This is a genomic window from Spiribacter salinus M19-40 (genome assembly GCF_000319575.2).
GTDB classification, from domain to species: Bacteria; Pseudomonadota; Gammaproteobacteria; order Nitrococcales; family Nitrococcaceae; genus Spiribacter; species Spiribacter salinus.
Genome location: NC_021291.1, coordinates 1 through 115343, shown reverse-complemented (window position 1 = coordinate 115343; position 115343 = coordinate 1). Strand labels below are relative to the sequence as shown.

Below are 115343 nucleotides of genomic sequence, written 5' to 3'. Positions count from 1 at the left end.
TGCTGCCACCCGGCGCTTTGCCGTAAGGTATGAGCCCATGGCCGGTCGTATTCCTGATCACTTTATCGACGAGCTGCTTGCCCGCGTGGACATCGCGGAAGTGGTGGGCGAGCGCGTGCAACTTCGCCGCTCTGGCAGCAACTTCCACGGCCTGTGTCCTTTCCATGGCGAAAAGACCCCCTCGTTTACCGTTGCCGCCGACAAGCAGTTCTACCACTGCTTTGGTTGTGGGGCGCATGGCAGCGCCATTCGCTTTCTCATGGAATACGATCGGCTCGAGTTTCGCGAGGCGGTCGAGCAACTCGCCACGCTCGCGGGCATGGAAATCCCTGAAGAATCCCGACAGGCCGCCCCACGCCCGGAGCAAGGCGCGCTCTACGACCTACTCGAGCGGGCAAGCCGCACGTTTCAGGGTTGGCTGCGCCAACACCCCCAGCGCGAGCGGGCCATCGAGTACCTGCGCCAGCGCGGCGTGAGCGGGGAGATCGCTCAACGTTACGCCATCGGCTTCGCGCCTCCGGGCTGGGATAACCTGCTCAAAGCGCTGGGCGATCCCAGCAACCTGCAACGGGCCGGCCTGCTCATCGAGCGGGAAGGTAACCGCACCTACGATCGCTTCCGGGATCGGATCATCTTTCCCATCCGCGACCGGCGCGGGCGCACCATTGGATTCGGTGGGCGGGTGCTCGACGACGGCGAACCCAAATACCTCAACTCGCCGGAGACGCCCGTCTTCCAAAAAGGCCAGGAGCTCTACGGCCTCCACGAGGTCCTCCTTGCCGATCGCCACCCACCGGACATCGTGGTGGTGGAGGGCTACATGGATGTCGTTGCGCTGGCAGAGCACGGCGTTCCGCGGGCAATGGCCACACTCGGCACCGCCACCTCAACCCATCAAGTCGAGCGGCTCTTTCGCGCGAGCAGTGACATTATTTTCTGCTTCGATGGCGATGAGGCCGGGCGGCGGGCGGCTTGGCGGGCGCTGGAGAGCGCCCTGCCAGCGATGCGCCAGGGCCGGCAGGTGCGCTTTTTGTTCCTGCCGGATGGCGAAGACCCGGACAGCCTCGTGCGCACCGAGGGCCGGGAAGGCTTTGAGGCGCACCTCACGCAAGCGACCTCGCTGTCTGAACACCTCGTCACCCATCTCAGTGATGGCGTTGATATGCAAAGCATGGACGGCCGCGCCCGATTTATCGAAAAAGCCATTCCGCTCCTCCAGCGCCTGCCACCGGATGTCTACCGGCATATGCTGCTCGAGCGCATCGCCAGTCTCGGCCGGCTGGACACCGATTATCTGGAGGGTGTCGTGGATGGCCGCCACAAGCCGGAGCGCACGCGGCGACCCAGCGCCCCGGAGCCTGGCCTTGCCGATGGCAGCGGGGTGCGACGGACCCCCGTACGACTAGCTATAGCACTGCTGCTCGAGCAACCGAGCCTGGCCAACGAGGTCGAGGACATCGAGTCCCTCAAGGGTCTGGACGATCTGCCCGGCCTGCCGCTGCTCGTGCAACTGCTTGAATTAGCCCGCCACGAGCCCCACATCACCACCAGTGCAATGCTTGAGCGATTTCAGGACAGCGAACACGAGGCCGCGTTATGGAAGCTCGCCACCTGGGATCATCTAGTGCCGGCATCGGGGTTGGGCTCGGAATTTGCGGACGCCATGAACCGAGTCCGTCACCTGCATGCCGACCGGCGGCTGCAATCGCTGAACGAGCGACTGCAGGCCGGCACCCTCACCCCCGAGGAATGGGAAGAGTGGATTCGGCTCAAAGCGTTGTGATAAAGCGGAGTGACGGTTATAGTTCACGGTTGGCGTGTACTACGCGGCTCCCACCGGATCACCTACAGCATCGGTAGCATATGGCAGCCCAGGATCAGCAATCCCAGATTCGTGAACTCATCGCCCGCGGTAAAGAGCAGGGATACCTGACCTATGCCGAGGTGAATGACCACCTGCCCGACGACATTGTCGAGCCGGAGCAGATTGAAGACATCATCGGCATGATCAACGACATGGGCATCCCGGTCCACGAGACCGCGCCCGATGCCGACACCCTGTTGCTGAGCGACGGCGCCGTGTCCACGGATGAGGACGAGGCCGAAGAGGCCGCCGCCGCACTCGCCGCCGTGGATGCCGAGTTCGGCCGCACCACCGACCCGGTGCGCATGTACATGCGCGAGATGGGCACGGTTGAGCTCCTCACCCGTGAGGGCGAGATCGAGCTCGCCAAGCGCATCGAGGACGGGCTTGATCAGGTGCTGCGCGCACTGTCCGGCTACCCCGAGTCGTCCAAGACGATGGTGGCCCTTCACCACGGCATCCAGAACGGCGAGTTGCGTCTGGGCGATGTCGTTGCGGGTTTCCGGGATATCACGGAGTTGGTCGACAACGTCCCCGAGATCGTCGCCACGCACCAGGCCGCCGCAGCAGAAGCGGCGCGCGAGGCGGAGGCGGCTGCCGAAGAGGCCGCAGAAAATGACACTGAAGCGCCGGCTGTTGCCGACACCGGCCCTGATCCCGAGCGTGCGGCGCAGATCTTTGATCGCATCGAAGTGCTACACAACGAGATGCTGGAGATCCTGGACAAAGAAGGGCCTGACAGCCCGCGCCTCGGTGATCTCCGCGAGGAAATGACCGGCCTGTTCCTTGCCTTTAAATTTGTGCCGAAGGTTATCGAAGGCCTGGCGAACAACCTGCGCAAGGCTGTTGAGGGTGTCCGAGCCGCTGAGCGCGAGGTCATGCGCGTTGCCACCAAGCAGGCGGGCATGCCGCGCAAGGATTTCATCGCGAGCTTCCCCGGGCATGAGACCGATCCGGCCTGGATCGACACCGTCATCAAGGCGAAAAAGCCCTACAGCGCCAAACTCTCGGAACACCGCCAGGCGCTGCTCGATGAGCAGTCCGAGCTCACCCAGATCCGCGAGCTCACCGGCCTGCCGCCGGCGGAGATCAAGGAGATCAACCGGCGCATGTCCATTGGCGAGGCCAAGGCCCGCCGGGCCAAAAAGGAAATGGTCGAGGCCAACCTGCGCCTGGTCATCTCCATTGCCAAGAAGTACACCAACCGTGGCCTGCAGTTCCTGGACCTGATCCAGGAGGGCAACATCGGGCTGATGAAGGCCGTCGACAAGTTCGAATACCGCCGCGGTTACAAGTTCTCGACCTACGCGACGTGGTGGATCCGTCAGGCCATCACCCGCTCGATCGCCGATCAGGCCCGGACCATTCGGATCCCGGTGCACATGATCGAGACGATCAACAAACTGAACCGCGTCTCCCGGCAGATGCTCCAGGAGATGGGCCGCGAGCCGCATCCCGAAGAGCTGGCCGAGCGCATGGAGATGCCCGAGGACAAAGTCCGCAAGGTACTCAAAATCGCCAAAGAGCCGATCTCCATGGAAACGCCCATCGGCGATGATGAAGACTCACACCTTGGTGACTTCATTGAGGACACCTCGGTCATGTCGCCCGTGGACTCCGCCACCCGTGAAGGCCTGCGCGAGTCCGTACGGGAAGTGCTCTCCGGCCTCACGCCCCGCGAGGCGAAGGTCCTGCGGATGCGCTTTGGCATCGATATGAACACCGACCACACCCTCGAGGAGGTCGGCAAGCAGTTCGACGTGACCCGTGAGCGCATCCGCCAGATCGAGGCCAAGGCCCTGCGCAAACTTCGCCACCCCACCCGCTCCGACAGCCTACGCAGCTTCCTCGACGAGCAGTAAGACGCGAAACGCCCCGCGGAAGCGACGCCGCCGGGGCGTAGCGTTGTGCTCAGACAACAACAGCCTTGAGGCTGGTCTGTATGTCTTTCCCTGCCCCAAATTCAACGTGCCACTATTAATCAGCAACTTGGCGCACAAACGTCATGTGAACTTTTTTGTTGAAAAAGGTTGCAACGCGGTTACAACCCGGTATACCTTCCGTGTATCGGGAAAGAGACAGGTGTTGGCTTTACGCCACAAAACCAGCTCTGCCGATGTTCAACCGGGTCTCGGCGCTGCAACGCAGCCCAACCCGAGTGAAGACAACATGTTGTTTTGACTGACAATAAAGGGGTCAGAAATGAAGAAAATGAATATCGCGCTGTTCACCGCAGCCGCAATGATCGGCAGCACCGCTGCAATCGCTGATGAGCACGTCGATGGGCCGAACCTGTCCGGACGCATCCAGACGATTTTCGAAGATGCAGACGAGAACACAGACGACAGTCTGAACATGAACAACTGGCACATCGCTGCCTCTGGCTCTGCCACCGATCTGCTTGGCGGCATTGATGCTAGCTACTATTCACGGCTTTCAAACTATGGCGGAAATGGTGGGGCGGCTGGCGATCCGTATGTCGAGTACGGCTTCGTTACTTTCAGCTTCCCTGGCGCTGACATTACTGCCGGTCGGACCGACGACCTGCACTATCAGTTTGCCGATTCCCAGGTCTTTGCGCTTCAGCCTCGTAATTTCGACGGCATTGGTGGAGCGGATTTCAACACCGTGGACAGCCTCACTGTAACGAGCGACCTTGGGGGATCCCCGGTCACCGTTGGTGGTTACGTCAATACTCGGAATGGTGCTGGCGTTGAAGATACTCAATTCGCGATCAGCGCAGACATCGGTGTTGGTACCCTCGCAGCGGTCTATAGCGACTCGGATACCGATACCGTTCGGACGGAGCGCCTGACGGTTGCTGGAACGGTAGACCTTGACGTCGCTACACTGACGGCGCGCGTAGAGGACCGCGACGATGATCAGGCAAGCAACGGAGACATGCCGTACACAATTGCAGCCGGTATCCCGGTTGCCGATAGTACCACCCTATACGTGATGCACGGCAGTGACGACGGCGCAAACGGCGATGATGATTCTTCCACTGGCGTCGAAGCTCGCACTCTCCTGGGGGCCGGCCTGGATGTCTTTGTCGGTATGACCAACGGCGAAAATAGTGACGGCACCTCTGCCGACAACGTATACGTCGGTAGCCGCTGGCAGTTCTAAAGAACTGACCTCCCCCAGAAAAACCCCGCCTCGCGGGGTTTTTTTTCGCCTTAAATCCATGTCCGTTTTCGCAACGATCTCTTATAGTGTTCAGGCTGCGGAGATAAGGTCTTTGATCGGGCCCGTAGCTCAATGGTTAGAGCAGAGGACTCATAATCCTTTGGTTCCAGGTTCGAATCCTGGCGGGCCCACCATTCACTGATAGGCTGATTGGCCGTCGTTTGTCATACTCGAACGATGGATAGCCCGAACTTCTGCCTCCTCAAAAACCGCTGCCATGACGACTGGCAGGCGTATACGCAGCACCGCTTCCTTCGCGAATTGGCCGATGGCTCGCTCCCCAAGGCCGCCTTTCAGCACTACCTTCAGCAGGATTACCTTTTCCTGATTCACTTTGCCCGTGCCTACGCGCTAGCCGCCTATAAAAGCCGGACGCTTGCCGACCTGCGCCAGGCCCATGAGGGGCTGAAGGCGATTCTAGATCTGGAGCTTGGCCTGCACGTCGAGTATTGCGCGGGCTGGGGGATTAGCGAGGCCGCCCTGGAACAGACGCCAGAGGCGCGCCCCACCACGGCCTACACGCGCTACGTGCTCGATACCGGGCAGCGCGGCGATCTGCTGGATCTACATGTCGCCCTCGCTCCCTGTGTCATCGGCTATGCGGAGATCGCCGACTGGATCAACGCCCAGTCATTCACCGTCCGCGGCGCCGCAAACCCCTATGACGCCTGGATCGGCATGTACGAGAGTGACGAGTTCCAGGCGGCCGCGCAAAGTGAGCGGGACTGGATTAATGCGCGCATGGAGCGGCTCCCAGCGCCCCGCATTGCACAGATCGCCCAGATATTCCGCGAGGCGACCCGCCTTGAGACGGACTTCTGGGCCATGAACTTCGAGGAGAGCGCTTACTCATGACAGCCGAAAACAAGGTCATTCTGGTGACCGGCGCGAGTCAGGGCATCGGCCGTGGCGTGGCCGAGGCGATGCTGGCCGATGGGCATCGCGTGGTCCTCGCCGCGCGGCGCCTCGAGCCGCTGGAAGCGATCGCCGGCGCGTACCCGAACCGGGCATTGCCGGTGTCGGTCGATGTGGGGGATCCCGCCGCGGTCGACGCCCTCTATAAAAAGATCGCCGCGGAATACGGCCGACTGGACGCCCTGTTTAATAACGCCGGGGCCTTCATGGCCTCCACGCCGATCGGTGACGTGGACTGGGATGACTGGCGCCGGGTGCTGGGCGTGAACCTGGATGGCGCCTTCCTGATGGCCCGCGGGGCCTTCCGACTGATGCGCGACCAGCAGCCGCAGGGCGGGCGCATCATCAACAACGGTTCCATCTCCGCCCATGCCCCGCGGGTGAATTCCGTGGCGTACACGACCTCCAAGCACGCGATCACGGGGCTCACCAAGTCCATCACGCTGGATGGCCGGGCCCATGACATCGCCTGCAGCCAGATCGACATCGGCAATGCCGAGACCCCGATGACCGAGCCGATGAAGGCCGGCATTCCGCAGCCGGATGGCAGTGTGATGCGCGAGCCGGTGATGGATGTCCGCCATGTCGCCGACGCCGTGCGCTACATCGTCAACCTGCCGCTCGACGCGAATGTGCAGTTCATGACCGTCATGGCCACGAAGATGCCCTACCTCGGGCGCGGCTAACCCCCAGAGTCCGTCAATACAGCCCCCCATACCCCTCGTCCTGCCCAACACCCGGCGCGATACCTCAGCGTCGATTTTTGTTGCGAATGATTCTCAGTTCTATAAAATTAGCGTGCCTTTATGGGCAACCGTCATTCATCAACAGGAGAAAATCATGAACGGGCTATACAGATCTTCAGCGCTGCTCGCCGCGCTTGCGCTCGGGGGCACCTTCTCATCCGTCCACGCTGCAAGCTTCGAGGTTGACGATCGCACGACTCTTACATTGGGTGGTGAAGTGGTCCTGAACTTCAGAGACACCGAGGACAACAGCGGGGCTAGCGAGACAGAATTCACCGACGACGGATCGCTAATCATCCTTGGTGGCTCGCGTGATCTTGGTAATGGCATTACTGGTTACATCGCCACCGAGTTCACTTACAACACGCTTGGCGACAGTGACGATGACGATGACGACCTGACCCGCGACATGAGCGTGCTGGGATTCACAGGGGATTTCGGTGAAGTTCAGGTAGGCGACAGCGACAACGTGTTCGAGGACCTGATCTCTGATTCAGTCGATCCGTTCGAAAACGCCACACTGGCGCAGGTCGACCGCACGACCGAGGACAACATGGTCACCTACTACAGCCCGGAGTTGGGAGATTTCTCCTTCAGGCTGCAGACACGGATCGCGGACGAGACAACGACGACCAATCAAACCAGCACCGAGCTCAGCCTGATCGCCGCAGCCCAATACGATGTGGGCAACCTCTCTCTGCGGGCCGCCTATGACGACCGTGGTTCGGTGGATGCCGAAACCAACAACAACTTCCAGTCTGAGGATGGCGTGTACGGCGTCGCTGCAGTCATCGGCCTGACGGATACACTGGAAGCCTCAGCCCGCTATGCCAATCAGAGCAACAAGGACGGCAACGACACCGATGCTACCGCCCTGGCGCTGAATTTCGACTATGGCATGGGATCACTGTACGGCGCAGTCCAGGACGTCTCCGTCGATAACGGCAACGACGGCTCTCAGGTTGCGGTGGGTGCCAACTATGACGTGGCCGAAGGCCTGCTCATCTTTGCCGAGTACGGCGACTTTGATGGATTCGGCGATGCAGGCGATAACGACTCGCTCGCCGTCGCTGGGCTCATCTTCGAGTACTAAAACCGCCCGATCAGCGTTGTCGCTAAGAAACCGCCGCTGGCTTGGATGTCAGCGGCGGTTTTATTTCGATCGATAGAGCACTTCGGTCGTGGATGAGCAATTAAAGACAGCCATAGACACGGAAATGGCCTACCTTAGGCAAGGTAAGTGGAGCGCAATACGGCTCTCCCGCAGCGTGAGGCTCGCCGTGAACAACCCCACTCGACCTACCCCCTCATTGTTCGCTCGCGTCCAGTGAACCTCAACGACACCAATGTCCTTCTGGCGATGGCGGCGACAATCGCCTTCGCCGTCACGGGCGTCCTGGCGGTGGCCGAGCGCCGCGTCGACTTCTTCTCGGCCATCATGCTGGGGGTCATCGCCGCGGTCGGCGGCGGGACGGTGCGGGATCTGATCCTGGATGTTCCGATCTTCTGGTCGCTCGACCTGGCGTATATCCGCTTTGCCGTGCTGGCCAGCATTCTGACCTTCGTCGCCATGTCGTTCTTTGCCCGACCCGTGATGTTCTCGCTGATGGTCTACATTGATGGCCTGGGCGCAGCGATGTTTGGGATCGGCGGCGCCTATAAGGCCTATGAGCTGGGGTTTGCCTGGCCGATCGGGCCGTTGATGATGGGCGTGATTACCGCCATCGGCGGCGGGCTGATCCGGGATGTGCTCGCCGGACGGAAAACCCTGCTGATGAGCGATGAGGTGTATGCCATGCCCGTGGTTATCGGCTGCCTCGTCATGCTGCTGACGCTGCAGTTCTCGCCCGAGCACGGGCCGGAAGGCCTCCTCGCCGGCACCGTGATTGCCTTTTCTCTGCGGGCGGTCGTCATTTTCTGGTCGCTGCGCCTGCCGCGCTGGTTTACCACGCAGTCCCCGTAGACCCGCTCAAGGCGATGGCTGATACCGGCTGACCATTTCCTGGCGAATGGCTACAGCCGGCTGATCGCCCAGCGCCACGTCGTTACTGGTCAGCACCGCACCCGCGGGGACATCCCGCGTGAGCGTGATGCCGTGGGCCAGGCCAATGGGCAGGGCTTGTTGCTTCGCACTCTGCGCGGCGCTCAGCAGTTTGCCCCAGACGGTATAACCGCCCTCGCCATCGAGGGTTTCCCCAGCCCGCAGCGGACGCTTCGCCACCGCGGCGACGTCACCTATCCATCCGCGGGTCTGGCCCGTCGGCTCACCTCGTAGAGCGGCCGAGAGCACGCTGATGCCCAGCTCCAGGCCAATCAGATGAAACGGCTTGTGCATGGCGGCGTACTGACCCGTGCTGTCCGTGGGCAGCCCGTACTGCCGAAAGCAGGCGGCGGCATAGTCGTTGGGGGCCTTCAGGACCACGTAGACACCCCAGCGCAGATCCCGGTAAACGGGCCGGCCATCGCGCTCGAGGCTGCTGACGACTTCCACCATGCCGGCTTGGGGCAGGCAGCCGCCGACAGACTGCGGGCGCAGCACATGGGCGAGGTCATCCACACCACAGGGCGGGAAAGCGAGCCCATCCGCGGGGACGGCCAGTTCACAGGCATTGGCGATGGCCGCCATCTCGATTGCCGACTTCGTGCCGTCCAGGAAACTATTGAACATCTGCGGGTTCATGCCGGCGGCCGCCGCCTCAGCCGCCGTCAGCCCGTAATGCGACCACACGTCATCCGGGGTGACCTGATGGTAGGCGGGCAGGTACTTGGTGCCCTTGCCGGCAGCCACTACCTCGAACCCGGTGGCCCGAGCCCAGTCCACGAGCTCTGAGGTCAGGGCGGGCTGATCGCCATAGGCCATGGAGTAGACCACGCCCTGCGCCCGGGCCCGCTCGGCCAGCAGGGGGCCGGCCAGCACGTCGGCTTCCACATTCACCATCACGATATGCCGGCCGGCCTCAATGGCGGCGAGGGCATGACGAATGCCTGCGGCCGGGTGGCCCGTCGCCTCGATGACAACGTCCACATCATCGCGGGCACACAGCTCGGCGCCATCCGCGACAAAGGCGACCGCGTCGATCTGCGACTCGCTCCAATGCACGGCCCGGCAGGCAGCGCGCGCCCGGTCTGGATCGAGATCGGCGATGGCGCTGACCTCGAGGCCGAGCGTGGTCGGGACCTGACTCAGGAACATGGAGCCGAACTTGCCCGCCCCGATCAGGCCGGCCCTGACGGGGCGGCCGGCGTCCAGGCGCTCGCGCAGCAGTCGATTGAGATTCATGGGTGGCTCTCCTCGTTTGGGGGTCTAGGCGCTCGAGGTCTTCAGTGCCTCGATGGCGGACTGCGCGATTGTATCCCGATCAACGCCAAAGTAGCGGCGCAGGGCCTCGCGCTGATCAGAGCGGCCAAAGTCGTCCGTGCCGAGCAACGTGACCGGGGCATGGATAAAGGGCGCGATCCGGGCGGGCCAGGCCTTCACATAATCACTGGCCATGATCACCGGCGCGTCGCCGTCCAGACAGGCGCTGACATGCGCGGCGCCAGTTCGCTCCAGCTCGCTGTAGCTCGTGGCGCTCCACACCTCAGCAGTAACGCCCTCGGCGGCGAGCTGATCCGCGGCGGCAATGACCTCATTCAGGATGGCACCGGAGCCCACCAAACGGACATCCGGGGCACGATCCAGGTTAGACGTCGGCCGATAGCAGTAAAGCCCGGAGAGGATATCGGCCTGGCTGACATGATCAGGCCAGGCGGGCTGGGTATAGGCCTCGTTCATGACCGTGATGTAGTAGAAGACATCCTGCTGGTCCTCGAGCATCTCGCGCATGCCCTGATCCATGATGGCCGCCAGCTCGAAGGCGAACGCGGGATCCCAGCAGCGGCAGTTCGGGATGGTGGCCATCAACACATGGCTGCTGCCGTCCTGATGCTGCAAGCCCTCGCCGTTCAGCGTGGTGCGGCCCGCGGTCGCCCCCAGCAAGAACCCACGGCTGCGCTGCTCAGCAGCGGCCCACATCAGATCGCCAACCCGCTGGAAGCCGAACATGGAGTAGTAGATATACATCGGCAGCATGGCCGTGCCATGGGTGCTGTAGGCGGTGCCAGCGGCAACCCATGAGGCCAGCGCCCCCGCCTCCGAGATCCCCTCTTCGAGGAGCTGACCCTGCTCATGCTCGCGGTAGACCAGCATGGAGTCGGCGTCCTGGGGCTGGTAGCGCTGCCCCTGGGGCGAGTAAATCCCGATCTGACGGAAGAGATTGGCGATGCCGAAGGTGCGCGCCTCATCCGCCACGATCGGCACGATGCGCGGGCCGAGGGTCTTGTCCCGCAGCAGGCCGCTCAGCATCCGGGCCCAGGCCATGGTGGTGGAAATGGGCCGACTGGTCTCTTCCATCGCGAAACCGGCATAGCGATCCAGCGCGGGCACCGGGATGACGTCCGCCGTTTGCTGGCGTCGGGGCAGGTAGCCGCCCAGCGCCTCGCGATGCTGATGCAGGTATTGCATCTCCGGGCTGTCCGCCGGCGGCCGGTAGAACGACAGGTCGGTCACGGCCTCGTCATCCAGCGGCAGCTGGAAGCGGTCACGGAAGGCGAGCAAAGCCTCCTCATCCAGCTTTTTCTGCTGATGACTGGTCATGGTGCCCTGGCCCCAATGGCCCATGCCGTAGCCCTTTTTCGTCTTGGCGAGGATAACCGTGGGCCGGCCATTGGCCTGCATCGCCTGCTGGTAGGCCGCACTGATCTTCACGATGTCGTGACCGCCCCGGCGGAGTCGGTCGATCTGCTCATCGGTCAGGTGCGCCACCAGCGCTTGCAGGCGGGGATCGCGCGAGAAGAAATGCTCCCGATTGAACTGCCCGTCCGTCGCCGCAAGGGTCTGGAAGTCGCCATCGAGGGTCTTCTGGAGGTATTCCGCGAGCACCCCCTCGGTGTCACGGGCAAACAGATCATCCCAATCCGACCCCCACAGCACCTTGATAACGTTCCACCCAGCCCCGCGGTAGAGCCCCTCGAGCTCCTGGATGATCTGGCCGTTACCCCGGACCGGGCCGTCCAGACGCTGAAGATTGCAGTTGATGACGAACACGAGGTTATCGAGGCCCTCACGGGCGGCTAGCCCGAGGGCACCAATGCTCTCCGGCTCGTCCATCTCACCGTCGCCGAAAATCCCCCACACCCGCCGGTTGCTCGGCGCGATCATCCCGCGCGCCTCGAGATAGCGCATGAAGCGCGCCTGATAAACCGCCTGGAGCGGGCCCAGGCCCATGGAGCCCGTTGGGAACTGCCAGAAGTCGGGCATCAGCCAGGGATGCGGATACGAGGACAGGCCCTGGCCGTCGACCTCGCGCCGGTAGTGGGCGATCTGCGACTCATCCAGCCGGCCCTCGAGGTAGGCCCGGGCATAGACGCCGGGTGCGGAGTGCGGCTGCAGGAACACGAGGTCTCCTGGGCCGTCATCCACCTGGGCGCGGAAAAAATGATTAAAGCCCACTTCAAAGAGATCAGCGGCCGAGGCATAGCTTGCGATATGCCCACCAAGGCTCGCATCCGCCCGATTGGCTCGGACCACCATCGCGAGTGCATTCCAGCGGATGATCGCCGAAAGCCGCCCCTCCAGTGTGACATCACCGGGGAAGGTCGGCTCGTCCTCGGGGCGGATCGTGTTGCGATACGGCGTCGACAGCGGCAAATCCAGCTCCACGCCTGCCGCCCGGGCGGCATCCACCAGCTGGCGGATGAGGAACTGGCTCCGCGCGGCGCCCCCGGTCGCAAGGGCCGAATTGAGGGCTGCCAGCCAGTCGTGGGTCTCGTCGGGATCGGCGTCGGAAAGGATGTGTTCGGTAGTCATGGTTGAAAGACTACGGGAGGCCAGACGGCAGATGGCAATATTTTTAGCCGGCAGACTGATGCCAAAGTACGCTATTGTTCCGGATAAATAGGTAATTGAGGCACTATATGTCGAAACAACACCTTGACCGCACTGATCTGCGGATTCTTGAGGCGCTGCAAGACAACGCACGACTGACCAATGTGGAGCTGGCGGAGCGGGTCAATCTGACACCGTCGCCATGCCTGGCCCGCGTCCGGGCGCTGGAGGCCTCAGGCATCATTGATCGGTACACCGCAGAAATCGCCCCCGAGAAGCTCGGGCTGAATGTGAACGTGTTCATTCACGTCAGTCTGGATCGACAGGTTCGCAACGCGCTTGAGAACTTTGAGGGGGCCGCGCGCGCCCTGCCCGAGGTCATGGAGTGCTACCTCATGACCGGCCAGTCCGATTATCTGCTGCGCGTGCTGGTCGCTGATGCACAGGCCCTCGAGCGCCTGATCGTGGATCAGCTGGCAAAGATTGAGGGTGTGGCCAACATTCAGTCGAGCTTGGCACTTAAGGTGGTGAAGTCACACTCGCGACTGCCGGTTGTCCGCACCACCTGACTGCCATACATCTGTCATTCCATATATTCGTTTTGGCAGATATACTGACGCTTCCATAGCCAGGAAGAAGCGGTATGTCCCACTACAACGTTTTGTTTCTCTGCACCGGCAACTCGGCACGGAGCATCCTGGCCGAGGCGCTCATCAACCACACGGGCCGGGGCCAGTTCACCGGCTACAGCGCGGGCAGCTTCCCGGCCGGGCAGGTGAATCCGCTGGCGATCAAGCTCCTCGAGCAGATGCGACTCCCCACGGAGGGACTGCACAGCAAAAACTGGGATGTCTTCAGCGGCCCAGATGCCCCGAAAATGGATTTCGTGTTTACCGTGTGCGACCAGGCGGCCGCCGAACCCTGCCCGATCTGGCCGGGTCAGCCCATGACGGCCCACTGGGGTATGCCCGATCCCGCAGCGGTTGAGGGCTCGGATGAGGTCCGCGAGCGGGCCTTCCGCGATGCGTTTATTGCCCTGCGCAGCCGCATTGGGCTGTTCACCAATCTGCCCATCGCCTCGCTGGATCGGCTCAAGCTCCAGGACAAGCTCGAGTCCATCGGCAAAACCCAGCCTGAGGAAGAGTGATGGAAGCGCATCACACCGATGCTGCTCAAGCGTTGAGCGCCACGGAGCTGTTTCGGCTGCTCGGCGATGAGACACGCCTGCGGGCGGTGGTGTTGCTCAACCGCCGTGGTGAGCTGTGCGTCTGCGAGCTTACCGAGACCCTGGGAGTGAGTCAGCCCAAGATGTCCCGCCATCTGGCCACGCTACGCGACAGCGGTCTCGTGGAAACGCGCCGCAGCGGGCAATGGATCCACTATCAGCTGCGGCATGATCGACCCGACTGGCTGCGCACCACCGTCGATGCCATCTGTCAGTCATTAGCCGACAAACCGCCCTACACCGACGACGAGCGGCGCGTCACCCGCGCCATCGCGAAAAACCGAAGTGAGTGTCAGTAATGAGTGCACAGTGTGATGTAACCGCCCGGCGTGCAACCGGCGAGGTCATGGGTCGGTTCGAGCGTTATCTCAGTGTCTGGGTGGCGCTCGCCATCGTCGCGGGGATCGCCCTGGGTAAGTTTTTCCCCTCCGCCTTTGAGTGGCTGAGCGGTCTGGAGATCGCCAACGTCAACCTGGTCGTGGCCGTGCTCATTTGGGCGATGGTCTACCCGATGATGATCAATGTGGACTTCAGTTCACTGCGCCATGCGGGCGACCGGCCCAAGGGCCTGACCATTACCCTGGTGATCAACTGGCTGATCAAGCCGTTCACCATGGCGGGGCTGGCTCTGCTGTTCTTCGAGGGTTTTTTCGCCGGCCTGGTGCCCCCCGATGACGCCAAGGCCTATATCGCCGGGATGATCCTGCTGGGCGCCGCGCCGTGTACGGCGATGGTGTTTGTCTGGAGCCAGCTTACCGAGGGAGACGCCACCTACACCCTCGTCCAGGTCGCGATTAATGACCTGATTATGATCTTCGCCTTCGCCCCACTGGTCGCCCTGCTGCTCGGCGTGGCCGAGGTGATCGTGCCGTGGCAGACGCTGTTGCTATCGGTGGGCCTGTACGTGGTGGTTCCCCTGATCGTGGGCGCGCTCACCCGGCAGCATTTGTTCGGCAAAGGCGGACAGACCGCGGTCGATGAATTTACCGGGCGCATCAAGCCGATCACGGTTATCGGCCTGGTGGTCACGGTGTTGCTGCTGTTTGCCTTCCAGGGCGAGCGCATCCTCAATCAGCCGCTGGTCATCGTGTTGATTGCGATTCCGCTGATCATTCAGAGCGTCGGGATCTTCGGGCTGGCGTATTTGTGGGCTCGGGGTTGGAGCGTGCCCATCAGCATTGGCGCACCCGCGGCGCTCATCGGGACGTCCAACTTCTTTGAGCTAGCGGTCGCCGTTGCCATCAGCCTGTTCGGGTTGAACTCCGGGGCCGCGCTCGCCACGGTGGTGGGCGTGCTGGTGGAGGTGCCCGTCATGCTGGCCCTCGTTAAGCTGGTGAACACTTCAAGGGGCTGGTACGAGCGTGCCACGGCGGTGCTACAAAAGAGCGGGACATGAGTGATGAGACCACACCCAACCTGGTCGAGGCCGCCTTTAAGCCGGTCGACGACCCGACGCTCCTTACGCCAGCCGGCGAGGCACCGATCCGCATCTTGCTGTTGTATGGATCACTGCGCGAGCGCTCGTACAGCAAGCTGATGGCCCTTGAAGGCGCGCGCATTCTTCGGCGCCTGAGCGTGGACACCCAGGTCTTTGACCCCAGCGGCTTGCCGCTGCCGGACGACGCTGAGGCCGACCATCCCAAGGTCCAGGAGCTGCGGGAACTGGCGACGTGGGCGGATGGGTTCGTCTGGTCGAGCCCTGAGCGCCATGGGGCGATGACCGGCATCATGAAAGCGCAAATCGACTGGATCCCGCTCAACATGGGCGGGGTTCGCCCCACCCAGGGCAAGACGCTGGCGGTGATGCAAGTCAACGGCGGTTCGCAGAGCTTTAACGCCGTCAACCAACTGCGCATCCTCGGCCGCTGGATGCGGCTGATCACGATCCCCAACCAGTCCTCAGTACCCAAGGCCTATCTCGAGTTCGAGGACGATGGGCGCATGAAGCCCTCGCCGTACTACAACCGCATCGTCGATGTCATGGAAGAGCTCGTGAAGTTCACCCGCCTGACCCGCGGCTGCCGGGACTATCTGGTCGACCGCTACTCCGAGCGCATCGAATCAGCCGAAGAGGTCTCTGCCCGGGTCAATCAGCGCTCGATTTAGGGGCAGATGCACCGCCGACTGAGTTGCGGCACAATCCGGTCTGAATAACAAACCAAGGATCGGAGGAGACCGGCCATGACGCCTGCCCGCCAGCTTCGCCAACTTATTCTCAATCACCCGCCCGTGGTCGCCCCCGGCGCCTATGACGGGCTATCAGCTCGACTGGTAGAGCAGGCCGGGTTTGCGGCGGTGTATGCCACTGGCGGCGGCATTGCCCGCGGCAACGGCATCCCCGATCTGGGGCTGATGAGCCTGGATGAGATCGTCAAACGCCTTGAGACGATGGTGGAGGTCACCCAGATCCCGCTGATTGCCGATGCGGACACCGGCCATGGCAATGCCCTGAACGCGCAGAAAACCGCCCGGGCCTTTGAGCGGGTGGGCGTCGCGGGTTTCCACCTGGAAGACCAGGTCTTCCCGAAAAAATGCGGCCACTACGATGACAAATCCATCGTCCCGCAAAAGGAGATGACCCAGAAGATCCGGGCGGTGAAAGATGCGCTCCATGACCCTGATATGGTGCTCATTGCGCGGACCGATGGTCTGGCCGTGGAGGGCTATGGCCCCACCCTGGAGCGGGCGCATGCCTATATGGACGCCGGCGCCGATGCGATCTTTGTGGAGGCGCCCACCTCCGAGGAGCAGATCGAGCAGATCGCCAAAGACCTGCCCCAGCCCAAGCTGATCAACATGTTCCATGGCGGCAAGACCCCGCTCATGCCCGCCGATCGCCTGGGTGAACTTGGCTACAGTGTCATCATCATCCCCAGCGACACCCAGCGCGCGGCCATCAAAGGCATGCAGGACGCCCTGGAGGTCATCCGCCGCGATGGCCACAGTGCGGCCATGCAGGAGCGCATGGTCAGCTTCAAGGGTCGCGAGGAAGTAATCGGGACCGCCGAGTACACCGCGCTCGACAAAAAATACGGCGTCTAATCGACGGGTCAGGTAAAAAAATGGGGGCATCCCTGCCCCCAAAAAACTTGCTCAGGACTTGAACTGATCCTCTTCGGTGGAGCCGGTCATGGCCGTCACCGAGGAAACCCCGCCCTGAATCGTCTGCGTAACCTGATCGAAGTACCCGGCGCCCACCTCGCGCTGATGGCGGGTCGCCGTGTAGCCATCTTTCTCGGAGGCGAACTCGGCTTGCTGCAGCTCGGAGTAGGCCGCCATCTGCCGGCTCTTGTAGCCCCGCGCCAGCTCGAACATGGAGTAGTTGAGGCTGTGGAAGCCGGCGAGGGTAATGAACTGGAACTTGTAGCCCATGGCCCCCAGCTCGTTCTGGAAGCTCGCGATGGTCTTCTCGTCGAGCTTGCCCCGCCAGTTAAACGACGGTGAGCAGTTGTAAGCGAGCATCGTGTTGGGGTGATCCTTTTTAATGGCCTCGGCAAAGCGCTTGGCAAAGGCCAGATCCGGCGTACCCGTCTCACACCAGATGAGATCCGCAAACGGCGCATAGGCAAGGCCGCGGCTGATGGCCTGCTCTTCACCCGCGTGGGTACGGTAGAAGCCCTCGACCGTGCGCTCGCCCGTGATGTAAGGCGCGTCGTAGGCATCAATATCCGAGGTAATGAGGTCAGCGGCCAGCGCGTCGGTACGGGCAACGAGCAGCGTCGGCGTGTCCATGGTGTCGGCCGCGAGGCGGGCCGCCGCCAGCTTCTGTACCGCCTCCTGCGTCGGCACCAGCACCTTGCCGCCCATATGGCCGCATTTTTTCACCGACGCGAGCTGATCCTCGAAATGCACGCCGGACGCGCCCGCCCGAATCATGCCCTTCATGAGCTCAAAGGCGTTCAGCACACCCCCGAAGCCGGCTTCGGCATCGGCAACGATCGGCTGCATCCAGTCGATGCTGTCATCGCCCTCGGCATGGTGGATCTCGTCAGCGCGCAGCAGGGCATTATTGATCCGCTCCACCACGGCCGGCACGGAGTCGGCCGGGTACAGGGACTGATCGGGATACATGGTGGAGCCGAGGTTGGCGTCCGCCGCCACCTGCCAGCCCGAGAGATAGATCGCATGCAACCCGGCCTTCACCTGCTGCATGGCCTGGTTACCAGTCAGCGCACCCAGCGCGTTGACGTAGTCCATCTCGCCGTCATTGAGATAACGCCAGAGCTTTTCCGCGCCCGTTTTGGCCAGACTGTGCTCCACCGGCACCGTGCCGCGCAGGCGCACGACTTCAGACGCAGGATACGGGCGGGTGACATCAGCCCAGCGCGGGTTGCTGGCCCAGTCTTTTTCGAGTTCCGCTGCCGTTTTTAATGTACTCATCACGCTTGCCTCCTCAGGCCGTTATCCGGGGTCGGTTCGCTTCAAGGTATGTGGCGTTGCAGCATTACACAAGGTAATGTAAACAATACATTGCATTGTTTTTAACAATAATGGAGCTGCCTCATGCCAACCGCGCTTGAGCCCAATGCCGCCTACCGCCACGACCGACTGCGCCAGCTACGCGCATTCTGCTTTACCGCCGAGGCCGGGAGCATCTCCCGGGCGGCCGAGCGCCTCGGCCTCACGCAGCCCTCGGTATCCTTGCAAATTCAGGCGCTCGAGCGGGAATTGAGTGTGACGTTGTTCGAGCGCCGCGGCCCCCGGATCCGGCTAACGCCCGAGGGTGAACAGCTGTATGCCGAGGCGCATCAGCTCGTGGAGGCTATTGATGGGCTCGCCGGCCGATTCAGTGAAGACAGCCGCCCGCTCGACAGTGGCCGGCTCGATATTGGCGCGGGAGAGTCGTCCACGCTCTATCTTCTGCCTGCCACGCTTGAGCAATTCATGGCCGAACACCCCAATGTCCGGGTGCGCCTGCATCACCTCTCCGTCGGGGATTTGATGGACGCGCTGCGCGAGGATCGGGTGGATTTTGCAGTCGGCGCCATTCTCGATATGCCCGATGAGCTGCGCTATCGGGCGATCTATTCCTATGGGCTTTCGCTGATTACACCGCCTGACCACCCGCTCGCCCGCCGGGATGTGATTAACCTGCGTGATTTGGCGGGGCAGGATTTCATTATCCCGCCGCAGAACATGACCACCTGGCGGCTGATTAGCCTGGTGTTCCAGCAGCATGCCGTGCCTTACCGCATTCGGCTTGAAGTGGGCAGTTGGGAGGCGGTCAAACGCTATGTGGGGCTGGGCTTTGGTATTGCCATCGTGAGCAATGTCTCACTGGCGGAGCACTACCCCGGCATCGTCGTGCGCTCGTTACCAGAGGTCTTTCCCAAGCGCACCTACGGGGCGATGTCCCGCCGCGGGCGCTTTCTCTCACCCCAGGCACGGCGATTTCTGGAAATGATGCGACCCGACTTCTTCGCCGATGACGTCAACGCCATCTAGGCGAGGCTTTGTCAGCGATTACTCAGCCGCAGCTCGATACGGCGGTTGCGGGCCAGGTCTTCCGCATCCTCACCCTCGGCCACGGGCTGGTACTCGCCATAACCCACGGCGGCCAGGCGCCGCGCCGGAATACCCTCATCGATCAGGTAATACACAATCGCCTGTGCCCGGGCAGTAGAAAGCTCCCAGTTGGACGGGAACTCGGGCGTTCGAATCGGCCGGCGATCGGTATGCCCCTCCACCTGGAGCACCCAGTCGATGTCCGCCGGGATGCGATCCGCGACTTGTCGCAGGCTGGCGGCCACCTGTCCCAGTCGTTCCTCCCCTTCCGGGCCCAGATCCGCGGAGGCCGTCTCAAAAAAGAGCTCCGACTGAAAACGAAAGCGATCGCCGACAATCTCGATGGCCTCCACATCGTCCAGCACCTCCCGCAGCCGGCCGAAGAATTCCGAGCGATAACTGGAGAGCTCCTGGACTTCCTCAGCCAGGGCGACGTTCAAACGCTCCACCAGGGTATCGATTCGGGTCTGCTGCTCGGCGACCGTGTCTTCCTCGACTCGCAAGGCCTCGGCCAGCGTGCTGATCTGATTGCGCAACTCGCGGATCTGCCGGCGCAGCGCCTCCACCCGCGCCTCGGCATCCGCTGTCAGTGACTGCTCGGCCTCGAGGGCATCCTGGCGCTCCGCGATCTCAGCGACCAGATCCCGGATACGCAGCGACTGGGATTCGATTTCGGCCTGGGCGAGCTGAGTGCGCTCTTCGGCATCCGCCAGTTCGGCCTCGAGCTCGCGGCTGCGGTCTCGCGCCGCCCCGAGCTCGGCCTGCGTTTCCTCCAGCGAGGCGGCGAGCTGGCCGACTTCCGCTTCCAGCTCGTCACGGACCTCGCGCAGGGCATTAATGTCTTGCTGCAGCGAGGCGATCTCAACCAGGCGCGCTTCCAGCGTGTCTTCACCGATGGCGATCTCTTCTCGCGCGGCCTCCAGTTCTTCGCGGGTCGCCGCGAGGGCCTCCTGAGCCTCATCACGCTGCGACAGGGTGGCGTGCAGCTCGGCGTAGACACTGGAGACCTCTTCTTCGAGGCGCTCGCGCTCGCTGCGCTCCATGGACAAGGCCTCGGCCATGTCCGAGAGCTCGGCCTGCAGGGCCTCGAGTGCCTGATTGCGATCGGACAACTGACTGCTCAGGTAAACCTGCGCGACCACAAAGAGCATGAGCACGAAAACAAATGCCAGCAGGATGGTTGCCAGCGCATCCACAAAACCCGGCCAAATGTTGACCGCTGACCGACCCCGGCGGTTGCTGCCCAGCATGCGCTGGCTCAGTGCCCGTCGTCGCCGTCGCGCAGGTGCGAGACGGTGCGGGTCAGCAGGCGGACCTCATCGCGGAGCTCGCCGACCAGGCGCTCACGATCGGCCAGCAGATCCTGGCGCAGCCCTTGCAGGCCGCTCGCCATCGAGCGCAGGTGCTCGGTCTGCTCGCTGTCCACGGCGCCGGTCGCCTCATTGGTCCGCGCCAGGCGCGAGATCTCCTCGGTGAGCTCGATCAGGCGGGCGTCGGTATGCCGTCGCTCGTCGTCGCCCTGGGCCATGATGCGCTGGAGCTTATCGAGGCTATCGGCCGTGTTCTCGAGCAATGCCTGGATGTAGGCCGGTACGGAGCCTTCCCCCTCGCCGCCCAGTGAGCCGCTGGACAGACGCGTCTGTCCGGACAGCCATTCCTCGAGATCGTTATAGAACCCGTTCTGGGCGTGCGAGGCCTGCAAATCCACAAACCCCAGGACCAAGGCGCCGGCCAGACCGAACAGCGACGAGCTGAAGGCCGTGCCCATGCCGGTCAGCGGCGCCTGCAAGCCGTCCCGTAGCTCAGTGAAGATTTGCCCGGCATCCGAGCCGCTGACCGTGAGGTTACCAATGACCGCGCCCACGGCACGCAGGGTATCCAGCAGGCCCCAGAACGTCCCGAGTAGCCCCAGGAACACCAGCAGCCCGATCAGGTAGTGCGACAAATCACGGGACTCATCCAGCCGTGAGCGGATCCCGTCCAGTACCGTGCGCAATGACATCGCCGAGAGACTGAATCGATCACCGCTGCGTCCGGTCAGCATCCGCGCCATCGAGCCGAGCAAACGGCTGCGGGGCAGGGCCGGTGCATCACCGTCGCCGGCATGCCGGAAACGCTCCACCCAGTCCACCTCGGGTTTGAGCACCAGCACCTGGCGGCAGTTGATGACCAGGCCCACCAGCAGCACACCCAGGATCAGCCCGTTGAACACCGGGTTGGCGATAAAGGCCTCTTGCAGAGGCGCAAACAACAGCCCTGCGACGGCCGCCACGGCCACCAAAAACCCCAGAATCCAGATGAAGACGCGATTGGGATTGCGCACGCTCATTCCCCTCTATTGATTCGCGTAGTCACTGTACCTTAGCGCGAATGACCAAATGATGGATCCCCCGGCTGCGCTGAACCGCGGTGTGGGCTATCCTCGCCCCATGAATGATGCATTGCGGATTTACCGCGCCGGCCTGGGCCTCGCGCTGGTAGTGTTCACGGGCCTGTTGATCTACTGGCTGCAGCCCATCCTGACGCCGTTTATTGCCGGCGCACTGCTCGCGTACCTGGGCGACCCTCTGGCACGCCGCCTGCAGCGGTTGGGCCTGAATCGCATGATCGCCACCAGCATCGTGTTCTTGCTGCTATTCAGTGTGCTGGCCGCTGGTGTGCTCATGCTGATCCCGCTGGTCGGCCGCCAGATCGATACCCTGCAGTCGCAGCTCCCCGGGATGCTGACCTGGGCCCAAGAGACCGGCTTACCCTGGCTTGAGCAGACCTTTGGCATTGATTTCGGCACGGTCGACCTGGCGGCGCTGCGCAACGCCATCTCCGAGCATTGGCAGTCCACCGGCAATGTGGCGGCCGAGGTGGTCGGGCGGATCAGTCGCTCCGGCATGGCCGTCGCTGGCGCCATTGCCACCCTGGCCCTGACACCGGTGGTGGCGTTTTATTTGCTGCGCGACTGGGACCGGGTGCTCGCCGCGCTCCTGCGGACCGTGCCCCCCAGCTGGCGGGCCACCACGGCACAGCTGGCCGCCGAATGTGATGAGGTGGTTGGCGCGTTCGTGCGCGGCCAACTGCTGGTCATGATCAGCCTGGGGCTGTTCTACGCGTTTGGCCTGTGGCTCGTTGGCCTGCAACTCGGCATCCTGATCGGGCTGCTCTCCGGGCTAGCCGCCATCGTGCCGTATCTGGGTTTTATTGTGGGGATCGCGGCGGCGACGGCCGCGGTAATCGTGCAGTACAGCGACTGGCTGATCCCGCTGCTGCTGGTATGGGTGGTCTTCGGCGCGGGGCAGGCCCTGGAGTCGGTCGCCTTCACCCCATTGTTTGTGGGCGATCGCATTGGGCTGCACCCGGTTGCGGTGATCTTTGCCGTGCTGGCGGGGGGCCAGCTGTTCGGTTTTGTCGGGGTCTTGCTCGCGCTGCCAATCGCCGCGGTTGTCGTCGTCCTGCTTCGTCATGCCCACGCGTTCGTGACAGGATAAACCGTGATGTCGGAGACCAACGCCCACAAAGCGCCCAAATTGCCGCCGCCACCGCGGGAGCCTGATTTGGATGAGTGTTGCGGCAGCGGCTGTGACCCCTGCGTGTTCGATCTCTACGAGCAGCGCCTAGCGCGCTGGGAAGCCCGCTGCGAGGCGATCCGCCAGACCCGCACCCCGTCGTCATGATTCGCCTGATCAGTTTCATCGTTCTGGTCGGCTTTCTCGCGTTCATGCTCTCACCGCGACTGCGGGCCTGGCTGCGCGCGCGGGCACCGATGATCATGCTGGCAAGCGTTGCCCTGGTCGGTATTGCACTGGCCGCGACCGGGCGGTTGAACTGGATTTTTGCGGCGATTGGCGCTGCGCTACCCATGCTATGGCGACTGGCCTCACTACTGCGCTTCCTCCCCTGGATCAAGCGCCTGCTGGGCCTTGGCAGTGCGGCAGCGGGAACCGCCAAAGGCAGCCAGGAGGCGCCACCCCAGGCCAACCGCAACGGCGCGATGACCCGCGAGGAGGCGGCAGAGATGCTCGGTGTAACCACCGACGCCGCCCGTGACGAGGTAATGGCCGCGCACCGCCGACTCATCCAGAAACTCCACCCGGATCGGGGCGGAACAGATTATCTGGCCGCCCGCCTCAATGAGGCCCGGGATCGATTGCTCGGGGAGCCCTGACCATGATTGGCTTCATTACGCTGGTGCTGATCCTGCAGCTCGCCGGTGAGCTCATCGCCCGTTGGCTCGGGCTACCCGTGCCCGGCCCCGTCATCGGCATGGTGTTGCTGTTCATTGGGCTGAGCGTGCGCGGCGAGCCGCCCGCCGAGCTCGCGAACCTGGCGCATGGCCTGCTGCGGCATCTCTCACTGCTCTTCGTGCCGGCCGGCGTGGGCGTGATCAGCTACATCGGCCTGCTCGCGGAGGCCTGGCTACCCATTACCCTGACGTTAATCACCAGCGTTCTGCTGGCCATCGTGGTCACTGGCGTGACACTGCGCCTGCTGCAACGACGTGATGAGGCGCCCGACAATGGGTGAGCAACTCTTCGAAACCTGGGTTTATCTGGCTGAGCAGCCGCTGCTGTGGCTCACACTGACCGTCGCGGCTTATGCCACGGCTCATCGCGTGTTTCTGGCCAGTGGCGAGTTTCCGCTGCTCAACCCCGTGCTGGTCGCAGTGCTGCTGATCGTGGCCACGCTGCTCGTGACGGAGACCGACTACGGGGTGTACTTCGATGGCGCCCAGTTCGTTCATTTCCTGCTCGGGCCAGCCACTGTGCTGCTCGCGGTGCCGCTGCATGCCCAGGCCCAGCGCCTGGCCCGCCAGTGGTTGCCGCTTGCGATCGCGCTGGTCGCTGGCTCAGCCACGGCCATTGTCAGCACGCTGGTCATTGGATCCCTGCTAGGACTGGAGACCAGCACACTGCTCTCGCTCCTGCCTAAATCGGCGACGACACCGATTGCCATGGGCGTCGCCGAACAGGTTGGCGGCGAGCCGTCATTGGCGGCCGTGTTCGTTATTCTGACCGGCATCACGGGGGCCATTGCCGGTGTGCCACTGCTGCGCCTGCTTGGCGAGCGCGATGCCGATATTAAGGGCTTTGCCATTGGCGTGGCCGCACATGGGATTGCCACGGCCCGCGCATTCCAGCACAGCGAGCGAGCCGGCGCCTACGCTGGACTCGGCATGGGCTTGAACGCGGCCTTGACGGCCTTGCTGGTCCCGCTGATCGCCTGGATTGCCGGGCTGGTCTAACGTCAACGATAAGAGGAAAGGGCGATGCGACACTGGCTTACAGGCGTTGGATTGGCGGGTGCGCTAATGAGCGCCGGTCCGGTGCTGGCGCAATCCGATGACCCAGATCGCACCCGCTCGGCCCCGGCGGATGGTAGTGCTGAGGAATTCGAGAGTGCGCCGCTGCAGGCCGGCAGTGACCGGTTACTCAGCACGGCCGAGGATCGCACAGGGCTGACCATCCAACTCCCAGCGGACGGCGCTGCGATGTGGATGGATCAGCGCGATCTCGCCCTGCTATCGGGCCGGAATCAGGTGGCTTTCCAGGATCTGCCGGCCGACCTGCACCCCGACTCCCTCGACTGGTCAACCGATACGCTGCCAGAGCTCACACGGCTTCGCCGGGTCCAGCCAGCACAAGCTGACGCGCCCCACTGGCGAGGCGAGGTATTCATCGAAGAAGGCGGCAGCCGCCGACTGAGGCTGAGTTATGCGACGCCCGGTCTCTCGGCGGCGATCCACTATCGGCTGCGCCTCGATGGAGCCACCGAGGCGGAGGCAGGCGAGCTGACCCGAATCGTCACCGTGCACAACGACCGCCGTGAACCGGTCCCAGCCGCTGATCTCACCGCAGTGAATGCCCGGGGCGAGGCTGTCGCGCTTGGCCCCATCGACGGCCTGGAACCGGGCAGCGCACTGCAGCACCTCGCCGACGAGCCGATGGCCGTGGAGGTCACGCCCACGCTGATCGCCCGGGCCCAAGGCGATCAACCCATCGCAGCTCCAGATGTGGCAACCGTGGCCCGCCACTGGACGATTGCCGGATTCGATGCGCCGGTCGACGGCGCTTCGGTTCGGGTCTTCACCAATGAACAAGGCGGCCAGACCCCGCTCGGCCGCGGACGCTTTCAGGCCACAGCCGCTGACGGCGAGGCCACCCTGACTGCCGGCGTTAGCAGCGCCGTGCGCATTGAGCGACTGCAGGCGGATTATCGCAATCGGGGCGCTGAGGGCACGGAAATCGCCTGGCGTTTGGGCCTGAGCAATACCACCGATCGCCCGCAAACCGTTCATCTGGATGAGCGCATCGACGGTGCCTGGGCGATCGTAGAGGGTGAGGACGACTGGCAGCGCGTGCCCACCGGCCTGCAGCGAACAATCGAGCTGGATGGCGGCGAGCAGCGGGAGGTGGGCTACCGCGTTCGGCTGCGCTAGCGCGTCAGTCCGCCACGCGGCTGAGCGTGAGATCCACTTGCACCGTCACGCCATGACCCACGGCGTCGGGATCGGTCCAGTCGCCCTGACCGACGCCATAGCGCGTCCGGTCAATGGTCACCGCGCCGACCATCTCGGCCGTGTCGCCCTCGGTGTCCCAGGTAAACGGCAGGGTGATCTCGTGAGCGGACTCCCGAATGCGCAGCTCGCCCACGGCTTCATACCCCTCGGCGGTCTCGCGGATCTCGCTCGTCTTGAATGTCGCCTTGGGGAAGGCGTCGAACGCAAACCAGTCTGACTTTGGCAGCTCACGGTCACGCTGGCGGCTGCCGGTGTCGATGCTGGTGACATCCACGGTCACGTCGAAGGCGCTGTTGTCCAGATCATCCGCCGCAAAGCGCATATCGGCACTGAAGCTGCCGAAATAGCCCTCAAATGACCCGCCCTGCTGCGTGGCCTCGAAGGTCAGATCGCTCTGATCATGATCGATCGACCAGGCATCGGCCCCCAACGCGGGCGCGGTCGCGAGCAGGGTCATCAGTCCAAACGAGGCGGTCAGCCGCATGGGAAACTCCTTGTGCGTTATCGCCGAGCCCCGGGCAACATGCGCCGCAGCGTATTGTCCCGAAGCACAAAGTGATGCCGAAGTGCCCCGCCGATGTGCAGAATCAACAGCACGACAAACCCCCAGAACACCCCCAGATGCAGATTACTGGCAATGGCCTGCAGCGTTGCGCTCTCCGGTGTGAGGTTGGGAATCTGCACGAGCCCAAAGACATTCAGCGGAAAGTTCGCCGCCGAATTAATGACATAGCCCGACAGCGGCATCAGCAGCATGAGTGCGTACAGTAACCGATGCGTGCCCTTGGCGAGGACGCGCTCATGGCGCGGCAAGTGATCGGGCAGGGGCGGGGTGACATTCACCCATCGCCAGGCCAGGCGCAGAAACACCAGGCCCAGCAGCGTGATGCCGAGACTCTTGTGCAGGGCATACAACTCAAATTTAAGGGCACTGCTTGGCAGATACACCATCACCCACCCGAGCCCCATCGAGGCCAGAATGCCGAGGGCCATCAACCAGTGCAGAAGCTGGGCGCCACTGCCCCAACGCCGAGCCGTGTTCTTAACGGTGACCATCATTCGTTAGGACCGTGGCCTCGACATCGAGTTCAGCGCATCCCCCGCGCCTGCTTGATGCTGTCGTAGGCCGACTGAATCTCCTGCGCGCGCTCCTTGGCAATGCGCATCATCTCCTCGGGCAGCCCCTTGGCCACCAATTTGTCGGGATGATGCTCACTCATCAGCCGGCGCCAGGCCCGCTTGACCTCGGCATCGGTGGCGTTCGCATTGACGCCGAGTGTGTCATAGGCAGCGGCCAGTTCGGATTCGCCGCCCTTCTGATTGGCGGCTTGCCCGCCCATCATGGTCTCGAGACGGGCGTAATCCTCCTCGGATAGGCCGAGGCCCAGGGCAATCCGCCGGAGTACGGCCCGCTCGGCCTCATCAAAGCGGCCATCGGCCAGCGCCGCCTGAATCTGGATCTCGAGGAACATCCGAACCAGCTGCACATGACCGCGGCAGTAACGCCGGAACTCCTGTAGCGTCTGGTCCAGATCGGCGTCGCCATCCCGACCCGCCTTGAAGTAGCTGATGGCCTCTTCACGCTGCGTGGCGTTGAGGTCCATGCGCTGCATGACCTGCTTGGCCACACGAATTTCGGCCTCGGTAACCCGGCCATCGGCCTTGCAGACGTGGCCCATGACCACAAAGACGCTACGGAAGAACGCCGCATGCACCATTTGCCGGTGAGCGGCACTGCCGGCCCCGGCAAAACCGCGCACCTGCCCACGGGACAGGGCGCGATCAAACCAGTTACCGATGATGAAGCCAACGATGGCGCCGACCCAGCCCCCTGCGAAGCTGCCGAACAGGGTGCCGAGGAGTTTGCCGATCCAGAATCTCATGACGGCAAGAATGCCGTCACTGCGTCCAGAGGTCCATGAACTCGTTCACCGGCATGGCTTCCAGGCGGTTCTGATCGCCGCAGGCGGCCTCGATTCGGCTGGCCTGGCGGGGCGCGAAGCGCGTGGCCAGCGCCGCCTCGAACTTCTTCACCAGCTCCGGCAGCCCCTCTTCACGGCGGCGGCGGTGACCGATGGGGTAATCCACCGCAATCCGGTCCGTCGAGCTGCCGTCCTTGAAGAAAACTTGCACGGCGTTACCAATGGCGCGCTTATCCGGATCAAGGTATTCCTTGGAGAAGGTCGGGTTCTCGACCACTTCCATGCGCTCGCGCAGGGCGTCGATGCGCGGATCCGCGGCCACCGCGTCTTCGTAATCGGCGGCGGTCAGACGACCAAAGATCAGCGGCACGGCGACCATGTACTGGATACAGTGATCCCGGTCGGCCGGGTTATTGAGCGCTCCGGTCTTGTCGATGATGCGCACGCCGGCCTCCTGGGTCTCGATGACGATGCGATCGATATCGTCGATCCGCTCGGCGACCTGCGGATGCAGCGTCATGGCGGCCTCGGCCGCGGTTTGCGCATGGAACTCGGCGGGGAAGCTGATCTTGAACAGGATATTCTCCATTACATAGCTGCCGAGTGGCTGGGCCAGGTTGACGGTCTCGCCCTTGAACAGCACGTCCTGGAAGCCCCAGGTCGGCGCCGACAGGGCTGCCGGATAGCCCAGCTCGCCCGTCCGGGTCATCAGTGCCAGGCGGAGACCGCGTGCCGAGGCATCCCCGGCCGCCCAGCTCTTGCGCGGGCCAGCTTGCGGGGCATGGCGGTAGGCTCGCAGTGCACCCCCATCGAGCAGCGCATGACTGGCGACCGTCATGACGTCTTCCCGGCTGCCGCCGAGCAGGTGGGTGCTGACACAGGCGGAAGCGAGCCGCACCAGCAACACGTGATCCAGGCCGACGCGGTTAAAGCTGTTCTCCAGTGCGATCACGCCCTGGATCTCGTGGGCGCGGATCATCGCGGTGAGCACATCCCGCATGACCGGCGGCTCACGGCCTTCGGCAATTGCCCGCCGCGCGAGGTAGTCGGCGAGCGCGAGAATGGCGCCCAGATTATCGGAGGGGTGGCCCCACTCAGCGGCCAGCCACGTGTCGTTGAAATCGAGCCAGCGGACCATGGCGCCGATATTGAACGCCGCCTGAACGGGGTCGAGCTGATACGGGGTACCGGGCACCCGAGCGCCACCGGTCATGTCGGCCCCGGGCACGACCGGGCCGAGCAGCTTGGTGCAGGCGGGGTACTCCAGCGCCAGCAAGCCACAGGCCAGAGTGTCCATCAGGCAGTATCGAGCGGTGCTATAGGCCTCGTCCGAGCGAATCGGCGTCGCCGTCACATAATCGGCCAGCGCCTCAAGCAGTTGATCGGGATCGGGGCGCTCTGCGCTGCGCACTTTCACATCACTCATCGTGTCTTAACCTCGCTCTTCAATCGGTACCCAGGCCTGCAACTCAGGCCCGGTGTAGTCCGCGCTCGGGCGGATGATGCGGTTATTCGCCCGCTGCTCTTTGACGTGCGCGGCCCAGCCGGTGAGCCGGGAGATCACGAAAATCGGCGTGAAAAGCGGGGTTGGAATGCCCATGAAATGATAGGCGCTGGCGTGGAAGAAATCGGCGTTGCAGAAAAGCCCCTTCTCGCGCTCCATCACGGCCTCGACCCGTTCGGAGACGGGGTAGAGCCGGGTGTCACCGACCTGCTCAGCGAGCTCGCGCGACCAGGCCTTGATGATCGCGTTACGGGGGTCAGCCTTGCGGTAAATCGCGTGGCCAAAACCCATGACTTTTTCCTTGCGCTCGAGCATGCCGAGCAGCTCGCGCTCAGCCTCGTCCGGGCTCTGCCAGTCCTCGATCATGGCCATGGCGGCCTCATTGGCGCCGCCATGGAGCGGGCCGCGCAGCGTGCCAATGGCGCCGGTAATGCAGGAGTGCACATCCGACAGGGTCGAGGCACAGGTGCGCGCGGTGAACGTGGAGGCGTTGAACTCGTGCTCGGCATAGAGAATGAGCGAGGCCTGCATCACTTTCACATGCATCGGATCCGGCGTCTTGCCGTGCAACAGGTGCAGGAAATGCCCGCCGGTGCTGTCCTCGTCACTGTCGGTGTCGATCCGAACGCCGTCATGGCTGAAGCGATACCAGTACGTGATGATGCCGGGGAAGGCGGCGAGCATGCGGTCGATGTGCCAGTCCTGTTCACTGAAATCGGCCTCTGTCTCGAGGTTGCCGAGCATGGAGCAGCCCGTGCGCATGACATCCATCGGGTGGGCGTCTGCGGGGATGCGCTCGAGCACCTCACACAGCGCCTTGGGCAACGCCCGCAACCCTTTCAGACGCTCGCGGTAGGCTGACAGCTCTTTCGCGGTCGGCAGATGCCCGTACAAGAGCAAATAGGCGACTTCCTCGAACGCCGCCTTCTCGGCCAGGTCGTGGATGTCGTAGCCCCGGTAGGTCAAACCGGTACCCGCCTGCCCGACCGTGCACAGGGCGGTCTCGCCCGCGGTGATTCCCCGCAGTCCTGCGGTATTCTCAGCCATTACTCCTCCTCCTTGGCGGAACCGGTTCGCCGTCAGTTTGCCTTGTGGATCGCCCGTTTGCCGACGGCCAGCGCCGCCTCATGGACCGCTTCCGAGAGCGTCGGATGGGCGTGAATGGTGCGCGCCAGATCTTCAGCGCTCGCCTCGTACTCCATGGCCAGAGTGGCCTCGGCAATGAGCTCACTGGCCTGTGGCCCCACCATATGGACCCCCAGAATACGATCGGTCTCGGCGTGGGCGAGCACCTTCACGATGCCGTCCTTGCGATCGATAGCCTGCGCCCGACCGGTCGCCGCAAAGCTGAATGTGCCGCTGCGATGGGGAATGCCCGCCGCCTTCAGCTGGCCTTCGGTGCGACCGACCCAGGCGATCTCCGGGTCGGTGTAGATGACCCACGGAATGGTCTCGTAATTCACGTGACCGGCATGGCCCGCGATCCGCTCGGCGACCATGACGCCTTCCTCGGAGCCCTTGTGCGCCAGCATCGGCCCGCGGACCACGTCGCCAACGGCGTACACGCCCGGGATGTTGGTCTCGCAGTAATCATCCACATGCACGAAGCCGCGCTCGTCGGTGAGCAGATTGGCATCTTCCGAGGCCAGCCCATCGGTATGGGGACGGCGCCCCACCGAGACGATGACCTTGTCGACCTGCAGAGTCTGCTTGCCGTCCTCGTCTTCGTAATGAACGCTGATGGTCTTGCCTTTGCGGGCCTCGGTCACCCGACAGCCGAGCTTGATCTCCAGGCCCTGCTTCTCGAAGAGCTTGCGTGACTCGCGGGCAACCTGCTGATCGACCGGCGACAGGAACGTATCCTGGGCCTCGAGCAGCACCACTTTGGATCCCAACCGGTTCCAGACACTGCCCATCTCCAGGCCAATGACGCCTGCGCCAATCACGGCCAGGCGCTTGGGTACCTCGCGAAAGTCCTGGGCGCCGGCCGAATCGACGATGCGATCACCATCCAGCGGGGCCGCACCAATCTCGATGGGGCGCGAGCCGGTCGCCAGCATGACGTTGCCCGCTGACAGCTTGCGCGCCTTGCCCTTGTGGGGCGTGAACTCCACTTCGCGGTCGGCCAGTAGCTTGCCGTGGCCCTGGAGCCACTCGATGTTGTTCGCCTTGAACAGCTGCTTGATGCCCCCGGTCAGATCGGAGACGACCTTGTCCTTGCGCTTGATCATCTGCGGGACGTCGAGACTGGCGCCTTCCACCTTGATCCCGTGGCCGGCGAGCTCCGAGTGCACGCGATGGAAATGCTCCGAGGAGTCCAGCAAGGCCTTGGAGGGGATACACCCCACGTTCAAGCAGGTGCCGCCCAGGGCGGGCGCGCCATCCTTTTGCTTGTACTCGTCGATCACGGCCACGCTCATGCCGAGCTGGGCACATCGAATGGCGCCGACATAGCCGGCCGGACCGGCCCCGATAACAATGACGTCGTAGGTATCCGTCATGATGACTCCTGAATTCGTTGGCTCAGACCTCGAGCAGCAGGCGTGCCGGGTCTTCGAGCATGTCCTTGATGGTCACCAGAAACTGCACGGCTTCCTTGCCATCGATAATCCGATGATCGTAGGAGTGCGCGAGATACATCAGTGGCTTGATGACCACCTGACCGTTCTCGGCAACAGGGCGTTCCTGGATCTTGTGCATCCCCAGAATCCCGCTCTGCGGCGGATTGAGTATGGGCGTGGAGACCAGCGAGCCGAAGATCCCGCCATTGGTGATGGTGAACGTGCCGCCGGTGAGCTCATCGATCTCAATCTTGCCGGCCTGGGCCCGCTGACCGAAATCGGCGATGGCGGCCTCGATTTCCGCGAAAGACCGCTGATCCGCATCCCGCAGCACCGGCACCATCAACCCGCGTTCTGTGGAAACGGCAATGCCGATGTCGTAGTAGCCGTGGTAGAGGATGTCGGTTCCGTCGATGGAGGCATTCACTGACGGGAAGCGCTTAAGGGCCTCAACGGCCGCTTTTACGAAAAACGACATGAAGCCCAGCTTCGTGTCGTGGGTTTTCTGGAACTGATCCTTGTGACGCGCGCGCAGATCCATCACCGGCTGCATGTCCACTTCATTGAAGGTGGTGAGCATGGCCGCGGTCTGCTGAGCCTCGACCAGGCGCTCAGCAATTCGCTGGCGCAGACGGGTCATGGGGACCCGTCGTTCCTCGCGATCGCCCGCGGGGGCCGAAGCCGCCGGCGCTTGAGCGCCGGACGGTGGCGCCGCTGACGCGCCGGCCGGTGCAGACGCTGGCGCGGGCGCGGCGGGGGCCGGCGCGGTTGATGCAGCGCTGCCACCCTGCTCCATGAACCGCAGCACGTCCTCTTTGAGGATCCGGCCGTTACGACCCGTCGCCGGGATCTGCCGGGCGTCAAGGCCATGTTCATCCACGAGATGGCGGACCGCCGGACTGAGCGGCGGCAACTCGCCACTGGCTGGCGCTGGCGCAGCATCCGCAGCCGGCGCCGCGGCCTCAGCTGGCGGAGAGGCCGGCGCCGACTCGGCGGCGGCAGCAGGCGCGCTGGCACCGCTACTGGCGGCGCCGCCGCCTTCGGTCAGCATCGCTACCACTTCACCGGCCGTGACCGTCTCGCCCTCGGCTTTCAGGATCTCCCCGAGCACGCCGTCTTCGGGGGCGGGGACTTCCAGCACGACCTTATCGGTCTCGAGGTCGACGAGATTCTCGTCGCGCTCCACCGACTCGCCCGCCTGCTTGTGCCAGGTGACAACCGTTGCCTCGCTGACCGATTCCGGCAGCGCGGGGACCTTGACTTCGGTGCTCATCGACTCCTCACTCTTGGTTGTTATCCGTGAACCTTGCCGAGCGCGTCCGCCACCAGGCGACGCTGCTGCTCGTGATGGACTTTGCCATATCCCACGGCCGGTGAAGCAGAGGCCTCCCGGCCCGCATAGGTGAGCTTCTGCTCACGCGTAATGCATTGGGTGAGATGGTGGTAACTCTGATACCACGCGCCCTGATTCTTGGGCTCTTCCTGGCACCAGACGACCTCGCGCGCGGTCTTGTAGCGACGCTTGAGCAGCGCGGAGAGCTCCGCCTCGGGGAAGGGATACAGCTGCTCCACCCGAATTAGCGCCACGTCACCGCGGCCCTGACGGCGGCGCTCCTCGAGCAGGTCGTAGTAAACCTTGCCGCTGCACACCACCACCCGGCGCACGGCACTCGCCTTCACCCCTTCGGTGTCATCGATCACGTTATGGAAATAGCCGTTGGAGAGGTCATCCAGCACCGAGGTGGAGAGCTTGTGCCGCAACAGACTCTTGGGCGTCATCACCACGAGCGGCTTACGCCAGGCCCGCAGCATCTGCCGGCGAATCATGTGGAAGAACTGCGCGGGCGTCGAGGGCACGCAGACCTGAATATTCTGCTCGGCACACAGCTGCAGGAAGCGCTCGATGCGCGCTGAGGAATGCTCCGGACCCTGCCCCTCATAGCCATGGGGCAGATACAACGTGAGCCCGCACAACCGGCCCCACTTGGTCTCGCCAGAGGCAATAAACTGATCAATGAGCACCTGGGCGCCGTTGGCAAAATCACCGAACTGAGCCTCCCAGATCACCATGGTCTCCGGGTCGGCCGTGGCATACCCGTATTCGAAGCCCAACACAGCTTCCTCGGAGAGGAGCGAGTCGATCACGACAAAGTCGTCGGGTTGCTCGGGAATGGTCTTGAGCGGGGTGTGTGTGGAGCCGTCTGCCGCGTTATGAAGAACGGAGTTGCGGTGGAAAAAGGTACCCCGCCCCGAGTCCTGGCCGGTCAGGCGAACCCGATGGCCTTCCTCGAGCAGACTCGCGTAGGCGATGGTCTCGGCAAACCCCCAGTCCATGTCCAGGGCGCCCGCGGCCATCTTGCGCCGGCTCTCCATCACCGTGGCGACCCGCGGGTTCAGATCGAACCCTTCCGGCAGGCGCTGGAGCTGCTCTTGAAGATGGCGAATGCGATCCACGGATAGCGAGGTATCCACCGGCATATCCCAGGTCGCGTCGAAGTAGGGTGACCAGTCAACGGCGTAGTCCGTCTCCTGGTCCTCAAGCGCACCGGGGGCCACCACTTGTTCGGCGTCGAGGGCATCCCGGTATTCGCGCTCAAGGGCTTTGCTCTGCTCGCTCTCGAGAACGCCTTCCTCGGCCAGCTGATCGGCGTAGAGCTTGCGCACGGACGGCCGCGCCTTGATCTTTTTGTACATCATCGGCTGCGTGGCCGAGGGCTCGTCCGCCTCGTTATGGCCATGGCGGCGATAGCAAACCAGATCGATCACCACATCCGAGTGGAATTCGCGGCGGTAATCCATGGCGAGCTGCGTGACAAACAGCACCGCCTCCGGGTCATCGCCGTTCACGTGGAAGATCGGCGCCTGCACCATCTTGGCGACTTCCGTGCAGTAGAACGTCGAGCGGGTATCCAGCGGGTTGGAGGTGGTAAAGCCGATCTGGTTGTTGATGACCAGATGCACGGTGCCGCCGGTGTAAAAGCCGCGGGCCTGGGAGAGCTGAAAGGTCTCCATCACCACACCCTGACCGGCCATGGCCGCGTCACCGTGGATCAGCACAGGCAGTACGGTCTCGCCGACCGTGTCGTCATGACGGTACATCCGCGCCCGGGCGGAACCCTCGACCACCGGATTCACAATCTCCAGATGCGACGGGTTGAAGGCGAGTGCCAGATGCAGGGGACCGCCCTCGGTCTGAATATCCGACGAGTAGCCCATGTGGTATTTCACATCACCGGCGTTCGCGTGCTCGGGCGCATGCTCACCATCGAATTCCGCAAAGAGCTCTGCCGGGGATTTGCCCATCACGTTAATCAAGACGTTCAGCCGACCGCGGTGAGCCATGCCGAGCACCAATTCCTTGACACCCTGTGACCCGCCCCGCTGGACGATTTCATCGAGGACCGGAATGGTGGCCTCACCGCCTTCGAGCGAGAAGCGCTTCTGACCGACGTATTTGCTGTTGAGGTATTTTTCGATGCCCTCCGCCGCGGTGAGGCGCTTGAGCAGGGAAACCTTCTCGGCCTCGCTGAGCTGTGCGGTCACTTTCGATTTCTCGAGGCGCTCCTGAATCCAGCGCTTCTGTGCGGTATCAGTGATGTGCATGTACTCGGAGCCGACCTTGCCGGCATACACCGCACGCACCTGCTCCAGAATCTCCCGCAGCGTCAGGCGATCCGGCGCAAACAAGGAACCCGTGTTAAATGGCGTCTCAAGATCGGCGTCGGTCAGGCCATGGAATGCCGGATCCAGATCGGAAACGGTCGGGCGTTCGCGCAAGTCGAGCGGGTCGGTGTCCGCATGCTGATGCCCGCGCACGCGGTAGGCATTGATCAGCCGCAGGACGGCCGCCTGCTTCTGGGCCGCCATCGCATCCATGCCCTCACCGGCAAGCACCGCGCGGCCGCGCGTGCTACTGCGCCCGAGCTGTTCGAAGGCCTCACGAATCGGCCCATGGGGCACATCGCGAACCCGCGACGGATCCATGGATTCGAGATCACGGAAGTAATCCCGCCAGTGGGCATCGACGGCATCCGGATCGGCAAGATACTGCTCGTAGAGCGCCTCAATGAAATTCGCATTGGAGCCATTGAGGTAGGAGTGACTGAGGGACTGCTCGAACGCACCACTCATAGTTGATCACCTGGCGTGCTGGCGGGAAGGCCTCGTTAAACGAGTTTCCGAACACGATACGCCGCACCGACTGCAGACGCAACCAAGACGCGGGTTACAGGCGTTTTTCCCCGTGCCGACAGGACCTCACCGACCTCGACCCGGCCTTTTTCTGACCTCTAGGTCAGTAAATACCCGCCGCTCACTCGGAAAAACACCGGATTAGCTGTCGGAGTTGGACTCGTCTGACGCATCGGTCTCGGGCTCCGGCGCCTTGAACCAGCGCGAGAAGAAGATCCCCAGCTCGAACAGCAGCCACACCGGCACCGCCAGTAGCACCTGAGAGATCACATCCGGCGGCGTCAGCACCATGCCGATGGTAAACGCGGCCACGATGACGTAAGGCCGCTTGGCCGCCAGCGCTTCGCGCGTCGTGGCCCCCGAGCGGACCAGCAGAATCGTGGCAATTGGGACTTCAAAGGAAGCCCCAAACGCGAAGAACAGCGTCATGACAAACGACAGGTATTCGCCGATATCGGTCATCATCGACACGCCCTCGGGCGTCGCCGCCGCGAAGAACTGAAAGATCAACGGGAAGACCACAAAGTAGGCGAACGCCATTCCCAGGTAGAACAGCAAAATGCTCGAAATCAGTAGCGGCCAGATCAGCTGCTTTTCATGGCGATACAGTCCCGGCGCCACAAAGGCCCAGAACTGATAGAGCAGATACGGGATACTGGCAAAAAACGCCCCGACCAGGGAGACCTTGAGCGGAATCAGGAATGGCGTCGCCACCTGGGTGGCGATCATGGAAGTGCCTTCGGGGAGCACGGCCATAAGCGGCCCTGCCAGCGCCGAGTAGAGCGCTTCCCGAAATGGATACAGCACCAGGAACAACACCAGCACGACACCGGCCGCGCGCATCAGCCGATTGCGCAGCTCCAGCAGGTGCGTCAGGAGTGGGCGGTCTTCGTCCTGAGGGCCCTCGTCAGCGGCCTGATCGCTCACGGGCGATTCTCCTGGTCACTGGCCGGGGCGTCCCCATCGGCGGCCTTTTCAGTGCTCGACTTCTGGGTTTTGGCGTCAACATCAACGGCTTCGTTGATCTGCTGCTCCGTCTCTTTCGCCTGGCGGTTCAATGCGGCACGCGTCTCGCGCAGGCCCTCGGCATTGACCTCCCGCTCAACCTCGTCGCGAACAGACTGAAACGACGCGCGGGCCCGGCCGACCCAGAGGCCGAGCGTGCGCATCAAGCGGGGTAACCGCTCCGGGCCAACCACCACCAACGCAATGGCGCCGATGATCAGCAGCTCCCAGAAACTGACGTCGAACATGCAGTACCGCTCCGACCGAGATCAGGAGCCGTCGCTCTTCTTGTCCGCCGTGTCCTTTTCGTCCACTGACTCGCGGTGCTGATTCTGCGTAGAAGACTCGCCGTCTTCCTGCTCCAGGCTATCTTTGGCCTCTTTGGCCTGCTTCTCGCCATCACTCATGGCGCTTTTAAACCCCTTGAGCGCACCGCCGAGATCGGTGCCGACGTTGCGCAGCTTCTTCGTGCCGAACAACAGCAACACGATAACCAGGATCAGCAGCAGCGACCACGGACTAATTCCACCAGGACCCATGTCTCATTACCTCCAAGAAAACATTATTGGCCGCCCTCATCCTTGCCGGAGCGGGCCGCTTTTTCCTCCAGGCCTGACAGCCCGAAGCGTCGTTCCAGTTCGCCCAGCACTTCTGCTGGACCGAGTCCACAGTGGGACAGCATCACGAGGCTATGGAACCACAGATCCGCGGTTTCATAAACGATATCCTGCGATGCGCCGTTCTTGGCCGCCACCACCGTCTCGGTGCACTCCTCACCGAGCTTGCGCAGGATCCGGTCCAGGCCCGCGGCGTGCAGGCCGGCGACGTAGGAGTCCTGTGGATCCGCCGCCTTGCGGGCGTCCAGTACTTCAGCGAGGCGAGTGAGAGTGCCGTCAGTCATGATGCGTGCTTCCGTACAGCGTTTGCGGATCAGTCACCACCGGCTCCGCGTCTTTCCACTCATCACCATCCAGCACCCGATAAAAGCAGCTGCGTCGGCCTGTGTGGCAAGCGACACCCCGTTGATCGACCGCGAGGAGCAGCGTATCGCCATCACAATCCAGGGCGAGTTGGCGCACCACCTGGACCTGTCCCGACGTCTCACCTTTATGCCAGAGCGCCTGACGTGAGCGTGACCAGTATACCGCCTCGCCACGGGCAAGGGTGGCCTCCAGTGCCTCGCGATTCATCCAGGCCATCATTAATACCCGACCGTCGCTGGCATCCTGCGCGATCACCGGCACCAGGCCGTCGGCATTCCACTGTATGGCGTCCAGGCGATCCATCAGCGCACCTCGATCCCGGCCTCGGCCATAAAGGCTTTGGCCTCAGCGATGGTGTACTCACCGAAATGAAAAATGCTGGCGGCCAGCACGGCATCGGCCTTTCCCTTGAGCACGCCATCGGCGAGATGCTGCAGGTTGCCCACACCGCCCGAGGCGATCAGCGGCACGCCAGCGCGCTCGGAAATCGCCTGGTTCAGGGCATTATCAAAGCCGATTCGGGTGCCGTCACGATCCATGCTGGTCACCAGCAGCTCGCCGGCGCCGGCCGCAGCCATCTGCTGCGCCCAATCAACGGCATCGATACCGGTTGGTTTGCGCCCGCCATGTGTGAACACCTCCCAGCGGGGTTCGGTGTCGCTGCCGCCGCTGCGCTTGGCATCAATGGCGACGACGATGCACTGAGCACCGAAACGCTCAGAGGCCGCACGCACCAGATCCGGGTCATGGATCGCTGCGGTATTAATCGCCACCTTATCGGCGCCGGCATTCAGCATGCGCCGGACATCAGCGACTGCACGGATTCCGCCGCCCACGGTCAGGGGAATAAAGACCTCGGCCGCAACGGCCTCGACGGTGTGCACCAACGTCTCGCGCTGCTCATGGCTGGCGGTGATATCCAGGAACGTCAACTCGTCCGCACCGGCGCGGTCGTAGCGTCGGGCGATCTCCACCGGGTCACCGGCGTCGCGAATATCGACAAACTGAACGCCCTTGACCACTCGGCCGCCGTCAATATCCAGGCAGGGAATGATGCGCGAGGCCAGCCCCATGGTCAGGCCTTCACCAGGGTATCAGCGAGGGTCTGGGCCTCGGCCAGATCCAGGCTGCCCTCGTACAGTGCCCGACCAACGATCGCGCCGCTGATGCCGTCGCCTGCCACGGCGCAGAGGGCGCGCACGTCATCCAGGGTGGAGACGCCACCCGAGGCGATGACCGGTATACCGATGGCCCGGGCCAGGTCGGCGGTGGCCGCCACATTGACGCCGCTCATCATGCCGTCGCGGCCGATGTCGGTGAATACAATGGATTCGACCCCGGCATCCTCGAAGCGCTGGGCAAGCGCACTGGCTTGCTCAGTCGAGGTCTCCGCCCAGCCATCGGTGGCCACCAGGCCCTCGCGGGCATCCAGCCCCACGACAATATGGCCGGGAAACTCCAGACACGCATCGTCCACAAAATTGGGCTCGCGCACGGCCTGCGTGCCAATGATCACGTAATCCACACCCACGTCCAAATAGGTCTGAATGACCTCGAAACTGCGGATACCCCCGCCCACTTGAATATCGACCCCCGGGTGCGTCTCGGCGATCCGGCCAACGATGTCGGCGTTGATCGGCACACCGGCAACGGCGCCATCCAGGTCCACCAGATGCAGCCGGCGCGATCCTGCCTCGACCCAGCGTCCAGCAACCGCCAGCGGGTCATCCGAGAAGATGGTTTCATCATCCATCCGGCCCTGTCGCAGGCGGACGCACTTGCCATTCTTCAGATCGATGGCGGGAATCAGCTGCATGGTTCTCCATCCCAGGACAGGAAATTGGTGAGCAGCCGCAGACCCGGCTGCTGGCTCTTTTCGGGGTGAAACTGCGTGGCAAAAAGGTTGCCGGCGCCGATGGCGGCGGCAAACCGCCCGCCATAGTCACTTTCGCCCTGAACGATGTCGGGCGACGCCGGCTCGACGTAATAACTGTGAACGAAATAAAAGCGTTCGTCCTGTTCGATCCCGGCCCACAAGGGGTGCGTGGTGAGCTGGTACAGACGGTTCCAGCCCATGTGCGGCACCTTGAGGCGTGCTGGCGCGCTAGCCCGGTCGCCAAAGTGCCGCACAGTGCCCGGGAAGATGTCCAGCGCCTCAACGCCCTCATTTTCCTCGCTGCGCGTCATGAGTGCTTGCATGCCCATGCAGATGCCAAGGAACGGGCGATCGGCCGCGACCTGATGGAGCACCTCGACCAGCTCATGCTGATGCAGCGCACTCATGCAGTCGCGCACCGCGCCCTGGCCCGGGAAGACCACCCGCTCGGCCGCCGCAATGACCGCGGGGTCATCCGTGACTGCCACCTCGCGCGCGCCGACGTGCTCCAGCGCCCGGGCCACCGAGCGCAGATTGCCCATTCCATAATCGATGACCGCGATGCGCATGCTGTCAGCCTATGGCTTGTGTCGAGTCAGAGCGCGCCCTTTGTGGACGGCAATTCGTCGCCCAGCCGCTCGTCGCGGGTACAGGCCATGCGCAAGGCACGGCCCGCCGCTTTGAACAGCGTCTCGGCGATGTGGTGGGCGTTGTCTCCCGCCAGCGCATCCATATGCAGCGTGACACCCGCGTGGTTCACAAACCCCTGCCAGAACTCACGCACCAGCTCGGTATCGAACTCGCCGATCTGGGCCGTGGGGAAGGCCATCTCGCCATACAGCCCCGGCCGGCCCGACAGATCAACCACCACCCGCGCCAGGGCTTCGTCCAGCGGGCAGAAGGCGTGCCCGTAGCGCACCAGCCCCCGTTTGTCGCCGATGGCCTTGGCAAACGCCTGACCGAGCGCGATCCCGACATCCTCGACCGTGTGGTGGGCATCGATGTGCAAATCGCCCTCGGCGGCAATCGACAGATCCAGCAAGCCGTGGCGGGCGAGCTGATCGAGCATGTGGTCGAAAAACCCGACACCGGTCTCGCGGGTGCCCGCGCCGCTGCCATCCAGATCCAGCGTGAGCCGAATCCGGGTCTCGAGGGTATTGCGCTCAATCGTTGCGCTGCGTTCTTTCATGGCCAGGGTCCACCCCGCGTTTCAACGCTATGGAGGATAGCATGCTACCCCGTTGATCGGGGCTGGCCAGGCACCTCGAGCCAGAAGGTCACCGGGCCGTCGTTGCAAAGCTGCACCTGCATATCGGACCCGAACGGCCCGGTGGCCACCGGCGTGTGGCATTGGCGAGCCTGTTCACAGAGCGCGGCAAAGCGGGCCTCAGCCACCGCCGGCGGTGCCGCGGTGGAGAAGCCTGGCCGACTGCCCTTGCGGGTGTCGGCGGCCAGCGTGAACTGAGGGACCAGCAAAAGCCCGCCCCCGGTCTCAGCCAGGCTGCCATTCATGCGCCCGTCGGCGTCGGGGAAGACGCGGTAGCCCAGCAATCGCTCCAGCAGTCGCTGGCTGGTGCGCTCATCGTCGTGGGGCTGCACGCCCACCAGCACGAGCAGGCCGGATTCAATCGCCCCGACCACCTTGCCCTCGACGCTGACCTGCGCACTCGAAACCCGCTGGAGCAATCCGATCATGCGCCATCCAGGCGCTTGAGCCGCACCTCAAGCTCGCGAACGATCTGCATGTCGCCCTGGCGTCGGGCGGCGGCCAGACCCTCGCGCAACGTTTCCGCCGCCGCCCGCTCATCGCCAGCCTTGAGCTGCAGGCGCCCAAGGGCACGCCACGCCGCGGAGTAGTCCGCATCCAGGGCAATGGCTTGACGCAAATGCACCATGGCCCCGTCCGCATCACCCTCGCGGGCCAGCGCTTCGCCCAGGGTAAGCCGCACCATGGCGCTGTCACGGCCGTTATCGATCATTTTTTGCAGGGCATTAATATCCATGGCAGACAGCCTAGCAACCAGGTGCTTAGCGCCGCCAGAACGCGGGCGTGAACAACACCAACAGGGTAAAGAGCTCGAGCCGCCCGAGGATCATCGCGACACACATCACCAGCTTCGGCCCATCCCCGACACTCGCGAAATTCGCCGCCACATCCCCCAGCGCCGGGCCCAGATTGGCCAGCCCCGAGGCCACCGCCGAGAAGGCCGTGACCTGATCCAGCCCCATGGCGAGGAGCGAGAGCATCAGAATGACGAAAAGCACGACATAGGCGGCGAAAAACCCCCACACGGCATCAATTACCCGCTCGTTCACCGGGCGATTACCGATCTTGATGGGGATCTGGGCCTGGGGGTGGATCAGGCGCATCACCTCACGACCGCCCTGGCGCCAGAGCAGCAGGATCCGGACGACCTTGAGCCCGCCCGAGGTGGAATTGGCACAACCGCCCACCACGGCGATAAACAGCAGCAACACCGGCAGGAAGGCCGGCCAGACATAGTACGAGGCGGTTGTGTAGCCCGTGGTGGTGGCAAACGACACCACCTGGAAGATGGCGTGATGCCAGGTCTCATCCAGGGGCAGATCATGCGCGGCCTGGTAGATGAACAACCCGCCCATGGCGAGCACACAGACCACGGCGACCGCACTCAGGAACGTGACCAGCTCGGGATCGTGGCGCCAGGGCTCGGTACTCATCCGTCGCCACGCCATGAAGTGCAGGGAATAGTTGAGCGCGGACATCAGCATGAAGACCACCGCGATCATCTCGATCAGGGCACTGTCGAAATAGCCTATGCTGGCGTCATGCGTGGAAAAACCGCCCGTGGCGATGGTGGTGAACGCATGACCAATCGCATCGAAAACGCTCATCCCGGCCAGCCAGTAGGCCACGGCACAGACCACGGTCAGGCCCAGGTAGATGTACCAGAGCGCCTTCGCGGTCTCGGCGATCCGTGGTGTGAGCTTGCCGTCCTTCACCGGGCCAGGCAGTTCCGCGCGATAAAGCTGCATCCCACCAATGCCCAGCATGGGCAGGATGGCGACCGCCAGCACGATGATGCCCATGCCCCCGAGCCACTGCAGCTGCTGGCGGTAATAGCGCAGGGAGATCGGTAACTGATCGATGCCGATAACGGCCGTGGCGCCCGTGGTGGTCAGGCCCGAGACGCTCTCGAACAAGGCGTCCACCAGGGAGAAAGGCGCCACCTTCTGCAGGATCAACGGCAAGGCGCCAGCCGCGCTCAGCACCACCCAGAACATCGCCACCACGAAAAAGCCATCGCGTGTGCGCAATTCCCGGCGGGACTGCCGCACGGGCAGCCACAGCAGGGCCCCCAGCGAGAGGAGGGCGGCGAAGGTCATGAAAAACGCCGTGGCCGCGCCGTCTGCGGCCGCCACGGACAGCAGACCAGGTGGCAGCATGGTGAGGCTGAAGACCATCAGCAGAACGCCGAGAACCCGCTGGACGGCATCAGGATGCATCGGTGAGTCCTACAGAAAGGTCACGCCGACCGAGAAGAGTTTCTCGACATCGGACAGACGGGATTTATCGACCAGGAACAGAATGACGTGATCCTCCGGCTCAATCACGGTGTCGTGGTGGGCCATGACCACCTCTTCGCCCCGAACGATGGCACCGATGGTTGTCCCCCGCGGCAGGCGGATTTGATCGATGCGCTTGCCAACCACCTCGGAGCTGCCCGCATCGCCATGGGCGACCGCCTCGATGGCCTCGGCGGCGCCGCGGCGCAGGCTGTGGACCGTGGCGACATCACCGCGCCGAATATGCGCGAGCAGGCTGCCAATGGTGGCCTGCTGCGGTGAGATGGCCACATCAATGTCCTGGCTCGACTGGATCAGATCCACGTAGGCAGCGCGATTGATGAGGGCCATGACCGTGCGCGCGCCGCGCCGCTTGGCCAGCATCGCCGAGAGGATATTGGCCTCGTCGTCATTGGTGAGGGCGCAGAAAACATCGGTGTTCTCGATGTTTTCCTCGAGCAGCAGATCCTCGTCCGCTGCATCCCCGCGCAGCACGATGGTCTTTTTCAGATCATCGGCAATCATGCGGCAGCGCCGGGCGTTGTGATCGATGATCTTGACCTGGTAATCGCCTTCGAGCGACTTCGCCAGGCGCGTGCCAATGTTGCCGCCGCCGGCGAGCATGATGCGCTTGACGGGCTTGTCGAGGCGGCGCAGCTCGCTCATCACCGCGCGAATATTCTTGCGGGCGGCGACGAAGAAAACCTCATCACCCGCCTCGATCACCGTGTCGCCCTCCGGGATGATGGCGCTGCCCCGTCGGTAAATGGCCGCGACTCGGGTCTGCACGCCCGGGACATGCTCGCGTAGCGTGCGCAACTCCTGGCCCACCAACGGCCCACCGTAGTAGGCGCGCACGCCCACCAGCCGGACCCGGCCATCGGCGAAATCCATCACCTGCAACGCCCCCGGGTGCTCAATGAGCCGACGCACGTACTGCGTTACCAACTGCTCCGGGCTGATGAGCACATCAATCGGCAGGGCATCGGGGGCAAAAATCTGCGGGTGGGAGAGGTACTCCACTGCCCGAACCCGGGCGATCTTCGTCGGCGTATGAAACAGCGTTGAGGCCACCTGACAGGCAACCATGTTGGCCTCGTCCGAATCGGTGACCGCGATGATCATGTCCGCATCATCCGCGCCCGCGCGCTCCAGCACTTCCGGGTAGGTCGCGTTGCCGATGATGGTGCGCAGATCCATCCGGTCCTGCAGGGCCTGCAGAATACCGGGGTCGGTGTCGACGACGGTGATGTCGTTGTTCTCGCTGGTCAGGTTAGCGGCAACGGTACCGCCAACTTGTCCTGCCCCCAAAATGATGATTTTCATCCCCGCTCCCCTGTCGCGGCGGTCTCACTGGCATCCTTGGGATCAATGCCGAGGGCGCGCAACTTGCGGTAGAGGTGTGTCCGCTCCATGCCCGCCAGCCGAGCCAGCCGGGCCACGCTGCCATTGGCACGCTGGAGCTGCTGCTGCAGGTAGGCCCGCTCGAACTGCTCCCGGGCCTCACGCAGCGGCAAATCGAGACCAATGGGCGGCGGCCAGGTCTCTGCCGCGCCCCCCGTCGAGCTCGGCGTCGAGAGTGCCTGCTCCACCTCGTTGACATCGATCTCGACTTGCTCACCCAGGACCAGCAGACGCTGCACCAGGTTGCAGAGCTCCCGCACGTTGCCGGGCCACTGATAATGCCGCAGGCGATTCTGGGCTGCCACGGTGAAATGGCGGTAATTCAGGCCGTCGCGCTCGACGAGACGATCCACATAGAAGGCCACCAGCTCGGGGACATCCTCGACATGCTCGCGCAACGGTGGCACCTGCATGGGCACAACACCCAGCGCGTAGTAGAGATCAGAACGACAGCGCCCAGCGGCGACCTCACCCTCCAGATCCCGCGCTGTGGTGGCCATCATGCGCACATCCTGTTTGTTGGCCTCGATGGCGGCGGCCAGTCGAGCCTGCGCCTCGCTATCCAGGTCGGCGACCTCGTCCAGGATGAGCGTGCCGCCCTCAGCCTCCGAAAACAGCTGCTCGGTGCCGGCGCCGCCGGTGAGCGCACCCGCGCCCAGTTCGACCAACGTGCCACCGGCTCGGGGACTCAGCCCATGCAGGTAGCGCGCCAGGCACTTGCGTCCACTGCCCGACTCACCGCTGATGAGTACCCAGCTGTCGCTTGTGGCGACCCGCTGCGCCGTCTCCCGAAGCGCCCGCATCTGCGGGCTGCGGCCCACCGGCTCGATCATCGCCGGGCGGCCGGCGGACGTTGTGGCCGACGGCTGAAGGGCCTGATCCACCGTGACCAGCAGCTTGCCCATCGACAAGGGCTTTTCGACAAAATCCGTGGCGCCCTGGCGCGTCGCCTCAACGGCGGTTTCCACCGTGCCATGTCCGGAGATCATCACCACGGGAAAACCCAGGGCGCCGGTGGATGTCCATTCCTTGAGCAGGGAGATCCCGTCCTCGCCAGGCATCCAGATATCCAGCAGCACCAGGTCAGGCCGGTGTTCCTGCAATCGCTGGCGCGCGACTTCGGCACTTTCCGCCGTTGCCACGGAATAGCCCTCGTCCTCCAGGATCTCCCGAACCAGATCGCGAATATCCGGCTCGTCATCCACGACCAGCACGTAGGCCTTGCTCATTGCCTGTCCCCTATTCGTTCGTCGCTCGCGATCACCCGTGGCAGACGCACCGAAATTCGGGCGCCGCCATTCATGTTGCGCGCGCTGATCATGCCATTGTGCTCCTCGACAATCTTCTTGACGATGGCAAGCCCCAATCCGGAGCCGCGGGGCTTGGTGCTGACATACGGCTCGAACAGCTGGCTTAGCATGTCCTCGGCAAAGCCCGGGCCATTATCCTGGATCTCCAGCTCCACCATGTCTTCGTAGCGCCCCGTACCCCGTGCGGTCACGATCGTGACAGCGCAGTGCCCGTCCTCGGCAGCCTCCAGGGCATTCCGAAGCAGATTGTTCAACAGCTGACGCAGTCGCCCCGGATCGGCCTGCAGCACCGGCAGGTCCTCGGCCAGCTCGAGGCGCAGATCCGGCTCAACCCCCTCACCGCGGTACAGCTCTACGACATCCTGGACCAGGGCATTGAGCTCGACCGTCTGCGGACTCAGTGTGGGGGGCCGGGCATATTCCGAGAACGCCTGGACCATGTCCTTCATGACCTCGACCTGATGAATGATGGTTTGGGTGGAACGCGCCAGCAGGGCAGCCTCATCTCCGTCGAGGCGGGTGCCCACCTTGTGCTGCAACCGCTCGGCGGAGAGCTGGATCGGCGTCAGCGGATTGCGAATTTCGTGGGCCAGGCGCCGGGCCACTTCACCCCAGGCGGCATCGCGCTGCGCCTGAATCAGAGCGGTCACATCATCAAAGACGATCACATCCCCACCATTCTCCCCCTCACCCGGTAGCACGGCGCCACTGCACATTAACGCCCGCCGCCCCTCTGCTGTATCCAGGCTGAGCTCCGCTCGCCATTCCGTCGTGCTGACCTGGCGGTGCTGCTCCAGCAACTCGGCAAATGGGCGAAAATCCGGGTAGCGCTCGGCCAGATCGGCGAGCGGCTTGTTCACGCCCTCGGCAAGCGGCACGGAGAGAATGGCGCTGGCCGCCTCGTTATAAGTCCGAAGCGTGCCATCGGGCGCCAGCGCCAGCACGCCGGACGACAAGCGACCCAGCACGGTCTCCAGATAAGCGCGTTGTGATTCGACGAGCGCCTGGCTGTGCCGCGCCGCATCCCGGACCTCGGCCACACGGCGGCTCATGTCGTTAAACGACCGAACCAGGGAGCCCAGCTCGTCATTGCCGCCAGGCTGCAGCTGGGTGCCGTACTGCCCGGCCGCCATCGCGCGGGTACCCTCAGCCAGCCGGCTAACCGGCGCCACCAGCCGTCGCGCCAGGTAGAACGCCGACCACACGGCGAACAGCAAAGAGAGCAGCAAAACGAGCGAGAGTGTCAGACTGAAACTGTCGTTCAGCGGCCCGCGCAGATAGGCCAGCTCGCGATACTCACTAAAAGCGGTCTCCACTTCCTCGGCGAGATCGTTGATGCGCGGCGACACCGGAAAAAGACCCTGCAAGACCCGGCTGTTGCTCGGCCCCTCCGGCCCCGGCGCTGGCACCAGCGCGCGGATGTGCAGTCCGGCGTTCTCTATGGGATCCAGCCCCACGTAGGGTCGGCCCTGGCGCAGCTGTAACAGCACACTGTCCTCGGGCCGATGCGGGAGGATATCGCCTGTATCGACGCTGCTGGCGGCAATAATCCGGCCGTTCTCGCCCAACAGCGCCAGCTCCGAGGCACCGGTGCGTGAGCGCAAATCCCCCAGCGTGACCGCGGCCATGCCCGCATCCACATCGGACAGCTCAGCGGCCGCCTCTTCCAGGCGCTGACGCATGTCCCGCATGCGCTGGTCCAGCGCCGCCTGGGACAGTTCAAGGGCGTCATCCAGTGCGTTTTCAATGCGCACATCGAACCAGCTATCGACGCCGCGTTGCAGGAACTGCATGGAAAAGCCGTACACGATCATCCCGGGCACCACGGCCAGCACCACGAACAGCCCCATGAGCTTTAGGGTCAATCGACTGCCCGTCTCGCGGGTGCGAACCGAGCGCAACAAACGCCAGATGTTGTTGATGATCAACCCGACCAGGGCGACCAGTACCACGCCATTGAGCAGCAGCAGCCAGATATAAAGCCGGCCGAAGCGGGCGGAGTTCTCCGTCGCCGCGCTCAGCAGATACAGCGAGAGGATCAGCAAAACGCTCAGCGCAATGCGGATCAGGCCCTGGCGCTTTAACTGGCTCACCGGGTCACCTCAGTGTGGTGGGTCTGGCTTGCCAACTGCCAGTCACTATTCACGTAGGCGACGGTGCGAAGCAGGCGCGGGAGTGCGTCCAGATCCAGCGCGGTCTTCAGACCCAGGCGGTAGTCCCGATCCGAGTCCAGGCGGGCCGAGCGCACCACAGGCCAGCCCTCGATGCGGCCCAGGATCGCCAGCAGCGCATCCAGGCTGCGATAACTGCGGCTCTCACCACTGGCGAGCCAAGTCAGCACATAACGCCGACTCATGGCGTGATATTGCAGGCGATAGGCGCGCTCCCGGCTTGCGATCTGGACATTGCGCCACCACCAGCGGGGCCGCTCCAGCACCAGGTTTTGCCGTATCACGAGCGGCACGCCGTTCTCCAACGCCTCGATGGCTGTCTCGGAGAGGTCATAGTCGATGCGCGCGTCGGCAGTCAGCAGCTCGCCCTCAACCCGCGAGGACAGGTCATCCACCTCAAATGCCTGGGCCTCAGCGTTCCCCACCAGGAGCGCCACCAGGATGGCCACGCCGGCCCACCACCACTCAGTGCTTTTCAAGACACGCATAATAAAAGCCATCCACCCCCGCCTCGCCGGTGAGGATCTGGTGACCGTAACCGACAGACTGGCCAACCGGAAGCGCGACCGGGGTGGCTTGCGCGTCATCCTGCCTGGCCATAAACGCTTCAATGACGGCCTCATTTTCCGCGCGCAGCACCGAGCAGGTGGCGTAAACGAGCCGCCCCCCTGGCGCGAGCGACGGCCAGAGCGCCTCGAGCAGTCGCTGCTGGCCTGCCTGCAACACGGCAATGTCTGCCTCGCGTCGCAGCCATTTGATATCCGGGTGCCGCCGAATGACCCCCGTGCCGGAGCAAGGCGCATCCAGCAAGATGCGATCAAAGGCCTGGCCGTCCCACCATGTCGCGGGGTTGCCCGCATCCCCTACCTGGCAATCGGCCACCAGACCGAGGCGTTCCAACGTCTCCGATACGCGAGCCAGGCGGGCGGGTTCATTATCGAGCGCTACCAGGCGGACATCGGCACGCTCCAGGACATGGGCTGCCTTGCCACCCGGTGCGGCACAGGCATCGAGCACGCGATGGCCGGCCTCGGCACCCAATACATCAGCAGCCAACTGGGCCGAGGCGTCCTGCACCGACACCGCCCCTTCAGCAAAGCCAGGCAGTTGTTCAAGTCCGACGGGCGCGGCCAGCACCAGCGCGTCCGCGCATCCAGCTTGCCGCTCGCTATGGATGCCCTCGCCCGCTAACGCCTCGGCGAGCGTCGCCGGATCGGTTTTGCGGCCGTTGACGCGAAGCGTCATCGGGGCCCGCTCGTTTTGCTGCACAAGAAGCGCATCGAGCGCCGTCGGCCAGTCCTGACTCAAGCGGGTATATAGCCAGTCTGGTACCGAATGCTCAACGGCCGGTCGCTGATCCACGGCCGCGAGGCAGGCTGCGCGCTCGCGCTGAAAACGTCGCAACAGCGCGTTGATGAGCTTGACTGCCCAGCGCTTACCCCGCGTCTGCGCGACGGCCACGGTTGCCGAGACCGCGGCATGCGGTGGGATTTGCATCGCAAGCAGTTGATACAACCCCAGTTCCACCACCAGGGCCACATCCAGATCCCGGCTGCGCAACGGTGAGCGCAGACAGTGATCACGCAAGGCGCCGAGGCGGCGATGATGGCGCAGCACACCGTAGGCGAGGGCGCGGCAAAGCGCGCGGTCACGCGGATCAGCCAGTGCCTGCTCACCCGACTCAATGGCCCGATCAAGCGATCGGCCCGCCTTCAGGACATCCATTAAAACGGCCAGCGCGGCCGTGCGGGCATCAGGTGAGGGTGTCGCCGACATGGATCGCGTGCCCCCGCAAAAAATCGGCCACTGGCTGCGCCCGCCCCCCCGGTGCCTGAACCTCGGTCAAGCGCAAGCAGCCCTCGCCGGTCATGACATCCAGGCCTTCATCGCCAGCCGCCACCACCGTCCCCGGTGTGACGCTCTCGGCCGTGGTCATCGCCGGGGTAGGCCGGGCGAACCGGATCCGCAGGGCATCGCCTGCCCAGCCACAGCGTGCGATCGGCCAGGGGTTGAACGCCCGAATTCGGCGCGCCAACTGTTCAGCCGATGCGCGCCAGTCAATCCAGGCCTCGTCCGACGTCAGCTTCGCGGCGTAGGTGACACCCGCCTCGGGCTGGGGCACAGCCGGCAGCCGCCCGGCCGCCCAGTCATCCAGCTTCGCCGCCAGCAGAGCGCCGCCAAGGTCGGCAAGACGATCATGCAGGCTACCCCCGGTTTCGGTATCGCTTAGTGGCGTTGCCGCGTGCGCGACCACCGGACCGGTGTCCAGCCCCGGCGCCATTTCCATCAGGCAGACGCCCGACTCGGTGTCGCCCGCCTCAATGGCGCGCTGGATGGGTGCGGCACCCCGCCAGCGGGGCAGCAACGAGGCATGGACGTTGAGTGCGCCCAACCGCGGCACGTCCAGGATGGTCGTGGGCAGAATCAGGCCGTAGGCCGCCACGATCAGGACATCCGGGGCATAAGTCCGCAGGCGCTCGACGGCCTCGTCCGTGCGCAGGCGCTGCGGTTGTTCGACCGACAGGTCATGGGCCAGCGCCAAGGCTTTGACCGGCGAGGGTCGCAGGCGTCGCCCTCGGCCTGCCGGGCGGTCTGGCTGGGTGTAGACCGCCACCACGTCATGGGGCCCGTCAAGCAGCGCCTGCAGCGCCGGCACCGCGAAATCGGGCGTGCCGGCAAAGGCCACGCGCAGCACGGAGGCGGCCTCGGGCGGGCTCAGACCGCGCCCGTTTTCAGGCTGCCATCACCGCGTTGACGCGCCGCCTTTTCAAACCGCCGCCGCAGCCGTTTGCGTTTCAGATCGGAGAGATGGTCGATGAACAGCCGCCCTTCCAGATGATCGAGTTCGTGCTGGATACACCGCGCCAGCAGCCCTTCGGCCTCAAGCTCGAAGGCCTCGCCGTCGCGATTGAGGGCGCGAACCGTAACGCGCTCCGGTCGCTCGACGTTGTCCAGGTAGCCCGCGATCGACAGACACCCCTCCTCGGCGATGTCACACTGCGTGTCGCGCTCCACCACTTCCGGGTTAATCAGAACCAGGGGTTCATCGCCGGATTCGCTGAGGTCCATCACCACGACCTGTTCATGCACATCGATCTGCGTCGCCGCCAGGCCAATGCCGGGTGCGTCGTACATGGTCTCGAACATGTCCTCGATCAAGGTGTGAATCCGCGCGTCGATCACCTCAACCGCCCGAGCGGGGGTTCGTAGCCGCGGGTCGGGATACTGAAGAATGTCGCGCTTTGCCATGGTACTTCCGTGCTGGGTCGCGGCTTGCGACCTCAATTAACGTCTTTCGTCCCTGAATTATACCGAATGCCGGTAATCACCGGCCAGTCAGTCAATGAAAGCCCAGGAGGTGCCATGACCCGACGCGACCGCCGCCGACCATCCACCCTGAGCGCGGTCGGGCTGTGCCTGCTGCTGGCTTGGCTAACACCGCCCAGCCCGGCCGCCGAGCTTGGCGCGGTGGTGCACTTTTCCAGCCAGTCGACACTGCCGCGCGTGCTCGGTGGCACCGACAACCGCGTGCTGCTGGGCCCCGGTGATACCTTTCTGGCCGATGGCCTCGAGGGTCGGGATGCCCGGCGTTATCATGTCCTGCGACCCGATCCCACCGCCGCCAGCCAAACGGCCCGGGTGCTCGGCGAGGCCGTTGTGATTGAAACCCGGCGCCCGGCCATACTCCGTATCCAACGCGCCGACCGGGAGATCCGCCCGGGGGACTACCTGGTGGCCGACACAGGAGCAGACCATCCGCATGATGACTGAGGCCGCCTTGCGTGACTGGCTGACCGTCTGGCGACTGGAGGGCGTCGGGCCCGGGGTTTATCGCCAGATACTCGACGCCTACGAAACGCCCAGCGCCTTTCTGGCGGCAAGCCAGGCCGATCGTCGCCACCACGGCATACCTCCCAAAGTCGTCCAGGCCGCCAGCGATGCGCATCGCCTCAACTCAGGCGTGGACGCCGATCTGCGCTGGCTGGACGCCGAGGACAACCGCTACTTGCTCACCCAGACAGACCCGCGCTACCCGGACGCGCTGCGCGCCATTCCCGACCCGCCCCCCGTGCTGTTTGTGCGGGGCGATCTGGCGTGCCTGAGCGCACCTCAGTTGGGTATCGTCGGTTCACGTCATGCCACGCCCGGCGGCCTGCACAGCGCCGCCGACTTCTCCGCGCATCTGGCGGCCGCCGGGCTGGTGATCACCAGTGGCCTTGCCCTGGGGATTGATGCCGAGGCGCATCAAGGTGCATTGGCAGCGGGCGGGCAAACGATCGGGGTGATGGCCACCGGCCCGGATCGGCTCTATCCGCGTGAGCACGAGGCGCTGGCCCGGGAGATTGTCGATAACGGCGCGCTGATCACCGAAATGGCGACGGGCACGCCCGTCAAACGCGGCCTGTTCCCACGACGTAACCGCCTGATCAGCGGCCTGGCGCTCGGTGTGCTCGTTGTGGAAGCCAGTGCCAAGAGCGGCGCGATGAATACCGCTCACACCGCCCTGGAACACAATCGTGAGGTCATGGCCATCCCGGGGTCGATTCACAACCCGGTGGCTCGCGGCTGCCATCGGCTCATCCGGGAAGGCGCGCGATTGGTGGAAACCGCCGAGGATGTGATCGAAGAACTTCGGGGTCTGACCGGACCGCTCAACCCCACCGCCACCAAGCCGGCACCAGACACGTCAGAAGACCCCCTCGATGCGGACTATCACGCGGTTCTGGCGCGCATGGGATACGATCCGGTGCGCTTTGACTGGCTCGCCGAGCAACTCGCGTTGACGCCCGATATCCTTTCCTCCATGCTCCTGAGCCTAGAACTGAAGGGCCTCGTAAAGCCCTGCCACGGTGGTCGATACATGAGAACTGACAATCGGACAGGCGGATGAAAGAAAACGTTTTCGACATCCTGATGTACCTGTTCGAGCACTACTTTCAGGACACTGTCGACATTGACCCCGATCGCGGTCAGATCGAAGCCGATCTGCTCGAAGCCGGGTTCACCCGAACCGAAATCCAGAAGGCGCTCACCTGGATCGATGAGCTCGCCCAGAGCCGTGAGTTGCCTGCGGGCAGCGACCACCCCACCGCGATGCGGATTTTCACACCGGCCGAGGCGGCCCGTCTCGATACCGATTGCCGCGGCTTTCTGCTGTTTCTGGAACAGGGCGGCATCCTGACCCCGACCAATCGGGAAGTGGTGATCGACCGGCTCATGGCCCTGGATGATGGCGACATCGACCTCGAGGTCCTCAAATGGGTCGTCCTGATGGTGCTGTTCAGCCGGCCGGGTCAGGAAGAGGCCTGTGCCTGGATGGAGAATCTGCTGTTCGACAGCCCCCAACGCCTCACGCACTGAGACATCATGGCCAGCAAGCTCGTCATCGTGGAGTCGCCCGCCAAGGCGAAAACCATCAACAAGTACCTCGGCAGTGACTTCGAAGTCATGGCCTCCTACGGCCATGTGCGAGACCTCGTCGCCAAAGAAGGGGCCGTGGACACGGCCCATGACTTCGAGATGCATTACGCGGTGGTCGAGCGCAACGCCAAACACGTGGACGCCATTGCCAAGGCCACCCGCAAGGCCGACGCGGTATATCTGGCAACAGACCCCGATCGCGAGGGCGAGGCCATTTCCTGGCACCTCCATGAGCTGCTGCGCGAGCGCAACGTACTGGACGATAAGCCCGTCCATCGCGTGGTGTTCTACGAAATCACCAAGAGCGCCATCCAGGAGGCCATTGAGCATCCCCGCGGTCTGTCGAGTGACCTCGTGAATGCCCAGCAGGCCCGGCGGGCGCTGGACTATCTCGTCGGCTTCAACCTCTCGCCGCTGCTCTGGCGCAAGATCACGAGCGGGCTATCCGCCGGCCGCGTGCAATCGCCGGCCTTGCGCATGATTGTGGAGCGTGAGCAGGAGATTGAGGCGTTTGTGCCCCAGGAATACTGGAGCGTGGAGGCCGACCTCACGCGGGAGAATCAGCCCTTTGTGGGCCGTCTCCAGCAGCTCGAGGGCGCGAAGGTCGAGCAGTTCACCATTACGAATGGCGACACGGCCGAATCGGCCACGCGGCGCATCCTGACCGCCGCTGGCGCCAGCGCCGATACACCCCTTGGTGAGCCCCTGTCCGAACAGGGACAGGGTGAGCTTTCGGTCACGCGCGTTGAGAAAAAGCAGCGCCGTCGCAACCCCTCGGCCCCGTTCATTACCTCGACACTGCAACAGGAAGCCTCCCGCAAGCTGCGCTTTTCCGCACAACAGACCATGCGCATCGCCCAGCAGCTGTATGAGGGTGTGGATGTCGGTAACGGCACCGTCGGCCTGATTACTTACATGCGAACCGACTCGGTCAACCTCTCGCAGGAGTCCATTCAGGGGCTGCGCGCCGTGATCGCGGAGCGCTTTGGCAACGAGAAGCTACCGGACCAGCCACACCAGTATCGGACCCGCGCAAAAAACGCCCAGGAGGCCCACGAAGGCATCCGGCCGACTGATCCGAGCCGGCGTCCCGAGCAGATCAAAAGCTACCTCTCCGAGGATCAGTTCCGACTCTACGATCTGGTCTGGAAGCGCACGGTGGCCTGTCAGATGATTCACGCCACGATCGATACGGTGTCCGTAGACCTCGCGGCCGGTGAGGTGGCGCTGTTCCGCGCGAGCGGCTCCACCGTGCGTGATCCGGGCTTTATGGCGGTGTATCAGGAGGGCCAGGACGACAGCACGGCGGATGCCAACGACAAGCTCCTGCCACCGCTCGCCGAAGGCGACCGCGTGCCGCTGCTCGCCCTGCGTCCTGAACAGCATTTCACGGAGCCGCCGCCGCGCTACTCCGAGGCCAGTCTTGTGCGCGCGCTTGAGGAGTACGGCATTGGTCGGCCGTCCACTTACGCGGCCATCATTTCCACGCTCCAAGCGCGGAATTATGCCGAGCTGGACAACCGTCGGTTCAAGCCAACCGACACCGGGCGGGTCGTTACGAAATTCCTGACCGAGCATTTCGATCGCTACGTCGATTACGAATTCACCGCGCGCCTGGAAGACCGACTCGACTCGGTGGCCGCCGGCGAGCGCGACTGGGTGCCGCTGCTGCGAGAATTCTGGGAGCCCTTCCACGAACGCGTTGAAGAAAAACAGCAAGTCTCCCGCGCGGATGTCATGAAAGCCCGCGAGTTGGGCACGGACCCGAAAAGCGGGCGACCCGTGGCGGCGCGACTCGGGCGCTATGGCCCGTTCGCCCAGATCGGCACCCGGGATGACGAGGAAAAGCCGAAGTTTGCGAGCCTGCGACCGGGTCAGAGCATCGAGACCATTACGCTGGATGAGGCACTCGCCTTGTTCACGCTACCGCGGGATCTCGGCACCACGCCCGATGGCCTGCCGCTCAGCGTCAACATCGGCCGCTTTGGCCCCTATGTCCGCTTCGGTGATCAGTTCGCCTCGCTCAAAAAAGACGATGACCCCTATTCCATCGACCGCGAAACCGCCTTGCAGCGTGTCGAAGAGAAAAAAGAGAACATCGCCAAGCGCACGATTCAGACATTTGATGACGGTGCACTGACGGTCATGAAAGGGCGCTTCGGGCCGTACATCACCGATGGGCGCAAACGGGCACGCGTCCCGAAGGACCGTGAGGCGGAGTCGCTAACCCGGGATGAGTGCCAGTCGCTCATCGATGAGGCCCCGGAGCCGAAGGGCCGCGGCGGCAGCAAGCGCAAGACCACGTCGGGCAGCTCCGCCTCGGGCAAAGGCGGCCGCAAGCGATCATCCGGCAGCTGAGCATGGCCGGGCCATCGCCGCGACTGCGTCGCATCCGCGATCAAGTTCTCGCCGGCGGTCTTGGCGCGTATCCCACCGAAGGCGTTTACGGGCTCGGCTGCGACCCCCTCAACGAAGACGCTCTGGCCCGATTGATTGCACTGAAAGGGCGCGGCACCGAAAAAGGCCTGATCGTTATCGCCGCCCATCCGGGTCAGCTCGAGGGACTGGTTGAGTGGCCCAATGACCCCGCGGCTCGATCGGCAATCCTGGCGAGCTGGCCCGGACCAGTGACCTGGGTCATGCCCGCCGCACCGACGCTGCCCGCGCTGCTGACCGGTGGGCGGGATACGATTGCCGTGCGCGTCACGGCCCATCGCCCCGTCATCGAACTCTGCACCGCGGCCGGTATGGCGCTGGTATCCACCAGTGCGAACGCCAGTGGTCGGCCCGCCTGTCGACGGCCATGGCAAGTCCAGCGGCACTTTGGTCGCCGCCTGGACTGGCAGCTCCCCGGGCCACTTGGCGGGCAGCGCGGGCCCTCCGAAATCAGAGAGGCCGGCACCGGACGGATCCTTCGCCCGGCGGCAGGCCCCTAAACGGCGCCAGCGCACCAGATGACCCAGCGCAGCCCCTCTACGCCCCATGTGGCCGTTCTCATCGGCACTCGCAAGGGGCTGTTCATTGCCCGCAGCGACGCGCATCGAACCCATTGGGCGATCGACGGGCCGCACATGCCCGGCTATGAAATCCAGTCGGCTCTGCTGGACCCCCGTCAGCCAACCCGAGGTTGGGCAGCGGCCCACCACCCGGTGTGGGGCGTGCACCTCTACGAAACGAGCGACGCGGGCAAAACCTGGACGCCGCTGGACGAGGTCCCGCGGCACGGTGCCGATGATGGCCCCGATAGCCTGCAAATGATCTGGAGCCTTGCGCCGGGACCCGCCGATCAGCCCGGCCGCCTGCTGGCCGGTATCGAGCCACCGGGGCTGTTTATCAGCGACGATGGCGGCCGCGCCTGGCGGCCCCTGTCAGGCTTTAACGCCCACCCGGACCGCATCCACTGGTCGCCGGCCAAAGGCGGCCTGGCCGTGCACTCGGTCCAGGTCGATCCCCAGAACCCGCAACGATGCTACGCCGCCCTGTCTGCGGGCGGCGTTTATCGCTCGGACGATACCGGTGTCACCTGGCGAGCCTTGAATCAAGGCATCCGCGCCCCGTACCTCGCTGGCGCCCAACCCCACTGCGGTCATTGCGTCCACCGCCTGCTCGTTCATCCGGCACGCGCCGGACGTTGCTATCAGCAAAGCCATCACGGCCTGTACATGAGCGACGATGGAGGTGAGCACTGGCACGAGATCAGCGCGGGTCTGCCCAGCGACTTTGGCTACGCCCTGGCAACTGATCCACACGACCCCGATGTGATTGTCTGCGTGCCAGAGGACAGTAGCCAGTTCCGCGCCACCGTCGATGGCCGCTTGCGGGTCTATCGAAGCCGCGATGCCGGCGCGCACTGGGAGGCGCTGACCAACGGGCTGCCGCAAGAAAACGTGTTCGTCACCGTATTCCGCGATGGCCTCGAGAGTGACGGCCTTGACCCGCTTGGCCTTTACCTGGGCACCACCAGCGGGCATTTGTTCGCGAGCGCGGATGGCGGCGATCATTGGACGTCCCTGGCCGGCTACCTGCCCGGCATCCTGTGTGTGCGGGCCACGGTGATGGAGCGGACCGACCGATGAGCGATGCCTTGATCGATGCCCTGGGCGCCCGCGCCGGTATCGTTTGTGCCGTCGGTGCCGGTGGCAAGAAATCCACGTTGTACCGCGTACTGGACACCCATCCAGGCCGAGTCGGGCTGACCGCGACCGCCATGACCAAGCCACCGCCATCGCGTTATCTCGACACTCGGCTGTTTGACGACGCCGCCGCGCTCGTCCAGACGGTACCCCGCGCCGCGGCCACCCATCGCCGGGTTGGCTTTGCGTGTCCAAGCGAAAAGTCCGGCCGCTGCGCTGGTCTGCCGCCCGCCCGCGTGGCGCATATTCATGAGGCTGCCGGCTTTGAGGTGACCCTGGTGAAAGCGGATGGTGCGCGCATGCGCGGCATCAAGGCACCGCGAAGCAATGAGCCACTGATCGTGCCCGGCACCCGGACCGTCATTTTTGTGGTGTCGGCGGCCGTGATCGGCCAACCCCTCAACGAGCGCATTGCGCATCGCGTGCCGGAACTCACGCAGCTACTGGGCCTGACTCCAGGTGACACCGTGTGTGCCGAGCACGTCGGTCACCTCCTCAGCGACCCGGCAGGCGCCGCGCAACACATCGGCCAGGCCACACTGATCGGGCTGATCAATCAGGTCGACGGTGATGCGCAGCGCACGCTCGCCCGGCAGGCGGCGCGGCAGGCCATGGCAGGCGCGTGCCCACCCGCCCGCGTAGTGCTGAGCGCCATGACGGCATCCGAGCCGCTGGTTGACGTTGTCGAGTCAGCCCGGAACGCGGCAGACTAATCGGTTATGAGCACGATTCAAGTGGAACTGCCGGCCGCACTGCAACCGCTGGCCGATGGCGCTGCCGTGATGGCGCTGGACGGGACGTCGGTCGGCGATGCGCTGGCAGCGCTCCAGGCCCGTCATCTGGCGGTTGGTCAGCGTATCCTGACGCGAGGCGGCGCCCTGCGCGAGCACGTGAATATCTTCCTGGATGAGGATGATGTGCGCGCCCTTGCCGGCCTCGAGACACCGCTTGCCGGCTACCGGCGTATGACGATTGTGCCCTCGGTGGCGGGCGGCTAGGCCGATGACCGATGCACTGGCTGCCATCATCCTGGCCGGCGGCCGCGCCACCCGAATGGATGGCCGGGATAAAGGCCTCATCCCGCTCGCCGGCCGGCCGATGATTGCCCATGTGATCGATGCCGTTCGCCCCCAGGTGGACGCACTGGCGATCAACGCCAACCGTAGCCTGGATGCCTACGCCGCGCTCGGCCTGCGCGTGCTGCAAGATCAGCTGGCCGACTATCCCGGTCCGCTCGCCGGGATGGCCGCTGGACTGGCCTGGTGTCCAGCCGAGTGTTTGCTCACGCTGCCCTGTGACGGCCCGCGCGTCCCCGCGGATCTGGCTGAGCGCCTGCAGGCTGCGCTTGGTGATGGCGATGTCGCGGTTGCCCATGACGGCGAGCGCCTCCAGCCTGTGCATGCCCTGCTGCGCCGCCGCTGTTTGCCGAGCCTCGAGGCCTTTCTGGCTGACGGCGGCCGCAAGATCGACCAGTGGTATGCCACGCTGGATACCCGGACAGCCGACCTGTCAGACCGCCAGGATCTGTTCGTGAACGTCAACACACCCGAGCAACTCGCCGCCATGACCGATGCCGTTACCCCACCTGAATGCGGCCACGACAGCCCATCGCTTCCTTTGGCCGAGGCATTGGCGCGGGTGATGGCGGCACTCGAGCCCATCACCGGTCGCCAGCAGCTGGCGCTGCGCAGCGCGCTTGATCGCGTCCTCGCCGAGCCGATCACTGCCAGCGAACCCGTGCCGGCACACGACAACGCCGCCATGGACGGGTACGCCATCTCTAACGGGTCGCCGCGAGAGGCCACGCTCGTCTGTGTTGGCTCGGCATTCGCCGGGCACCCTTATACCGGCTATCTCGCGCCCGGGGAGTGCGTGCGCATCATGACGGGCGGCGTTGTCCCAGCCGGCACCGAGGCCGTGGTCATGCAGGAGCATGTCGAGGCGACGGACACGGACATTCAGGTCACGCACTGGCCAGCGCCGGGTGAGAACATCCGCCGGGCCGGAGAAGACCTGGAAGCGGGCGCCGTCGTCCTGGAGGCCGGCCGGCGACTAACCGCCGCTGATCTGGGGGTCATTGCCTCCATGGGGCGCGCTGAGGTCGCGGTGCTGCGCCCACTGCGTGTGGCGTTTTTCTCCACGGGTGATGAGCTGCGCGGTCTCGGCCAGCCCCTGGGGCCCGGTGAAATTTACGACAGCAACCGCTATACCCTCTACGGCATGCTCCAGCACTTGGGCGTCGATATGCTGGATGGCGGCGTGGTCCCGGATGATCCGACCGCCTTGCAAGCCGCGCTTGCGGAGGCAGCAAGCCAGGCAGATGTCATTTTGACCTCCGGTGGGGTGTCGGTTGGCGAGGCCGATTACATGGGCGAGATTCTGCAACGTCACGGCGAGGCCCATTTCTGGAGTATTGCCATGAAACCGGGCCGGCCGCTCACCTTCGGGCGCTACGACCAGGCCTGGTATTTCGGCCTACCGGGTAATCCCGTGTCCGTGATGGCCACTTTCACCCAGGTGGTCACGCCCGCCCTGCGTCACTTGAGTGGCGAGCAGGCCGAGCCGGCACCGCGTTTTCAGATGGTCTGTCGAACCCCGCTGCGTAAAAAGCCCGGTCGCCAGGAGTTTCAGCGTGGGCGCATCGTCACGGATGCGGACGGGTCGATGCAGGTCGAGAGCGTCGGCCGGCAGGGCTCGGGCATGCTCCGATCAATGAGTGCGGCGAACTGCTTCATCGTGCTGCCAGCGGATCAGGGCGACGTTGAGCCAGGCGACTGGGTAAGTGTTGAGCCCTTTGGCCGCCCCATCCGCTAGGCGCTTGCCTCGGCGGGCCGGTCACCCGCCGATGTAGGACATCTCGATCTTGCGCGTGTCGATCGGCTTGGTCTCGTGGGTGCGCAACTCGGAGTAGCGATCGGCACGGCGGGTCCAGATCCCGGCCAGGTAGTCGTACAGCGCGGCGTCGCTGTCCCCGGCGCGCATGCGATCCCGTACCTCGTGGCCGGCACTCGCAAACAGACACGTAAACAGCTTGCCCTCGGCCGATAACCGGGCGCGGCTGCAATCCCCACAAAACGGCTGAGTCACCGAACTGATCATGCCGATCTCACCCCCGCCATCGGTGTAGCGATAGCGCGCCGCCACCTCGCCACGATAATTCGGCGCGGCGGGCTCGATGGGCCAATGGGCGCTAATCCGCTCGACCACTTCCCGGGATGGCACGACCTCATCAAGGCGCCAGCCATTGCTGTTGCCAACGTCCATGTACTCGATAAAGCGCACGATGTGCGGTGTGCCCCGAAAGTGCTCGGCCATCGCGACGATGTCGTGGTCGTTCACCCCACGTTGGACCACCATGTTGATCTTGATCGGGGCCAGCCCGGCCTGCTCCGCGTTATCAATGCCCTCAAGCACCTTGGCCACCGGAAAGCCGACGTCGTTCATTGCCTGAAAGGTCGCATCATCCATGCCATCCAGACTCACGGTGATGCGATTGAGCCCGGCCTGCTTCAGGGCCCGGGCCTTATCGAGGGTCAGCAGCGAGGCATTGGTGGTCAGGCTGATGTCCTCAATGTCCGGCACCCGCGCCAGCATGCCCACCAGCACATCGATATCGCGCCGAATGAGCGGCTCACCGCCGGTCAGGCGTAGCTTGCGTACGCCGAGCGCTGTAAACACGCCAGCGATGCGCGCGATCTCCTCAAACGTCAGCAGCGCCGCGCGGGGCATGAAGGCATGATTCGCCCCGAACAGCGCCTTCGGCATGCAGTAGCCACAGCGAAAGTTACAGCGGTCGGTCAGGGAAATACGCAGATCCCGGAGCGGTCGATCCATCTGGTCGGTGACAACGCCCGGCATATCCTATTCTCCCGCGCCGGGCAGGGTCTCGCCCTGCAAATACACTGCCGTGCCATCGCTGTAGCCCTCGCGCTTCCATACCGGCGCGGTCTTTTTCAGGGTATCGATCGCGAACCGCCCGGCCTCGAAGGCGTCGGCCCGATGGGCGGCGCGCACCACGACCACCACGCTCAGCTCGCCGACCTCGAGCTTGCCGGTGCGGTGGCGAATCACGCAGGAGAGGATGTCAAAACGTGCCATGGCCTCAGCCTCTACCTCAGCCAGGGCCTTCTCTGCCAATGGCGCGTACGCCGAGTACTCGATAGCAGTGACCGCCTTGCCATCGTGATGCTGCCGAACGGTGCCGCCAAAGACCACCAGCGCGCCGGCGTCTGGCGAGTCGGTCTCCTCGAGCAGTTTGTCGAGGGCAATTTCCGCGCTATCGACGCGCTCGGGCATTCCCGTCTCCTGATCACAACTTGGCGAGGCGGATCATTCACCGCACACTAGGGAGCGCAATCCATGTGCTGCCAACAGATCATCAAAATGCCGTCTCACCCCACGACCTGTCCAGCTTTGGTGCACCCGGTATGACCACTGTCGACACCCATGCCGTTCATGCCTACCTCCTGGATCTGCAGGATCGGATCTGCGATGGCCTGGCGGGGCTTGATGGCGCCACGTTCAGTGAAGATGGCTGGACACGCCCAGCGGGCGGCGGCGGACGCAGCCGCGTGCTGGCCGAGGGCAACGTCTTTGAGCAGGCGGGCGTCAACTTCTCCCATGTGCATGGCGCAAACCTGCCGGCGACTGCCACGGATCGGCGGCCTGAGCTGGCGGGCCGAAGTTTTCAGGCACTCGGCGTCTCACTGGTCGTCCACCCCCGCAACCCCTATGTCCCGACCTCGCACGCCAACGTCCGGTTTTTTATCGCCGAAACCGACGATGCCGAACCGATTTGGTGGTTTGGCGGCGGCTTCGATCTCACGCCGTTCTACCCGTTCGAGGCTGACTGCCGGCATTGGCACCAAGCGGCCCATGACGCTGTAGCGCCGTTTGGTGAGGATCTCTATCCGCGCTTCAAGCACTGGTGTGACGAGTACTTCTACCTGCCCCATCGCGCGGAGGCCCGTGGCATCGGCGGGCTCTTTTTCGATGACTATGACCGCGGCGGGTTCGACACGGCATTCGCCCTTATGCGCTCGGTGGGAGACGCCTACCTGCCGGCCTACGCACCGATCGTCGAGGCACGGCGGGCGACGCCCTGGGGCGATCGCGAGCGGCAATTTCAGCTGTACCGGCGCGGGCGCTATGTCGAGTTCAACCTGCTGCATGACCGTGGCACGAAATTCGGCATCCAGTCAGGCGGTCGAACCGAGTCCATCCTCATGTCCATGCCACCGCTTGCCCGCTGGGAGTACGGCTACCAGCCCGCGCCCGATAGCCCGGAGGCCCGACTCGTGCCGGATTACCTGGTCCCACGGCAGTGGCTCTGAATCGCGAATAAGCGCCGGTAACGACACCGTCACATTATTTGTGCCGCAATTTCTCAAATAACGGGGCGACACCGATCCGTCACTGGGTTAGCGTGTCGCCCCTCAGGTGTTCTGCTAACTGAATTTTTCCGCAGCGCAACAATAACCTACAGGCCTCACCCGGCTGGTCATCAGGATCAGGCAACGCTAGGCTGAGGGCAGGATAGACATCCAGGAGGTGAGCGATGGCAGCAAGAATGAAGCCCATGCCGATCCCCGGCGATCCCGATCCGCAGGAGACTCAGGAGTGGCTCGAGGCCATCGAATCCGTTCTCGAATACGAGGGACCGGAGCGGGCGCAGTTCCTGCTCGAGCAGCTCGTGGACAAGGCGAGGCGCAGCGGCGGCCAGCTCCCCTTCAAGGCGACCACGGCCTACCAGAACACGATTCCAACGCAACACGAAGCGCCGCACCCGGGCGACCGCGCCCTGGAGTCGCGCATTCGCTCCATCATCCGCTGGAACGCCATGGCCATGGTGGTCCAGGCCAACCGTGACCGCGATGGCATCGGCGGACATATCGCCTCATTCGCCTCCTCCGCCACGCTCTACGAGGTCGGCTTCAATCATTTCTGGCATGCCCCCACCGAGGATCACGGCGGCGACCTGGTGTTCATACAGGGCCACTCGGCACCTGGTATCTATGCCCGCGCCTTTCTCGAGGGCCGTCTGACCGAGGAAGATCTGCACAATTTCCGCGCGGATCTCGCCAAATCCGGTAAACCGCTGTCGTCGTACCCGCACCCCTGGCTCATGCCGGACTTCTGGCAGCTACCGACGGTCTCCATGGGCCTTGGCCCGATCATGGGCGTGTACCAGGCGCGCTTTCTCAAGTACCTCCACAACCGCGGCATCGTCGATACGTCCAACCGCAAGGTCTGGGTGTTCTGTGGTGACGGCGAAATGGATGAGCCCGAGAGCCTGGGTGCCATTGGCGTGGCCGCCCGAGAGGGCCTCGACAACCTGATTTTCGTGGTCAACTGCAACCTGCAGCGCCTCGATGGCCCGGTCCGCGGTAACGGCAAGATCATCCAGGAGCTCGAAGGGGAGTTCCGGGGTGCCGGCTGGAACGTGCTCAAGGTCATTTGGGGATCGCGCTGGGATCCATTGCTGGCCAAGGACACCCACGGCCTGCTGCGCCAGCGCATGGAAGAGGCCGTCGACGGCGAGTACCAGAACTTCAAGGCCAAGGGTGGCGCCTACACCCGCGAACATTTTTTCGGGAAGTACCCCGAGCTCAAGGCCATGGTGGCCAACATGTCCGACGAGGACATCTGGGGGCTCAACCGCGGTGGCCACGACTCGGCCAAGGTCTATAACGCCTATCGGGCGGCGACGGAACACGAAGGCCAGCCCACCGTTATCCTTGCCAAAACCGTCAAAGGCTACGGCATGGGCGAGGCTGGCGAAGGCCAGAACATCACCCACCAGCAAAAGAAGATGGCGGAAACCGCGCTCAAGGAATTCCGGGATCGTTTCCACATTCCGGTGCCCGACGAGCAGGTAGCGGATGCGCCGTTCTACAAACCCGCCGAGGATTCACCCGAGATCCAGTACCTTCGTGAGCGCCGCGAGGCGCTTGGCGGGCATTTGCCCAAGCGCGAGGTGATCTCCGAGCCGCTGGAAGTGCCTGACCTGGACGCCTTTGATGTCTTGCTCAAGGACAGCGGCGAGCGGGAGATGTCCACCACTATGGCGTTCGTGCGCGCGCTCTCGATTATCGCTCGGGACAAGGGCCTCGCCTCGCGTCTGGTCCCCATCGTGCCGGACGAGGCCCGCACGTTCGGCATGGAAGGCCTGTTCCGGCAGATCGGGATTTACGCCCCGCGGGGTCAGCTCTATGAGCCGCAGGATGCCGATCAGCTGATGTACTACCGCGAGGATCAGAAAGGCCAGATCCTGCAGGAGGGCATCAACGAAGCGGGCGCCATGTCGAGCTGGATCGCCGCAGCGACGGCCTACGCCAACCACGGCGTGGAAATGATCCCGTTCTTCGCTTACTACTCGATGTTTGGCTATCAGCGCACCGGCGATTTGTGGTGGGCCGCTGGCGACATGCAGGCCAAGGGCTTCCTGATGGGTGGCACCGCCGGGCGCACGACCCTGAACGGCGAAGGCCTGCAGCATGAGGACGGCCACAGCCACCTGATGACCGCGGCCATTCCAAACTGCGTGTCCTATGACCCGACTTTCGCCTATGAGATGGCCGTGATCATCCAGGACGGCATGAAGCGGATGTACCGGGACCAGGAGTCGGTCTTCTACTACATCACGATGATGAACGAGAACTACCACCAGCCGGCCATGCCCAAGGGTGCCGAGGACGGGATCCGCCGGGGCATGTACCTGCTGCAAAAGGGTGGCCGCGGCAAGAAACGCGTCCAGCTGATGGGCTCGGGCACCATTTTGATGGAGGTGCTCGCCGCAGCCGACTTGCTCAAGGCGGACTGGGGCATCGACAGCGATGTCTGGAGCTGCCCCTCCTTCACTGAGTTGCGGCGGGATGGCATCGACTGCGAGCGCCACAACCTGCTGCACCCCGAAGCCAAGCCGCGCACAGCCTATGTGCGGGAGTGCCTCGAGAAGCACGATGGGCCTGTCATTGCCTCCACCGACTACATGCGGGCCTTCGCCGACCAGATCCGGCCCTATCTCGACCGGCGATTCGTGGTGCTCGGCACCGACGGCTACGGGCGTTCTGACACCCGGGAGAACCTGCGCCGCTTCTTCGAAGTGGATCGCTATTACGTCACGGTCGCCGCGCTGAAGGCCCTCGCCGACGAAGGCACCATCCAGGCTGACCAGGTCAGCAAGGCGATCAAGCAGTACAACATCGATCCAGACGCCCCGAATCCGATCACGGTCTAGGGCCTCGGGCGCAGGAGGAATTTGCGTGGCAGACGTCAAGGAAATCACCGTCCCCGACATCGGCGACTTCGATGCCGTGGATGTCATTGAGGTGCTCGTCAGTGTTGGCGACACCGTTGAGGCCGAAGACTCGCTGATCACACTGGAAAGCGACAAGGCCACCATGGAGGTGCCAGCGCCATTTGCCGGCAAGATCACCGAGGTGATGATCAAGCCCGGGGACAAGGTCGCCGAGGGCACGGCCGTGGCCAAGGCCGAGGTGGCCGAAGACGGCGCGGCGGGCAGCGACGACTCGGCGGCACCGGCTGCCGACTCCGAGGAACCCGCTGGCGAGACGGCACCGGCGGCGGAGGAACCCGCGCCGTCGGCCTCGCCGGCCCCGGCTGAAGCCCCCAAGGCGGCCCCTGCGCCCGAGCCGGCGGCGCCCGCCGCAACCGAGCAGCCCGTTCATGCCGAGACGCAGCGCCTGGCCCATGCCGGCCCGTCCGTGCGGCGGTTTGCCCGGGAACTGGGGGTGCCGCTGGATCAGGTCACCGGCAGTGGCCACAAAGGCCGTATCACGCACGAGGACGTGCAGGCCTTTGTGAAGTCCGTCATGGAAGGCGGCGCGGCAGCGGCCCCGGCCGCCGGTGCCCCGGCTGGCGGATCCGGCATTCCACCAATTCCCGAGGTCGACTTCAGCCGCTTCGGCGAAGTCGAAGAAGTCGATTTGCCCCGCATCAAGCGGCTATCCGGCCCGCATCTGCATCGCAGCTGGCTCAATATCCCGCATGTCACGCAGTTCGATGAGGCGGACATCACGGAACTGGAGGCCTTCCGCAAGGCCGAGAAGGCCGCCGCCGAGAAGGCCGGGGTCAAGCTCACGCCACTCGCGTTTCTGGTCAAGGCATCCGCCCGGGCACTGACGGAATTCCCGGATTTCAACAGCTCCCTGCGCAGCGATGGCGCCGCGCTCATTCGCAAGCACTACGTCAATATCGGCGTCGCTGTGGACACCCCCCAGGGCCTGGTGGTGCCCGTGATCAAGGATGCGGACCAGAAAGGGGTGCATGCGATTGCCGCCGATCTGGGTGACCTATCGGTCAAGGCCCGCGATGGCAAACTCGGGCCCGGTGACATGCAGGGCGGAACGTTCAGTGTCTCAAGTCTGGGTGGCATTGGCGGCACCGCCTTCACCCCGATCGTGAACGCCCCAGAGGTCGCGATCCTCGGTGTGTCGAAGTCAGCCATGAAACCGGTATGGAATGGCAGCGAGTTCGCGCCTCGCCTGATGCTGCCGCTCAGCCTGTCTTACGATCATCGCGTGATCGACGGTGCGTCTGCCGCCCGCTTCACCGCCTATCTGGCCGGTGTGCTCGGCGATCTGCGCCGGCTCATTCTCTAACGCCTCAAGGACTGCGCCCCATGTCAGAAGCCAAGGAAATCCGCGTCCCCGATATTGGCGACTTTGACGCCGTCGAAATCATTGAGGTCCTGGTCAGCCCCGGAGATCCGATCGAGGCTGAGGCCTCGCTGATCACGCTGGAGAGCGACAAGGCCACCATGGAGGTGCCGGCCCCGTTCGACGGCACCATCGAGTCGATCAGCGTCAGCGTCGGTGACAAGGTGGCCGAGGGCGATGTCATCGGTACCGCCCAACCCGCTGAAGCGGCGGCGGAAACCGCGGCCGAGGCGGCGCCCGCTGAGAGCACGCCGGAACCCGAGACCGCCTCGACGCCGAGTGAGCCGGCGACCCAGCCTGCCGCCAGCGCGGCGCCTGCGGAAACGGACTGCGACGTGCTGGTAATCGGCGCCGGACCCGGCGGATACAGTGCCGCCTTCCGGGCCGCTGACCTTGGGCTGCGCACCATCCTGATCGAGCGGTATGCCAGCCTGGGTGGTGTTTGCCTTAACGTCGGCTGCATCCCCTCCAAGGCCCTGCTGCATGCCGCCAAGGTGATCGATGAGGCCGAGTTCTTCGCTGATCACGGCATTCAGTTCGGCAAGCCGGAGATCAACCTCGAGAAGCTCGAGTCATGGAAATCCAGCGTGGTCGGCAAGCTCACCGGCGGGCTCGTCGGCCTGGCCAAGCAACGCCAGGTGGAGGTGGTCACCGGCGCCGCACAGTTCGTCGATGACCACCATGTGCGCGTGGCAACGGCGGATGGCGAGCGCACGATCAGCTTTAAAAACGGCATCATTGCCGCGGGCTCCCGGCCAATCGCGCCACCGGGCTTCGACCTGGACCACCCGCGCATCATGGACTCCACCGATGCCCTGAAGCTCGAGGAAGTCCCGAAGCGCATGCTGGTGGTGGGCGGCGGCATCATCGGACTGGAAATGGCGTCGGTGTACCACGCGCTCGGCAGCGAGATTACCGTGGTCGAACTGGCCGACCGGCTGATGGCCGGCGCCGATCCGGACATCGTCAAGCCGTTCCGCAAGATCATCGACAAGCGCTATGCCAACATCTTCCTGAATACCAAGGTGGCCGGGCTCGAGGCGGACGACGACGGCGTCACCGTCAAACTCGAAGGCGACAAGGCGCCGGCCGAGGATCGCTTTGACCGGGTCCTCGTGTCGGTGGGCCGTCGGCCCAACACCGATGGGCTGAATATCGAGGCGACCGGCGTCAAACTGCAAGACAACGGCTGTATCGAGGCCGACGAGCAGATGCGCACGGCGGTGCCGCATCTCTTTGCCATCGGCGATCTGATCGGCCAACCCATGCTGGCACACAAGGCCGTTCACGAGGGCAAAGTCGCCGCCGAGGTCGCCGCCGGCGAGAAGAGTGCCTTTGATGCCCGCGTGATTCCCTCGGTGGCCTACACCGACCCCGAGGTCGCCTGGGTGGGCGTGACGCAGGAGCAGGCGAAGGCCGAGGGGATGGACGTGGACATCGGCAATTTCCCCTGGGCCGCCAATGGCCGGTCGCTGTCGCTCGGGCGTGACGAGGGCATCACCAAACTGATTTTCGAGCGAAATACCGAACGCGTCATCGGCGCGGGTATCGTCGGGCCCAACGCCGGCGACTTGATCGCCGAAGTGGGGCTGGCCATTGAGATGGGCGCCGATATGCACGACATCGGCCTGACCATTCACCCACACCCGACCATCTCGGAGACCGTGGGCATGGCTGCTGAGGCCGCCGCCGGCACATTAACGGACCTTTATATCCCCAAAAAGAAACGCTGAATCGCCATGACCGTCGCTGCCAACGTCGTTGCCACCGGGCGCTACCTACCGGAGCGCCTTGTGACCAACGACGAGCTGCGACAGCAGTTCGCGGGCCATGAGCGTGCGGATGTGATCGACCGCTTCGAGGCCAACTCCGGCATTCTCCAGCGCTACTGGGCGCATCCCGAGCAAACCACCTCGGATCTGGCTCTCGAAGCCGCCCGCCAGGCGCTGGCTCGGGCTGGCCGGCGGGCCGCCGAGCTCGACCTGATTTTGCTGGGCACGGATACGCCAGATCACATCACCCCCGCCACCAGCGTGATCTTGCAGGCCAAGCTTGGCGCGACCGGCGCTGGCACGTTTGACATCAGCTGCGCGTGCGCGGCCTTCCCCAGTGCCATGGCCACCGCGGCGGGGCTGATGGCCACCAACCCGGGGATTCGCTCGGTGCTGGTGGTGGGCGCCTATCTCATGCAGCGCCTCGCGGATCCCACTGATCCGATGGTGTTCTTTTATGGCGACGGCGCCGGCGCGGCGCTGCTCGAGCGGGGCACGACCGGCGGCGTTTGTGCCAGTGCTTTCATTGCCGATGGGCATTACGCCGATCACTGGGGCATCGCCGCGGGCGGCACCGCCGAGCCCGCAAGCGAGGCTGCCGTCGAAGCGGGGCGCACCCAGGTCCGTTTGTCCAAGCGCTATCCACCCGAGATCAATGAAAACGGCTGGCCAAAGGTGGTGCGAAGGCTCGCGCAACAGGGCGAATTCGCGCCGAGTGATATTGCGGCGGCTATCTTCACCCAGGTCAATGCCGCTACCATCGACACAACCTGCACGGCGTTGGGCATTAAAAAAGACAAAGCGCCCAAACTGATGGACCAGTACGGCTACACCGGCTCGGCCTGCGTGCCGATTGCCCTCGATCACCTGCTCGAGCGCCAACAGATTGGCCCAGGGGATCTGGTGACGCTGGTGGGCTCGGGTGTGGGCTACAACATGGCCGGTGTGGCCGTGCGATTCTAGGAGAGGAGTAGGTCATGCATCAGGCGAGCGCCATGCGAGCACGCCGGATCGAGGAGCTGCTGGCACGGGTGGAGTCCCGCTGGCCGGCGGCTCAGCAGCGCCTGATTCAGACTTTCCTCAAGCACTATCATGGTGCGGTCTCCACCCGCGATCTGAACGAGCGCGACACCCAGAATCTCTACGGCGCGGCACTCTCCCACTGGGCACTGGCCCAGACCCGCACCGCTGGCCGCGCCCGAGTCCAGGCCTACAACCCCGACCCCGAGCAAAACGGCTGGGAGTCCACCCACACCGTGGTGCAGATCGTCACCGACGACCAGCCGTTCCTGGTGGACTCCGTCTCAATGGCCCTGAACGAGCTCGGGCTGATCATCCACCTCATCGTGCATCCGGTGCTCCAGGTCGCCCGGGATGACCACGCCATGATTCAGTCGGTCGGCGCTGAACCCAGCGAACCGGGCCAGGCCGAGGCCTGGATACAGTTCGAGGTGGATCGCCAAAGCGAGACCAGCCAGCTTGAGGCCATCGAAAAAGCGGTCGAAGCCGCCTTGCATGATGTCGCGGTCACCGTGGCCGACTGGCAGCCCATGCGCCAGGCCGCCCAACGGGCGATCCGCGGTCTACGCCGCCATTCACCCGCGGTTGATGACGACTATCTCGACGAGATCATCGCCTTTCTCGAATGGGTGCTGGATGATCATTTTACGTTTCTCGGCTACCGTCGGTACGACCTGCGCCACCGGCGCGGCGACCTGGCACTGTGCGCCATCGCTGGCACGGGGCTTGGCCTGCTTCGAGAGACCGACAATGATGACCACGCCTCGAGCAGCTTCGAGCTGTTGCCACCGTCCCTGCGCGAGCAGGCGACCGACCCCGACCCCTTGCTACTGACGAAATCAAGCCATCGAGCCACCGTGCACCGCCGGGGCTACATGGACAGTATCAGCGTGAAGCGCTTCAACGCCCGCGGTGAGGTCGTGGGCGAACACCGGTTTCTGGGCCTGTACACCTCGGCGGCCTATAGTCGCAGCCCCCGCAACATTCCCCTGCTGCGCCGACGTGTCGCGGCCATCCTCGCCGGTGCCGGGCTGCGCGACAACAGCCATGCCGGCAAGGCGCTCGCCCATATTCTCGAAAACTACCCCCGGGATGAGCTCTTCCAGACCGACATCCCCACGCTGCGTGAGACGGCACTGGGCATCCTGGAGCTCCAGGAGCGCCAGCGCGTGCGCCTGTTCGTGCGCCATGACCGCTTCGGACGCTTCGTCTCCTGTCTGATCTACGCGCCCCGCGACCGCTACGACACTGAAATCCGCCAACGCATGCAGGCCATCCTGATGCATGCGTTCGGCGGCGAGCATTCCGAGTTCACCGTGCAGCTCTCCGAAGCGGTCCTCGCTCGCATTCACTTCGTTATCCATCTCGGCGGTGAGCCGGTTGAGGATGTGGATCATGAAGCGGTAGAAGCCCAGATCGCCGCCACCACCCGGTCGTGGTCGGATGATCTTGGTCAGGCCTTGCTCGAGCACGACGGTGAAGCGCGGGGTACCCGGCTGCATCAGGCCTACGGCGATGCCGTCAGTGCCGCCTATCGCGAGGACACCAGTCCGCGCACGGCGGCTCAGGACATCAACCGGCTGGAGAGCCTGGATCAGCAGAACGGCCTGGCGATCAGCCTCTACCGGCCACTCGAGGCCCCCGCTGGCAGCCTGCGCCTGAAGCTGTATCACACGGGCGAGCCCATCAGCCTGTCCGCGGTGCTACCCGTGCTCGAGCACATGGGCGTGCAGGTCATGGATGAGCGCCCCTACGGGATCTACCCCAAAGACCGGGCGCCTCGGTGGATACACGACTTCGGCCTGCAACACGATCCAGGCCGCGAGCTCGACGCCGGCACCCTGCGCGATCATTTCCAGGCGGCGTTTGCCGCCATCTGGCGGGGCGAGACCGATGATGACGGCTTTAACGGGCTGATTCTCTCGGCTGGCCTCAGTTGGCAGGAAATCACCATTCTCCGGGCCTATGCCCAATACCTGCGCCAGGCCGGCACGCCTTACAGCCAGCCCTACATCGAAGAAACGCTGGCCGCCAACCCGACCATCGCAGCCAACCTGGTCGCCTTGTTCGAGGCCCGATTTGATCCCGAGCGAGGCGATGCGCAGCGTGCCGAGGACCTGGCAGCGACCATCGAGGCCGGTCTGGACGAGGTCTCCAGCCTCGATGAAGACCGCATTCTCCGACGGATGCTCGCCGCCATACAGGCCACGCTGCGCACTAATCGCTACCGTCAGGATGACTGCGGCGCTCCGCGGGATTATCTGGCCCTGAAGCTTCGCCCAGGCGACATCCCCGGTGTCCCCAAGCCCGTCCCTGCGTTCGAGATTTTCGTGAGCTCACCGCGCGTCGAGGGCGTGCACCTGCGCGGCGGTCAGGTCGCGCGGGGTGGCCTGCGCTGGTCGGACCGGCGTGAGGACTACCGCACAGAAGTACTCGGCCTGATGAAGGCGCAGATGGTGAAGAACGCCGTCATCGTGCCCGTGGGCGCGAAAGGGGGGTTTGTCTGCAAGCAACTTCCCAAATCGCGGGCCGAGCAAGCCGATGAAGTGCTCGCCTGCTACCAGATGTTCATTCGTGGACTGCTGGATGTGACCGACAACATCGTCGATGACCAGATCCAGCCGCCGCCCGGCGTGGTGCGCTATGACGACGACGACCCGTACCTTGTGGTGGCCGCCGACAAAGGCACCGCCACCTTCTCGGACGATGCCAACGCCATCGCCGAGGCCTATGACTTCTGGCTGCATGATGCCTTTGCCTCCGGCGGCTCGACCGGCTATGACCACAAAAAAATGGGCATCACCGCGCGCGGGGCCTGGGTGGCCGTTCAGCGCCACTTCCGGGAGATGGGCCGAGATATCCAGCGCACCCCGGTCACAGCCGTTGGCGTCGGCGATATGTCGGGCGATGTCTTTGGGAATGGCATGCTGCAGTCCCGCACCCTTCGCCTCATTGCGGCTTTCGATCACCGCCACATCTTCATTGACCCCGACCCGGATGCAGACGCCGCCTTCGCCGAGCGTGAGCGGCTGTTTGGCCTAACGCGCTCCACCTGGGATGACTATGACCGTGCCCGCATTGCCACCGGTGGGGGTGTGTGGCCACGCACCGCGAAATCCATTGCGCTGAGTGAACCCGCCCGTGCGGCACTCGGCATCAGCGCCGAGCAGCTGACGCCTAACGAGCTCATTCAGGCGATCCTGAAGGCACCGGTCGACCTGCTGTGGAATGGCGGCATCGGCACCTACATCAAAGCCGAGGATGAAAGCGACGCCGACGTCGGCGATAAGGGTAACGACGCGGTCCGGGTCGACGCCGAGAACCTGCGTTGCCAGGTCATCGGTGAAGGCGGCAACCTCGGGATCACTGCCCTCGGGCGGGTCGCCTTTGCGCTCGCAGGCGGCCGGGTCAACAGCGACGCCATTGATAACTCCGGCGGCGTCGACTGCTCCGACCATGAGGTGAACATCAAAATCCTGGTGAACGGCGTCGTCGATGACGGCGAGCTCACGGTCAAGCAGCGTAACCGGCTGCTGGCGGATATGACCGAGGCGGTGGCCGACCACGTGCTGGCCAACAACTACCGTCAGACACAGGGCTTGAGCCTGATGCAGGATCGCGCGGCAGAGCGGTTGGATGAGCACGCCCGGGCGATGCGCACCCTCGAGCGAGAGGGCCGGCTGGACCGAGTGGTCGAGGAGCTGCCGGACGACGAGACGCTGACCGACCGCCAGCAACAAGGCCTCGGCCTGACCCGACCTGAGCTGTCCATCCTGCTCGCCTACACCAAAATCCGCAGTTACGAAGCTTTGCTGCAGACCGAACTGGTGCAGGGCGAGGAATACCTGCCAGACCTGATTGCCTACTTCCCGGCCCCCCTGCAAACCCGCTGCAGCCGCCGAATCGACCAGCACCCTCTGCGCCGCGAGATTATTGCCACCAATCTGGTCAATCACATCCTCAACCGCATGGGCGCCACCTTCCTGATGCGCGTGACCGCGGTGACCGGTGCCGATACTGCGGACGCCGCCCGGGCCTTTGTCGCCGCCCGTGAACTCTACGGATTGCGCACGCTCTGGCATGACATCGATGCCCTGGATCATCAAATCAGCGCCGATCACCAGCACGCCATGCTCCATGCGCTCTGTGATCTCCAGGAGCGCGCCACCATCTGGATGCTGCGGCGGAGCCTGCCGGCCAATGGCATGAGCGACTGGCTGGACCGCGCCAGTCAGACCATCAACACCCTCGAGCAGGGCCTGCCCGAGCTGCTGGCCGAGCCCGAATTCGAACGCCTCGAGGCCCGTCGCCAGCACCATATTGACGCCGGGGCGCCCGATGCCCTTGCCCAGCGGATCAGCCGTCTGCCAACGCTCTATGACGCGCTCGACATCGCCGCAGCGGCGGCCAACCGCGACGCGACGCTGGAGGACACCGCCCGGATCCATTTCGGCGCGGCCCATGCCCTGGGCCTTGAGACCCTGCGTGAGGCGATCCATGCCTTTATCGCAGTGGACGACTGGCAGGTTCGCTTCCGCGGCGGGCTGCTGGAGGGCCTGCACGACGAACAGCGCCGCCTGACCGAGACTATCCTGGCGGAGACAGCGGCTGATCCGGCAGCCGAGCGGATCGAGCAATGGATGACCGACAACGGCGATCGATTGACGACCTTCCGCCAGAGCGTTGATCAGATCAGCGGCGTTCCGCAGCCGGAAAGCGCCATGCTGGGGGTGGCCATGCAGGAGCTCCGAGCGCTCAGCACCGATCATGAGGAGCGCCCCGCTTGAAACCGCCACTCGAACTCGCCGTCAACGAATCCGGCTCAGGCCCACCGTTGATTATGCTGCACGGGCTCTATGGCTCCGGGGCCAACTGGCGGGGTATCGCGCGGGCTTTCGAGGACAGCCACACCGTACTGCTGCCCGACCTGCGCGGCCATGGCCAATCGCCAGCCCATCCCGATATGGATTACCGGCGCCTGGCAGACGACGTCATCGCTCTGATGGACCGCCAGGGCCTTGAACGGGCTCGACTCGTTGGCCACAGCATGGGGGGCAAGGTCGCCATGACGATGGCGCTGTGTCATCCCGCCCGCGTTGAGCGGCTGGTGGTGGTCGACATCGCGCCCGTCGCCTATGACCACGGCGCAGAACACGGCGGCATCATTGCCGCCTTGCAGCAAGTCGATCTGCAGGCCATCAGCCGTCGCGCGGACGCCGATGCCGCCCTGGCGCCCGCGATCCCGTCTGATCTGGTTCGGCAGTTTCTGCTGACTAACCTACAACGCGAGGGCCGCACCTGGCAGTGGCGCATCCCGCTGGACATTCTGGCGGATCAATTGCCCGTCATTCAGGGCTGGCCGCTGGACAGCACCCCGACGTGGAGCGGCCCGGCGCTGTTTATCCACGGCGAGGCCTCCGGATATGTCACGCCGGCCGGTACGGCTGCCATCCACCGCGTTTTTCCGCAGGCCCGCGTGATCGGGCTACCCGGTGTCGGACACTGGGTTCACGCCGAGGCACCCGGGCCGTTTACCGAGCATCTCACCGAATTTCTGAACCCTGAACCACTGAAATGACCCAAGGAAACCCCCATGGCTGAGGACTTCAAGCAAAGCGCCCTCGAATACCACCGCTACCCGACCCCCGGGAAAATCGAGGTGGCCCCCACCAAGCCGCTGGCCAACCAGCGCGACCTGGCACTCGCCTATAGCCCCGGCGTTGCTGCGGCCTGCGAGGCGATTTCCGAGGATGAACGCGAGGCCGCCAATGTCACGGCGCGCGGTAACCTGGTAGGCGTCATCACCAATGGCACCGCCGTTCTGGGACTGGGTGCCATCGGCCCGCTGGCCTCCAAACCGGTTATGGAAGGCAAGGGCGTGCTCTTCAAGAAGTTCGCCGGGATCGATGTGTTCGATATCGAGATCGATGAAACCGATGCCGATCAGCTCGTGGAGACCATCGCTCGGCTGGAGCCCACCTTCGGCGGCATCAACCTGGAAGACATCAAGGCACCGGAGTGCTTTGAGGTCGAGGAGAAGCTGCGGGCTCGCATGAACATTCCGGTGTTCCATGACGACCAGCACGGCACCGCGATCACCGCCGCGGCGGCGATCTACAACGGTCTGCGACTCGTCGGCAAGCGCTTCGAGGACGTGAAACTCGTCACCTCCGGCGCCGGCGCCTCAGCCATCGCCTGCCTGGACCTACTCGTGTCCATGGGACTCAAACCCGAGAACGTCATCGCCACCGACCGTCAGGGCGTGATCTACCAGGGCCGCAAGGAGTACATGGACGATCGCAAGGGCGTCTATGCCACGAGTAGCAAGGCGCGCACACTGGCAGAAGCCATTGAGGGGGCCGATATCTTCCTGGGGCTGTCCGCGCCCGGTGTCCTGGATCAGGACATGGTCAAGCGCATGGCGGACAAACCCATGATCATGGCCCTGGCGAACCCCACGCCGGAGATCTGGCCCGAGGACGTATTTGAGGCACGCTCGGATGCGATCATCTCGACCGGTCGGTCGGATTACCCCAACCAGGTCAACAACGTCCTCTGCTTTCCGTTCATCTTCCGCGGCGCTTTGGATGTCGGCGCGACGACGATCAATGATGAGATGAAAAAGGCCTGCGTGCGCGCGATTGCGGACCTGGCGACCATGGAGTCCTCGGACGTGGTCGTTGCGGCCTATGGTGGCAAACCGCTGTCTTTCGGGCCGGAGTATCTGATTCCCAAGCCGTTCGACCCGCGGCTCATTACCCGCATTGCACCAGAAGTGGCCCGCGCGGCCATGGAAAGCGGCGTCGCGACCCGCCCGATCGAGGATTTCGCCGCCTATCGCCGGCGTCTCTCCGATTACGTCTTCCAGTCGGGCTTGCTGATGAAACCCATCTTCGAGCGGGCCAGCCAGAACCCGAAACGGGTGGTCTACGGCGATGGCGAGGATCAGCGCATCCTCCAGGCCGTGCAGCTGGTGGTGGACGACAGCCTCGCCCAGCCGATCATCATTGGCCGCCGACGCGTGGTCAAAATGCGGATCGAGCGGCTTGGCCTGCGGCTCACCATCGACGAGGATTTTGAGCTGGTCGACCCGGAAGATGATCCGCGCTTCCGGGAATACTGGCAGCTCTATCACTCGCTCATGGAGCGCCGGGGCATCACGCCGGACCGGGCCCGCCAGATCGTTCGCACACGCAACACCGTGATCGCCGCGCTGATGGTGCGACGGGGCGAGGCGGATGCGATGCTCTCCGGTGCTGTCGGCAAGTATCACCGCCAGCTTGATTATGTGAACGAAGTGCTCGGCCGGCGCACGGGGGTTCGTAATCTCGCCGCCATGAACGCGATCATTACGCCCAAGGGCACGCTTTTTCTGTGTGACACCTACGTCAATCAGAACCCGACCGCCCATCAGCTCGCCGAGATGACCGTGCTCGCCGCCGACGAAATCCGCCGCTTCGGTATGGTGCCCAAGGTCGCGCTGTTGTCTCACAGCAACTTCGGGACGTCGGACGCGCCGGAGGCAATCAAGATGCGCGAGACGCTGCAACTCCTCGAAGATCGCGATCCGGCGCTGGAGGTGGAGGGCGAGATGCACGGCGACGCCGCCCTCAACGAGTCGATTCGAAGCCGAATCTTCCCGAACTCGCGCATGGAAGGGCAGGCCAATCTGCTGATCATGCCCACGCTCGATTCGGCGAACATTGCCTTTAATCTGCTCAAGACGGTGACCGATGCCGTGTCCATCGGGCCCATCATTCTGGGCATGTCGAAGCCCGCGCATATCCTCACGCCCTCGGTGACCGTGCGTGGCATCGTCAATCTGACCGCGCTGGCCGGCGTTGAAGCCGCCATGGCGGCCAGCGACAAGGAGAGCTGAACCATGACCCAGGCGATTTGCATTCACGCGTTCGGCGGGCCCGAGACCTTGCAGTTCGAGTCGGTCGATGTACCGGCTCCCGGGCCGAACGAGGTCCGGGTACGGCACACCCACATTGGGGTGAATTACATCGATGTCTACTTCCGCACGGGCCTGTACCCGCCAGCGGCCATGCCCTTTACCCCTGGCGTTGAGGCGGCCGGGGAGGTTGTGGCGGTGGGTGACGCCGTGACTGGCTTGCAGCCGGGTCAGCGTATCGCCTATGCGGCAAGACCACCGGGGGCCTATGCCGAGGAGCGGATTATTCCCGCAGATCGACTGGTCCCCCTGCCAGATGCCATCCATAACGAGCAGGCGGCCGCCATGATGCTCAAAGGGATGACCGCGCACATGTTGCTGGCCCAGATCCATGCCGTGCAGCCTGGCGAACCGATCCTGATTCATGCGGCGGCCGGCGGCGTTGGCCTGATCGCCTGTCAGTGGGCTAAACAACTCGGTGCCACGGTGATCGGCACCGTGGGCAGCGAAGAAAAGGCCGAGCTCGCGCAGGCCCATGGCTGTGATCATCCCATTCTGTACCGCCGCGAAGACATTACTGAGCGTGTGCGGCATTTCACGGGTGGAGAAGGCGTCGCCGTGGTTTACGACTCCGTGGGTGCGGATACCTTGATGACGTCCATGGATTGCCTGGCCAAGCGCGGCCTGCTGGTGAGCTTCGGCCAGTCTTCCGGCAAGCCGCCGGCCATCGAGGTTGGACAACTGGCCGCCGGTGGGTCGCTGTTTCTTACCCGGCCGACCCTTTTCGATTACATCGGCACCGCCGCGGACTTGCAGCACAGCGCCGAGGCCCTGTTCGACGTGATTGAGCGCGGCGCCGTAACGGTTCAGGTTGGTCAGCGGCTGCCGCTGGCTAACGCGGCTGAAGCCCACCGTGCCTTGGAGGCACGCGAAACCACTGGCTCCACGGTGCTTATTGCCTGACCGGACCCTCGAGAGCGAGCGTCGGCGCAAGGCCCAGGGCCCGGCGGTAGGCCAGGCGCGCTTTTTCTGGTTCATCCAGGCGCTCGTAGAGCTCGGCCAGAAGTCGATCAATGGCCGGATCGCTCGCGCGTGCCGTTGCGGCTTCCAGATAGCTGCGCGCCTGACCCCACAAGGCGCAGCGGATGGCCTGCCGAGCGGCCGCGTGAAGCAGTGTCGGATCCTCCGGACGCTCCTTGAGCCAATCGGTCAGCGGTTTGTAGGCTCGTTGGGGCGGATCCATTTCGAGCTCGCCATAGACTTCCACGAGCTCGCTCGCCCACCGATCTTTGAGCCAGCGCCGCAATTGCCGCTCGGCCGTCGCCGGACAATCCGCCTCAATAAGCGCGCGCGCGTAACGGGCTCGCAGTTCAGGGTCGCGCTGACGCGCTCGCGGTAATGCCTTCCAGACCTGCGCCAGGGCATCCGCCCCGGCATTCGGCCCCAGTGCGGTCAGCCGGCGCTCCAGCAGCCGGGCCTCGAGCGCGGTCATTTCATCGTCCGGCAGGACCGCCTCCCGACGCAGATCGGGCAGCAGAGCCTCCAGGCCGGCCTCATCCTCCAGTGCTTGCAGGGCCCGCGCCATCAGCGCGAGGAGACGATGATTGCGGGGCGCCTCCTTGCGCAGCCATCCCAGGGTCGCCAGGGCCTGTTCCCACTGTGCGGCCTCCACTTGAAGGCGTGCCTGCACCAGGCCAACCGCCAGTCGCGCCCGCGGCTCGGCGGCATCCGCCTCAGCCAGCAAATCATCCCGGCGCTTCCAATCCCCCCGACGCTGGGCGGCCAGGGCTGAGAGCAGGTGATTGAACACGGGCAGACGTGCAGCACCGGCACTGCTCTCCAGCCGTTTTTCCGCCAGGGCATAACGGCCCTCCGCGAGCTCAATCAAGCCCTCAACCAGTTCATGGCGGGCACGAATGCCGCGACGCTGCCCTAGCCGGCCGCGGATTCGGTAGGGTACGTGGCGCAAGCGCCGGACCAGCGAGGCGACCACCGCCGCGAGCACCCAGACCACCACCACCGCGGCGAGCGCCACAAACAGACTGCTCTGCAGGGTCAGGTCACCCACTCGGACCATCACAAAGCCGCTCTGGCGCTCGAACCAGAGGGCGCCACCCACGCTGAGCAGCAACAACACCAGCAGACTGAGCGTGCGCCGCATCATGGCTGGCCTCCGCTCTCCAGCAACGGCTCGAGGTCATCCGCAATGGCCGGGCGCGCCGAATCCACGCGCAGACCCCGCAGCTCCGCCAACGTGGCGCGCACGTCTGTCACGCGCTCGGAGGCGGAATCAAAATACGCCGCAATCCACCCGTCAATTCGCGCCACTGCGTCCCGGTAGACATCGGCATTGCCGCGCAGCGCCGCCAGGCGAGCGGATTCAATCTGCAGGGTCAGATTCTGCTGCAGGAGGAATCGCGCCTCGGGATCCGGCAGCGGCTCGACCTGGCGATCCCGACTGACCGTCACCAGACCCTCCAGGCCCGCGCGCAGCTGCGTCCAAGCCCGCTCCAGACGGCCGCGCCAGCCCGTCGTCTCGCGGGGTGCCGGGTCATCCGCCTCACGGGCCTGGCGGCGCTCAATCCCCTCGGCCAGCGGCAGATCGGCCAGCCGGTCCGCGGTGCGGCTCAGGCCAGTCATGATGGCCGCGGTGTCTGCCCGCTCCGCGTCGAGCAGGCGATCAGTCGCCCGCGCGATCGCCTCCCGGCCATCAATGCCCGCACCACCAAGCCCGGCCAGCAGCCGATCAGCAGCCTCAAGCGCCTCAAGCGCCCCGGGGATGTCGCGATTGAAACGCACGCGATTGACGGCAATACCGGCCAAGTAAGCAGCCTCAGCCTCTCGCCAGTCATCCGTCTCCGACTGCATGCGCCGGAAGAGTTGATCCACCCGATCCGCGAGGGCGTCACGCGCTTCCACCTGATCTTCGAACCGGTTTTCGAGTCGCGCCATGGACTCCAGGCGATTATCCAGGTTGTCGCTCAACCCATTCAGCCGGCCCTGAAGCTCGCCCAGTCGCTCACTTTGCTCGGATCGCAGCGTTGCCAGGGCCGATTGGTCCGCAAACCCGGCTTGCTCAGCGCTTAAGGACGCCACGCGCTCGTAGAGAAACCAGCCGCCTGCACCCCCCAGGCCACCAATCACCAAGACGCCCACCAGGGCGATGACGCCGGTGACGCTTCGACGCGGTGGCGGTGGCGGCGGCGTCTTCGTCGATTGATCCGACGACTCCGATGGCGCCGACTTCGCTGTCTTAGCCGAGGCCGCTTTGGTTGCCCGAGCCGGCTTGGACGCGGACTTCGGCGGCGGTTCGGCATCCGGCTTATCAGTGTTTGGCTTGTCGGTGTTCTTTTCAGTCATTGCCTTCTCTCTGCAAGGCCTGGACAACGGCGGCGGACAAATCGGCATCCGCGACCCCGGCAGCGACAACAGGGTCGACAAACCCCATCGCGCGGGCATATGCCGCCACCCGATCACTGACTGTGATCAGACGGCTGGCTTGTAGCCACTGTAGCGCGGGTTGGCCTGTCATGCCGAGCAACGCGTCCAACCCAGCCCGGCTCGTCACGACCGTCGCATCCAGGGGGGCCGATCGCCATGCCGGCGGCACATCCAACGCTGCGGCGGCGGGGACCCGCCGATAAACATCCACCTCCACGACAATGACCTGGCCTTCGCGCAATACTTGCTGCAGTCGCTCGCGACCCCCTTCGCCCCGGAAGATCAGCACGCGCTCTCCGGCGGCCGGCGCAAAGTCAGGCTCTGCCAACAGCTCATCGACGCCCCCACCGGCCCGCGGCGCGACGGCAACGGGCAACCCGTCGGCCTGGGCCCGTGCCGCTGTGCCCGGGCCCACCGCCGCGATCTGCGCACGCGAGCGATCAATCGAGTCCAGCCACGGCAGGGCCCATTGCACAGCGTTGGGACTGGTAAAGACGAACCAGTCCACCGGCTCAGCCGGTGGCCAGTCCGCCGGCGTCCGTGGCTCAATGGCCAGCGCGGGACGCTGAAGCACCTCAGCGCCAAGCGCCTCGAGCTGCTGCGCCAGCCCCTCACCCTGCCCAGCGGGTCGGGTCACGAGCACACGCCGGCCCGTCAAATCTCGAGTCAATGCACTTCTGCCAGAATCTCGCCAGCGCCCCGTGCCAGCAAATCTTCCGCCAGAGAGAGCCCCAGGGCCGGTCCCTCGGCCCGCGGTGCGCGGCCCTCGGCCCGAAGCACCCGCTGCCCGTCCCGGCTCGAGACCAGGGCCCGCAGCCACAGCGAATCGCCCGCCAGCTCCGCATACGCGGCCAGCGGCACATGACAACTGCCCTCCAGGCGGGTGTTAACGGCGCGCTCTGCGGCGACGCGGTCATGGGTGTCGCGGTCGTCCAACGCGGTAATCAGGGCTTCGACCTCGGCATCGCCCGCGCGGCACTCGATGCCAAGCGCCCCCTGGCCGACCGCCGGCAGGCTGTCCGCCGGGGGCATGATGCGGGTGATCCGCTCTGCCATGCCCAGGCGGCGCAAACCCGAGGCCGCAAGCACGATGGCATCAAAGTCGCCCGACTCGAGACGGCCCAGGCGTGTCTGGACATTACCGCGCAGGGATTCGATTTGAAGATCGGGCCGGCGCTCCCGTAACTGGCATTCCCGTCGCAGGCTCGCGGTGCCGACCCGAGCGCCGGCCGGTAGCTCGCTGACATCGGCATAGTGCGTGGAAATGAAGGCATCACAGGGGTCATCCCGATCGAGGATAACCGGCAGACGAAAGGCGTCTGGCACCACGGCGGGCACATCTTTCATGGAGTGCACGGCAATATCGGCGCGACCTTCGAGCATGCCCTCTTCCAGAGCTTTGACGAACAAGGCCTTGCCACCCACGGCCATTAACGGCCGGTCGGTGATCTCGTCACCACGGGTGGACATGCCCACCAACTCGACATGGAGCCCGGGGTGGTGCTGACGCAGCCGCTCGGCGACGTGCTCGGCCTGCCAGAGCGCGAGGGGACTGCGACGCGTCGCAATACGCAGGTGATCAATTGACATGGCATCGTGCTGTTTAGGTCGGCGGCCGCGGCGGGCCCGAGTGGATCTGCCGCAACCATACCGTGCCGACGCCGCCCGGCCAACGTTCAGCTGGGGGTGGACGCCTCGCGTAGCCAGCGGCGTACGGCCGGTAGCCGGCGCCGACTGACCGGAACACGGGTCGCCATCCCGTCAATCAGCGCGTGGGTCTGGCCGTAGAGGTCCTTTTCGAGGCCTCGCAGGCTGTCACGCGCCACCAGGGCGCTGCGGTGTACGCGCAGAAAGCGCGGGCCGAATTCCGCTTCGAGCTGACACAGTGAGTCCTCAATCAGGTCCTCGCCGTCATCATGCTGGACGGTGACGTATTTGTGGTCTGCCATGAAGTAGCGCACGTCGTTGACGGGGATGAGACCAAGGCCCGCCCGCCGCCGACAGAGAATATGCCGGCGATGACTGGCATGCCGGCCGCCCTGTAGCGCGGCCACCTGACCCCGAGTCAACGGCTCGGCCTGATTCAGCGCCGCCGCCAGGCGCTCCGGCTGAACATAGTCAAGGATATGGTCGATACCAGCCTCTTCCAGGGTGCTGAGGACCGGCGCCTGCAATGACGTCGCCGGCAGAATCGCCGGGGGCACCGGTGTCTGGCTTAGCGCCAGCGCGATCTGCAGGTCGGCCTCTTCGAACATGCCCAGCAAAATGACGGCGGCGGGGTCGGCCTGGTGGCGCTCGATAGCGTCCTCAGGCTCGTCGAGCACCGCGGTCACCCGGCCCATCGGGCCCGTCGCAACCAGTCGGGCAAGGCGGTGACGCAGCGCGTCGTTGCTACAGGCAATCACAATCTTCATCAATCGGCCTCTTTCGTTCTAAAGCGGTGGAATGCAAACCGCCGGGCGGCGGCGTGAGGCGCCTAATATGCGCAAGCGCGCCGCAAATAAACGCCAAACGGTTCACACCCGCGGCATCCGGCGATACGCCAGGCCGGCTGGTATACTGCCGGCATCGAGCAGACACGTCGGAACGCGTTGATGAGCAAGGCAGACAGCAAAGGGATGTGGGGCGGGCGCTTTAGCGAAGCAACCGATGACTTCGTCGCGGCCTTCACGGCCTCGGAACACTACGATCGGCGGCTCTACCGGCAGGACATCCGGGGCTCCCAGGCCCATGCCCGCATGCTCGCCCGCTGCGGTGTGCTCAGCGAAGCGGATGCGACCGCCATCATCGACGGCCTGGCGGCGATTGCCGCCGAGATCGAGGCCGGCGAGTTCCCCTGGGACCCCGCCCTTGAAGACGTGCACATGAACATCGAAGCGCGCCTGACCGCGCGCATCGGGGATGCCGGCAAGCGCTTGCATACCGGCCGCTCACGCAATGACCAGATCGCGACGGACGTGCGGCTGTGGCTTCGGGAAGCGATCGATGAGGCGACCCACCTGCTGCGGCATTTTCAGGCGGGCCTGGTGAATCTGGCCGAGCGCGAGGCCGACACCGTCATGCCCGGCTTTACCCACCTGCAGGTCGCTCAGCCGGTGAGCTTTGGCCACCACATGCTGGCCTGGTACGAAATGCTGGTGCGCGACGAGGCGCGGCTTGCCGACGCCCGGGTGCGGGTCAATCAGTCGCCACTGGGCTCGGCGGCCCTGGCGGGCACCACCTTCGCCATTGACCGCGAGCAGACCTGCGCAGAACTGGGTTTCGAGGCGCCCACCCGCAACTCCCTGGATGCGGTGTCGGATCGCGACTTTGCCATCGAGTTTGTCTCGGCGGCTGCGCTGACAATGACGCATCTCTCCCGGATGGCCGAAGAGCTCGTCCTGTGGGCTTCGCCGCTGACCGGCTTCATTGAGCTACCCGATCGCTTCTGTACCGGCAGCTCGATCATGCCGCAAAAGAAAAATCCGGATGTCGCCGAACTGGTCCGTGGCAAATCCGCCCGCGTCCATGGCGCCCTCAACACACTGCTCACCCTGATGAAAGGCCAGCCCCTCGCGTACAACCGCGACAATCAGGAAGACAAGGAGCCGTTGTTTGATGCCGCGGACGCGCTGCATGACAGCCTGCGCGCATTCGGCGACATGGTGCCTGCCCTGAGCGTCAATCGTGAACGGACACGGCAGGCCGCCCGGGCGGGCTTTGCCACGGCCACCGACCTGGCGGACTATCTGGTCCGCAAGGGTGTGCCCTTTCGGGATGCTCACGCGATTGTTGGCGAAGCGGTTGCCTACGGCGTCCAGCACGGGGAGGACTTGTCAGACCTCTCTCTGGAGACCCTGCAGGGCTTCAGCGAGCATATTGCGAGCGACGTGTACGCGGTGCTGACGGTGGACGGCTCAATGGCCGCCCGCGATCACCTCGGCGGCACCGCGCCCGCCCAGGTCCATCAGCAGGTGGCAGCCGCACGCGCCCGACTGGCCGGCGACTAAAGCGCCAGCACCTGTCGCAACCAGACGCCGATCGCCTGAATCTCTTCCAGGCACACCTGGTGCTCCATGGGATAGGCGTGCCATTCAACGGGATAGCCAAGGCCCGCCAGCGCGTCCCGCGACGCCGTGCCCAGCTCGATCCCCAGGACCCCGTCATACTCGCCATGGGCAAGGAAAATCGGGGTATCACGGTGGGCCGCCGCACGCGCCTGGGACAAGTGATCTGCCAGCGGCAGATACGTGGACAGGCCCATGATGCCGGCAAGCCCGCCAGCAAAGCGCAGCCCCGCGTGCAACGCGACGGCACCGCCCTGGGAGAACCCGGCCAGCACCAGCCGTTCAGCCGGTACGCCCCGTTCGGCCTCCCGCTCGATCAGCGCCGCGATCCACCCGGCCGCCTCGTCCAGGCCCTGTTCGTCCTGCGGGGTGCCGGCGGTCAGTCCGTAGATGTCATACCACGCGGGCATCACCATGCCGCCATTAAGCGTAACGGGCCGCTCCGGGGCATGCGGAAAGACAAACCGGACCGGCGCGTCCGCGGGTAGACCAAGCTCCGGGACAATGGGCTCGAAGTCGTGCCCACTGGCCCCCAGGCCGTGCAGCCAGAGCACACTGGCCTTGGCTCCAGCCGGGCCAACCTCCACCGTTTGAAGTTTTGAATCGGTCATGATGCAGCATAGCGTAACGCACAGGGGCCGAAAACGTCGCCCACAGCCGTTATACTGTGGAATCGGCTGTACCGGAGTCCGCCATGATCCATCGTGCACTGGGCACACTGCTTTTCATTCTGCTGCTCAGCCTGGCTGGCTGCGGCGTCAAGGGTGATCTATTTCTACCCGACGACCAGGCGAGTGAAGACACCGCGGAGGGCCAGTGAGCTTTTCGCGCCAGCACGGCACGCTCACCGTTGAAGACTGCGCGGTCGATGACCTGGCCGCGCGCTTTGGCACGCCTTTGTACGTTTACTCCCGCGCGGCGATCGAATCGGCCTGGCGCGCTTACGATGCCGCCTTCGCCGACCGCGACCACCTGATTTGCTATGCCGTGAAGGCCAACGGCAGCCTGGCTATCCTCCAGCTCCTTGCCCGCCTCGGCAGCGGCTTTGACATCGTCTCGGGGGGCGAGCTCGAGCGGGTCCTCCAAGCCGGTGGCGACCCGGGTCGCGTGGTGTTCTCTGGCGTTGGCAAGACAACGGCAGAGATCGAGCGCGCGCTTGAGGTGGGCATTCTGGCCTTTAACGTGGAGTCGGAATCCGAGCTCGAGCGCCTGAGTGAGGTCGCGACGCGGCTTGGCCGCGAGGCGCCCGTCTCTCTGCGCGTCAACCCCGATGTCGATGCCCGTACGCATCCCTATATTTCAACGGGACTGCGCGATAACAAGTTCGGCATCGACATTCATGCCGCCGAGGCCGTGTATACCCGGGCGGCGGAGCGACCGGGCCTGCGCGTGGAGGGACTCGACTTCCACATCGGCTCGCAGCTCACCGAACTTGAACCCCTGGCCGATGCCCTGTCTCGCAGCCTGGCCCTCGTCGATCGGCTGGCCGAGCAGGGCTTGCCACTCAAGCACCTCGATATTGGTGGGGGGCTGGGCATTCGCTACGAAAACGAGACGCCACCGAGCCCCGCCGCCCTGGCCGAGTCACTCGGCGCACTGCTCAAGGACCGGCCGCAGCGTGTACTGATGGAGCCGGGCCGCGCCATCGTTGGCGCAGCGGGCCTGCTCGTCTCCAGGGTGGAGTACCTCAAGCCTGGGCACCGGGATTTCGCCATTGTCGATGCCGCCATGACGGACCTGTTGCGCCCGGCGCTCTACGACGCCTGGCAGCGCATCGAAGCCGTCAACACGACCGCCGATGAAACCCGGCTGTATGACGTGGTCGGCCCCGTGTGCGAGACCGCGGATGTCCTTGGGCGCGAGCGCGCGCTTGCCCTGAGCCCGGGTGCCCTGGTCGCTATCTTCGATGCCGGTGCCTACGGGTTTGTGATGGCCTCGCAATACAACGCCCGGCCCCGCCCGGCCGAGGTGCTGGTCGACGGCGCCGAGGCCCATCTGATCCGAGCGCGCGAGCGCGTGGATGACCTCTGGCGCGGCGAGCACCTCCTGGAGGCGCCATGAGCCTCACGTTTACCAAGATGCAGGGGCTTGGCAACGACTTTGTGGTCATCGACGGGATCAGCACGCCGGTCCACCTGGATGCCGAGCGCGTCCGGCAGATTGCCGACCGGCGGTATGGCGTGGGCTGCGACCAGGTCCTGGTCGCGGAACCCGCGCTCGGCACCACCGCCGACTTTCGCTACCGGATCTGGAACCGGGATGGCGAGGAAGTAGAGCATTGCGGCAACGGGGTCCGCTGCCTGGCACGTTTTCTTATCGACCGCGGCCTTGCACCAGCCGCCACGATCACGTTAGAGACCGTCTCGGGGCTCACCCGCGTCACCCCAACAGACGAGGGGCTGATGCAGGTGGACATGGGCATTCCGGTGCTTGAGCCCGCTGCCGTGCCGTTTCAGGCCGAGGCACCCGCGCCGCTCTATCCGCTGGTGGTCGAGGGCGAGACCGTCCAGCTCGGCGTTGTCTCCATGGGCAATCCGCACGCCGTGCTGCGTGTCGATGCGGTGACGACGGCGCCAGTCAGCCGCCTTGGCCCGGTCATCGAACATCACCCGGCGTTTCCCAATCGCGCCAATGTCGGGTTTATGGCCATCATGGGCCGCGACCACATCCAGCTGCGCGTCTACGAACGCGGCGCCGGCGAGACGCTGGCCTGCGGTACCGGCGCCTGTGCCGCGGTCGCCGTCGGCATCATCAATGGCTGGCTCGAGCCCCGTGTGCAGGTCGACCTGACGGGCGGCCAGCTGGTGGTACACTGGCCAGGCAAGGACCAATCGCTGTGGATGACCGGCCCGGCCGAGACGGTCTTTGATGGCAGGCTACCGGCAGGAGAGGCATGAGCAGTCAAACACCAGAATCCGCCCCCACGGGCGCGACACTCGACGAGCAGCAGGTACTGGACTATCTGCGCGCCCACCCGGATTTGCTGCGCCGCCACCAGGATGTGCTCGCCGCACTGGATGTTCCTCATCAGTCAGGTGAGGGCGCTGTTTCGCTGATCGAATACCAGGTGGCCATTCTGCGCGAAGAGGCGCGCGAACTCTCTCAGCGCCTCGACCATTTGCTGTACATCGCCCGCGACAATGACCGGGTCGCCGAACAGCTGCACCGATTCACGCTGGAGCTGCTGGCCGCGGATGACCTCGAGGGGGCTCTGGTCGCGCTTCGGGACGGGCTGCGGCAGGACTTTCGAGCCGACGTGGTCCAGGTGCTGTTAATCGGCAATGACCTCGCCGCGGCCGGCGTCCCCGTATTGGCCGCTGACGATCCTGAGGCCCTCCAGCTGGAAGAACACTTCCCCGGCAGCACCCCGGTGCTCGGACATTTCGATGTCGACCGCTTTGGCCTGATCTTTGGTGACCAGGCCGAAGGCCTGGCCTCGGTGGCCGTGATCCCGTTGGATGAACCCCCGCTGCGGGGCTTTATTGCAATTGGCAGCCGCGACCCCGAGCGCTATCACGACGAGCAGGGCACCATCTTTCTCGGCCAGCTCGGTGCTTTGGTGGCGCGGGTGCTTCGTCGCGCCCTGCCTGGGGAGCGCGCTTGAGCGCCGAGTCGCTCGCCTCTGTCCTTGATGACTATCTGGCGCATCTGCGCGATGAACGCCGCCTCGCCACACTCACCCGTCAACATTACGCGCGCGATCTCAACGCCTTCGCTGACTGGCTGAGCCGCACGGGCATCAGTGACTGGCGTGACGTGCGCGCCGATCACGTCCGCCAGTGGGTCGCCCAGGGGCATCGACGCGGGTTGCGGCCGCGCTCGCTGCAACGCCGGCTGTCAGCGGTGCGCGGTCTGTACCGCTACTTGCAGCGCGAAGGCCGAGCCAACCTGGACCCGGCGGCCGACATCAGCGCGCCGCGCCAGCACCGCCGGCTGCCCACCACGCTGGATGTCGACACCACCGCGCAACTGCTCAATGCCCCCGCCGCGCCGGCATCGGATAGCAACGACGCTGGCCTCGCGTGCCGCGATCAGGCCCTTTTTGAGCTTATTTATGGCTCGGGGCTGCGGCTTGCTGAAGTCGCGGCCCTGGATGCCGCGGAGTTGAGCGGCGTACCGCAGACGCTGCGGGTCACGGGCAAAGGCGCGCGAACGCGAGTGGTGCCGGTGGGCCGACAGGCTCGGGAAGCCATCCAGCAGTGGCTCGCCGTTCGGCCAACGCTTGCCGCCGCGCACGAGCCCGCGCTGTTTGTGAGCCGCCGCGGGCGACGGCTCTCGCACCGAGCGATCCAGCAACGCCTCAATGCCCTGGCCACCCGGCAAGGCCTCGACCAGCCCGTGCATCCGCATATGCTGCGGCATGCCTTTGCCACGCATCTACTCGAATCCAGTGGTGATCTGCGGGCCGTTCAGGAACTCCTGGGCCACGCTGATATCAGTACCACGCAGATCTATACCCATCTGGATTTCCAGCATCTGGCCGAGGTCTACGATCAGGCCCATCCGCGAGCCCGACGCCGATAACGCCACCCGCTTCGGCTACGTTAGAATACGGGTCCACTCAGGCCGGGAGACAACCGTGCAGCAATTCGAGGGCACCACCATTCTGGCCGTCCGTCGCCACGGGCAGGTCGCGCTGGGGGGTGACGGTCAGGTCACCCTGGGCGATACGGTGATGAAGGGCAACGCGCGCAAGGTCCGGCGCCTGTATCACGAGCAGGTCCTTGCGGGTTTCGCCGGCGGAACTGCCGACGCCTTCACGCTATTCGAGCGGTTTGAAGGCCAGCTTGAGCGCCACCGCGGCAATTTAACCCGCGCCGCGGTGGAAATGGCCAAGGACTGGCGCTCGGATCGGGCCCTGCGCCGGCTAGAGGCCCTGCTGATGGTCGCCGACCAGAATGCACTGTTGATGCTGTCTGGCAATGGCGATGTCGTGGAGCCCGAACGGGAACTCATGGCGATCGGCTCCGGTGCGGGCTATGCCCAGGCCGCCGCACAAGCCCTGGTCGCCGACACCGACCTGGGCGCCGAGGCGGTCGTCAGCCGGGCGCTGGGGATCGCCGCCGATATCTGCATCTACACCAACCACACGCTGACGATTGAAACGCTGGGGGACGAGGCAGGCTCATGAGCGAAATGACACCCCGCGAGATTGTCCAGGAGCTGGACAAGCACATTATCGGCCAAGGTGACGCCAAGCGCGCCGTGGCCAACGCATTGCGCAATCGCTGGCGCCGGCTGCAGGTGGATGAGAGCCTGCGCCCGGAGATCACGCCCAAGAACATCCTCATGATTGGCCCGACCGGTGTGGGCAAAACCGAGATTGCCCGGCGCCTTGCGCGGCTCGCCAATGCCCCGTTCATCAAGATCGAGGCCACCAAGTTTACGGAAGTCGGCTACGTCGGCCGCGACGTCGAATCGGTCATCCGGGATCTGACCGACAACGCCCTGAAAATGGTGCGCGAGCAGGCGATGGCCCGCCAGGCCAATCGCGCAGAAGACGCCGCCGAGGATCGCATCCTGGATGCGCTGCTGCCCCAGGCCCGCAGCGGCGGCGAAGCCGATGACAGCCTGGATGCAACGCGCCAGAAAATGCGCAAGAAACTGCGCGAAGGTGAGCTTGACGAGCGCGAGATCGAAATCGACATCCGCGGCCAGTCCGCTGGCATGGACATCATGGCGCCGCCCGGCATGGAGCAGCTCACCAGCCAGCTGCAGGGCATGTTCCAGAACCTGGGCGGCCAGCAGAGCCAGCGTCAGCGCCTGCGCATTGCGGATGCCTGGCGGGTGCTTCGCGAAGAAGAGGCCGCGAAGCTGGTGAACGATGACGAAATCAAGCAACAGGCCATCGAGGCCGTCGAGCAGAGCGGAATCGTGTTTGTCGACGAAATCGACAAGGTCGCGAAGCGGGCCGAGCAGGGTGCGGGCGGAGACGTCTCGCGCGAGGGGGTCCAGCGCGATCTGCTGCCGCTGGTAGAGGGCAGCACGGTGTCCACGCGGCACGGCATGGTCAACACCGATCACATCCTGTTCATCGCCTCCGGGGCGTTTCATCTGTCCAAGCCCTCGGACTTGATCCCGGAACTGCAGGGCCGCCTGCCCATTCGCGTCGAACTCGACTCGCTGGTCGTCAGCGACTTCGTCAGCATCCTCACCGAGCCGGATGCCTCGCTGGTTCGCCAGTACCAGTCGCTACTGGCCACCGAGGGGGTCACGCTGACGTTCACCGACGATGGCGTCGCCCGCATTGCGGAGGTGGCCTGGGCGGTAAACGAGCGCACGGAAAACATCGGCGCCCGGCGCCTGCACACGGTAATGGAGCGATTGCTCGAGGAGATCTCCTACACCGCCCCCGATCGCAGTGAACAGACCGTGACCGTGGACGCCGCCTATGTCGATCGCCAGCTCTCAGACCTCGCCGATAACGAGGACCTGAGTCGCTACATCCTGTGAGGCTGTCATGAAACGACCCGAGCGCCGGGACACGGGGCACACGCCCACCGACATCCATCTGCATCGCGGCTCGAAAACCCTTGAGCTGCACTATGATGACGGCCAGACTTTTGTGCTCTCGGCGGAATACCTGCGGGTCTACTCACCCTCAGCCGAGGTCCGAGGTCACGGCCCAGGCCAGGCGGTTCTCCAGGTGGGCAAGACCGCCGTTGGCATCACGCGCATCGAGCCGGTGGGCCACTACGCCCTGCGGATCCATTTCGATGACGGCCATAACACGGGCCTGTACTCCTGGGATCTGCTCTATGATCTGGGCGAAAACCAATCGCAGTACTGGCAGGATTACCTCGACTCACTCGCCGAGGCCGGCTACCAGCGTGAGGGAGGGACAGCGACATGAGCGCCAGCGAAGAAGTCGACTTCGGCTACGAGCGAATCCCGGCTGACGAGAAAGTCCACCGCGTGGGCGAGGTGTTCAGTTCGGTAGCGAGCCGCTACGACCTCATGAACGACCTGATGTCCGTGGGGCTGCACCGGCTCTGGAAGCAGCAGGCCCTGCGACTCATCAATGCCCGGCCTGGCCAGCGCGTGCTGGATCTCGCCGCGGGCACCGGTGACCTCAGCATCGGCCTGGCCAAGGCGGTCGGCCGCAACGGTCAGGTGGTGGTCTCAGACATTAACGCCGCCATGCTCAATGAAGGGCGGGATCGAATGGTGAACGAGGGCCTGACAGGCAATCTGGCGTATGTTCTTGCCGATGCCGAGCAATTGCCGTTTCCGCCTCGCCAGTTTGACCGGATCAGCATGGCCTTTGGGCTGCGTAACGTCACCCGCATTCCCCGCGCCCTGGCAGCAATCCGGGCAGCGCTGCGGCCCGGTGGTCAGCTGGTGGTGCTGGAGTTCTCGCAACTCTACGTGGCCTCGCTGCGGCCCCTGTATGACCTGTATTCCTTCCAGCTGCTCCCGCTGATGGGTCGCCTCGTCGCAAGCGACGCCGACAGCTATCGGTATCTGGCCGAATCCATTCGGCTCCACCCAGACCAGGAGACCTTGCAGTCCATGATGGAAGAAGCGGGCTTTGAAGACTGCGGCTATATCAACTTGAGCGGAGGGATCGTTGCCCTCCACCACGGCCATGTCTACTGATTGGCTGCCACTCACACCGTTCGAGCAGGGGGTCAATCGTATCCTGGCGCTCGACCCCAACAGCGAGGCACGCCTCGCACCGCTCAGTGGCCGCGAGCTCGGTTTGCGTGTAACCGACAGCAGTCTGGCGCTGCGGGTGTGCTTTGCGGATGACGGCATCGCGCTGATGCACGACAACACCGACATGAGCGACTGTGATGTCCTGCTGGAGGCGACCGTGGCCGGCCTGACCGGATTGGTCCTGTCCCGTGGCCGCCGCAGTCGGGATGTGGCGTTTCGTGGAGATATCGGCACGATCCAGGAAGTTCGCGCCCTATTTGCCGATCTGGATGTCGATCTGGAAGCGCAGCTGGCGCGAATGGTCGGTGAGGCGAGCGCGCAGCGTGCCGCGCAGGGGGCCCGCGCGGGTTGGGCCTGGGGACAGCGCAGCGTTGAGACCCTGGGGCGCAATGCCGCGGAACTGGCCACTGAGGAACGCCGCTGGCTCCCGCCCGCCGCGGAGGTCGCGCACTTCCTGGAAGACGTCGATACCCTGCGTGAGGAGTTTGACCGGCTTGAGGCCCGGCTGCGGCGGCTGGAGCAACGAGGCGATTCGGCATGATGCCCTCTCCCCGACTGCTCTGGCGCCTGGCCCAGATCAACCTGGTCCTTTTGCGCTACGGTCTGGACGAGGTCCTGTTCGCCACGCGCTGGTTCCGGCCCTTCCGCTTTTTGCGCGTTTTTATGCCCTGGACCTGGTTTCGGCACCAGCAGCGCCGTCGCGGCGAGCGGATCCGGCTTGCGCTGGAAGACCTCGGGCCGATCTTCGTCAAGTTCGGGCAGATCATCTCGACCCGTCGCGACTTGTTGCCACCGGATATCGCAGAAGAGCTCTCGCGTCTGCAGGACCGCGTGCCGCCTTTTCCTGGAGAAGAAGCCCGCGCGATCATCGAGGCGGAATACGAAGACGCGATCGATGGCTGGTTTGCCCACTTCGACACCGAACCCATGGCCTCGGCCTCCATCGCCCAGGTCCATGCCGCGCGCCTGCATGATGGCCGCGACGTCATCGTTAAAGTGGTCCGACCGGGCATTGAGCGCGCCATCGCCCGGGATCTTCGGGTGCTTTACACCTTTGCTCGGCTAGCGCAGCGCTACTGGAGCGAAGGCCATCGCTTGCGCCCGGTGGAGGTCGTTCACGAGTTCGATACCACGCTGCACGACGAACTCGATCTGATGCGCGAGGCGGCAAGCGCCACCCAGCTCAAGCGCAATTTCCGCGATTCGGACTTGCTCTACGTCCCCGAGATTTACTGGCCAGGGACCCGGCGCAGCGTCATGGTCATGGAGCGCATCCACGGCCTGCAAATCTCCGATGTCGAGGGCTTGAAGCGAGCGGGCGTCGACATGAAGGCCCTGGCCGAGCGCGGTACCGAGATCTTTTTCACCCAGGTCTTTCGCGACAGCTTTTTTCATGCCGACATGCACCCGGGCAATGTGTTCGTGGATGTCACGGATCCTGCCAACCCGCGTTATATCGCCGTGGATTTCGGGATCATGGGCTCGCTGAGCCCGGTCGATCATCGCTACCTCGCCGACAACTTCCTCGCGTTTTTCAATCGCGACTACCGCCGTGTCGCCGAGCTGCATGTGGCGTCCGGTTGGGTCCCAGCCGATACCCGGGTCGATGAATTCGAGGCGGCCATGCGCACGGTCTGCGAGCCGATTTTCGAGCGGCCCTTGGGCGAAATCTCCCTGGGTGCCCTGCTGATGCGCCTGTTCCAGACCGGTCGGCGTTTTGACATGGAGATCCAGCCACAGCTGGTGCTATTGCAAAAGACCCTCCTCGCCATTGAAGGGCTGGGGCGACAGCTCTACCCAGAGCTCGACCTCTGGGACACCGGCAAGCCCTACCTCGAGCGCTGGATGAAAGAACAGGTCGGTGCACAGGCCGTGGTCAAGCATCTGCGCCGAGAGCTGCCGCGCCTTGGTGAAATCCTGCCGGCGCTACCCCGACGCGTCGACGAGGCGATCGGCGAAGTGAGCCAAACGCGAGCCCAGTTGAGCGAACAGCAGGCAGAGCTCAAGGCATTACGAGACGCGGTCCACCAGAACGGTCGGCGCAACTTTGCCGGCGCCGTCGGTGCAGCGCTGGTGATCTCGGCGTTCGTGATCGCCGGTCTGGATGGGCGCAGCCCGATGATGCTCGGCGACGCGCCCATGATCAGCTGGATCATCGGCAGCCTGGGCGGGCTGATCTGGCTCGCGGCCTGGCCGCGGCGCTAGCGCCCGAGAATAGAGAGCCCCTTGAGCAGGTTCAGGGCCTCGGCCAGGGCGAAATCCTGTGATGCCAGGCTCGAGGCAGGCACATCCGTTGCCTCGGGACCCTCACCGTCTTCCGGCCGACCTTCGCGCTGCAGATGGCCGGGGAGATCGGACTCACGCGTGCGGGCATCCCGCCCGTCCCGCTCGCTGACGGTCACGTTGGCGATCTCCACATCCGGGGCAATGCCATCGGCCTGAATCGACCGGCCATCCGGGGTGTAATAACGCGCTGTGGTGAGTTTGACCGCATTCCCACTGCGCAGCGGCATAATCGTCTGCACCGAGCCCTTGCCGAAGGTCTGCTCGCCCATAATCACAGCCCGGCGATGATCCTGCAGCGCCCCGGCCACGATTTCCGCGGCCGACGCCGAGCCGGCGTTCACCAGCACCACCAGTGGCGCCCCATTCAGGGCATCGTTGGGCGTCGCCGTGAAGCGACTGCTCGCCCGCTCGAGCCGACCCCGGGTCGAGACGATCTCGCCGGTGCTCAAAAACGCATCCGAGACATCCACCGCGGCATCCAGTACGCCGCCCGGGTTATTGCGCAAGTCCAGCACCAGCCCCTCAAGGCCGCCCGATTCTTCGTTCAGATCGCTTAGCGCTTCCAGCACATCCTCGCCGGTACGCGACTGGAACTGACTAATGCGCAGATACCCAAAGCCTGGCTCCAGCATGCGGGTCCGCACACTGTCCACCTGGATCACCGCACGCTCGAGGGTGATCTCCCGCGGCGTGTCTTCGCCTTCGTGCAGAATGCTGAGGGTAATCTCGGTGCCCGGGTCGCCGCGCATCTGCGACACCGCCTCCTGCAGACCCAGCCCTTTCACCGACTGATCGTCCAGCCGAATGATCAGATCACCGGGCTGTATCCCGGCGGCGTCGGCCGGCGTGCCATCAATGGGCGCAATCACCTCGACGAAACCATCGCGTGTACCCACTTCCAGACCCAGGCCACCAAACTCACCCCGGGTACCCTCCTGCAGCTGCTGATACTCGCTGGCATCCAAATAGGCCGAGTGCGGATCGAGTCGCTCGAGCATGCCGCGAATGGCATTGCGCACAAGGGTTTCATCGTCGACGGACTCGACGTAATTACGCTGAATGCGCTCGTACACCTCGGCAAAACCGCGCAGTTCCTCAAGTGGTACGTCTTCCCCAGCCGTCTGCTGGGCAATGACGCCCTGGGTGTTCACCAGCAACAGCCCCAGCAGCGTGAGTGCGGTCAGGCCGTAAAGCAGTCGGGGAAAGCGCATGATCCGTATCCTCAGGTCTGATGACCGCCTGTTTGCAACCAGGCGACGGGGTCGATCGGCTCACCGTCGGCGCGGAGCTCGAAGTACAGGGCGGTTTCATGGCGGCCACCGCTGCGGCCCACCGTGGCAATGACATCACCGGCCCTGACCGCCTCTCCGACCTCAAAGTACAGGGCCTGGTTGCGTCCATACAGGCTCATGAACCCGTTGCCGTGATCAATAATGAGCAGCAACCCCATGCCGCGCAACCAATCAGAGAAAACAACCCGGCCGGCAGCCGGCGCGGTGACCTCCGTGCCCGCCTCCGCGCCAATCAGCAGCCCGGTCCACTGCAGATCGTCCGCGCGCTGGCTGCCATAACGCGCCAGCAGCGGGCCTTCCAATGGCCAGTCCAGTTCACCCTGACGCGCCGGCAGATCCGGCGGTTCGGCTCCGAGGCGCTCCTCGCCAAGGCGCGCCTCAATCTCCTCGATCAGGCTGGCCAGACTGGCCGCTTCCTCGCGGCGCGAGGCAATTTGGGCATCACCCCGCTCAATCCGGTCTTCGATATCCGCCAGCAGCGCCTCACGCTCACCCAAACTGGATTGCAAAGTGGCCAGCGCCACCGCGCGGGCTTCACGATCCGTGCGCTGACGGGCCAGCGCCTCAGACAACGCCGCACGCCGTGCCTGCAGAGACTGCAAAGCGTCCTGCGCCTGGGTGAGCCGATGGGCCCGGGCGGCGCCGAGGTGGCGCTGGTAGACCAGCAGGCGCTGGACCTCGGCAGGATCGTTTTCGCCGAGCAGCAGCCGCAGCATATCGGCCTGACCACGGCGATAGGCCGAGCGAATGGTGGCGGCCAGAAAGGCCCGATGCTGCTGCGCCTCGGCCGTTTCGCGCGCCACTGCTGACTCGAGCTCGGCGACTTCCGCGGCATTCGCCTGAATTTGCTCATCCAACCCTGCCAGGGCCCGGCGCTCGTCACCGATCCGCTGCTCAAGGCGAGCGAGCTCAGCCTCGACACCCCCCGCACGGTCACGCTCGGCGGCGATCCGCTCGCCGATCTCACCGATCTCCTCATGCAGGGTCTCAAGCCGCGCCTGGCGCTCGTCAAGAGACGCCGGCTCGTTGCCGAGCGCCGTAGAGAAAACCATGACGGCCACAATCCAACACCAACGCATCATCGGCTGTTCATTTCGGCTGGTATACTCCCGCTCCATCATTCAATGCTAACAGCGCCGGGTCATGGAAAGAGTTATCGAATTCAGTGTGAACCACCCCTTGCTCATCGCCGCGCTCGTCGTGGTGCTGGCCGCCCTGGTGGCCAATGAGATCATGAACTTTCGGCGCAGTCGCAATGCGCTTGATGTCGTGGAGGCCACCCGACTGTACAACCGGGACGAGGCCGTCTTTGTCGACATCCGCAATGAAAACGCTTACCAAACCAGCCACCTGCCGGGCGCGGTCAATATTCCCATGGAATATCTCGACCAGCGCCAAGACCGGCTAAAGCGCTTCAAAGACCGCAGTATTGTCGTTTATTGCGACAACGGCCAGCGCACGCTCAAGGCAGTTAATGCGCTCAAAGCGCTCGGGTGGCCGGAAGTCCATCAGCTTCGCGGTGGGCTCAACGCCTGGCGCGAAGCGAGCATGCCCACGCAAGGCCGCAGGTAACCGCGTTTTAAACTGATCTGTTCACCCGACACTGAGGCTTAACATGGCAGAGACCCCCAACGGCAATGGCGCCACCCAGCCCGATAACGCCGGTGCGGCCAGCGAGGCCGACCAACAGCAGTTCGCCATCCAGAAAATCTATCTTAAGGACGGCTCACTGGAGACACCCGGCACGCCAGAGGTGTTTCGCCAGTCCTGGAAGCCCGAGGCCAAAGTCGAGCTCAACACGCGTCACCAGGCGATTGACGAGAACCTGCATGAGGTCGTCGTCACCGTCACGGTCACCGCGCAAATGGAAGAAAAGACCGTCTACTTGTGCGAAGTCCATCAGGCCGGCGTCTTTACCGTAACCGGCTTTGAGGACACGGTGCGCGATCAGCTGCTCGGTGCCTACTGCCCCAGCGTGCTGTTTCCTTATGCCCGCGAGGCGGTCACGGATTTGACCGCCAAGGCCGGATTTCCCCCCATGACCCTCTCCCCGGTCAACTTCGACGCGCTTTATGCTCGCCGGCGCTCATCCGGGGAAGAGCGCAGCGACGGCTAGCCCGCATGCAGCCGTTCGCGGTGCTCGGCAGCGGTTCGTGGGGTACCGCCCTCGCCCTCGTCCTGGCCCGCAATGGCCATGCCGTGAGGCTGTGGGGGCACAACCCGGAGGCCATCCAGCAGATGGCCCAAGCAGGCTGTAATCAGCGCTACCTACCCGATGTGCCATTACCCGACAGCATCGAGCCGCAACCCGACCTGGCAGCCGCTGTCCGTGGGGCGCAGGCGATACTGGTCGTTGTCCCGAGCGGAGCCTTCCACGCCGTCATCCAGCAGCTAGCGCGCGTGATCACACCGGGGACACCGGTGGTCTGGGCCACCAAGGGCCTGGACGCGGCTGGCGGCGGGCTGCTGCACACCCTGGCCGCCAGCGCCTTGCCTGGTCATCCGTTAGGGGTTCTCTCCGGGCCCAGCTTTGCCGGCGAAGTGGCCCGGGGCCTGCCGACGGCGGTTGCCTTGGCCAGTGAGCCCGGCGACTGTGCTGAGCAACTCGCCAGCGCATTCCATGACGGCCGCTTTCGGGTGTACACGTCGACGGATGTGGTGGGCGTCGAGCTGGGCGGTGCGGTGAAAAACGTCCTGGCCATCGCCACCGGCATCGCTGACGGACTGGGCTTTGGCGCGAACGCCCGCGCTGGTCTGATCACCCGCGGACTCGCCGAGGTCCGCCGCCTTGGGGTCAAGATGGGCGCGCAGGACACCACACTCACCGGCCTGGCCGGCATGGGCGATCTCATCCTGACCTGTACCGATGATCAGTCTCGCAATCGCCGTCTGGGCCTTGCCCTTGGCCGGGGTGAGTCAGTAGACGATGCCGCCCAGTCGATCGGCCAGGTCGTTGAAGGCATCCGAACCGCTGGAGAGCTGGAGGCGCTCGCCACAACCCGAGGCGTGGACATGCCGATCAGCCACGCCGTCCACCAGGTCGTCAGCGGCGAGACCTCACCGCGAGCGGCCGCCAGCGCCCTCATGCAACGCGCACCAAAATCGGAGTTCGGGCCGGACTGACCCTGGCCTAGACCGAGCCGGCGTAGCCCAACTGCCGCCAGGCCTCATACACCGCAACGGCCACACTGTTCGACAAGTTGAGACTCCGGTTACCGGGTCGCATCGGCAAACGCAGCCGGGCCTCTGGCGCTATCGAGGCCAGGATGTCCGCCGGTAGCCCCGCCGTTTCGCTACCAAAAAGCAAGGCATCACCGCTGCGATAAGTCGGCGCATCGAAGCGGCTCGAACCGCGCGTTGTGAAGGCCCACAGCCGATCCGGCTGCATCGTGTGACAGAATGCAGCCAGATCGTCGTGTACCTGCAGCGTGGCCAGTTCGTGGTAATCCAGCCCGGCGCGGCGCATGCGGGCATCATCCAGCGCAAACCCGAGGGGCCGGATCAGATGCAGCCGAGCGCCACTGTTGGCACACAGGCGGATGACATTGCCGGTGTTGGGCGGGATTTCCGGGCTGTGCAGGACGACATGCAGGCGCATCCCCACATCATACCTGCATCTGCAGATCCCGAATCTTTCGTGTGAGCGTATTGCGGCCCCAGCCAAGTAGACGGGCGGCATCCTGGCGCCGGCCACCCGTGCGCCGCAGGGCCGCCTCGATCAGGATACGCTCAAGCCGCTCCTGCGCCTCGGACAATGCCCCCACACTCTGGCCCGCGGCCTTGTGATCGGCCCATCGGGCCAGCGCGCTCTCCCAGTCCACCGCCGATTCCTCTTCGGGCTGGGCGTGGGCGATCTCCTGCGGCAGGTCATCCATTTGGACGTCTCGACCGCTGGCCATCACCGTTAACCAGCGACAGGTGTTCTCGAGCTCCCGCACATTCCCCGGCCAGGGCAATTGCCGGAAACGCTGCTGCACATCCGGGGTGAGCTGCTTGGGCTCGACATTCAGCTCCCGCGCGGCACGCTGAAGGAAATGATCCGCGAGGGCCGGAATATCCGCCTGCCGCTCGCGCAAAGCCGGGCAATGGATGCGGATAACATTCAGGCGATGGAAGAGGTCTTCCCGAAAGCGGCCTTCCTCGACGAGGTGCTCAAGGTTCTGGTGGGTCGCTGCAATGATGCGGACATCGACGCGCATCGGCGTATGCGCCCCCACGCGATAGAACTCCCCATCGGCAAGCACACGCAGCAGGCGCGTCTGCAGTTCTGCCGGCATGTCGCCGATTTCATCGAGAAACAGCGTGCCCCCATCGGCTTGCTCGAATCGGCCCCGACGAACCTGGTGGGCGCCGGTAAATGCGCCTTTTTCATGCCCAAAGAGCTCGGATTCCATCAGGTCTCGGGGAATGGCCGCCATGTTCAGGGCAATAAACGGCTTTTCGGCGCGCGGGCTATGCCGGTGCAAGGAGCCGGCGACGAGTTCTTTACCGGTGCCGGATTCGCCATTAATCAAGACCGTGATGTTCGAGCGCGACAGTCGGCCGATGGCCCGAAACACCTCCTGCATGGCCGGTGCCTCACCGATGATCTCGGGCAGGTCCTCGCGACGGGCCTCGGGCGGCGCGCTGCTTTGGGCCGCTGCCGCCGCACGTCGGACCAGCTCGACCGCCTCCTCAACATCGAAGGGTTTCGGGAGATACTCGAACGCACCGCCTTCATAGGCGGAGACCGCGGCATCCAGATCGGAATGGGCGGTGATCACGATCACCGGCATCGCCGGATTCTGGGCATGAAAACGCTGCATCAGCGTTAACCCGTCGAGCCGCGGCATGCGAATGTCGGTGATCAGGACATCCGGGGTTTCACGCTCAAGCGCGGCCAGCGCCTCTTCACCGGTTTCAAAATCCACCGCCGCCATGCCAGCGCGCTCAAGGGCTTTTTTCAGCACCCAGCGAATCGAGCGATCGTCATCGACAATCCAGACGCTCGTTGTTTCAGCCATGAGACTCCTCCAGGGGCAACCAGACGGTGAACACCGTGCAGCCGGGCTCGCTGCTGCACTCGATCAGCCCGCCATGCTGGTTCACCAGGGTTTGGGCCATCGGCAGACCAATACCGCTGCCCTCGGCGCGGCCGGTCACCATCGGGTAGAAAATTTGGTCCTGCAGGGATGGCGGGATACCGGGGCCGTTATCCCGTATATCGATACGCGCGACGAGACGGTGCTGTTTGTGGCCGATCGTAAAACGCCGCTGCGTGCGGGACTGAATCGTGATCTCCCCTTCATCACCCAGGGCCTGCAATGCATTGCGCACCAGGTTGAGCAAGGCCTGAATCAGCTGATCGCCAGCGGCGGGCAGGCTCGGGATACTGGGATCATAATCCCGCGCGATCGTGACACCCGCGGGCGCCTCGGCAACCGCCAGGTGACGCACACGCTCGAGCACCTCATGGAGATTGGTCAGCTGCCGGTCGGGCCGGTTTTCCGGCCCCAACAGGCCATTGACCAGGGTGCGCAGGCGGTCCGCCTCGTTAATGATGATCTGCGTGTATTCACGGTGTTCGGGCTCGGCCAGCTCGGCCTCCAGCAATTGGGCGGCCCCACGCAGACCCCCCAGCGGATTTTTAATCTCGTGGGCCAGACCGCGAATCAGTTCCCGAACCGCCTGGTTCTGGGCGATCAGGCGGTTTTCCCGAGAAATGCGCAAATGCCGGTCAATCTGCTCAAACTCCAACAAAAGCCGGGTCTCAGGTAGGGGGGTGATGGCGCAATCGACCGTCGCGGTACGCTCGCCACCGAGATGGATCCGGATCTCCCGCTCGGCATAGCTCGCGCCCTCGTCGAGTGCATGGCCAATCGCGTCATTCAATACGGCAACACCAGGAAAGAGCGTCGTGAGCGTCTCGCCAAGGGCCTGACGACTGCTCAGCTGAAACAGGGTCTCTGCGGCCGCATTGAGCAGCTGGATACGGCACTGCGCATCGACCACGACCACTGCGCGGGTGAGGTTGTCGAGGACTTCGTGGGTGGCGTCTTTCACGGGCTCTCTCATCATTGCACTGAGATGTAGCAAGAACCGCGCCAGCGCACTGAACGGCTTTGATGGCGCATTCAGTATAAACCTCAGGGTGGGTGGGCGCACCATTTTGGTGCGAGCCCGTTGTGCGTTAGGGTCTGATAGGCAGTGCGGTGCAGTGCCGCTTCCGATGACTTCTCCCGAGCTCCCCTACCCGCTACGCGGTTAGAGGTCGCACGGGATAAGCCATCGAAATCGGCAAACCTGGGCCGCTCAGCGAATCAAGCCCATCGGGGCGTTGCCGATTTCGGGTACTTTTACCCTGCGACCTCTAGCCGTGCAGCGGATAGGGGAGCAGGGTGGAAGTGCCCGGAAGCGGCAACCCCCACCAAAGCAGGGGTCGCCGCGTAGCGCGCTTTAGACGCTGTAGTAAAGGTCGAACTCGACCGGATGCGTGGTCATCCGCAGCTGCAGGACTTCTTCGCGCTTCAGGTCGATGTAGCCATCGATGGCGTCATCCGTGAACACACCGCCAACCTTCAGGAACTCGCGGTCTGCATCGAGAGCATCCAGCGCCTCTTCGAGCGAGAAGGCGACTTTTGCGATCTCGGCCTCTTCCTCGGGCGGCAGGTCGTATAGATCCTTGTCCATGGCATCGCCGGGATGGATCTTGTTCTGGATGCCGTCAAGGCCGGCCATGAGCATCGCGGCAAAGCAGAGATACGGATTGGCTGTGCTATCCGGGAAGCGGATTTCCACGCGCCGGGCCTTGGGATTGGCAACCCATGGGATCCGGACCGAGGCCGAGCGGTTGCGCGCCGAGTAGGCGAGCAGCACGGGGGCCTCGAAGCCTGGCACCAGGCGCTTGTAAGAGTTGGTGGAGGCGTTGGCGAAGGCGTTGATGGCCTTGGCGTGCTTGATGATGCCACCGATGTAATACAGCGCCGTCTCGGACAGGCCACCGTACTGATCGCCCGCGAACAGCATCTCACCGGTCTTGCCAATGGACTGATGCACGTGCATGCCACTACCGTTATCGCCCACCACCGGCTTCGGCATAAACGTCGCCGTTTTGCCGTAGGCGGCCGCTACGTTGTGCACGACGTACTTCAGCGCCTGGACCTCATCGGCCTTGCGCACCAGGGTGTTAAACCCGACGCCAATCTCACACTGGCCGGCAGTGGCAACCTCGTGATGGTGAACCTCGGTCTCGAGGCCCATCTCGGTGAGGCACTCACACATGGCCGAGCGCATGTCATGGAGGCTGTCCACCGGCGGAACGGGGAAGTAGCCACCCTTCACGCCCGGGCGGTGGCCCATGTTCCCGTCGGGGTAGACCTTCTCGGTGTTCCAGTCGGCCTCTTCGGAGTCGATCTTGTAGAACGACCCGCTCATGTTCGTGCCGTAACGGACGTCATCGAATACGAAGAACTCGTTCTCCGGGCCGAAATAGGCCACGTCGCCAATGCCGGTGGACTGCAGATAGGCCTCGGCGCGCTCAGCGATGGAACGCGGATCGCGGCCGTAACCCTGCATGGTATTCGGCTCGATGATGTTGCAGATCAGAATCAGCGTGGCGTCATCAAAGAACGGATCCAGCACCGCCGTATCGGGATCCGGCATCAGGATCATGTCCGACTCGTTAATGCCCTTCCAGCCCTCGATCGAGGAGCCATCGAACATTTTGCCTTCCGCAAACGCGTCCGCATCAATGGCATGGGCGGGCAGCGTCACGTGCTGTGATTTGCCTTTCGGGTCGGTGAAGCGCAGATCCACAAAGCGGACCTCGTGCTCCTTGATCATCTTGAGTACGTCGTCGGCGGACATTGCCATGGTTCGGCCTCCAGTCTTGTTCAATCAAAAAGTTTTGCCCCCGCGGAGGAAGCATGTTCCGTGCCAAATTGGGTAGAACGCACCAAAACGGGCCATTAATCCCGCCGCCGATTGGCCGACACCCGAAACTGCACCTTAACGGTGCAGATACCCGCATTACAGTCTCATTATGGTGCAAACACGGGCGCGCCGCACCCTGACAGCCGCCAGCCCGGCGAGCTATACTGCCTGGCATTTCGCGGATTCTTCGGAGAATCAATGACCTTTCAGGAACTCATTCTCGCCCTTCAGACCTATTGGGCGCAGCGCGGTTGCGTCGTCATGCAGCCGCTGGATATGGAAGTCGGTGCCGGGACGTTTCACCCGGCGACCTTCCTGAAGGCCATTGGCCCGGAGCCTTGGCGCGCCGCCTACGTTCAGCCCTCGCGACGGCCGACGGACGGACGCTATGGCGAGAATCCCAATCGGCTGCAGCACTACTACCAGTTCCAGGTGGTCCTCAAACCGTCACCCGCGGACTTTCAGGAACTGTATCTGGGCTCGCTCGAGTCGCTCGGTATCGACCCGCTCATCCACGATATCCGCTTTGTCGAAGATAACTGGGAGTCACCGACCCTGGGGGCATGGGGTCTGGGTTGGGAAATCTGGCTCAATGGCATGGAAATCACCCAGTTCACGTACTTCCAGCAGGCCGGCGGGCTCGACTGCCATCCGGTGATGGGGGAGATCACCTACGGGCTCGAGCGCATCGCGATGTACCTCCAGGAGGTCGAAAGCGTCTACGACCTCATCTGGACCGATGGCCCGGACGGGCCGGTGACCTACGGCGATGTCTACCTGCAAAACGAGCGCGAACAGTCTCGCTATAACTTTGAAGAAGCGGATGTCGACAGCCTCTTTGCCTGGTTTGACACCTGCGAACGCGAGGCCCTGCGCCTGGTGGAGGCCGAGCTGCCATTACCCGCGTACGAAATGACCATGAAGGCCTCCCATACCTTCAATCTGCTGGATGCCCGCCATGCGATTTCCGTCACTGAACGCCAGGGCTACATCCTGCGCGTTCGCACCATGGCGCGAAGCGCTGCGAAGGCGTATTACGAGGCGCGGGAAGCGCTCGGATTTCCGCTGTGTCGGGATAACGCATCACGCAGGAGCGTTGCATGAGCCAAGCCGCTGAAACGCTGCTGTTCGAGCTGGGTATGGAGGAACTCCCGCCCGGGGCGCTGGCCTCCCTCAGTGATGCGCTGACCAACAACCTGGTCGCCGGCCTCGAAAAGGCCGGCATCCCCCATGGCAAAGCCACTGGCCTCGGTGCGCCTCGACGACTGGCGGTGCGCATTGCCGATGTGGCCGTTCAACAACCTGATCGCCCATTCGAAAAACGCGGACCCGCCATCAACGTGGCGTTCGATGAATCCGGGGCACCCACTCAGGCCGCCGAGGGCTTTGCCCGCAGCTGCGGTGTTGACGTCGCAGCACTGGCGCAGCTTGAGACGGCGGAAGGTGCCTGGCTGGTTCACCGCGGGGTGGAAACCGGCCAGTCCACGGCCGAGCTACTCCCGGGCATCATCGAGCAGGCCCTGACGGGGCTCCCTGTGCCAAAACGCATGCGCTGGGGCAGCCAGAGCGCGGAATTTGTCCGGCCCGTGCACTGGGTGGTGCTGCTCCTGGGCGATGCGGTGGTGCCAGCGACGTTCTTCGGTGTGGACAGCAGCCGCCAGAGTCGGGGTCACCGGTTCCACCACCCCGACCCGGTGGAAATTGCTCGAGCTGATGACTACGAGGCCCGTCTGCGCGCGGCCTATGTGGCCGTTGAGATGACCGAACGTCGAGACATGATCATCGAAGGCGTCCGCGCAGAAGGCGAGCGCCTGGGCGGGCATGCCGTGATGGAGACCGCGCTGATTGACGAGGTCAATGCGCTGGTGGAATGGCCCGTGGTGCTTTCGGGAAGCTTCGATGCGGATTTCCTCCGTGTACCACCGGAGGCGCTTGTCTCCAGCATGCAGGAGCACCAACGCTATTTCCCCGTCCGCGATGCGGACGGAAAACTGCTGCCGCGCTTTATCACGGTTGCCAACATTGAAAGCCGGGATCCGCAGCGCGTGATTGCCGGCAATGAGCGCGTCATTCGACCCCGGCTGGCCGATGCGGCGTTTTTTTGGGACCAGGACCGGGCCCGACCCCTCGCCGAGCGTCAGGATGGACTGCGCGCCGTGGTCTTTCAGAAATCACTCGGTAGTGTTCAAGACAAGGCCCAGCGCGTGGCGCAGCTTGCCTCGCGCTTCGCCACCCAGATGGGGACCACGCCAGCGCTTGGCGAGCGGGCCGCCGCACTCTCGAAAGCCGACCTGCTTACCGAAATGGTGGGTGAGTTTCCGGATCTGCAGGGGGTCATGGGCCGGTATTACGCACACGAGGATGGCGAGGCCGAGGCGGTCGCCGACGCCCTTGAGGAGATCTATCGGCCCCGCCAGGCGGGTGATGCCATTGCGGCAACGCCGCTTGGCCAACTCATGGCCGTGGTTGACCGAGCGGATACCCTCATCGGTATTTTCGCGATCGGCAAGGCACCGACCGGTGCCAAAGACCCCTTCGCTCTGCGGCGCGCCGCGGTGGGGCTACTTCGCACGCTCATCGAGGGTGAGCATGCCATCAACCTGCACGCGCTCTTTAGCGAGGCGGGGGCCGCCCAGCCACCCGGGCTAAATGCCGCCGAGCAGGTCCCCGCGCTAACGGCGTTCTGCCTGGAGCGTCTGCGTGCCATTTATCTGGAAGCAGGCTTCGCTGCGGAGCTGTTTGAGGCCGTGCGCTCCGTACTCGATGTCAACGACTTCGAGCCACTCGACTTTGATCGGCGCATCCATGCCTGCAAAGACTTCTCCCAGCTCCCCGCCGCCGGCAGCCTGGCAGGGGCCAATAAGCGCATTCGCAATATCCTGCGGCGCGCTGAGGCACTACCCGAGGCCGTGGTCGACGCTAACCGGCTGAACGACACGGCGGAGCGTGAGCTCTATGAGGCCATCGAGGCACGGCAAGGCGACGTTCAGCGGCATATCGAAGGCGGAGAGTACAGCCAGGCCCTGGCCCAGCTCGCCGAGCTGAAGGCACCTGTGGATCGGTTTTTTGACGAGGTCATGGTCATGAGCGACGACCCGGCGCGCCAGGCCAACCGACTGGCCTTGCTACAGCGCTTGCAAGGGCTGTTCCTGGCGATTGCGGACGTCTCTGCACTGCCCGAGTCGGTGTGAGCCGTGTGGCCGGCGCTCGTCCTGCTTGATCGAGATGGCGTCATCAACGCGGATTCGCCGGATGCCATCCTGACGCCTGACCAATGGCAGCCCCTTCCCGGTAGCCTGAAGGCGCTGGCGCGCGACGCCGCTTTTGCGCACGTGCCCGTCTTCGATAACCTGGTGACTGCCGTTGGTGCGCTCACGGCGCCGCGTGCGGCAGTGGGCGAGCCATTATGACCACCGAAACCTCAGCTTCCGGCCCCATGACGCACCGGGGCAGTTTGGTGCGCGGGGTCCTGTTTTATACCGGACTGGTGGTCACCGTGATCATCTGGGCAATCATCAGTCTGCCGAGTTTTCCACTGCCCATCCGCTGGCGCTACTGGTGGATAACGCGCTGGTGCGACCTCGTTGCCGTCCTGCTGCGGGTGTTTGGCAACATCCGCGTCAATGTTGAGGGCCTGGAACACCGTCCTGCTACCCCCGGCGTGGTCCTCGCCAAACATCAAAGCGCGTGGGAGACGTTGAATCTGCTCCCCTGGTTCTACCCACAGACCTGGGTCCTTAAGCGGGAATTGCTCCGTATTCCGCTGTTTGGATGGGGGCTTGGGCGGCTGGATCCGATTGCCATCGATCGCGGCGCGAGCCGGGAGGCGTTGCGACAAGTCATTGAGCAAGGGGAACGGCGACTGGCGGCGGGGCGCTGGGTTGTGGTGTTTCCCGAAGGCACGCGGGTGCTGCCTGGAGAGAAAGTCCGATATCAGCAGGGCGGTGCCTTGCTGGCGTGTCGAGCGGGTGTTCCCGTTACACCAGTGGCCCACAATGCGGGCGAGCACTGGCTTCGGCATGGTTGGCGATTGCGCCCCGGGGTGATTCAGGTGCGGATTGGGCCAGCCATCGACACCACCGACAAAAGTCCGGCAGAGGTCATCCGCGCCACCGAGGCCTGGATTGAGTCAGCGATGGAAACGCTGCCAACTGCGCCGCGTTAAACGTCCAAGTTACTGACTTGTAACGCGTTTTTCTCTATAAACTCGCGCCGTGGCTCAACGTGATCGCCCATCAGTGTGGTAAAGATCGCATCGGCACCCACCACGTCTTCAATGCGCACTTGCAGCAGACGCCGGGTGTCAGGGTCCATCGTGGTCTCCCAGAGTTGATCCGGGTTCATCTCACCAAGGCCTTTATAGCGCTGCACAGACAAACCGCGTTTGCCTTCCTCCATGAGCCAATCAACGGCTTGGCGGAAATCCTCGATGGACTCACTGCGCTCGCCGCGGCGAATTTCAGCGCCCTCCCCAATCAGCCCCTCCAGCGCCGCAGCCAGCGTCCCGATCGTTTCGTACTCACGCGCCAGGAAGAAAGCCGCCGGGAAGGTGTACGGATACAGGATGCCATGCATGCGCTTGGTCACCACCGCCTCCTGAAAACCGCCATCCGGGCCCGTCTGTACACGTACCCGGTATTCCGTGCCGGTTGGCAGGCCCTGGTTGATTCGGCCGCTCAGCTGTTCGAACCAGGCATCCATGGCGGCACCGTCCCGGAGCTGGTCTTCGCCCAGCGGCGGCAAGTTCACCATGGCGCGCAGAATGATGGGGTCGTAACGGCGGCTCAGATGCTCAATCATGTCCATCGTATCGATGTACTGGCGAATGAGTTTTTCCAGTGCTTCTGGCCCGACAACGGGTGTGTTCGCCGCAGGCAACAGGCTCGCGCCGGACAAAGACAATTGCAGGAGATAATTGGTGAGCTCCCGCTCGTCTTTGACATAGTGCTCTTGCTTCCCACGCCGGACCTTGTACAGCGGTGGCTGAGCAATATAGACGTGGCCGCGCTCCACCAGCGCTGACATCTGCCGATAGAAGAAGGTAAGCAGCAACGTGCGAATGTGCGACCCGTCCACATCCGCGTCGGTCATGATAATGATGCGGTGGTAGCGCAGCTTGTCGGCATCGAACTCCTCTCGGCCAATGCCACAACCGAGCGCGGTGATCAGCGTCCCGACCTCGGCGGAAGACAACATCTTGTCGAACCGGGCCTTTTCCACATTCAGGATTTTGCCTTTCAGCGGAAGGATGGCCTGCGTGCGCCGATCTCGGCCCTGTTTGGCGGAGCCGCCAGCGGAGTCACCCTCGACCAGATAAAGCTCAGAGAGGCTGGGATCCTTCTCCTGGCAGTCGGCGAGCTTTCCAGGCAGGCCAGCAATATCCAGAGCACCCTTGCGGCGGGTCATCTCGCGGGCCTTCCGAGCGGCCTCGCGCGCTCGGGAGGCATCGACCACCTTCTCGACGATGGCCTTGGAATCGTTGGGGTTTTCATACAGAAAGGCGTTCAAGGCCTCGGAGAGTGTTGATTCAACCACTCCCTTCACCTCGGAAGAGACCAGCTTTTCCTTGGTCTGGGACGAGAACTTCGGATCCGGCACCTTCACCGAAATCACGGCCGTCAGGCCTTCGCGGATATCGTCCCCGCTTGGCGTGACGGAGAGTTTTTTACTATAGCCCTCGGCATCCATGTAGTGATTGATCGTCCTCGTCAGGGCCGCGCGGAACCCTGACATATGGCTGCCGCCATCCTTCTGCGGGATGTTGTTCGTAAAGCAGAAGATTGCCTCCTGATAGGAATCGCTCCACTGCATGGCGACCTCAACGATAATGTCGTCACGCTGAGTACTGAGATAGAAAACGGCAGGGTGGAGCGGGCTTTTGTTGGTATTCAGGTGCTCAACAAACGCCCGGATCCCACCGGCATACTCAAAGACGTCTTCCTTGTCGTTGCGCTCGTCCTTCAGTGCAATACGCACCCCAGGATTCAGGAAGGACAGCTCCCGAAACCGCTTGGCCAGGATGTCGTAGTTAAATTCGATGTGCGTAAAGACTTCCGGGCTGGGATGAAACGTAATCCGTGTTCCCGTCTCTTCCGTCTCACCCGCGACTTTCAGCGGTGTGACCGGCTCTCCCGCTGCGTACTCCTGCAAATGCACCTTGCCATTTTTGTTCACGACCAGGCGCAGCTTGTCTGACAGCGCATTCACGACAGAAACCCCCACCCCGTGCAAGCCGCCCGAGACTTTGTAGGAGTTGTTATCGAACTTCCCGCCCGCATGCAGGACGGTCATGATGACTTCCGCTGCGGATCGACCTTCCTCGGGGTGAATATCCACCGGGACACCCCGCCCGTTATCAACGACGGTCACGGAGTCATCGCCATGCAGAATAACCTCGATCTCCGTGCAATGGCCTGCGAGGGCCTCATCGACCGCGTTGTCCGCGACTTCAAAGACCATGTGGTGGAGACCGGTGCCATCATCGGTATCGCCGATGTACATCCCGGGCCGCTTGCGCACGGCGTCAAGACCACGGAGGACTTTAATTTGCGAGGAATCGTATTCGGGCTGTTCGCTCATGGGAGTACCTTTTCGCCTAAGCCTCTAATTATACCCGAAATAACTAAACAACGGGGTGATCAGCCGTGATCAGTGGTTGCCCTCACCTGGCCCTGTTCCACGTGGAACCATTGCGCGTCTTTCGCGCCAGGAATCTGACTCGGCTCAATCGTGGTGAGAAACAGCTGGGCGGCGGATTGCCCTAACCGACTGACCAATGCCATGCGGTGCGATTCATCCAGCTCTGCGGGTAAATCATCCACCAAGACGACCGGCCGTTCCTGGCCCTGCGCCGCCCAATGCTCCACAAGCGCGATCCGTAATGCCGCTACCAGGAGTTTCTGCTGGCCTCGACTTAACCGAGCGGCGGCGTCCTCACCGCCAGCCAGTAACCGCAAATCACCGCGATGCGGCCCGTAAACCCCGAACCCTTGGGCGAGCTCGTTCCCCCGACCGCGTGCCAAGGCATCGCGTAAGGATTCCTCTTTTGGCCACCCCGAACGAAACCGCCACGCCAGCTGCGCATCCGGCAACCAGGCCGTCGCCATTTCCATAGCCGCCGGCATTAACTGGTTGAGAAAAGCCCGACGCTGACCATCCACCACGTCCCCCGCTTCAGCCATTTCTGGCTCCCACGCTGCAGCCAGTTGGTGATCACCGCGTCGTAACGCCACGTTCCGTTGTTTCAAAGCCCGCTGGTAGCGTCGCCAGCGCTCACGGTAACCATGTTCCACGTGGAACACGCCCCAATTAACGAACGCCCGTCGTGATACCGGCCCATCCGTCAGTAGCCGCTGTGCTTCGGTATTCAGGACCTGGATCGGCAACAGCCACGCCGACTCAGAAAGCGCTTGGACATCCCGCTCATCAAGCCGAACTCGGGTCTGTCCTTTTTGATACTGGACACCCAACCGATGCGTTCGACCCTGGGCAAGGATCCGCCCGTGCACAACGACGCGATGATCATCAGACGCCACCATCCGACCTGAGCGGGGTGTGATGAAACTCCGAGAGCGGGCAAGGAAATAAATGGCTTCAAGCAGAGAGGTTTTACCGGCCGCGTTGCGGCCGTGGATGACATTGAAGTCTGTGCTAAATGCCAGCGTAGTGGGCGCGAGATGCCGAAATCCCTGGACCCCGAATTCAACCAGCCCCTGGGCGCTGCGCCCATCTGCCATGACTACAGCCGCATGGGCATAACGACATAGCGAGCATCGCGGCTGCTCTCGCCCACGACCAGCGCACTGCTATTGGCATCACGAATGAAAATCCGAACCGTTTCCTCTTCAATCGCAGCCAGCGCATCCAGCATGTAGCTCGCGTTAAAACCAATTTCAACGGCCTCGCCATCGTAGCTGGCCGGAATCTCCTCCTGGGCCTCTTCTTGTTCGGGATTGTTCGACTGGATGCGCAACTGTTCTGCATCAAATGCGAATCGAACGCCCCGGTATTTTTCATTCGACAGAATCGACGCGCGAACCAACGCCTTTCGCAATGTCTCACGATCCACCACGGCCGCTGGACCTTCTTCCGCCGGGATCACCCGCTGGTAGTCTGGAAAACGACCATCAATCAGTTTTGAAGTGAAGCGAATCTCAGGCAGCGTCACCTGAACATGCCCCGTTCCCAGGACAACCTCGACAGATTCCTCGGACTCTTCCAGGAGTCGCAACATCTCCTGAATCCCCTTGCGCGGCACAATCACCTGCGTCGATTCTTCCAATTTGAGTTCCGGTGAGAGCTCAGAGAGCGCCAGCCGGTGACCATCCGTCGCGACCGCTCGAAGATGCTGGGGTTCTAGCTCAATTAACAAGCCATTCAGATAATACCGAACGTCCTGCAACGCCATGGCGAAGTGGGTTTTCTCGATCAGCCAGCGCAGTTGGGCTTGTGGCAGGGATACGCGATGGCTGGCCTCCACCTCATCCACTGTCGGGAAGTCATCTGCCGGGAGGCTGGTCAGGCTAAACCGGCTCCGTCCTGCGCGCACGACGACCTTGTCCTGCTCCTGACTCACCTTGATGGGGTTGTCATCGGGTAGGTTGCGAACGATGTCCATCAATTTGCGCGCCGGCACCGTCAGGCGGCCTGGCTCTCCACCTTCCAGGTTGACATCTGCTCGGAGCTCAACCTCAAGATCCGTCGCGGTGAGCAACAACCGGTTGTCTTGGCACTCGATCAAAACATTCGCGAGCACTGGTAGCGTCTGGCGACGCTCAACGACACCAATTACGGCTTGGAGTGGGCGAAGGAGCGCATCCCGATCAATTTCAAACTGCATGATGACTTCCGTTGTGCTCTATATCTCTAAAGTCTGTATTAAAGATAGTTGTAATAGCAAGGCAGGCCCTGAATGGGGGATAAGCCTTTTATCTGTCTGATTTTATTTACATTATTGCCAATAAGAAACTGTGCGCCACGCGCCTTTTGACTGGGGGTGATCTCTGCACAACCTGTGGATGAATTTCGAGTCTGCTTTTGCCCACACGTTATCCACATCATGATGATAGGGTTCTCGACAGGTTGTGATAGTCCTCATCGAAGCGACTATCTGATTCGCGCAATGACTGCACTTTGCGGCAAGCGTGCATCACGGTGGTGTGATCCCGACCACCAAACGCCTCCCCGATCTCCGGCAGGCTATGGCTAGTGAGTTCTTTGGCAAGCGCCATGGCCATCTGCCGCGGTCGGGTAATGGAGCGACTGCGGCTCTTCGATAACAGATCAGATACCCGGATTTTGTAGTATTCGGCCACCGTTTTCTGGATGTTCTCGTTGGTAACGAGCTTATCCTGCAGAGCGAGCAAGTCCCGCAGTGCACCCTTGGTAAAATCAACCGTAATATCCGCCCCAGTGAAGTGCGCATTGGCGATAACGCGTCGCAAGGCGCCCTCGAGTTCGCGGATGTTCGAGCGGATCCGCTTGGCGATAAAGAAGGCGACTTCCGGAGGCAGGTGAACGCCCGTTTGCTCGGCTTTACTCATCAGGATCGCCACCCGTGTCTCGAGTTCAGGCGGCTCGATGGCGATGGTTAACCCCCAGCCAAACCGGCTTTTGAGGCGCTCTTCAAGACCATTTACCTCTTTGGGGTAACGGTCGCAGCTCATTACCACCTGCTGATGACCTTCGAGCAGGGCGTTGAAGGTGTGGAAAAACTCCTCCTGCGAGCGCTCTTTGCCAGCGAAGAACTGGATGTCATCAATGAGCAGGGCATCGACGCCCCGATAATGCCGTTTGAACTCGTTAATCGCATTGTGCTGGAGCGCCTTGATCATGTCGGCGACAAAACGCTCGGAATGCAGGTAGAGCACTCGGGCATCCGGGCGCACCGCGAGCAGGGCATTGCCGATGGCATGCATCAGATGGGTTTTGCCAAGGCCCACACCGCCATAGATAAACAGAGGGTTGTAGGCCTCGCCGGGATTATTCACGACCTGGAGGCTCGCCGCCCGTGCCAACTGATTGGATTTGCCTTCGACGAAGGTATCGAAAGTAAAATCGCGGTTCAGGTTGGCATTGTGCGGGGCCGTGGCCGGCGCGCTCGTGGGGCTGTCCGTGTGGGGCTGTGTAACGGGGCGAGGCGCTCTCGGTGCATGGCCGCCGATTTCAAGCGCCAGCTTGGGTGGCGCATCCGGGCGCTGGCTTGCCAGGAGTTCTTCAATGCGCTCTGAGAAATGCTCTCGCACCCAGTCCAGAACAAATCGATTTGGCGCGAACAGCCGCAGCTGGTCGCCGTGCTCTTCAGCCTGAAGCGGGCGAATCCAGGTGTTCAGCTGCTGATCGGGGAGTTCCCGTTCCAGCCGCTGTAGACAACCTTGCCAGAGTCGTTCGGCCAAAGATGCTGTTCCTCCGGATCCCGAGGGATGGAGACACCGTTTATGCCAGTGCCCGTAAAGATGCTGCCGAGTCTAACCGCTGGCTGGAAGTCGCGCCAGA

Annotated in this window: 107 protein-coding genes and 1 tRNA gene; 58 read left to right on the top strand and 50 right to left on the bottom strand. The window is 63.9% G+C overall.

Annotated features, from left to right (window positions below):
- The first annotated feature begins 37 nt into the window (after positions 1-37).
- The 8 genes from dnaG to SPISAL_RS00500 all read left to right on the top strand — a co-directional run bounded on the left by dnaG (position 38) and on the right by SPISAL_RS00500 (position 8677).
- The gene (dnaG, locus tag SPISAL_RS00535) at positions 38-1783 is read left to right on the top strand and encodes a DNA primase (RefSeq protein WP_016352515.1); all 1746 of its coding nucleotides are present in this window, start codon (positions 38-40) and stop codon (positions 1781-1783) included.
- Positions 1784-1863: 80 nt separating this feature from the next.
- The gene (rpoD, locus tag SPISAL_RS00530; protein ID WP_016352514.1) at positions 1864-3726 is read left to right on the top strand and encodes an RNA polymerase sigma factor RpoD; all 1863 of its coding nucleotides are present in this window, start codon (positions 1864-1866) and stop codon (positions 3724-3726) included.
- A gap of 340 nt (positions 3727-4066) precedes the next feature.
- On the top strand, positions 4067-4993 hold the full coding sequence (locus tag SPISAL_RS00525) for a porin (RefSeq protein ID WP_016352513.1): 927 nt from the start codon (positions 4067-4069) through the stop codon (positions 4991-4993).
- A 118-nt stretch (positions 4994-5111) separates the two neighbouring features.
- A tRNA-Ile gene (locus tag SPISAL_RS00520) sits at positions 5112-5187 on the top strand.
- Positions 5188-5230: 43 nt separating this feature from the next.
- Complete coding sequence (gene tenA, locus SPISAL_RS00515) at positions 5231-5908, top strand: thiaminase II (protein ID WP_016352512.1); 678 nt, start codon at positions 5231-5233, stop codon at positions 5906-5908.
- Positions 5905-6654: an SDR family oxidoreductase gene (locus tag SPISAL_RS00510; protein WP_016352511.1), complete on the top strand. Its 750-nt coding sequence runs from the start codon at positions 5905-5907 to the stop codon at positions 6652-6654. Before tenA ends, SPISAL_RS00510 begins: the two co-directional genes overlap by 4 nt.
- 154 nt (positions 6655-6808) lie before the next feature.
- The gene (locus SPISAL_RS00505) at positions 6809-7807 is read left to right on the top strand and encodes a porin (RefSeq protein WP_016352510.1); all 999 of its coding nucleotides are present in this window, start codon (positions 6809-6811) and stop codon (positions 7805-7807) included.
- Between the two features lie 147 nt (positions 7808-7954).
- Complete coding sequence (locus tag SPISAL_RS00500) at positions 7955-8677, top strand: trimeric intracellular cation channel family protein (RefSeq protein ID WP_016352509.1); 723 nt, start codon at positions 7955-7957, stop codon at positions 8675-8677.
- Between the two features lie 6 nt (positions 8678-8683).
- Here the strand turns inward: SPISAL_RS00500 and SPISAL_RS00495 are convergent, their stop codons facing one another.
- Positions 8684-9994, bottom strand: a complete 1311-nt coding sequence (locus SPISAL_RS00495; protein WP_016352508.1) for an NAD(P)H-dependent oxidoreductase — start codon at positions 9992-9994, stop codon at positions 8684-8686.
- Positions 9995-10018: 24 nt separating this feature from the next.
- A complete protein-coding gene (gene aceE, locus SPISAL_RS00490; protein WP_016352507.1) occupies positions 10019-12562 on the bottom strand; it encodes a pyruvate dehydrogenase (acetyl-transferring), homodimeric type in 2544 nt (847 codons plus the stop codon).
- A gap of 107 nt (positions 12563-12669) precedes the next feature.
- Here aceE (SPISAL_RS00490) and SPISAL_RS00485 point away from each other — a divergent pair, with 107 nt between their 5' ends.
- The 6 genes from SPISAL_RS00485 to SPISAL_RS00460 all read left to right on the top strand — a co-directional run bounded on the left by SPISAL_RS00485 (position 12670) and on the right by SPISAL_RS00460 (position 16847).
- Complete coding sequence (locus SPISAL_RS00485; RefSeq protein ID WP_016352506.1) at positions 12670-13149, top strand: Lrp/AsnC family transcriptional regulator; 480 nt, start codon at positions 12670-12672, stop codon at positions 13147-13149.
- A gap of 74 nt (positions 13150-13223) precedes the next feature.
- Positions 13224-13727 carry an arsenate reductase ArsC gene (locus tag SPISAL_RS00480; RefSeq protein WP_016352505.1) on the top strand — a complete coding sequence of 168 codons (504 nt, stop codon included), beginning with the start codon at positions 13224-13226 and terminating at the stop codon, positions 13725-13727.
- Complete coding sequence (locus tag SPISAL_RS00475) at positions 13727-14104, top strand: ArsR/SmtB family transcription factor (protein WP_016352504.1); 378 nt, start codon at positions 13727-13729, stop codon at positions 14102-14104. Before SPISAL_RS00480 ends, SPISAL_RS00475 begins: the two co-directional genes overlap by 1 nt.
- Complete coding sequence (arsB, locus tag SPISAL_RS00470; RefSeq protein ID WP_016352503.1) at positions 14104-15201, top strand: ACR3 family arsenite efflux transporter; 1098 nt, start codon at positions 14104-14106, stop codon at positions 15199-15201. Before SPISAL_RS00475 ends, arsB begins: the two co-directional genes overlap by 1 nt.
- Positions 15198-15911 (top strand): arsenical resistance protein ArsH, encoded by a 714-nt coding sequence (arsH, locus tag SPISAL_RS00465; protein WP_016352502.1) that lies wholly within the window; start codon positions 15198-15200, stop codon positions 15909-15911. Before arsB ends, arsH begins: the two co-directional genes overlap by 4 nt.
- 75 nt (positions 15912-15986) lie before the next feature.
- On the top strand, positions 15987-16847 hold the full coding sequence (locus SPISAL_RS00460; protein ID WP_016352501.1) for an isocitrate lyase/PEP mutase family protein: 861 nt from the start codon (positions 15987-15989) through the stop codon (positions 16845-16847).
- A gap of 51 nt (positions 16848-16898) precedes the next feature.
- Here SPISAL_RS00460 and aceA read toward each other — a convergent pair whose 3' ends face one another.
- Positions 16899-18185, bottom strand: coding sequence for an isocitrate lyase (gene aceA, locus SPISAL_RS00455; protein ID WP_016352500.1), 1287 nt, complete (start codon positions 18183-18185; stop codon positions 16899-16901).
- 123 nt (positions 18186-18308) lie between these two features.
- Here aceA and SPISAL_RS00450 point away from each other — a divergent pair, with 123 nt between their 5' ends.
- Positions 18309-19250, top strand: a complete 942-nt coding sequence (locus SPISAL_RS00450) for a LysR family transcriptional regulator (protein WP_016352499.1) — start codon at positions 18309-18311, stop codon at positions 19248-19250.
- A gap of 11 nt (positions 19251-19261) precedes the next feature.
- Here SPISAL_RS00450 and SPISAL_RS00445 read toward each other — a convergent pair whose 3' ends face one another.
- Both SPISAL_RS00445 and SPISAL_RS00440 read right to left on the bottom strand, forming a co-directional pair.
- Complete coding sequence (locus tag SPISAL_RS00445; protein ID WP_016352498.1) at positions 19262-20560, bottom strand: peptidoglycan-binding protein; 1299 nt, start codon at positions 20558-20560, stop codon at positions 19262-19264.
- Positions 20561-20568: 8 nt separating this feature from the next.
- Positions 20569-21639, bottom strand: a complete 1071-nt coding sequence (locus SPISAL_RS00440; RefSeq protein ID WP_016352497.1) for a hypothetical protein — start codon at positions 21637-21639, stop codon at positions 20569-20571.
- 49 nt (positions 21640-21688) lie between these two features.
- Between SPISAL_RS00440 and SPISAL_RS00435 the strand changes: the two genes are divergently transcribed.
- Genes SPISAL_RS00435 through SPISAL_RS00410 form a run of 6 tightly spaced genes read left to right on the top strand, consistent with a single transcriptional unit; the run spans position 21689 to position 25737 of the window.
- On the top strand, positions 21689-22789 hold the full coding sequence (locus SPISAL_RS00435; protein WP_016352496.1) for an AI-2E family transporter: 1101 nt from the start codon (positions 21689-21691) through the stop codon (positions 22787-22789).
- A 6-nt stretch (positions 22790-22795) separates the two neighbouring features.
- Positions 22796-22975 (top strand): oxidoreductase-like domain-containing protein, encoded by a 180-nt coding sequence (locus tag SPISAL_RS00430; RefSeq protein ID WP_016352495.1) that lies wholly within the window; start codon positions 22796-22798, stop codon positions 22973-22975.
- Complete coding sequence (locus tag SPISAL_RS00425) at positions 22972-23466, top strand: J domain-containing protein (protein ID WP_016352494.1); 495 nt, start codon at positions 22972-22974, stop codon at positions 23464-23466. The genes SPISAL_RS00430 and SPISAL_RS00425 overlap by 4 nt, the downstream gene beginning before the upstream one ends.
- A 2-nt stretch (positions 23467-23468) precedes the next feature.
- Positions 23469-23825 carry a CidA/LrgA family protein gene (locus SPISAL_RS00420; RefSeq protein WP_016352493.1) on the top strand — a complete coding sequence of 119 codons (357 nt, stop codon included), beginning with the start codon at positions 23469-23471 and terminating at the stop codon, positions 23823-23825.
- A complete protein-coding gene (locus SPISAL_RS00415; protein WP_016352492.1) occupies positions 23818-24543 on the top strand; it encodes an LrgB family protein in 726 nt (241 codons plus the stop codon). Before SPISAL_RS00420 ends, SPISAL_RS00415 begins: the two co-directional genes overlap by 8 nt.
- A 24-nt stretch (positions 24544-24567) precedes the next feature.
- A complete protein-coding gene (locus SPISAL_RS00410; RefSeq protein WP_016352491.1) occupies positions 24568-25737 on the top strand; it encodes a hypothetical protein in 1170 nt (389 codons plus the stop codon).
- Positions 25738-25741: 4 nt separating this feature from the next.
- On the opposite strand, the gene SPISAL_RS00405 is transcribed toward SPISAL_RS00410, so the two are convergent.
- From SPISAL_RS00405 to def, 27 genes are all read right to left on the bottom strand, one after another.
- Entirely contained in the window at positions 25742-26302 is a 561-nt protein-coding gene (locus tag SPISAL_RS00405) for a YceI family protein (protein WP_016352490.1), read from the bottom strand.
- Between the two features lie 17 nt (positions 26303-26319).
- Entirely contained in the window at positions 26320-26877 is a 558-nt protein-coding gene (locus SPISAL_RS00400) for a cytochrome b (protein WP_016352489.1), read from the bottom strand.
- A 29-nt stretch (positions 26878-26906) separates the two neighbouring features.
- Complete coding sequence (gene djlA / locus SPISAL_RS00395) at positions 26907-27701, bottom strand: co-chaperone DjlA (protein WP_016352488.1); 795 nt, start codon at positions 27699-27701, stop codon at positions 26907-26909.
- Between the two features lie 16 nt (positions 27702-27717).
- Entirely contained in the window at positions 27718-29166 is a 1449-nt protein-coding gene (locus SPISAL_RS00390) for a bifunctional 2-methylcitrate dehydratase/aconitate hydratase (protein ID WP_016352487.1), read from the bottom strand.
- A 6-nt stretch (positions 29167-29172) separates the two neighbouring features.
- A complete protein-coding gene (prpC, locus tag SPISAL_RS00385) occupies positions 29173-30291 on the bottom strand; it encodes a bifunctional 2-methylcitrate synthase/citrate synthase (RefSeq protein WP_016352486.1) in 1119 nt (372 codons plus the stop codon).
- A gap of 32 nt (positions 30292-30323) precedes the next feature.
- Positions 30324-31745: a dihydrolipoyl dehydrogenase gene (gene lpdA / locus SPISAL_RS00380; RefSeq protein WP_016352485.1), complete on the bottom strand. Its 1422-nt coding sequence runs from the start codon at positions 31743-31745 to the stop codon at positions 30324-30326.
- A 22-nt stretch (positions 31746-31767) separates the two neighbouring features.
- Entirely contained in the window at positions 31768-33078 is a 1311-nt protein-coding gene (gene odhB, locus SPISAL_RS00375) for a 2-oxoglutarate dehydrogenase complex dihydrolipoyllysine-residue succinyltransferase (protein ID WP_016352484.1), read from the bottom strand.
- A gap of 20 nt (positions 33079-33098) precedes the next feature.
- A complete protein-coding gene (locus SPISAL_RS00370) occupies positions 33099-35936 on the bottom strand; it encodes a 2-oxoglutarate dehydrogenase E1 component (RefSeq protein WP_016352483.1) in 2838 nt (945 codons plus the stop codon).
- A gap of 201 nt (positions 35937-36137) precedes the next feature.
- Positions 36138-36923 carry a twin-arginine translocase subunit TatC gene (gene tatC / locus SPISAL_RS00365; RefSeq protein WP_016352482.1) on the bottom strand — a complete coding sequence of 262 codons (786 nt, stop codon included), beginning with the start codon at positions 36921-36923 and terminating at the stop codon, positions 36138-36140.
- Positions 36920-37249: a Sec-independent protein translocase protein TatB gene (tatB, locus tag SPISAL_RS00360; RefSeq protein WP_016352481.1), complete on the bottom strand. Its 330-nt coding sequence runs from the start codon at positions 37247-37249 to the stop codon at positions 36920-36922. The genes tatC and tatB overlap by 4 nt, the downstream gene beginning before the upstream one ends.
- A gap of 21 nt (positions 37250-37270) precedes the next feature.
- Positions 37271-37540 (bottom strand): twin-arginine translocase TatA/TatE family subunit, encoded by a 270-nt coding sequence (tatA, locus tag SPISAL_RS00355; protein WP_016352480.1) that lies wholly within the window; start codon positions 37538-37540, stop codon positions 37271-37273.
- A 23-nt stretch (positions 37541-37563) separates the two neighbouring features.
- Positions 37564-37902: a phosphoribosyl-ATP diphosphatase gene (locus SPISAL_RS00350; RefSeq protein ID WP_016352479.1), complete on the bottom strand. Its 339-nt coding sequence runs from the start codon at positions 37900-37902 to the stop codon at positions 37564-37566.
- Positions 37895-38287, bottom strand: coding sequence for a phosphoribosyl-AMP cyclohydrolase (hisI, locus tag SPISAL_RS00345; protein ID WP_016352478.1), 393 nt, complete (start codon positions 38285-38287; stop codon positions 37895-37897). Before hisI ends, SPISAL_RS00350 begins: the two co-directional genes overlap by 8 nt.
- Positions 38287-39057, bottom strand: a complete 771-nt coding sequence (gene hisF / locus SPISAL_RS00340) for an imidazole glycerol phosphate synthase subunit HisF (protein ID WP_016352477.1) — start codon at positions 39055-39057, stop codon at positions 38287-38289. The genes hisI and hisF overlap by 1 nt, the downstream gene beginning before the upstream one ends.
- Positions 39058-39059: 2 nt before the next feature.
- On the bottom strand, positions 39060-39800 hold the full coding sequence (gene hisA / locus SPISAL_RS00335; protein WP_016352476.1) for a 1-(5-phosphoribosyl)-5-[(5-phosphoribosylamino)methylideneamino]imidazole-4-carboxamide isomerase: 741 nt from the start codon (positions 39798-39800) through the stop codon (positions 39060-39062).
- The gene (gene hisH, locus SPISAL_RS00330) at positions 39791-40429 is read right to left on the bottom strand and encodes an imidazole glycerol phosphate synthase subunit HisH (RefSeq protein ID WP_016352475.1); all 639 of its coding nucleotides are present in this window, start codon (positions 40427-40429) and stop codon (positions 39791-39793) included. Before hisH ends, hisA begins: the two co-directional genes overlap by 10 nt.
- A 26-nt stretch (positions 40430-40455) precedes the next feature.
- A complete protein-coding gene (gene hisB / locus SPISAL_RS00325; RefSeq protein ID WP_016352474.1) occupies positions 40456-41049 on the bottom strand; it encodes an imidazoleglycerol-phosphate dehydratase HisB in 594 nt (197 codons plus the stop codon).
- 44 nt (positions 41050-41093) lie between these two features.
- Positions 41094-41555, bottom strand: coding sequence for a D-aminoacyl-tRNA deacylase (dtd, locus tag SPISAL_RS00320; RefSeq protein ID WP_016352473.1), 462 nt, complete (start codon positions 41553-41555; stop codon positions 41094-41096).
- Positions 41552-41863 carry a tetratricopeptide repeat protein gene (locus SPISAL_RS00315; protein ID WP_016352472.1) on the bottom strand — a complete coding sequence of 104 codons (312 nt, stop codon included), beginning with the start codon at positions 41861-41863 and terminating at the stop codon, positions 41552-41554. Before SPISAL_RS00315 ends, dtd begins: the two co-directional genes overlap by 4 nt.
- Before the next feature lie 25 nt (positions 41864-41888).
- Positions 41889-43346, bottom strand: a complete 1458-nt coding sequence (locus tag SPISAL_RS00310) for a TrkH family potassium uptake protein (protein ID WP_016352471.1) — start codon at positions 43344-43346, stop codon at positions 41889-41891.
- Positions 43347-43355: 9 nt separating this feature from the next.
- A complete protein-coding gene (trkA, locus tag SPISAL_RS00305) occupies positions 43356-44732 on the bottom strand; it encodes a Trk system potassium transporter TrkA (protein ID WP_016352470.1) in 1377 nt (458 codons plus the stop codon).
- Positions 44729-46039 (bottom strand): sigma-54-dependent transcriptional regulator, encoded by a 1311-nt coding sequence (locus tag SPISAL_RS00300; protein ID WP_016352469.1) that lies wholly within the window; start codon positions 46037-46039, stop codon positions 44729-44731. The genes trkA and SPISAL_RS00300 overlap by 4 nt, the downstream gene beginning before the upstream one ends.
- Positions 46036-48213 carry a sensor histidine kinase gene (locus SPISAL_RS00295; RefSeq protein ID WP_016352468.1) on the bottom strand — a complete coding sequence of 726 codons (2178 nt, stop codon included), beginning with the start codon at positions 48211-48213 and terminating at the stop codon, positions 46036-46038. Before SPISAL_RS00295 ends, SPISAL_RS00300 begins: the two co-directional genes overlap by 4 nt.
- Positions 48210-48779 carry a DUF4390 domain-containing protein gene (locus SPISAL_RS00290; RefSeq protein WP_016352467.1) on the bottom strand — a complete coding sequence of 190 codons (570 nt, stop codon included), beginning with the start codon at positions 48777-48779 and terminating at the stop codon, positions 48210-48212. Before SPISAL_RS00290 ends, SPISAL_RS00295 begins: the two co-directional genes overlap by 4 nt.
- Positions 48757-50067, bottom strand: coding sequence for a 16S rRNA (cytosine(967)-C(5))-methyltransferase RsmB (rsmB, locus tag SPISAL_RS00285; RefSeq protein ID WP_016352466.1), 1311 nt, complete (start codon positions 50065-50067; stop codon positions 48757-48759). Before rsmB ends, SPISAL_RS00290 begins: the two co-directional genes overlap by 23 nt.
- Complete coding sequence (fmt, locus tag SPISAL_RS00280) at positions 50045-50986, bottom strand: methionyl-tRNA formyltransferase (RefSeq protein WP_016352465.1); 942 nt, start codon at positions 50984-50986, stop codon at positions 50045-50047. Before fmt ends, rsmB begins: the two co-directional genes overlap by 23 nt.
- Before the next feature lie 20 nt (positions 50987-51006).
- Positions 51007-51540 (bottom strand): peptide deformylase, encoded by a 534-nt coding sequence (gene def, locus SPISAL_RS00275; RefSeq protein WP_016352464.1) that lies wholly within the window; start codon positions 51538-51540, stop codon positions 51007-51009.
- A 114-nt stretch (positions 51541-51654) separates the two neighbouring features.
- On the opposite strand from def, the gene SPISAL_RS00270 reads away from it, so the two are divergent.
- From SPISAL_RS00270 to moeA, 9 genes are read left to right on the top strand one after another with little or no spacing between them, the layout of a single operon-like run.
- Entirely contained in the window at positions 51655-52062 is a 408-nt protein-coding gene (locus tag SPISAL_RS00270; RefSeq protein ID WP_016352463.1) for a hypothetical protein, read from the top strand.
- Complete coding sequence (gene dprA / locus SPISAL_RS00265; protein ID WP_016352462.1) at positions 52052-53182, top strand: DNA-processing protein DprA; 1131 nt, start codon at positions 52052-52054, stop codon at positions 53180-53182. Before SPISAL_RS00270 ends, dprA begins: the two co-directional genes overlap by 11 nt.
- Entirely contained in the window at positions 53179-53652 is a 474-nt protein-coding gene (locus SPISAL_RS00260; protein WP_016352461.1) for a Smg family protein, read from the top strand. Before dprA ends, SPISAL_RS00260 begins: the two co-directional genes overlap by 4 nt.
- 6 nt (positions 53653-53658) lie before the next feature.
- Positions 53659-56070: a DNA topoisomerase I gene (locus SPISAL_RS00255; RefSeq protein ID WP_016352460.1), complete on the top strand. Its 2412-nt coding sequence runs from the start codon at positions 53659-53661 to the stop codon at positions 56068-56070.
- Positions 56071-56072: 2 nt separating this feature from the next.
- On the top strand, positions 56073-56648 hold the full coding sequence (gene tsaC, locus SPISAL_RS00250) for an L-threonylcarbamoyladenylate synthase type 1 TsaC (RefSeq protein ID WP_016352459.1): 576 nt from the start codon (positions 56073-56075) through the stop codon (positions 56646-56648).
- Positions 56649-56666: 18 nt separating this feature from the next.
- Positions 56667-57788 carry a WD40/YVTN/BNR-like repeat-containing protein gene (locus SPISAL_RS00245; RefSeq protein ID WP_016352458.1) on the top strand — a complete coding sequence of 374 codons (1122 nt, stop codon included), beginning with the start codon at positions 56667-56669 and terminating at the stop codon, positions 57786-57788.
- Positions 57785-58558 (top strand): selenium cofactor biosynthesis protein YqeC, encoded by a 774-nt coding sequence (gene yqeC / locus SPISAL_RS00240; RefSeq protein ID WP_016352457.1) that lies wholly within the window; start codon positions 57785-57787, stop codon positions 58556-58558. The genes SPISAL_RS00245 and yqeC overlap by 4 nt, the downstream gene beginning before the upstream one ends.
- Before the next feature lie 6 nt (positions 58559-58564).
- Positions 58565-58843 (top strand): MoaD/ThiS family protein, encoded by a 279-nt coding sequence (locus SPISAL_RS00235; protein ID WP_016352456.1) that lies wholly within the window; start codon positions 58565-58567, stop codon positions 58841-58843.
- A 4-nt stretch (positions 58844-58847) separates the two neighbouring features.
- A complete protein-coding gene (gene moeA, locus SPISAL_RS00230) occupies positions 58848-60659 on the top strand; it encodes a molybdopterin molybdotransferase MoeA (RefSeq protein ID WP_016352455.1) in 1812 nt (603 codons plus the stop codon).
- Positions 60660-60680: 21 nt separating this feature from the next.
- Here the strand turns inward: moeA and moaA are convergent, their stop codons facing one another.
- Both moaA and SPISAL_RS00220 read right to left on the bottom strand, forming a co-directional pair.
- Entirely contained in the window at positions 60681-61703 is a 1023-nt protein-coding gene (gene moaA / locus SPISAL_RS00225; protein WP_016352454.1) for a GTP 3',8-cyclase MoaA, read from the bottom strand.
- A gap of 3 nt (positions 61704-61706) precedes the next feature.
- A complete protein-coding gene (locus tag SPISAL_RS00220) occupies positions 61707-62141 on the bottom strand; it encodes a molybdenum cofactor biosynthesis protein MoaE (RefSeq protein ID WP_016352453.1) in 435 nt (144 codons plus the stop codon).
- A gap of 131 nt (positions 62142-62272) precedes the next feature.
- On the opposite strand from SPISAL_RS00220, the gene hemF reads away from it, so the two are divergent.
- The 9 genes from hemF (at position 62273) to SPISAL_RS00175 (ending at position 79177) form a co-directional block, all read left to right on the top strand.
- Positions 62273-63178 (top strand): oxygen-dependent coproporphyrinogen oxidase, encoded by a 906-nt coding sequence (gene hemF, locus SPISAL_RS00215; RefSeq protein ID WP_016352452.1) that lies wholly within the window; start codon positions 62273-62275, stop codon positions 63176-63178.
- 236 nt (positions 63179-63414) lie between these two features.
- On the top strand, positions 63415-66084 hold the full coding sequence (aceE, locus tag SPISAL_RS00210) for a pyruvate dehydrogenase (acetyl-transferring), homodimeric type (protein WP_016352451.1): 2670 nt from the start codon (positions 63415-63417) through the stop codon (positions 66082-66084).
- Positions 66085-66103: 19 nt separating this feature from the next.
- Complete coding sequence (gene aceF, locus SPISAL_RS00205; RefSeq protein ID WP_390622285.1) at positions 66104-67468, top strand: dihydrolipoyllysine-residue acetyltransferase; 1365 nt, start codon at positions 66104-66106, stop codon at positions 67466-67468.
- A gap of 20 nt (positions 67469-67488) precedes the next feature.
- A complete protein-coding gene (lpdA, locus tag SPISAL_RS00200; RefSeq protein WP_016352449.1) occupies positions 67489-69258 on the top strand; it encodes a dihydrolipoyl dehydrogenase in 1770 nt (589 codons plus the stop codon).
- A 6-nt stretch (positions 69259-69264) separates the two neighbouring features.
- Positions 69265-70260 carry a 3-oxoacyl-ACP synthase III family protein gene (locus tag SPISAL_RS00195; RefSeq protein ID WP_016352448.1) on the top strand — a complete coding sequence of 332 codons (996 nt, stop codon included), beginning with the start codon at positions 69265-69267 and terminating at the stop codon, positions 70258-70260.
- 14 nt (positions 70261-70274) lie between these two features.
- Positions 70275-75104 carry an NAD-glutamate dehydrogenase gene (locus SPISAL_RS00190; protein ID WP_016352447.1) on the top strand — a complete coding sequence of 1610 codons (4830 nt, stop codon included), beginning with the start codon at positions 70275-70277 and terminating at the stop codon, positions 75102-75104.
- Positions 75101-75895: an alpha/beta fold hydrolase gene (locus SPISAL_RS00185; RefSeq protein WP_016352446.1), complete on the top strand. Its 795-nt coding sequence runs from the start codon at positions 75101-75103 to the stop codon at positions 75893-75895. The genes SPISAL_RS00190 and SPISAL_RS00185 overlap by 4 nt, the downstream gene beginning before the upstream one ends.
- 15 nt (positions 75896-75910) lie before the next feature.
- The gene (locus SPISAL_RS00180; protein ID WP_016352445.1) at positions 75911-78196 is read left to right on the top strand and encodes an NADP-dependent malic enzyme; all 2286 of its coding nucleotides are present in this window, start codon (positions 75911-75913) and stop codon (positions 78194-78196) included.
- A gap of 3 nt (positions 78197-78199) precedes the next feature.
- Entirely contained in the window at positions 78200-79177 is a 978-nt protein-coding gene (locus SPISAL_RS00175) for a quinone oxidoreductase family protein (protein ID WP_016352444.1), read from the top strand.
- On the opposite strand, the gene SPISAL_RS00170 is transcribed toward SPISAL_RS00175, so the two are convergent.
- The 5 genes from SPISAL_RS00170 to SPISAL_RS00150 form a co-directional block, all read right to left on the bottom strand.
- A complete protein-coding gene (locus SPISAL_RS00170; protein ID WP_016352443.1) occupies positions 79167-80378 on the bottom strand; it encodes a heme biosynthesis protein HemY in 1212 nt (403 codons plus the stop codon). The genes SPISAL_RS00175 and SPISAL_RS00170 overlap by 11 nt on opposite strands.
- Positions 80375-81574 carry a uroporphyrinogen-III C-methyltransferase gene (locus SPISAL_RS00165; protein WP_016352442.1) on the bottom strand — a complete coding sequence of 400 codons (1200 nt, stop codon included), beginning with the start codon at positions 81572-81574 and terminating at the stop codon, positions 80375-80377. Before SPISAL_RS00165 ends, SPISAL_RS00170 begins: the two co-directional genes overlap by 4 nt.
- Entirely contained in the window at positions 81567-82325 is a 759-nt protein-coding gene (locus SPISAL_RS00160; protein ID WP_016352441.1) for a uroporphyrinogen-III synthase, read from the bottom strand. Before SPISAL_RS00160 ends, SPISAL_RS00165 begins: the two co-directional genes overlap by 8 nt.
- Positions 82322-83245 (bottom strand): hydroxymethylbilane synthase, encoded by a 924-nt coding sequence (hemC, locus tag SPISAL_RS00155; protein WP_016352440.1) that lies wholly within the window; start codon positions 83243-83245, stop codon positions 82322-82324. The genes SPISAL_RS00160 and hemC overlap by 4 nt, the downstream gene beginning before the upstream one ends.
- Before the next feature lie 86 nt (positions 83246-83331).
- Positions 83332-84069 (bottom strand): LytR/AlgR family response regulator transcription factor, encoded by a 738-nt coding sequence (locus tag SPISAL_RS00150; protein WP_016352439.1) that lies wholly within the window; start codon positions 84067-84069, stop codon positions 83332-83334.
- A gap of 180 nt (positions 84070-84249) precedes the next feature.
- On the opposite strand from SPISAL_RS00150, the gene argH reads away from it, so the two are divergent.
- On the top strand, positions 84250-85644 hold the full coding sequence (gene argH, locus SPISAL_RS00145) for an argininosuccinate lyase (protein ID WP_016352438.1): 1395 nt from the start codon (positions 84250-84252) through the stop codon (positions 85642-85644).
- Here argH and SPISAL_RS00140 read toward each other — a convergent pair.
- Positions 85641-86312, bottom strand: coding sequence for an alpha/beta hydrolase (locus SPISAL_RS00140; protein ID WP_016352437.1), 672 nt, complete (start codon positions 86310-86312; stop codon positions 85641-85643). The two genes, argH and SPISAL_RS00140, sit on opposite strands and share 4 nt — an antisense overlap.
- An 83-nt stretch (positions 86313-86395) precedes the next feature.
- Here SPISAL_RS00140 and lptM point away from each other — a divergent pair, with 83 nt between their 5' ends.
- The 11 genes from lptM to ubiB are packed head-to-tail and all read left to right on the top strand — an operon-like array spanning position 86396 to position 95565.
- The gene (gene lptM, locus SPISAL_RS08745; RefSeq protein ID WP_016352436.1) at positions 86396-86521 is read left to right on the top strand and encodes an LPS translocon maturation chaperone LptM; all 126 of its coding nucleotides are present in this window, start codon (positions 86396-86398) and stop codon (positions 86519-86521) included.
- The gene (lysA, locus tag SPISAL_RS00135; RefSeq protein ID WP_016352435.1) at positions 86518-87762 is read left to right on the top strand and encodes a diaminopimelate decarboxylase; all 1245 of its coding nucleotides are present in this window, start codon (positions 86518-86520) and stop codon (positions 87760-87762) included. Before lptM ends, lysA begins: the two co-directional genes overlap by 4 nt.
- Positions 87759-88598: a diaminopimelate epimerase gene (dapF, locus tag SPISAL_RS00130; RefSeq protein WP_016352434.1), complete on the top strand. Its 840-nt coding sequence runs from the start codon at positions 87759-87761 to the stop codon at positions 88596-88598. The genes lysA and dapF overlap by 4 nt, the downstream gene beginning before the upstream one ends.
- The gene (locus SPISAL_RS00125; protein ID WP_016352433.1) at positions 88595-89305 is read left to right on the top strand and encodes a DUF484 family protein; all 711 of its coding nucleotides are present in this window, start codon (positions 88595-88597) and stop codon (positions 89303-89305) included. Before dapF ends, SPISAL_RS00125 begins: the two co-directional genes overlap by 4 nt.
- On the top strand, positions 89302-90225 hold the full coding sequence (gene xerC, locus SPISAL_RS00120; protein WP_016352432.1) for a tyrosine recombinase XerC: 924 nt from the start codon (positions 89302-89304) through the stop codon (positions 90223-90225). The genes SPISAL_RS00125 and xerC overlap by 4 nt, the downstream gene beginning before the upstream one ends.
- Positions 90226-90280: 55 nt before the next feature.
- Positions 90281-90832: an ATP-dependent protease subunit HslV gene (gene hslV / locus SPISAL_RS00115; RefSeq protein ID WP_016352431.1), complete on the top strand. Its 552-nt coding sequence runs from the start codon at positions 90281-90283 to the stop codon at positions 90830-90832.
- Positions 90829-92154, top strand: a complete 1326-nt coding sequence (gene hslU, locus SPISAL_RS00110; RefSeq protein WP_016352430.1) for an ATP-dependent protease ATPase subunit HslU — start codon at positions 90829-90831, stop codon at positions 92152-92154. The genes hslV and hslU overlap by 4 nt, the downstream gene beginning before the upstream one ends.
- Positions 92155-92161: 7 nt before the next feature.
- Positions 92162-92554, top strand: coding sequence for a gamma-butyrobetaine hydroxylase family protein (locus SPISAL_RS00105; RefSeq protein ID WP_016352429.1), 393 nt, complete (start codon positions 92162-92164; stop codon positions 92552-92554).
- Entirely contained in the window at positions 92551-93300 is a 750-nt protein-coding gene (locus SPISAL_RS00100; RefSeq protein ID WP_016352428.1) for a class I SAM-dependent methyltransferase, read from the top strand. Before SPISAL_RS00105 ends, SPISAL_RS00100 begins: the two co-directional genes overlap by 4 nt.
- Complete coding sequence (locus tag SPISAL_RS08615) at positions 93272-93901, top strand: ubiquinone biosynthesis accessory factor UbiJ (RefSeq protein WP_187287969.1); 630 nt, start codon at positions 93272-93274, stop codon at positions 93899-93901. Before SPISAL_RS00100 ends, SPISAL_RS08615 begins: the two co-directional genes overlap by 29 nt.
- Entirely contained in the window at positions 93898-95565 is a 1668-nt protein-coding gene (gene ubiB / locus SPISAL_RS00090) for a ubiquinone biosynthesis regulatory protein kinase UbiB (RefSeq protein WP_016352426.1), read from the top strand. Before SPISAL_RS08615 ends, ubiB begins: the two co-directional genes overlap by 4 nt.
- On the opposite strand, the gene SPISAL_RS00085 is transcribed toward ubiB, so the two are convergent.
- Both SPISAL_RS00085 and SPISAL_RS00080 read right to left on the bottom strand, forming a co-directional pair.
- Positions 95562-96857 carry a S41 family peptidase gene (locus tag SPISAL_RS00085; protein WP_016352425.1) on the bottom strand — a complete coding sequence of 432 codons (1296 nt, stop codon included), beginning with the start codon at positions 96855-96857 and terminating at the stop codon, positions 95562-95564. The two genes, ubiB and SPISAL_RS00085, sit on opposite strands and share 4 nt — an antisense overlap.
- An 11-nt stretch (positions 96858-96868) precedes the next feature.
- Positions 96869-98020: a murein hydrolase activator EnvC family protein gene (locus SPISAL_RS00080; protein WP_187287968.1), complete on the bottom strand. Its 1152-nt coding sequence runs from the start codon at positions 98018-98020 to the stop codon at positions 96869-96871.
- 61 nt (positions 98021-98081) lie between these two features.
- On the opposite strand from SPISAL_RS00080, the gene SPISAL_RS00075 reads away from it, so the two are divergent.
- From SPISAL_RS00075 to SPISAL_RS00065, 3 genes are read left to right on the top strand one after another with little or no spacing between them, the layout of a single operon-like run.
- Positions 98082-98510 carry a rhodanese-like domain-containing protein gene (locus tag SPISAL_RS00075; RefSeq protein WP_016352423.1) on the top strand — a complete coding sequence of 143 codons (429 nt, stop codon included), beginning with the start codon at positions 98082-98084 and terminating at the stop codon, positions 98508-98510.
- 43 nt (positions 98511-98553) lie between these two features.
- A complete protein-coding gene (secB, locus tag SPISAL_RS00070) occupies positions 98554-99054 on the top strand; it encodes a protein-export chaperone SecB (protein WP_016352422.1) in 501 nt (166 codons plus the stop codon).
- A 5-nt stretch (positions 99055-99059) separates the two neighbouring features.
- Positions 99060-100061: an NAD(P)H-dependent glycerol-3-phosphate dehydrogenase gene (locus SPISAL_RS00065; RefSeq protein WP_016352421.1), complete on the top strand. Its 1002-nt coding sequence runs from the start codon at positions 99060-99062 to the stop codon at positions 100059-100061.
- A 7-nt stretch (positions 100062-100068) separates the two neighbouring features.
- On the opposite strand, the gene SPISAL_RS00060 is transcribed toward SPISAL_RS00065, so the two are convergent.
- The 4 genes from SPISAL_RS00060 to glnA all read right to left on the bottom strand — a co-directional run bounded on the left by SPISAL_RS00060 (position 100069) and on the right by glnA (position 104783).
- On the bottom strand, positions 100069-100536 hold the full coding sequence (locus SPISAL_RS00060; RefSeq protein ID WP_016352420.1) for a tRNA (cytidine(34)-2'-O)-methyltransferase: 468 nt from the start codon (positions 100534-100536) through the stop codon (positions 100069-100071).
- Positions 100537-100543: 7 nt separating this feature from the next.
- Positions 100544-101941: a nitrogen regulation protein NR(I) gene (gene ntrC / locus SPISAL_RS00055; RefSeq protein WP_016352419.1), complete on the bottom strand. Its 1398-nt coding sequence runs from the start codon at positions 101939-101941 to the stop codon at positions 100544-100546.
- Complete coding sequence (gene glnL, locus SPISAL_RS00050) at positions 101934-102980, bottom strand: nitrogen regulation protein NR(II) (protein ID WP_016352418.1); 1047 nt, start codon at positions 102978-102980, stop codon at positions 101934-101936. The genes ntrC and glnL overlap by 8 nt, the downstream gene beginning before the upstream one ends.
- Positions 102981-103373: 393 nt before the next feature.
- Complete coding sequence (gene glnA / locus SPISAL_RS00045) at positions 103374-104783, bottom strand: glutamate--ammonia ligase (RefSeq protein WP_016352417.1); 1410 nt, start codon at positions 104781-104783, stop codon at positions 103374-103376.
- A 264-nt stretch (positions 104784-105047) separates the two neighbouring features.
- Between glnA and glyQ the strand changes: the two genes are divergently transcribed.
- Genes glyQ through SPISAL_RS00025 form a run of 4 tightly spaced genes read left to right on the top strand, consistent with a single transcriptional unit; the run spans position 105048 to position 109014 of the window.
- A complete protein-coding gene (glyQ, locus tag SPISAL_RS00040; RefSeq protein ID WP_016352416.1) occupies positions 105048-105953 on the top strand; it encodes a glycine--tRNA ligase subunit alpha in 906 nt (301 codons plus the stop codon).
- On the top strand, positions 105950-108040 hold the full coding sequence (gene glyS / locus SPISAL_RS00035) for a glycine--tRNA ligase subunit beta (protein ID WP_016352415.1): 2091 nt from the start codon (positions 105950-105952) through the stop codon (positions 108038-108040). The genes glyQ and glyS overlap by 4 nt, the downstream gene beginning before the upstream one ends.
- A 3-nt stretch (positions 108041-108043) precedes the next feature.
- Positions 108044-108259, top strand: coding sequence for a histidinol-phosphatase (locus SPISAL_RS08955; RefSeq protein ID WP_016352414.1), 216 nt, complete (start codon positions 108044-108046; stop codon positions 108257-108259).
- Positions 108256-109014 carry a lysophospholipid acyltransferase family protein gene (locus SPISAL_RS00025; RefSeq protein ID WP_016352413.1) on the top strand — a complete coding sequence of 253 codons (759 nt, stop codon included), beginning with the start codon at positions 108256-108258 and terminating at the stop codon, positions 109012-109014. The genes SPISAL_RS08955 and SPISAL_RS00025 overlap by 4 nt, the downstream gene beginning before the upstream one ends.
- Here the strand turns inward: SPISAL_RS00025 and gyrB are convergent.
- From gyrB to dnaA, 4 genes are all read right to left on the bottom strand, one after another.
- Positions 109011-111428, bottom strand: a complete 2418-nt coding sequence (gene gyrB / locus SPISAL_RS00020) for a DNA topoisomerase (ATP-hydrolyzing) subunit B (RefSeq protein WP_016352412.1) — start codon at positions 111426-111428, stop codon at positions 109011-109013. The genes SPISAL_RS00025 and gyrB overlap by 4 nt on opposite strands.
- A gap of 59 nt (positions 111429-111487) precedes the next feature.
- Positions 111488-112585 (bottom strand): DNA replication/repair protein RecF, encoded by a 1098-nt coding sequence (gene recF, locus SPISAL_RS00015; RefSeq protein WP_016352411.1) that lies wholly within the window; start codon positions 112583-112585, stop codon positions 111488-111490.
- Between the two features lie 2 nt (positions 112586-112587).
- Complete coding sequence (gene dnaN / locus SPISAL_RS00010; protein WP_016352410.1) at positions 112588-113688, bottom strand: DNA polymerase III subunit beta; 1101 nt, start codon at positions 113686-113688, stop codon at positions 112588-112590.
- Positions 113689-113905: 217 nt separating this feature from the next.
- The gene (gene dnaA, locus SPISAL_RS00005) at positions 113906-115243 is read right to left on the bottom strand and encodes a chromosomal replication initiator protein DnaA (protein ID WP_016352409.1); all 1338 of its coding nucleotides are present in this window, start codon (positions 115241-115243) and stop codon (positions 113906-113908) included.
- Positions 115244-115343: the final 100 nt, after the last annotated feature.

Excerpts from the sequence above, each read along its gene's own strand:
- dnaG (WP_016352515.1), top strand. The coding sequence starts at position 38 with ATGGCCGGTCGTATTCCTGATCACTTTATCGACGAGCTGCTTGCCCGC.
- rpoD (WP_016352514.1), top strand. The coding sequence starts at position 1,864 with ATGGCAGCCCAGGATCAGCAATCCCAGATTCGTGAACTCATCGCCCGC.
- SPISAL_RS00525 (WP_016352513.1), top strand. The coding sequence starts at position 4,067 with ATGAAGAAAATGAATATCGCGCTGTTCACCGCAGCCGCAATGATCGGC.
- tenA (WP_016352512.1), top strand. The coding sequence starts at position 5,231 with ATGGATAGCCCGAACTTCTGCCTCCTCAAAAACCGCTGCCATGACGAC.
- SPISAL_RS00510 (WP_016352511.1), top strand. The coding sequence starts at position 5,905 with ATGACAGCCGAAAACAAGGTCATTCTGGTGACCGGCGCGAGTCAGGGC.
- SPISAL_RS00505 (WP_016352510.1), top strand. The coding sequence starts at position 6,809 with ATGAACGGGCTATACAGATCTTCAGCGCTGCTCGCCGCGCTTGCGCTC.
- SPISAL_RS00495 (WP_016352508.1), bottom strand. The coding sequence starts at position 9,994 with ATGAATCTCAATCGACTGCTGCGCGAGCGCCTGGACGCCGGCCGCCCC.
- aceE (WP_016352507.1), bottom strand. The coding sequence starts at position 12,562 with ATGACTACCGAACACATCCTTTCCGACGCCGATCCCGACGAGACCCAC.
- SPISAL_RS00485 (WP_016352506.1), top strand. The coding sequence starts at position 12,670 with ATGTCGAAACAACACCTTGACCGCACTGATCTGCGGATTCTTGAGGCG.
- SPISAL_RS00480 (WP_016352505.1), top strand. The coding sequence starts at position 13,224 with ATGTCCCACTACAACGTTTTGTTTCTCTGCACCGGCAACTCGGCACGG.
- SPISAL_RS00475 (WP_016352504.1), top strand. The coding sequence starts at position 13,727 with ATGGAAGCGCATCACACCGATGCTGCTCAAGCGTTGAGCGCCACGGAG.
- arsB (WP_016352503.1), top strand. The coding sequence starts at position 14,104 with ATGAGTGCACAGTGTGATGTAACCGCCCGGCGTGCAACCGGCGAGGTC.
- arsH (WP_016352502.1), top strand. The coding sequence starts at position 15,198 with ATGAGTGATGAGACCACACCCAACCTGGTCGAGGCCGCCTTTAAGCCG.
- SPISAL_RS00460 (WP_016352501.1), top strand. The coding sequence starts at position 15,987 with ATGACGCCTGCCCGCCAGCTTCGCCAACTTATTCTCAATCACCCGCCC.
- aceA (WP_016352500.1), bottom strand. The coding sequence starts at position 18,185 with ATGAGTACATTAAAAACGGCAGCGGAACTCGAAAAAGACTGGGCCAGC.
- SPISAL_RS00450 (WP_016352499.1), top strand. The coding sequence starts at position 18,309 with ATGCCAACCGCGCTTGAGCCCAATGCCGCCTACCGCCACGACCGACTG.
- SPISAL_RS00445 (WP_016352498.1), bottom strand. The coding sequence starts at position 20,560 with ATGCTGGGCAGCAACCGCCGGGGTCGGTCAGCGGTCAACATTTGGCCG.
- SPISAL_RS00440 (WP_016352497.1), bottom strand. The coding sequence starts at position 21,639 with ATGAGCGTGCGCAATCCCAATCGCGTCTTCATCTGGATTCTGGGGTTT.
- SPISAL_RS00435 (WP_016352496.1), top strand. The coding sequence starts at position 21,689 with ATGATGGATCCCCCGGCTGCGCTGAACCGCGGTGTGGGCTATCCTCGC.
- SPISAL_RS00430 (WP_016352495.1), top strand. The coding sequence starts at position 22,796 with ATGTCGGAGACCAACGCCCACAAAGCGCCCAAATTGCCGCCGCCACCG.
- SPISAL_RS00425 (WP_016352494.1), top strand. The coding sequence starts at position 22,972 with ATGATTCGCCTGATCAGTTTCATCGTTCTGGTCGGCTTTCTCGCGTTC.
- SPISAL_RS00420 (WP_016352493.1), top strand. The coding sequence starts at position 23,469 with ATGATTGGCTTCATTACGCTGGTGCTGATCCTGCAGCTCGCCGGTGAG.
- SPISAL_RS00415 (WP_016352492.1), top strand. The coding sequence starts at position 23,818 with ATGGGTGAGCAACTCTTCGAAACCTGGGTTTATCTGGCTGAGCAGCCG.
- SPISAL_RS00410 (WP_016352491.1), top strand. The coding sequence starts at position 24,568 with ATGCGACACTGGCTTACAGGCGTTGGATTGGCGGGTGCGCTAATGAGC.
- SPISAL_RS00405 (WP_016352490.1), bottom strand. The coding sequence starts at position 26,302 with ATGCGGCTGACCGCCTCGTTTGGACTGATGACCCTGCTCGCGACCGCG.
- SPISAL_RS00400 (WP_016352489.1), bottom strand. The coding sequence starts at position 26,877 with ATGATGGTCACCGTTAAGAACACGGCTCGGCGTTGGGGCAGTGGCGCC.
- djlA (WP_016352488.1), bottom strand. The coding sequence starts at position 27,701 with ATGAGATTCTGGATCGGCAAACTCCTCGGCACCCTGTTCGGCAGCTTC.
- SPISAL_RS00390 (WP_016352487.1), bottom strand. The coding sequence starts at position 29,166 with ATGAGTGATGTGAAAGTGCGCAGCGCAGAGCGCCCCGATCCCGATCAA.
- prpC (WP_016352486.1), bottom strand. The coding sequence starts at position 30,291 with ATGGCTGAGAATACCGCAGGACTGCGGGGAATCACCGCGGGCGAGACC.
- lpdA (WP_016352485.1), bottom strand. The coding sequence starts at position 31,745 with ATGACGGATACCTACGACGTCATTGTTATCGGGGCCGGTCCGGCCGGC.
- odhB (WP_016352484.1), bottom strand. The coding sequence starts at position 33,078 with ATGAGCACCGAAGTCAAGGTCCCCGCGCTGCCGGAATCGGTCAGCGAG.
- SPISAL_RS00370 (WP_016352483.1), bottom strand. The coding sequence starts at position 35,936 with ATGAGTGGTGCGTTCGAGCAGTCCCTCAGTCACTCCTACCTCAATGGC.
- tatB (WP_016352481.1), bottom strand. The coding sequence starts at position 37,249 with ATGTTCGACGTCAGTTTCTGGGAGCTGCTGATCATCGGCGCCATTGCG.
- tatA (WP_016352480.1), bottom strand. The coding sequence starts at position 37,540 with ATGGGTCCTGGTGGAATTAGTCCGTGGTCGCTGCTGCTGATCCTGGTT.
- SPISAL_RS00350 (WP_016352479.1), bottom strand. The coding sequence starts at position 37,902 with ATGACTGACGGCACTCTCACTCGCCTCGCTGAAGTACTGGACGCCCGC.
- hisI (WP_016352478.1), bottom strand. The coding sequence starts at position 38,287 with ATGGATCGCCTGGACGCCATACAGTGGAATGCCGACGGCCTGGTGCCG.
- hisF (WP_016352477.1), bottom strand. The coding sequence starts at position 39,057 with ATGGGGCTGGCCTCGCGCATCATTCCCTGCCTGGATATTGACGGCGGC.
- hisA (WP_016352476.1), bottom strand. The coding sequence starts at position 39,800 with ATGCAGCTGATTCCCGCCATCGATCTGAAGAATGGCAAGTGCGTCCGC.
- hisH (WP_016352475.1), bottom strand. The coding sequence starts at position 40,429 with ATGCGCATCGCGGTCATCGATTATGGAATGGGCAATCTGCGCTCGGTG.
- hisB (WP_016352474.1), bottom strand. The coding sequence starts at position 41,049 with ATGAAAGAACGCAGCGCAACGATTGAGCGCAATACCCTCGAGACCCGG.
- dtd (WP_016352473.1), bottom strand. The coding sequence starts at position 41,555 with ATGATCGGATTGCTCCAGCGGGTTTCGAGTGCGCAGGTCAGCGTCGAG.
- SPISAL_RS00315 (WP_016352472.1), bottom strand. The coding sequence starts at position 41,863 with ATGGATATTAATGCCCTGCAAAAAATGATCGATAACGGCCGTGACAGC.
- SPISAL_RS00310 (WP_016352471.1), bottom strand. The coding sequence starts at position 43,346 with ATGCATCCTGATGCCGTCCAGCGGGTTCTCGGCGTTCTGCTGATGGTC.
- trkA (WP_016352470.1), bottom strand. The coding sequence starts at position 44,732 with ATGAAAATCATCATTTTGGGGGCAGGACAAGTTGGCGGTACCGTTGCC.
- SPISAL_RS00300 (WP_016352469.1), bottom strand. The coding sequence starts at position 46,039 with ATGAGCAAGGCCTACGTGCTGGTCGTGGATGACGAGCCGGATATTCGC.
- SPISAL_RS00290 (WP_016352467.1), bottom strand. The coding sequence starts at position 48,779 with ATGCGTGTCTTGAAAAGCACTGAGTGGTGGTGGGCCGGCGTGGCCATC.
- rsmB (WP_016352466.1), bottom strand. The coding sequence starts at position 50,067 with ATGTCGGCGACACCCTCACCTGATGCCCGCACGGCCGCGCTGGCCGTT.
- def (WP_016352464.1), bottom strand. The coding sequence starts at position 51,540 with ATGGCAAAGCGCGACATTCTTCAGTATCCCGACCCGCGGCTACGAACC.
- SPISAL_RS00270 (WP_016352463.1), top strand. The coding sequence starts at position 51,655 with ATGACCCGACGCGACCGCCGCCGACCATCCACCCTGAGCGCGGTCGGG.
- dprA (WP_016352462.1), top strand. The coding sequence starts at position 52,052 with ATGATGACTGAGGCCGCCTTGCGTGACTGGCTGACCGTCTGGCGACTG.
- SPISAL_RS00260 (WP_016352461.1), top strand. The coding sequence starts at position 53,179 with ATGAAAGAAAACGTTTTCGACATCCTGATGTACCTGTTCGAGCACTAC.
- SPISAL_RS00255 (WP_016352460.1), top strand. The coding sequence starts at position 53,659 with ATGGCCAGCAAGCTCGTCATCGTGGAGTCGCCCGCCAAGGCGAAAACC.
- tsaC (WP_016352459.1), top strand. The coding sequence starts at position 56,073 with ATGGCCGGGCCATCGCCGCGACTGCGTCGCATCCGCGATCAAGTTCTC.
- SPISAL_RS00245 (WP_016352458.1), top strand. The coding sequence starts at position 56,667 with ATGACCCAGCGCAGCCCCTCTACGCCCCATGTGGCCGTTCTCATCGGC.
- yqeC (WP_016352457.1), top strand. The coding sequence starts at position 57,785 with ATGAGCGATGCCTTGATCGATGCCCTGGGCGCCCGCGCCGGTATCGTT.
- SPISAL_RS00235 (WP_016352456.1), top strand. The coding sequence starts at position 58,565 with ATGAGCACGATTCAAGTGGAACTGCCGGCCGCACTGCAACCGCTGGCC.
- moeA (WP_016352455.1), top strand. The coding sequence starts at position 58,848 with ATGACCGATGCACTGGCTGCCATCATCCTGGCCGGCGGCCGCGCCACC.
- moaA (WP_016352454.1), bottom strand. The coding sequence starts at position 61,703 with ATGCCGGGCGTTGTCACCGACCAGATGGATCGACCGCTCCGGGATCTG.
- SPISAL_RS00220 (WP_016352453.1), bottom strand. The coding sequence starts at position 62,141 with ATGCCCGAGCGCGTCGATAGCGCGGAAATTGCCCTCGACAAACTGCTC.
- hemF (WP_016352452.1), top strand. The coding sequence starts at position 62,273 with ATGACCACTGTCGACACCCATGCCGTTCATGCCTACCTCCTGGATCTG.
- aceE (WP_016352451.1), top strand. The coding sequence starts at position 63,415 with ATGAAGCCCATGCCGATCCCCGGCGATCCCGATCCGCAGGAGACTCAG.
- lpdA (WP_016352449.1), top strand. The coding sequence starts at position 67,489 with ATGTCAGAAGCCAAGGAAATCCGCGTCCCCGATATTGGCGACTTTGAC.
- SPISAL_RS00195 (WP_016352448.1), top strand. The coding sequence starts at position 69,265 with ATGACCGTCGCTGCCAACGTCGTTGCCACCGGGCGCTACCTACCGGAG.
- SPISAL_RS00190 (WP_016352447.1), top strand. The coding sequence starts at position 70,275 with ATGCATCAGGCGAGCGCCATGCGAGCACGCCGGATCGAGGAGCTGCTG.
- SPISAL_RS00180 (WP_016352445.1), top strand. The coding sequence starts at position 75,911 with ATGGCTGAGGACTTCAAGCAAAGCGCCCTCGAATACCACCGCTACCCG.
- SPISAL_RS00175 (WP_016352444.1), top strand. The coding sequence starts at position 78,200 with ATGACCCAGGCGATTTGCATTCACGCGTTCGGCGGGCCCGAGACCTTG.
- SPISAL_RS00170 (WP_016352443.1), bottom strand. The coding sequence starts at position 80,378 with ATGATGCGGCGCACGCTCAGTCTGCTGGTGTTGTTGCTGCTCAGCGTG.
- SPISAL_RS00165 (WP_016352442.1), bottom strand. The coding sequence starts at position 81,574 with ATGACTGAAAAGAACACCGACAAGCCAAACACTGATAAGCCGGATGCC.
- hemC (WP_016352440.1), bottom strand. The coding sequence starts at position 83,245 with ATGTCAATTGATCACCTGCGTATTGCGACGCGTCGCAGTCCCCTCGCG.
- SPISAL_RS00150 (WP_016352439.1), bottom strand. The coding sequence starts at position 84,069 with ATGAAGATTGTGATTGCCTGTAGCAACGACGCGCTGCGTCACCGCCTT.
- argH (WP_016352438.1), top strand. The coding sequence starts at position 84,250 with ATGAGCAAGGCAGACAGCAAAGGGATGTGGGGCGGGCGCTTTAGCGAA.
- SPISAL_RS00140 (WP_016352437.1), bottom strand. The coding sequence starts at position 86,312 with ATGACCGATTCAAAACTTCAAACGGTGGAGGTTGGCCCGGCTGGAGCC.
- lptM (WP_016352436.1), top strand. The coding sequence starts at position 86,396 with ATGATCCATCGTGCACTGGGCACACTGCTTTTCATTCTGCTGCTCAGC.
- dapF (WP_016352434.1), top strand. The coding sequence starts at position 87,759 with ATGAGCCTCACGTTTACCAAGATGCAGGGGCTTGGCAACGACTTTGTG.
- SPISAL_RS00125 (WP_016352433.1), top strand. The coding sequence starts at position 88,595 with ATGAGCAGTCAAACACCAGAATCCGCCCCCACGGGCGCGACACTCGAC.
- hslU (WP_016352430.1), top strand. The coding sequence starts at position 90,829 with ATGAGCGAAATGACACCCCGCGAGATTGTCCAGGAGCTGGACAAGCAC.
- SPISAL_RS00105 (WP_016352429.1), top strand. The coding sequence starts at position 92,162 with ATGAAACGACCCGAGCGCCGGGACACGGGGCACACGCCCACCGACATC.
- SPISAL_RS00100 (WP_016352428.1), top strand. The coding sequence starts at position 92,551 with ATGAGCGCCAGCGAAGAAGTCGACTTCGGCTACGAGCGAATCCCGGCT.
- ubiB (WP_016352426.1), top strand. The coding sequence starts at position 93,898 with ATGATGCCCTCTCCCCGACTGCTCTGGCGCCTGGCCCAGATCAACCTG.
- SPISAL_RS00085 (WP_016352425.1), bottom strand. The coding sequence starts at position 96,857 with ATGCGCTTTCCCCGACTGCTTTACGGCCTGACCGCACTCACGCTGCTG.
- SPISAL_RS00080 (WP_187287968.1), bottom strand. The coding sequence starts at position 98,020 with ATGATGCGTTGGTGTTGGATTGTGGCCGTCATGGTTTTCTCTACGGCG.
- SPISAL_RS00075 (WP_016352423.1), top strand. The coding sequence starts at position 98,082 with ATGGAAAGAGTTATCGAATTCAGTGTGAACCACCCCTTGCTCATCGCC.
- secB (WP_016352422.1), top strand. The coding sequence starts at position 98,554 with ATGGCAGAGACCCCCAACGGCAATGGCGCCACCCAGCCCGATAACGCC.
- SPISAL_RS00065 (WP_016352421.1), top strand. The coding sequence starts at position 99,060 with ATGCAGCCGTTCGCGGTGCTCGGCAGCGGTTCGTGGGGTACCGCCCTC.
- SPISAL_RS00060 (WP_016352420.1), bottom strand. The coding sequence starts at position 100,536 with ATGCGCCTGCATGTCGTCCTGCACAGCCCGGAAATCCCGCCCAACACC.
- ntrC (WP_016352419.1), bottom strand. The coding sequence starts at position 101,941 with ATGGCTGAAACAACGAGCGTCTGGATTGTCGATGACGATCGCTCGATT.
- glnA (WP_016352417.1), bottom strand. The coding sequence starts at position 104,783 with ATGTCCGCCGACGACGTACTCAAGATGATCAAGGAGCACGAGGTCCGC.
- glyQ (WP_016352416.1), top strand. The coding sequence starts at position 105,048 with ATGACCTTTCAGGAACTCATTCTCGCCCTTCAGACCTATTGGGCGCAG.
- glyS (WP_016352415.1), top strand. The coding sequence starts at position 105,950 with ATGAGCCAAGCCGCTGAAACGCTGCTGTTCGAGCTGGGTATGGAGGAA.
- SPISAL_RS00025 (WP_016352413.1), top strand. The coding sequence starts at position 108,256 with ATGACCACCGAAACCTCAGCTTCCGGCCCCATGACGCACCGGGGCAGT.
- gyrB (WP_016352412.1), bottom strand. The coding sequence starts at position 111,428 with ATGAGCGAACAGCCCGAATACGATTCCTCGCAAATTAAAGTCCTCCGT.
- recF (WP_016352411.1), bottom strand. The coding sequence starts at position 112,585 with ATGGCAGATGGGCGCAGCGCCCAGGGGCTGGTTGAATTCGGGGTCCAG.
- dnaN (WP_016352410.1), bottom strand. The coding sequence starts at position 113,688 with ATGCAGTTTGAAATTGATCGGGATGCGCTCCTTCGCCCACTCCAAGCC.